This window comes from Rhizobium gallicum bv. gallicum R602sp (assembly GCF_000816845.1).
Classification (GTDB): domain Bacteria; phylum Pseudomonadota; class Alphaproteobacteria; order Rhizobiales; family Rhizobiaceae; genus Rhizobium; species Rhizobium gallicum.
In genome coordinates this window covers 860,748-976,090 of sequence record NZ_CP006880.1, presented here as the reverse complement: position 1 = coordinate 976,090, position 115,343 = coordinate 860,748, and the positions used below count along the sequence as shown (strand labels likewise).

Annotated in this window: 99 protein-coding genes and 3 pseudogenes (2 of these 102 cut by a window edge); 59 read left to right on the top strand and 43 right to left on the bottom strand. The window is 59.4% G+C overall.

The features are described 5' to 3' along the window. Together RGR602_RS27780 and treZ are read right to left on the bottom strand one after the other, a co-directional pair. Positions 1–872, bottom strand: partial view of a phospholipase D-like domain-containing protein gene (locus tag RGR602_RS27780; protein WP_040116528.1) — the 5' portion only. 592 nt of this gene lie to the left of the window's left edge; 872 of the gene's 1,464 nt are visible here — the first part of the coding sequence; it begins with the start codon at positions 870–872; its stop codon lies off the left edge, out of view. 76 nt (positions 873–948) lie between these two features. Beyond that, positions 949–2,775 (bottom strand): malto-oligosyltrehalose trehalohydrolase, encoded by a 1,827-nt coding sequence (treZ, locus tag RGR602_RS27775; protein ID WP_040115251.1) that lies wholly within the window; start codon positions 2,773–2,775, stop codon positions 949–951. A gap of 128 nt (positions 2,776–2,903) precedes the next feature. On the opposite strand from treZ, the gene RGR602_RS27770 reads away from it, so the two are divergent. From RGR602_RS27770 to fdhA, 9 genes are all read left to right on the top strand, one after another. Further along, positions 2,904–3,545, top strand: coding sequence for a UdgX family uracil-DNA binding protein (locus RGR602_RS27770; protein ID WP_040115249.1), 642 nt, complete (start codon positions 2,904–2,906; stop codon positions 3,543–3,545). Positions 3,546–3,677: 132 nt separating this feature from the next. Beyond that, positions 3,678–3,932, top strand: coding sequence for a DUF2934 domain-containing protein (locus RGR602_RS27765; RefSeq protein ID WP_040115247.1), 255 nt, complete (start codon positions 3,678–3,680; stop codon positions 3,930–3,932). 328 nt (positions 3,933–4,260) lie between these two features. After that, entirely contained in the window at positions 4,261–4,431 is a 171-nt protein-coding gene (locus RGR602_RS37720) for a hypothetical protein (RefSeq protein ID WP_166677361.1), read from the top strand. Positions 4,432–4,593: 162 nt separating this feature from the next. Further along, complete coding sequence (locus tag RGR602_RS27760) at positions 4,594–7,317, top strand: hybrid sensor histidine kinase/response regulator (protein WP_040115246.1); 2,724 nt, start codon at positions 4,594–4,596, stop codon at positions 7,315–7,317. 102 nt (positions 7,318–7,419) lie between these two features. Next, positions 7,420–7,734: a hypothetical protein gene (locus tag RGR602_RS27755; RefSeq protein WP_040115245.1), complete on the top strand. Its 315-nt coding sequence runs from the start codon at positions 7,420–7,422 to the stop codon at positions 7,732–7,734. Between the two features lie 51 nt (positions 7,735–7,785). Next, entirely contained in the window at positions 7,786–8,076 is a 291-nt protein-coding gene (locus tag RGR602_RS27750; RefSeq protein WP_040115244.1) for a DUF3175 domain-containing protein, read from the top strand. A gap of 8 nt (positions 8,077–8,084) precedes the next feature. Then, positions 8,085–8,816: a glutathione S-transferase gene (locus RGR602_RS27745; protein ID WP_040115242.1), complete on the top strand. Its 732-nt coding sequence runs from the start codon at positions 8,085–8,087 to the stop codon at positions 8,814–8,816. Between the two features lie 10 nt (positions 8,817–8,826). Then, entirely contained in the window at positions 8,827–9,642 is an 816-nt protein-coding gene (gene ku / locus RGR602_RS27740; protein WP_040115240.1) for a non-homologous end joining protein Ku, read from the top strand. Between the two features lie 136 nt (positions 9,643–9,778). Continuing rightward, positions 9,779–10,969 (top strand): formaldehyde dehydrogenase, glutathione-independent, encoded by a 1,191-nt coding sequence (gene fdhA, locus RGR602_RS27735; protein WP_022716611.1) that lies wholly within the window; start codon positions 9,779–9,781, stop codon positions 10,967–10,969. Positions 10,970–11,027: 58 nt separating this feature from the next. Here fdhA and ligD read toward each other — a convergent pair. From ligD to RGR602_RS27715, 4 genes and pseudogenes are all read right to left on the bottom strand, one after another. Beyond that, a pseudogene (gene ligD / locus RGR602_RS27730) lies at positions 11,028–12,034 on the bottom strand (non-homologous end-joining DNA ligase); the annotation flags it as partial. Between the two features lie 136 nt (positions 12,035–12,170). Then, on the bottom strand, positions 12,171–13,016 hold the full coding sequence (gene ku / locus RGR602_RS27725; RefSeq protein WP_040115238.1) for a non-homologous end joining protein Ku: 846 nt from the start codon (positions 13,014–13,016) through the stop codon (positions 12,171–12,173). 20 nt (positions 13,017–13,036) lie between these two features. Beyond that, positions 13,037–13,267: a DUF2188 domain-containing protein gene (locus RGR602_RS27720; protein WP_040115236.1), complete on the bottom strand. Its 231-nt coding sequence runs from the start codon at positions 13,265–13,267 to the stop codon at positions 13,037–13,039. A gap of 15 nt (positions 13,268–13,282) precedes the next feature. After that, positions 13,283–13,549, bottom strand: a complete 267-nt coding sequence (locus RGR602_RS27715; protein ID WP_040115234.1) for a hypothetical protein — start codon at positions 13,547–13,549, stop codon at positions 13,283–13,285. Between the two features lie 608 nt (positions 13,550–14,157). Here RGR602_RS27715 and RGR602_RS27705 point away from each other — a divergent pair. The 9 genes and pseudogenes from RGR602_RS27705 to RGR602_RS27665 all read left to right on the top strand — a co-directional run bounded on the left by RGR602_RS27705 (position 14,158) and on the right by RGR602_RS27665 (position 25,282). Further along, on the top strand, positions 14,158–15,513 hold the full coding sequence (locus RGR602_RS27705; RefSeq protein ID WP_040115231.1) for a DUF882 domain-containing protein: 1,356 nt from the start codon (positions 14,158–14,160) through the stop codon (positions 15,511–15,513). Positions 15,514–15,840: 327 nt separating this feature from the next. Further along, positions 15,841–16,773 (top strand): annotated as a pseudogene (locus RGR602_RS36520) (hypothetical protein); the annotation flags it as partial. A 288-nt stretch (positions 16,774–17,061) separates the two neighbouring features. Further along, positions 17,062–17,493 carry a ParB N-terminal domain-containing protein gene (locus RGR602_RS27695; protein ID WP_040116527.1) on the top strand — a complete coding sequence of 144 codons (432 nt, stop codon included), beginning with the start codon at positions 17,062–17,064 and terminating at the stop codon, positions 17,491–17,493. Further along, positions 17,490–18,863, top strand: a complete 1,374-nt coding sequence (locus RGR602_RS27690; RefSeq protein ID WP_040116526.1) for a Y4yA family PLP-dependent enzyme — start codon at positions 17,490–17,492, stop codon at positions 18,861–18,863. Before RGR602_RS27695 ends, RGR602_RS27690 begins: the two co-directional genes overlap by 4 nt. Next, entirely contained in the window at positions 18,864–19,874 is a 1,011-nt protein-coding gene (locus RGR602_RS27685; RefSeq protein ID WP_040115230.1) for a cysteine synthase family protein, read from the top strand. It abuts the gene before it with no gap. Continuing rightward, positions 19,871–21,010 (top strand): NAD/NADP octopine/nopaline dehydrogenase family protein, encoded by a 1,140-nt coding sequence (locus RGR602_RS27680; protein WP_040115228.1) that lies wholly within the window; start codon positions 19,871–19,873, stop codon positions 21,008–21,010. Before RGR602_RS27685 ends, RGR602_RS27680 begins: the two co-directional genes overlap by 4 nt. Beyond that, complete coding sequence (locus RGR602_RS27675; protein WP_040115227.1) at positions 21,010–22,896, top strand: IucA/IucC family protein; 1,887 nt, start codon at positions 21,010–21,012, stop codon at positions 22,894–22,896. The genes RGR602_RS27680 and RGR602_RS27675 overlap by 1 nt, the downstream gene beginning before the upstream one ends. After that, positions 22,893–24,122, top strand: a complete 1,230-nt coding sequence (locus RGR602_RS27670; RefSeq protein ID WP_040115226.1) for an MFS transporter — start codon at positions 22,893–22,895, stop codon at positions 24,120–24,122. The genes RGR602_RS27675 and RGR602_RS27670 overlap by 4 nt, the downstream gene beginning before the upstream one ends. Further along, complete coding sequence (locus tag RGR602_RS27665; RefSeq protein WP_040115225.1) at positions 24,119–25,282, top strand: ABC transporter substrate-binding protein; 1,164 nt, start codon at positions 24,119–24,121, stop codon at positions 25,280–25,282. Before RGR602_RS27670 ends, RGR602_RS27665 begins: the two co-directional genes overlap by 4 nt. A 263-nt stretch (positions 25,283–25,545) precedes the next feature. Here RGR602_RS27665 and RGR602_RS27660 read toward each other — a convergent pair whose 3' ends face one another. From RGR602_RS27660 to RGR602_RS27650, 3 genes are all read right to left on the bottom strand, one after another. Next, positions 25,546–27,687 carry a TonB-dependent receptor gene (locus tag RGR602_RS27660; RefSeq protein ID WP_040115224.1) on the bottom strand — a complete coding sequence of 714 codons (2,142 nt, stop codon included), beginning with the start codon at positions 27,685–27,687 and terminating at the stop codon, positions 25,546–25,548. A 666-nt stretch (positions 27,688–28,353) separates the two neighbouring features. Beyond that, positions 28,354–29,313 carry a S1C family serine protease gene (locus tag RGR602_RS27655; RefSeq protein ID WP_040115223.1) on the bottom strand — a complete coding sequence of 320 codons (960 nt, stop codon included), beginning with the start codon at positions 29,311–29,313 and terminating at the stop codon, positions 28,354–28,356. Positions 29,314–29,504: 191 nt separating this feature from the next. Next, positions 29,505–29,996, bottom strand: a complete 492-nt coding sequence (locus RGR602_RS27650; RefSeq protein WP_040115222.1) for a cupin — start codon at positions 29,994–29,996, stop codon at positions 29,505–29,507. A gap of 134 nt (positions 29,997–30,130) precedes the next feature. Between RGR602_RS27650 and RGR602_RS27645 the strand changes: the two genes are divergently transcribed. After that, the gene (locus tag RGR602_RS27645) at positions 30,131–30,691 is read left to right on the top strand and encodes a DJ-1/PfpI/YhbO family deglycase/protease (protein WP_040115220.1); all 561 of its coding nucleotides are present in this window, start codon (positions 30,131–30,133) and stop codon (positions 30,689–30,691) included. A gap of 48 nt (positions 30,692–30,739) precedes the next feature. Here the strand turns inward: RGR602_RS27645 and RGR602_RS27640 are convergent, their stop codons facing one another. The 6 genes from RGR602_RS27640 to RGR602_RS27615 all read right to left on the bottom strand — a co-directional run bounded on the left by RGR602_RS27640 (position 30,740) and on the right by RGR602_RS27615 (position 37,565). Next, a complete protein-coding gene (locus tag RGR602_RS27640) occupies positions 30,740–31,783 on the bottom strand; it encodes a DNA topoisomerase IB (RefSeq protein WP_040115218.1) in 1,044 nt (347 codons plus the stop codon). Between the two features lie 15 nt (positions 31,784–31,798). Further along, positions 31,799–33,952, bottom strand: a complete 2,154-nt coding sequence (gene glgX / locus RGR602_RS27635) for a glycogen debranching protein GlgX (RefSeq protein ID WP_040115217.1) — start codon at positions 33,950–33,952, stop codon at positions 31,799–31,801. Positions 33,953–34,029: 77 nt separating this feature from the next. Continuing rightward, positions 34,030–34,824: an SDR family NAD(P)-dependent oxidoreductase gene (locus tag RGR602_RS27630; RefSeq protein WP_040115216.1), complete on the bottom strand. Its 795-nt coding sequence runs from the start codon at positions 34,822–34,824 to the stop codon at positions 34,030–34,032. 116 nt (positions 34,825–34,940) lie between these two features. Next, on the bottom strand, positions 34,941–36,146 hold the full coding sequence (pcaF, locus tag RGR602_RS27625) for a 3-oxoadipyl-CoA thiolase (protein WP_040115215.1): 1,206 nt from the start codon (positions 36,144–36,146) through the stop codon (positions 34,941–34,943). A gap of 10 nt (positions 36,147–36,156) precedes the next feature. Beyond that, positions 36,157–36,861 carry a 3-oxoacid CoA-transferase subunit B gene (locus RGR602_RS27620; protein ID WP_040115214.1) on the bottom strand — a complete coding sequence of 235 codons (705 nt, stop codon included), beginning with the start codon at positions 36,859–36,861 and terminating at the stop codon, positions 36,157–36,159. Beyond that, a complete protein-coding gene (locus RGR602_RS27615) occupies positions 36,858–37,565 on the bottom strand; it encodes a 3-oxoacid CoA-transferase subunit A (RefSeq protein WP_040115213.1) in 708 nt (235 codons plus the stop codon). Before RGR602_RS27615 ends, RGR602_RS27620 begins: the two co-directional genes overlap by 4 nt. Before the next feature lie 157 nt (positions 37,566–37,722). On the opposite strand from RGR602_RS27615, the gene RGR602_RS27610 reads away from it, so the two are divergent. Beyond that, entirely contained in the window at positions 37,723–38,478 is a 756-nt protein-coding gene (locus RGR602_RS27610; RefSeq protein WP_040115212.1) for an IclR family transcriptional regulator, read from the top strand. A 36-nt stretch (positions 38,479–38,514) separates the two neighbouring features. Here the strand turns inward: RGR602_RS27610 and RGR602_RS27605 are convergent, their stop codons facing one another. Beyond that, complete coding sequence (locus RGR602_RS27605) at positions 38,515–39,396, bottom strand: helix-turn-helix domain-containing protein (RefSeq protein WP_040116525.1); 882 nt, start codon at positions 39,394–39,396, stop codon at positions 38,515–38,517. Between the two features lie 111 nt (positions 39,397–39,507). Here RGR602_RS27605 and pobA point away from each other — a divergent pair, with 111 nt between their 5' ends. Beyond that, a complete protein-coding gene (pobA, locus tag RGR602_RS27600) occupies positions 39,508–40,680 on the top strand; it encodes a 4-hydroxybenzoate 3-monooxygenase (protein ID WP_040115211.1) in 1,173 nt (390 codons plus the stop codon). A 793-nt stretch (positions 40,681–41,473) separates the two neighbouring features. Here pobA and RGR602_RS27595 read toward each other — a convergent pair. Next, positions 41,474–42,550 carry a class I SAM-dependent methyltransferase gene (locus RGR602_RS27595; protein ID WP_040115210.1) on the bottom strand — a complete coding sequence of 359 codons (1,077 nt, stop codon included), beginning with the start codon at positions 42,548–42,550 and terminating at the stop codon, positions 41,474–41,476. Positions 42,551–42,730: 180 nt separating this feature from the next. Between RGR602_RS27595 and RGR602_RS27590 the strand changes: the two genes are divergently transcribed. Further along, a complete protein-coding gene (locus tag RGR602_RS27590; protein ID WP_040115209.1) occupies positions 42,731–43,789 on the top strand; it encodes a GlxA family transcriptional regulator in 1,059 nt (352 codons plus the stop codon). A gap of 328 nt (positions 43,790–44,117) precedes the next feature. Here RGR602_RS27590 and RGR602_RS27585 read toward each other — a convergent pair whose 3' ends face one another. Both RGR602_RS27585 and RGR602_RS27580 read right to left on the bottom strand, forming a co-directional pair. Then, on the bottom strand, positions 44,118–44,372 hold the full coding sequence (locus RGR602_RS27585) for a YMGG-like glycine zipper-containing protein (protein WP_040115207.1): 255 nt from the start codon (positions 44,370–44,372) through the stop codon (positions 44,118–44,120). A 17-nt stretch (positions 44,373–44,389) separates the two neighbouring features. Next, the gene (locus tag RGR602_RS27580; protein ID WP_040116524.1) at positions 44,390–44,707 is read right to left on the bottom strand and encodes a hypothetical protein; all 318 of its coding nucleotides are present in this window, start codon (positions 44,705–44,707) and stop codon (positions 44,390–44,392) included. 235 nt (positions 44,708–44,942) lie between these two features. Between RGR602_RS27580 and RGR602_RS37710 the strand changes: the two genes are divergently transcribed. Continuing rightward, a complete protein-coding gene (locus RGR602_RS37710; RefSeq protein ID WP_170251073.1) occupies positions 44,943–45,113 on the top strand; it encodes a hypothetical protein in 171 nt (56 codons plus the stop codon). Positions 45,114–45,420: 307 nt separating this feature from the next. On the opposite strand, the gene RGR602_RS39935 is transcribed toward RGR602_RS37710, so the two are convergent. The 7 genes from RGR602_RS39935 to RGR602_RS27540 all read right to left on the bottom strand — a co-directional run bounded on the left by RGR602_RS39935 (position 45,421) and on the right by RGR602_RS27540 (position 53,411). Next, positions 45,421–45,672, bottom strand: coding sequence for a DUF2380 domain-containing protein (locus RGR602_RS39935; RefSeq protein WP_219738460.1), 252 nt, complete (start codon positions 45,670–45,672; stop codon positions 45,421–45,423). A gap of 900 nt (positions 45,673–46,572) precedes the next feature. Then, on the bottom strand, positions 46,573–47,622 hold the full coding sequence (locus tag RGR602_RS27565) for an ABC transporter ATP-binding protein (RefSeq protein ID WP_040115202.1): 1,050 nt from the start codon (positions 47,620–47,622) through the stop codon (positions 46,573–46,575). Positions 47,623–47,641: 19 nt separating this feature from the next. Continuing rightward, on the bottom strand, positions 47,642–48,484 hold the full coding sequence (locus tag RGR602_RS27560) for a carbohydrate ABC transporter permease (protein ID WP_040115200.1): 843 nt from the start codon (positions 48,482–48,484) through the stop codon (positions 47,642–47,644). Next, positions 48,474–49,406, bottom strand: a complete 933-nt coding sequence (locus tag RGR602_RS27555; RefSeq protein WP_040115199.1) for a carbohydrate ABC transporter permease — start codon at positions 49,404–49,406, stop codon at positions 48,474–48,476. Before RGR602_RS27555 ends, RGR602_RS27560 begins: the two co-directional genes overlap by 11 nt. Positions 49,407–49,417: 11 nt before the next feature. Beyond that, positions 49,418–50,701, bottom strand: coding sequence for an ABC transporter substrate-binding protein (locus RGR602_RS27550; RefSeq protein WP_040115197.1), 1,284 nt, complete (start codon positions 50,699–50,701; stop codon positions 49,418–49,420). A gap of 33 nt (positions 50,702–50,734) precedes the next feature. Continuing rightward, the gene (locus RGR602_RS27545) at positions 50,735–52,336 is read right to left on the bottom strand and encodes an FAD-dependent oxidoreductase (RefSeq protein WP_040116523.1); all 1,602 of its coding nucleotides are present in this window, start codon (positions 52,334–52,336) and stop codon (positions 50,735–50,737) included. A 28-nt stretch (positions 52,337–52,364) separates the two neighbouring features. Beyond that, positions 52,365–53,411 (bottom strand): LacI family DNA-binding transcriptional regulator, encoded by a 1,047-nt coding sequence (locus RGR602_RS27540; RefSeq protein ID WP_040115196.1) that lies wholly within the window; start codon positions 53,409–53,411, stop codon positions 52,365–52,367. A gap of 106 nt (positions 53,412–53,517) precedes the next feature. Here RGR602_RS27540 and RGR602_RS27535 point away from each other — a divergent pair, with 106 nt between their 5' ends. Continuing rightward, the gene (locus RGR602_RS27535) at positions 53,518–54,111 is read left to right on the top strand and encodes an SGNH/GDSL hydrolase family protein (protein ID WP_082046704.1); all 594 of its coding nucleotides are present in this window, start codon (positions 53,518–53,520) and stop codon (positions 54,109–54,111) included. Positions 54,112–54,377: 266 nt separating this feature from the next. Here RGR602_RS27535 and pcaQ read toward each other — a convergent pair whose 3' ends face one another. Then, entirely contained in the window at positions 54,378–55,301 is a 924-nt protein-coding gene (gene pcaQ, locus RGR602_RS27530) for a pca operon transcription factor PcaQ (protein ID WP_040115194.1), read from the bottom strand. Between the two features lie 92 nt (positions 55,302–55,393). Here pcaQ and pcaD point away from each other — a divergent pair, with 92 nt between their 5' ends. The 11 genes from pcaD to RGR602_RS27475 all read left to right on the top strand — a co-directional run bounded on the left by pcaD (position 55,394) and on the right by RGR602_RS27475 (position 65,374). Beyond that, positions 55,394–56,203: a 3-oxoadipate enol-lactonase gene (gene pcaD / locus RGR602_RS27525; protein WP_040115193.1), complete on the top strand. Its 810-nt coding sequence runs from the start codon at positions 55,394–55,396 to the stop codon at positions 56,201–56,203. Next, positions 56,200–56,604: a 4-carboxymuconolactone decarboxylase gene (gene pcaC, locus RGR602_RS27520; protein WP_040115191.1), complete on the top strand. Its 405-nt coding sequence runs from the start codon at positions 56,200–56,202 to the stop codon at positions 56,602–56,604. Before pcaD ends, pcaC begins: the two co-directional genes overlap by 4 nt. Positions 56,605–56,613: 9 nt before the next feature. Further along, positions 56,614–57,363: a protocatechuate 3,4-dioxygenase subunit beta gene (pcaH, locus tag RGR602_RS27515; protein ID WP_040115190.1), complete on the top strand. Its 750-nt coding sequence runs from the start codon at positions 56,614–56,616 to the stop codon at positions 57,361–57,363. Positions 57,364–57,365: 2 nt separating this feature from the next. After that, positions 57,366–57,977: a protocatechuate 3,4-dioxygenase subunit alpha gene (pcaG, locus tag RGR602_RS27510; RefSeq protein WP_040115186.1), complete on the top strand. Its 612-nt coding sequence runs from the start codon at positions 57,366–57,368 to the stop codon at positions 57,975–57,977. A gap of 183 nt (positions 57,978–58,160) precedes the next feature. Next, complete coding sequence (locus RGR602_RS27505; RefSeq protein WP_040116522.1) at positions 58,161–59,330, top strand: acyltransferase family protein; 1,170 nt, start codon at positions 58,161–58,163, stop codon at positions 59,328–59,330. 110 nt (positions 59,331–59,440) lie between these two features. Continuing rightward, a complete protein-coding gene (locus tag RGR602_RS27500) occupies positions 59,441–60,487 on the top strand; it encodes a 3-carboxy-cis,cis-muconate cycloisomerase (RefSeq protein ID WP_040116521.1) in 1,047 nt (348 codons plus the stop codon). Between the two features lie 179 nt (positions 60,488–60,666). Next, the gene (locus tag RGR602_RS27495; RefSeq protein WP_040115185.1) at positions 60,667–61,839 is read left to right on the top strand and encodes an ABC transporter substrate-binding protein; all 1,173 of its coding nucleotides are present in this window, start codon (positions 60,667–60,669) and stop codon (positions 61,837–61,839) included. 201 nt (positions 61,840–62,040) lie between these two features. Then, positions 62,041–62,904, top strand: coding sequence for a branched-chain amino acid ABC transporter permease (locus RGR602_RS27490; RefSeq protein WP_040115184.1), 864 nt, complete (start codon positions 62,041–62,043; stop codon positions 62,902–62,904). Position 62,905: 1 nt separating this feature from the next. Then, positions 62,906–63,916: a branched-chain amino acid ABC transporter permease gene (locus tag RGR602_RS27485; protein WP_040115183.1), complete on the top strand. Its 1,011-nt coding sequence runs from the start codon at positions 62,906–62,908 to the stop codon at positions 63,914–63,916. After that, complete coding sequence (locus RGR602_RS27480) at positions 63,913–64,677, top strand: ABC transporter ATP-binding protein (RefSeq protein WP_040115181.1); 765 nt, start codon at positions 63,913–63,915, stop codon at positions 64,675–64,677. The genes RGR602_RS27485 and RGR602_RS27480 overlap by 4 nt, the downstream gene beginning before the upstream one ends. Continuing rightward, positions 64,658–65,374, top strand: a complete 717-nt coding sequence (locus RGR602_RS27475; protein ID WP_040115179.1) for an ABC transporter ATP-binding protein — start codon at positions 64,658–64,660, stop codon at positions 65,372–65,374. The genes RGR602_RS27480 and RGR602_RS27475 overlap by 20 nt, the downstream gene beginning before the upstream one ends. Here RGR602_RS27475 and RGR602_RS27470 read toward each other — a convergent pair. Beyond that, positions 65,371–65,895: a GNAT family N-acetyltransferase gene (locus tag RGR602_RS27470; RefSeq protein ID WP_040116520.1), complete on the bottom strand. Its 525-nt coding sequence runs from the start codon at positions 65,893–65,895 to the stop codon at positions 65,371–65,373. The genes RGR602_RS27475 and RGR602_RS27470 overlap by 4 nt on opposite strands. A gap of 119 nt (positions 65,896–66,014) precedes the next feature. Between RGR602_RS27470 and RGR602_RS27465 the strand changes: the two genes are divergently transcribed. Together RGR602_RS27465 and RGR602_RS27460 are read left to right on the top strand one after the other, a co-directional pair. Beyond that, positions 66,015–66,782, top strand: a complete 768-nt coding sequence (locus tag RGR602_RS27465) for an SDR family oxidoreductase (RefSeq protein WP_040115177.1) — start codon at positions 66,015–66,017, stop codon at positions 66,780–66,782. A gap of 388 nt (positions 66,783–67,170) precedes the next feature. Continuing rightward, positions 67,171–68,001: an MBL fold metallo-hydrolase gene (locus RGR602_RS27460; protein ID WP_040115174.1), complete on the top strand. Its 831-nt coding sequence runs from the start codon at positions 67,171–67,173 to the stop codon at positions 67,999–68,001. Here the strand turns inward: RGR602_RS27460 and RGR602_RS27455 are convergent. Both RGR602_RS27455 and RGR602_RS27450 read right to left on the bottom strand, forming a co-directional pair. Beyond that, positions 67,983–68,762, bottom strand: a complete 780-nt coding sequence (locus RGR602_RS27455) for a polysaccharide deacetylase family protein (protein ID WP_040115172.1) — start codon at positions 68,760–68,762, stop codon at positions 67,983–67,985. The two genes, RGR602_RS27460 and RGR602_RS27455, sit on opposite strands and share 19 nt — an antisense overlap. Then, complete coding sequence (locus RGR602_RS27450; protein ID WP_040115171.1) at positions 68,759–69,847, bottom strand: glycosyltransferase family 4 protein; 1,089 nt, start codon at positions 69,845–69,847, stop codon at positions 68,759–68,761. Before RGR602_RS27450 ends, RGR602_RS27455 begins: the two co-directional genes overlap by 4 nt. 300 nt (positions 69,848–70,147) lie before the next feature. Here RGR602_RS27450 and RGR602_RS27445 point away from each other — a divergent pair, with 300 nt between their 5' ends. Continuing rightward, positions 70,148–71,866, top strand: a complete 1,719-nt coding sequence (locus RGR602_RS27445; protein ID WP_040115169.1) for an adenylate/guanylate cyclase domain-containing protein — start codon at positions 70,148–70,150, stop codon at positions 71,864–71,866. Continuing rightward, positions 71,866–72,744, top strand: a complete 879-nt coding sequence (locus RGR602_RS27440) for an FkbM family methyltransferase (RefSeq protein WP_040115167.1) — start codon at positions 71,866–71,868, stop codon at positions 72,742–72,744. The genes RGR602_RS27445 and RGR602_RS27440 overlap by 1 nt, the downstream gene beginning before the upstream one ends. 264 nt (positions 72,745–73,008) lie before the next feature. Here RGR602_RS27440 and RGR602_RS27435 read toward each other — a convergent pair whose 3' ends face one another. Continuing rightward, a complete protein-coding gene (locus RGR602_RS27435; RefSeq protein WP_040115166.1) occupies positions 73,009–73,488 on the bottom strand; it encodes a class I SAM-dependent methyltransferase in 480 nt (159 codons plus the stop codon). Between the two features lie 123 nt (positions 73,489–73,611). On the opposite strand from RGR602_RS27435, the gene RGR602_RS27430 reads away from it, so the two are divergent. Then, a complete protein-coding gene (locus tag RGR602_RS27430; protein WP_040115164.1) occupies positions 73,612–74,787 on the top strand; it encodes a DUF3095 domain-containing protein in 1,176 nt (391 codons plus the stop codon). Here the strand turns inward: RGR602_RS27430 and RGR602_RS27425 are convergent. Continuing rightward, entirely contained in the window at positions 74,777–76,117 is a 1,341-nt protein-coding gene (locus RGR602_RS27425) for a nucleotide sugar dehydrogenase (RefSeq protein WP_040115162.1), read from the bottom strand. The two genes, RGR602_RS27430 and RGR602_RS27425, sit on opposite strands and share 11 nt — an antisense overlap. A 447-nt stretch (positions 76,118–76,564) precedes the next feature. On the opposite strand from RGR602_RS27425, the gene RGR602_RS27420 reads away from it, so the two are divergent. From RGR602_RS27420 to RGR602_RS27375, 10 genes are all read left to right on the top strand, one after another. Next, positions 76,565–77,908 carry an adenylate/guanylate cyclase domain-containing protein gene (locus RGR602_RS27420; RefSeq protein WP_040115161.1) on the top strand — a complete coding sequence of 448 codons (1,344 nt, stop codon included), beginning with the start codon at positions 76,565–76,567 and terminating at the stop codon, positions 77,906–77,908. 144 nt (positions 77,909–78,052) lie between these two features. Then, on the top strand, positions 78,053–79,948 hold the full coding sequence (locus RGR602_RS27415; RefSeq protein ID WP_040115160.1) for an ABC transporter ATP-binding protein: 1,896 nt from the start codon (positions 78,053–78,055) through the stop codon (positions 79,946–79,948). Continuing rightward, positions 79,942–81,852 carry an ABC transporter substrate-binding protein gene (locus RGR602_RS27410; RefSeq protein WP_040115159.1) on the top strand — a complete coding sequence of 637 codons (1,911 nt, stop codon included), beginning with the start codon at positions 79,942–79,944 and terminating at the stop codon, positions 81,850–81,852. Before RGR602_RS27415 ends, RGR602_RS27410 begins: the two co-directional genes overlap by 7 nt. 1 nt (position 81,853) lies before the next feature. After that, positions 81,854–82,852 (top strand): ABC transporter permease, encoded by a 999-nt coding sequence (locus RGR602_RS27405; RefSeq protein WP_040115158.1) that lies wholly within the window; start codon positions 81,854–81,856, stop codon positions 82,850–82,852. After that, positions 82,852–84,024 (top strand): ABC transporter permease, encoded by a 1,173-nt coding sequence (locus RGR602_RS27400; protein ID WP_040115157.1) that lies wholly within the window; start codon positions 82,852–82,854, stop codon positions 84,022–84,024. The genes RGR602_RS27405 and RGR602_RS27400 overlap by 1 nt, the downstream gene beginning before the upstream one ends. A 92-nt stretch (positions 84,025–84,116) precedes the next feature. Continuing rightward, on the top strand, positions 84,117–85,325 hold the full coding sequence (locus RGR602_RS27395) for a glycosyltransferase family protein (RefSeq protein WP_040115156.1): 1,209 nt from the start codon (positions 84,117–84,119) through the stop codon (positions 85,323–85,325). Positions 85,326–85,336: 11 nt separating this feature from the next. Further along, the gene (locus RGR602_RS27390; protein ID WP_040115155.1) at positions 85,337–86,584 is read left to right on the top strand and encodes a glycosyltransferase; all 1,248 of its coding nucleotides are present in this window, start codon (positions 85,337–85,339) and stop codon (positions 86,582–86,584) included. Next, complete coding sequence (locus tag RGR602_RS27385; protein ID WP_040115154.1) at positions 86,581–87,714, top strand: glycosyltransferase family protein; 1,134 nt, start codon at positions 86,581–86,583, stop codon at positions 87,712–87,714. The genes RGR602_RS27390 and RGR602_RS27385 overlap by 4 nt, the downstream gene beginning before the upstream one ends. 193 nt (positions 87,715–87,907) lie before the next feature. Continuing rightward, entirely contained in the window at positions 87,908–90,622 is a 2,715-nt protein-coding gene (locus tag RGR602_RS27380) for an ABC transporter ATP-binding protein (protein ID WP_040115153.1), read from the top strand. Between the two features lie 107 nt (positions 90,623–90,729). Continuing rightward, positions 90,730–91,200, top strand: coding sequence for a cyclic nucleotide-binding domain-containing protein (locus RGR602_RS27375; protein WP_040115152.1), 471 nt, complete (start codon positions 90,730–90,732; stop codon positions 91,198–91,200). A gap of 95 nt (positions 91,201–91,295) precedes the next feature. On the opposite strand, the gene RGR602_RS27370 is transcribed toward RGR602_RS27375, so the two are convergent. Then, positions 91,296–92,630 (bottom strand): MFS transporter, encoded by a 1,335-nt coding sequence (locus RGR602_RS27370; protein WP_040115151.1) that lies wholly within the window; start codon positions 92,628–92,630, stop codon positions 91,296–91,298. A gap of 363 nt (positions 92,631–92,993) precedes the next feature. Between RGR602_RS27370 and cyoA the strand changes: the two genes are divergently transcribed. The 5 genes from cyoA to RGR602_RS36515 are packed head-to-tail and all read left to right on the top strand — an operon-like array spanning position 92,994 to position 98,064. Further along, positions 92,994–94,181: a ubiquinol oxidase subunit II gene (gene cyoA, locus RGR602_RS27365; RefSeq protein WP_040116519.1), complete on the top strand. Its 1,188-nt coding sequence runs from the start codon at positions 92,994–92,996 to the stop codon at positions 94,179–94,181. 46 nt (positions 94,182–94,227) lie between these two features. Next, positions 94,228–96,231: a cytochrome o ubiquinol oxidase subunit I gene (cyoB, locus tag RGR602_RS27360; RefSeq protein ID WP_040115150.1), complete on the top strand. Its 2,004-nt coding sequence runs from the start codon at positions 94,228–94,230 to the stop codon at positions 96,229–96,231. 5 nt (positions 96,232–96,236) lie between these two features. Next, the gene (gene cyoC, locus RGR602_RS27355; RefSeq protein ID WP_040116518.1) at positions 96,237–96,857 is read left to right on the top strand and encodes a cytochrome o ubiquinol oxidase subunit III; all 621 of its coding nucleotides are present in this window, start codon (positions 96,237–96,239) and stop codon (positions 96,855–96,857) included. Further along, positions 96,854–97,255 carry a cytochrome o ubiquinol oxidase subunit IV gene (gene cyoD, locus RGR602_RS27350; RefSeq protein WP_022716674.1) on the top strand — a complete coding sequence of 134 codons (402 nt, stop codon included), beginning with the start codon at positions 96,854–96,856 and terminating at the stop codon, positions 97,253–97,255. The genes cyoC and cyoD overlap by 4 nt, the downstream gene beginning before the upstream one ends. A 47-nt stretch (positions 97,256–97,302) precedes the next feature. Next, positions 97,303–98,064 (top strand): SURF1 family protein, encoded by a 762-nt coding sequence (locus tag RGR602_RS36515; protein ID WP_082046702.1) that lies wholly within the window; start codon positions 97,303–97,305, stop codon positions 98,062–98,064. On the opposite strand, the pseudogene RGR602_RS27345 reads toward RGR602_RS36515, so the two are convergent. The 3 genes and pseudogenes from RGR602_RS27345 to RGR602_RS27335 form a co-directional block, all read right to left on the bottom strand. Next, positions 97,967–99,553 (bottom strand): annotated as a pseudogene (locus tag RGR602_RS27345) (ATP-binding protein); the annotation flags it as partial. The gene RGR602_RS36515 and the pseudogene RGR602_RS27345 sit on opposite strands and share 98 nt — an antisense overlap. 114 nt (positions 99,554–99,667) lie before the next feature. Then, positions 99,668–101,074: an FAD/NAD(P)-binding protein gene (locus RGR602_RS27340; RefSeq protein ID WP_040115149.1), complete on the bottom strand. Its 1,407-nt coding sequence runs from the start codon at positions 101,072–101,074 to the stop codon at positions 99,668–99,670. A gap of 320 nt (positions 101,075–101,394) precedes the next feature. Next, positions 101,395–102,324 carry an alpha/beta hydrolase gene (locus tag RGR602_RS27335; protein ID WP_166677357.1) on the bottom strand — a complete coding sequence of 310 codons (930 nt, stop codon included), beginning with the start codon at positions 102,322–102,324 and terminating at the stop codon, positions 101,395–101,397. Positions 102,325–102,386: 62 nt separating this feature from the next. On the opposite strand from RGR602_RS27335, the gene RGR602_RS27330 reads away from it, so the two are divergent. The 3 genes from RGR602_RS27330 (at position 102,387) to RGR602_RS27320 (ending at position 107,527) form a co-directional block, all read left to right on the top strand. After that, the gene (locus tag RGR602_RS27330; RefSeq protein ID WP_082046700.1) at positions 102,387–103,583 is read left to right on the top strand and encodes an acyltransferase family protein; all 1,197 of its coding nucleotides are present in this window, start codon (positions 102,387–102,389) and stop codon (positions 103,581–103,583) included. Positions 103,584–103,751: 168 nt separating this feature from the next. Then, positions 103,752–105,605 (top strand): ABC transporter ATP-binding protein, encoded by a 1,854-nt coding sequence (locus tag RGR602_RS27325; RefSeq protein WP_052451926.1) that lies wholly within the window; start codon positions 103,752–103,754, stop codon positions 105,603–105,605. A 23-nt stretch (positions 105,606–105,628) separates the two neighbouring features. Next, a complete protein-coding gene (locus tag RGR602_RS27320) occupies positions 105,629–107,527 on the top strand; it encodes an ABC transporter ATP-binding protein (protein ID WP_040115146.1) in 1,899 nt (632 codons plus the stop codon). Between the two features lie 10 nt (positions 107,528–107,537). Here the strand turns inward: RGR602_RS27320 and RGR602_RS27315 are convergent, their stop codons facing one another. The 7 genes from RGR602_RS27315 to RGR602_RS27285 form a co-directional block, all read right to left on the bottom strand. After that, the gene (locus RGR602_RS27315; protein ID WP_082046699.1) at positions 107,538–108,632 is read right to left on the bottom strand and encodes a Gfo/Idh/MocA family protein; all 1,095 of its coding nucleotides are present in this window, start codon (positions 108,630–108,632) and stop codon (positions 107,538–107,540) included. A 143-nt stretch (positions 108,633–108,775) separates the two neighbouring features. Beyond that, positions 108,776–109,891 (bottom strand): Gfo/Idh/MocA family protein, encoded by a 1,116-nt coding sequence (locus tag RGR602_RS27310; protein ID WP_052451774.1) that lies wholly within the window; start codon positions 109,889–109,891, stop codon positions 108,776–108,778. A 10-nt stretch (positions 109,892–109,901) separates the two neighbouring features. Further along, positions 109,902–110,687: a ThuA domain-containing protein gene (locus RGR602_RS27305; RefSeq protein WP_040115145.1), complete on the bottom strand. Its 786-nt coding sequence runs from the start codon at positions 110,685–110,687 to the stop codon at positions 109,902–109,904. A gap of 65 nt (positions 110,688–110,752) precedes the next feature. Further along, positions 110,753–111,778, bottom strand: a complete 1,026-nt coding sequence (locus tag RGR602_RS27300; RefSeq protein ID WP_040115144.1) for an ABC transporter ATP-binding protein — start codon at positions 111,776–111,778, stop codon at positions 110,753–110,755. 12 nt (positions 111,779–111,790) lie between these two features. Then, positions 111,791–112,621, bottom strand: a complete 831-nt coding sequence (locus RGR602_RS27295; protein ID WP_040115143.1) for a carbohydrate ABC transporter permease — start codon at positions 112,619–112,621, stop codon at positions 111,791–111,793. Beyond that, entirely contained in the window at positions 112,621–113,607 is a 987-nt protein-coding gene (locus tag RGR602_RS27290) for a carbohydrate ABC transporter permease (protein ID WP_040116513.1), read from the bottom strand. Before RGR602_RS27290 ends, RGR602_RS27295 begins: the two co-directional genes overlap by 1 nt. A 68-nt stretch (positions 113,608–113,675) precedes the next feature. Then, positions 113,676–114,926, bottom strand: coding sequence for an ABC transporter substrate-binding protein (locus RGR602_RS27285; RefSeq protein ID WP_407692071.1), 1,251 nt, complete (start codon positions 114,924–114,926; stop codon positions 113,676–113,678). 318 nt (positions 114,927–115,244) lie between these two features. Between RGR602_RS27285 and RGR602_RS27280 the strand changes: the two genes are divergently transcribed. Beyond that, positions 115,245–115,343, top strand: partial view of a substrate-binding domain-containing protein gene (locus RGR602_RS27280; protein WP_040115141.1) — the 5' portion only. The gene runs 915 nt beyond the window's last position; the window shows 99 of its 1,014 coding nt (coding positions 1–99); the start codon lies at positions 115,245–115,247; the stop codon falls past the right edge of the window.

Sequence of the window (115,343 nt, the reverse complement as noted above, 5' to 3'; positions counted from 1 at the left end):
GCGTTCAGAACCTCGCCTGTCGTGAAGCGCCAGTCCTCGGCTGCGACATCAAAGAGATCGGCAACGACCGAACCCGTTACCGAGAAATGGGTATCGCGCGCAAAATCATCCCCCGTCATCGCCTGGCTGAAACCCTGGCGTATATTCATGCCGCCCGTCAGTGCCATACGCCCGTCGACGATGATGATTTTGCGGTGCGTGCGGAGATTTGCATAAGGTAACCGCAGGCCCATGATGACATTGCCGTTGAAGACTGAAACCGTCACCCCACCGTCGGCGAGATATCCAAGGATACTGGGCACCGAGTATCGAGCCCCGACGGCATCGATCAGCACGCGCACCTCGACGCCGCGTTTTGCCGCCGCAATCAGCGCATCGGCGATGCGCAGGCCGATCTCGTCGCGATCGAAAATATAAGTCTCAAGCAGAACGCTCTGCTCAGCCCCGTCGATCGCGGCCTTCATGGCTGCGTAGGCATCATCACCCGTTTCCAGCATGTCGATCGAATTGCCGGTCGTCAGCGGATAGCGGGCGACGCGATCGCCGAGCGTTTGCAAAGCTGCAAAGCGCCGCCCATAATTGCTGATGATCGCCTCCGGCTCCGCATCGAAACTTTCAAGCTCATCAAGGTCGGCCGCCGGCAGCAAGGCATCGCGGCGCAGGCTCAGGGATTTGCGGCGAATGCGGTTGATCCCGGCGATCGCGTAAAGTACTGCGCCGATAATCGGAGACAGGATGATAACGCCGACCCAGCCAATTGCGGCGCGTACCTCTTCCTTCGTCATGGCCGCATGGATTGCCGCGGCGGTCCCCATGCCAAGGGATATGACGAAAAGGATATGCGGCCAATAGGTCGATATGAGATAAAACATTGGAGGAAGATATAGCTGGAAAGCGGCGGCGTTCAATTCGCCACCGCTCCCTCAAAACGCGAAAATCTCCGCGCTGCTATTTTACCAGCCGAGGATCGATCGCAAACACCACAGAACCGGATGCAAGCTTGCCATCTCCCGGCTGATCAACGTTGCGGCCGAGGCGATTAAAGATTGCCGCACCGTCGAAAGCCGGCACGGCGAGCGGAGTATCGGCCAGGTTGGCACGAAGCTCCAGCTTGCTGGTGCCAAAGGTCCAGTCGATTGCCAGCGCCCCATCGACGCTTTCCAACGCCGTGCTTGCGACGCGTCCCGGCTTCTTCAACAACGGCACGACATAGCTGTGCCGCAGGCCGATGAGCTCGCGTACATAAGTCTTCCAGCGTATGCCTTCGTCACTGTCGAGCCGCTGCCATTGAAGCTTTGAATGCGCAAAGGTCGAGACTGCGTTCGGATCCGGCAAATCGTCCGGTGTCTTGCCTTCCTTCAGACCACCGAAACCTACCGCTTCCGCCGCCCGCCCTTTGCGGACAATCTCGCCAAGTTCGCCGTCGTAGTCGCTGAAGAAGTGAAACGGCTGCGTCTCGCCGTACTCCTCCCCCATGAAGAGGAAGGGGACCTGGGGCGAGAGAATCAAGATCGCGGCCATCATCTCGACGATGTCGGGACGTGCAAGGCTGACCAAGCGCTCGCCGAAGGCACGGTTGCCAACTTGGTCGTGGTTCTGGAGAAAGTTGATGAAGGCCTGCGGCGGGAGATAGACCCGCTCACCCTTCGGCACTTCAGGCGGATTGCCACGGTCTGGAAACACAAAGCCGTGCTGCATCGCGAGTCTCGTCTTTTCCCAAAGATCGGATGCAAAGGGCCGATAGTGGCCGTCGGTTTCGCCGGTCGCGATGATGTGAGTGACGTGATGGAAGTCATCGTTCCATTCCGCTGTAAAGGTCTTGACCCTTCCGCCGCCGTCCCGCTCGAGCAAGCTCACGAGATTGCGCTGATCCTCGACGACGAGATGGACCGCTCGATCGGCAAAGGCGTTGCCGACTTCCGCCGACAGCTGCTTGAGGATATGCTGCTTCGACGTATCGTAAATCTGCTCCACCGCATCGAGCCGCAGGCCATCGAGCCGGAATTCGCCGATCCAATAGAGTGCATTATCGACGAAGTAACGGCGCACCGGCTCCTGTCCGAAATCGATCGCCGCACCCCACGGCGTATCGCGATCGAAGCGGAAGAACTCGGGCGCATACCCGTGCAAGTAGTTTCCATCCGGGCCGAAATGGTTATAGACAACGTCGAGCAGCACCATGAGGCCGTGGCCATGTGCTGCGTCGATGAATGCCTTGAAGTCGGCCGGCGTTCCGTAAGCTGAATGCGGGCCATAGTGCAGGACGCCGTCATAGCCCCATCCGCGCGTTCCTGAAAATTGCGCGACGGGCATGACTTCGATTGCCGTACAGCCCATCTCGGCGAGATGGCCGAGTTTTTCAGCGGCCGCCTTGAAGGTGCCCTCCCCTGTGAAGGCGCCGACATGGATTTCGCTGATCACCGCCTCTTCCCAGGGCCTTCCCTTCCAGGCGTCATTCACCCACTGATAGGAAGGCTCCACGATCAGCGACGGACCGTGCACATCACCGGCCTGCGCCCGAGAAGCAGGGTCGGGCACGGCGCTGCCATCTCCAAGAACGAAGGCATATGCGTCGCCCACCTTTGCCTCTGCAACCGTCAGTTCAAACCAGCCGTCGGCGGACCGGTTCATAAGCCTGTCTTTCCCGCACGAACGGAGTGTCATGTTCTTTTGCCCCGGCGCCCAGATGCGAAAATCGACGCCGTTCGCCCCGATCTTAGGACCCCAGCTTTTTTGGCCTTGCGCCGCAGAGCCTGCTTTCGAAACCTGATGCATAAATTGCCCCTGACCGACATGAGTGCTTAAAACTCCTCTTCAAAGGCATGAAGGGCGCTACTTGTTCCCAGGCTGGAACAAACACCGCGTGGATCGGTTGCAGATGAAGGCGAAAGAAGGAAGTCTCCATGACCATCGTGCCCAAATTCGGTCCGGCCTTCACACTTGAGAATGCAGAGGCAAAAGGCCTCGATCAATTGAAGCGGCAGGCCGAACACTGCACGCGTTGTGACCTTTACAAGAACGCCACTCAGCTCGTCTTCGGCGAAGGCCCGCCCACGGCCGAGATCGTGCTGGTTGGCGAGCAGCCCGGAGACAGGGAAGACCTGGCGGGCAAGCCCTTTGTCGGCCCGGCTGGACGCCTGCTCGATCAGTGTCTGAAAGAGGCGGGCCTCGACCGCTCCCGCTGCTACGTCACCAATGCCGTCAAGCACTTCAAATTCGAGCTGCGCGGCAAGCGCCGAATGCATTCCAAGCCAAATGCCGGAGAGATCCAGCGCTGCGCGTGGTGGCTTGGTGCCGAGCTCGATATTCTGCAGCCGAAACTCGTCGTTGCGCTGGGTGCCACAGCACTTTATTCGCTGCTCGGCGCTAAAGTGAAGGTCACCGCCGAGCGGGGCCATGTTCTTCAGCCGGCCAACCATCCTCCGGTTCTGGTGACCATTCATCCTTCTTACCTTCTGCGCATTCGTGACGAGGAAGATGCCCGCGCAAACCGCGAGCATTTCGTGCAGGATCTGGCCAAGGCCGTAGCATTTCAGGTCGGTTGACCGGCATTTTATGCTGCATTGCAGAATTTATTTTGCATCGTGTCAAAATTCTTCTTGAATATCCCCGCTTCCTCTGGAACCATCGGCCCAGTCTAGCGTTTGACTGCGGGATGATGTGACTGGAGATCAGCGATGACAGAAACTCGGGAAGAGTGGATTAAAAAACGTGCATACGCCCTCTGGGAAGAAGAGGGACATCCTACCGGACGAGATTCCATACATTGGGAGCAGGCAAAGAAAGAGCGTGAAAAGCTCGAAGGCTCTGCTGCGTCGAAGGACGGCAAGGAAGTCAAGACCAGGGGCAAACGCACCGCACCCCCCGGGACGAAAAGCAACGGCGCTGCAAAGCCGGCTCCGAAGCGTGCCGTCAGCCGCAAGTCTGCCTGACCGCATTCGATATTTGAGTTTCAAGATGCGGACGCTGCGCCAGCTGCGCCCGCAGCTGTTGTCATATGACTGAATTAATTGCGCTTTAGGGTGTCTGTAAAGCGTGGAACGTTCTGACGTGAGGGACAGATCGGCCGAAGACCCTAAAAGCGGTGTCCGCTTCAAAAAAGGCTGCAAAACGGCCAGCAATGGCGGAACCAATTTTCTCGTCGGCTGTTAATGGCGAAAATGGGAGGCCTGCCATGAATAGGGGTTACTTCGACACTATTCTCGTTTCGCTTATCGTGGCGGGTTGCTACATTTTGATCGCGCCGTTGTGAGGGCGGAGATGCTGATTTTATCACTCGCCGCGTTTCTCTACCTCGTCCTTGCGCTCGGTCTCGTCGTCGCAATCGACAACATGGTTGGCCTTGTCTTCCGCGAAACCCGCTCGCAGTCCTTCCGCCTGTTTAATTTCGGCAAGGCATTGTCCGGTTTCCAACGGCTTTCTCGCAAATAGCACAGCCGAAAGTCCAGATCGGTAGCCTTGCTTCTTCAACGTTAAGGTTATTTCGAAAATCCTCTTTCCGAACGCCCAAAGGCCTCTATTTTGCCTTTGGCAGATGGCCTGAATTCCCGAGCGAATTCGCCTCGTTGCGGCCCGATTATGAAGGCGGTTTGAATGACCCGACGCGAAGACGGCGTTTGGCCGAAGGGTGGCGGAAATATCGGCGAAATACTACGCAATGCCGACTTCAGCGTTTCAGGCCTTGGGCCTGTGAAGGGCTGGCCTGTTTGTCTCAGGTATATTGTCGAAGTTGTATTGAATTCGCGCCAGCCGAAATTCGTCGCCTGGGGGCCCGACCTTGCCTTCATCTACAACGACGCCTACGTGCCCATATTCCCGGATCGTCATCCAGGCGCGCTGGGCAAACCCTTCACTGAAGTCTGGAGCGATATCTGGCCGCAATTCGAACCGATCGTCCATGCCACGCTCCAAGGCGAATCTCATACTTTCGAGGAATTACTCATTCCGATGCGGCGGGACGGACGCACGGAGGACACCTGGTTCACCTTTTCCTACACGCCGCTTCGCGACGAAAAAGGCGCAATTGGCGGTCTGCTTTGTGCGACCATGGAAGTTTCGGCGCAAGTCATCGCCAAGCGGCGCGAGCGTCACGCGCTTGAAGAGCTGCGGTCGAAGTCCGACGCACTTTCGATCGTCAATGCAGCCGGTGCTGCAATCACGGCCGAACTCAATATCGATCGTCTGACACAGATTGCCGTTGATGCCGGCGTGGCATTGACGGGAGCGGAATTTGGCGCCTTCTTTTATAACGTCGATGACGGAGAAGGCGGAAGCTACATGCTCTACGCGCTTTCGGGCGTCGAGCGGAAGAACTTCGAAAAATTTCCGATGCCGCGCAATACGAAGGTCTTCGCGCCGACCTTCACCGGCGAAGGTGTCGTGCGTTCCGACGATATCCTACTTGACCCCCGTTACGGGCAGAACGCTCCTTATGCCGGCATGCCAAACGGCCACCTGCCGGTACGAAGTTATCTCGCAGTGCCGGTAAAATCCCGCAGCGGGGCAGTCATCGGCGGCCTCTTTTTCGGCCACGCGCAGCCCGGCCGCTTCACCGGTGCGGCGGAGGCGAGCCTTGTCAGCCTTGCCGGTCAGGCGGCCGTCGCAATCGACAATGCCCGGCTGCTGCACGCTGCCGACGTGGAGATCGCCCGGCGCAGCAGCATTGAAAGCCAACTGCGTAGACTCAACGAAACGCTGGAACTGCGCGTTGCCAATGAGATCGCCGAGCGCCAACAGGCCGAGGCTGCCCTGCAGCAATCACAGAAAATGGAGTCGATTGGCAAGCTCACGGGCGGTGTCGCCCATGATTTCAACAATCTGCTGCAGGTCATCTCCGGCAATCTCCAACTCCTGGGAAAGGACGTCCCGAACGATGGTCGCGCCAAGGAGCGGATTTCAAACGCACTTGCCGCCGTAGAGCGCGGCTCACGGCTGGCAAACCATTTGCTCGCCTTCGGCCGTCGTCAGGCGCTGGAGCCGAAGGTCATCAATATGGGTCGTCTCGTGACCGGCATGGATGATATGCTTCGCCGCGCGCTGGGCGAGGAGGTCGAAATCGAAACCATGGTTTCCGGGGGCCTCTGGAACACCTTTGCCGATCCGGTCCAGATTGAGAATGCGGTTCTTAACCTCACCATCAATTCGCGCGACGCGATGGAAGGATCCGGTAAGCTGACAATCGAGGTGGGTAATGCATTTCTCGACGATTCCTATTGCCGGATCCATCCGGAAGTGACTGCTGGTCAGTATGTCGTGCTCGCCGTTACCGATAGCGGGTGCGGGATGCCGCCGGAGGTCATGGTGCAGGCCTTCGAGCCCTTCTTCACCACCAAACCCGAAGGCAGGGGCACTGGCCTCGGGCTTTCGATGGTCTACGGCTTCGTCAAGCAATCCGGCGGACATGTGAAGATCTACAGCGAGGTTGGAGAAGGAACGACGATCAAGCTCTATCTGCCTCGTTCGTTCCAGACCGAGGACCGCGTGGCCAGCAACGAGGCACCACCATCGGTCGGCGGCACGGAAACCATCCTCGTCGCGGAGGACGACGACGGCGTGCGGGCCACCGTCGTCGAGATGCTGACCGATCTCGGCTATTACGTCTTGAAGGCCCGCGATGCGCAGAGCGCACTCACCGTTATCGAAAGCGGTGCGCATATCGATGTGCTCTTTACGGACGTCGTCATGCCCGGTGCGTTGAAGAGCCCCGAGCTCGCGCGCATGGCGCGCCAACGCCTGCCGAACATCGCAGTTCTCTATACCTCCGGCTACACGGAAAACTCGATCGTCCATGGCGGCCGCCTCGACCCCGGCCTTGAACTTCTCTCCAAGCCCTATACGCGGGAGGCGCTTGCGCGAAAGATCCGCCTGGTGCTTGCTCACAATGCCCACCGCCTCCATGCTACGGCCGGACCGGCCGACATCCCAGGTACCACACCCCCGGAGATCACGCATGCCAAACTCAAGCTGTTGCTGGTGGAGGACGATGCATTCATCCGCATGGACACGGCAGAAATACTTCACGACCTGGGTTATGAGGTGATCGATGTCGAAAGCGGGGAACAGGGTGTCGAGATCCTGGTGCATACAAAGATCGATATCATCGTCGCCGATGTCGGCTTGCCGGGCATGTCAGGACCCGCCTTCGCTGCCAAGGCAAGAGAAGTACTGCCATCCGTTGGGTTGGTATTTGCCACAGGAAACAGCGAGCTTCCGGACGCCAGCCGTTTCTCCGGCTCGGTCCTGCTGTCGAAACCCTTCAGCAGCAGAGCCCTCGACCTGGCTGTGAAGACCGCGACCCAGCAAAGGCCAATCGCTTAGCTGCACCAAGCATGCTCCTCCTGCGTCTAAATCCAGGCATGACTCCGGAACTTTTTGCAGGGCCTCGCGGTTCAATCTCTTTCCAAACAAGAGGAGGCAAATATGCCAAGAGGTGACAAGTCCACGTATACGGACAAGCAGAAACGCAAGGCAGAGCACATCGAGGAAGGATACGAGGGACGTGGCGTTTCCGAGAAAGAGGCGGAACGCCGGGCCTGGGCTACCGTCAACAAGGAAAGCGGCGGCGGCAACAAGTCCGGTTCGGGTCGCGGAAAGAAAGACACGCACGCAGCCTCTGAAAAAGGCGGTCGCAAAGGCGGCGCGGCATCGGCATCCCGCTCCGCAACCGAGCGTTCGGCATCCGCCAAGAAGGCAGCCGCGACGCGCAAGCGCCACGAAAATCAAGCCCATCACTGATATTGGAATGGCGCGCCTCCAAAGTGCGCCGTTCTGATCGAGCAGGTTCCGATGACCAAGGCGAAAAGGAGATGGTCGCAAGCGGTGAGCGAGCACAGCGACGCCATGGACCTCAAGGAAGGCGTTTTCAAATCCGACGATCCTAGGAAGATCGCCGCTTCGATCAAACACTCCACGGAGGCGAGCCGCCGCCGAAAATCTGGCCCCTTTCGCTCGGCCATGTCGATGCTGAGCTTCTATATCTACCGCGCCGGCGACCAGTTGACGAAGAAGAAAAAGAACACACTTGAACAGGCAAAGGAAGAACTGCGGAACGATTTCGGCCGCGAAACCAAGCGCTGAGGGAATGGATGGCATACGAGCTATATTACTGGGACGGCATCCAGGGACGGGGGGAATTCGTCCGCCTGTCGCTGGAGGAGGCGCGCACCGAGTATGTGGACGTCGCACGCGCATCCGGCAGCAGCCGGGGAACCAGCGCAATGATGAGCATCATGCGGAGCGGCTCAGAACCGCATATCCCGTTTGCGCCTCCCTTTTTGAAAGATGGCGACCTCATCATCCCGCACGTTGCCAATATCCTGCTTTATCTCGGGCCGAAGCTTGGTCTGGCGCCTAAGGAGGACGGCTTGCGCTACGTGTTGAACGGCTTGCAACTGACGATTACCGATTTCGTCGCCGAGGTGCATGACACGCACCATCCGATCGCCACCTCGCTCTACTATGAAGATCAGAAGGACGAGGCAAAGGCGCGCTCGGCCGAATTTATCAAGGAGCGCATCCCGAAATTCCTCGGTTATTTCGAACGGGTGCTGCAGCAGAACCCTCAAGGCCCGCAACATATCCTCGGCGATGCGCTGACCTATGTCGACCTCTCGCTCTTTCAGATCATTGAGGGCCTGAACTATGCCTTCCCCAAGGGCATGGCAGGTCATCAGACGAAATACCCGGCGCTATCGGCCCTTCATGATGCAGTGGCCAGGCGCCCGAACATCGCCGCCTACCTGAAATCGAAGCGGCGCATCGCTTTCAACGAGGATGGCATTTTCCGGCACTATCCGGAACTCGACAAGGCGGCTTAAGGAGACGGCCATGGCGCGGCAGACTTTCTGGAAAGGTTATCTCAAGCTGTCGCTCGTCACGGCGTCAGTCTCGCTGACGCCGGCCACGACCGAGAGCAATAAGGTCCGCTTCCATGTTCTCAATCGCAAGACCAGCAACCGGGTCGAAAGCCGCTATGTCGACAGCGTCACCCATAAGGCCGTGTCCGGAAAGGAACAGGTCAAGGGTTATCCGAAGGGCGAGGACGATTACGTCATTCTCGAAGACGACGAGATCGAGGAGGTCGGGCTCGAAAGCACCCGTACCATCGACGTCGATACTTTCGTGCCGCGCGGGTCGATCGATTGGATCTGGTACGACAAGCCGCATTTTCTGGCGCCGGAGGACAAGGTCGGTACAGAGGCCTTCTGCGTCATTCGCGAAGCAATGAGGGCAAACAACGTGGTTGGCATCGCAAGGCTGGTGCTCTATCGCCGTGAAAGGGCGGTGCTTCTCGAGCCTCAAGGCAAGGGCATCATTCTTTGGACGTTGCATTACGGCAACGAGGTCCGAGAGCCGGTCGCGCACCTCGATTTCGATACCAAAGTCGACAATCAGGTGCTCACCATGATGAAGCGCCTTATCAAGGAAGAGACGAAAGAGTGGAATGTCTCTATGGTGCAGGATCCGATTCAGAAGCGGCTGAAGACAATGATCCGCAACAAGACGAAGAGCCTCAAGCAGGCTGCGCCCGCAAAGAAACGGCCCGCTGTCAAATCGACCGGCAATGTCATCAATATCATGGACGCCCTGAAGAAGAGCTTGGCCGCCGAAGGCGAAAAACCGAGATCGCCGAGATCTCACTGAGGGCAGCGGCCATTTCCGGCCCCAAATCGTCGTAAACGGAACGGCGCGCCCGCCATTCTTCACTAATCTGTTCGAAGCAGCCGGCATGGAGAGGAGCCATGTTCGGTTGGTCACATTTTCAACGGAGGAGATGAAAATGAGCAAGAACCGAGGCGTCGTCTATTTGCGGCCCGGCAAGGTCGAGGTCCGCGACATCGACGATCCGAAACTGGAAGCGCCCGATGGCCGCCGCATCGAACACGGCGTCATCCTGAAGGTAATCTCCACCAATATCTGCGGCTCCGACCAGCATATGGTCCGCGGCCGCACCACAGCCATGCCCGGTCTCGTTCTCGGCCACGAAATTACCGGTGAGATCATCGAAAAGGGCGTCGATGTCGAAATGCTAAGCGTCGGCGATATCGTTTCCGTGCCCTTCAACGTTGCCTGCGGCCGCTGCCGCTGCTGCAAAGCCCAGGACACCGGCGTCTGCCTGACGGTCAACCCTTCGCGCGCTGGCGGGGCTTATGGCTATGTCGACATGGGCGGGTGGATTGGCGGCCAAGCCCGCTACGTCATGATCCCCTACGCCGATTTCAATCTGCTGAAACTTCCCGATCGCGACAAGGCAATGGCGAAGATCCGCGATCTCACCATGCTTTCCGATATCCTTCCGACGGGCTTCCATGGCGCAGTGCGCGCCGGCGTCGGCGTCGGGTCGACGGTCTATGTCGCAGGCGCGGGTCCCGTCGGCATGGCCGCTGCCGCTTCTGCCCGCATCCTTGGCGCGGCCGTTGTCATGATCGGCGATTTCAACAAGGATCGGTTGGCCCACGCCGCCAAGGTTGGCTTTGAACCGATCGACCTTTCCAAGAGCGACCGCCTCGGCGACATGATCGCTCAGGTCGTCGGCACCAATGAGGTGGACAGCGCCATCGACGCCGTCGGCTTCGAAGCCCGCGGTCATTCGGGCGGCGAGCAGCCGGCAATCGTGCTCAACCAGATGATGGAGATTACCCGTGCGGCCGGTTCGATCGGCATTCCGGGCCTCTACGTCACCGAAGATCCAGGCGCCGTCGACAATGCCGCAAAGCACGGCAACCTCTCGCTCCGTTTCGGCCTCGGCTGGGCAAAGGCCCAATCCTTCCACACCGGCCAGACGCCTGTCCTAAAATACAACCGCCAGCTGATGCAGGCGATCCTCCACGACCGCCTTCCGATTGCCGACATCGTCAATGCCAAGGTGATCTCACTGGAAGATGCTGCGCAAGGCTATGAGAGCTTCGACCAGGGAGCCGCCACCAAGTTCGTTCTCGACCCGCACGGTGAGGTTGCGAAGGCAGCCTAGTTGATGGAACCAACGCGTTGTCAGTCTCTCCTCAACAGGAGAGGCTGACGGCCAGGCGCTAACGCTTCATCTTTTTCTCAAGCGGCTTTGCTGCCGCAAAGAACCCGCCCCATGGGTCGTTCGGCAGCGCGTCGAGCCGCGGCGGCGTGTTGTCGATGGTGAAATGGGCCGGGCCGATGTCGGCGGTGAGTTCGGTCCATTCCAGCGGCATCGACACGGCCGCTCCCGGCCGAGCACGCGTCGAATAGGCGGCGACTGCGGTATTGCCGCGGCCATTGCGCAGGTAGTCGATGAAGATCTTGCCGGTGCGTTCGGCTTTCGTCGCCTTTGCGATGTAGCGGTCCGGGCTTTCTGCGGCCATGGAGTCCGCCAGCCGTTTCGCAAAGGCCTTCACCTCCGCCCAACCTGCTTTTGGCTTCAGTGGCGTGACCACATGCAGACCCTTGCCGCCGGAGGTCTTGACGAAGCCGGCAAGTCCTTCGTCCTCCAGGCGCTCTTTGATCTCGCGGGCAGCAGCGATGACATTATCCCACGCAACCTCGCCGCCCGGATCGAGGTCCATGGTTATCATGTCCGGTTTCTCCCAACTGTCCGTCGTCGCGCCCCAGGGATGAATTTCGAGCACAGCCGATTGAACGAGGGCCACCAAACCATCGAAATCGGCAATGCGCAGCAACTTTTCTCCGCCCCTGTCCTTCGGATCCGTGATCTGTTCGATATTCTCGTTCATGCCCTTCCAGGCGTGTTTCTGAAAGAAACGCTGATGTCCTTCAATGCCGTCTGGCAGACGCAGCAGAGCCAAAGGACGATTGACCACGTACGGCTCCATGAAGCGCCAGACCTGCGCGTAATAATTGGCAAGTCCTTCCTTGGTAACGCCTTCGTCCGGCCAGTAAACGCGATCCGGATGGGTCAGCGTCACTTGCGATTTCGGCAGGCTTTTTGCGGTCGTCTTTTCCATCTCGCGCACCACGTCCTTCGCCAGTTCCTCGCGCAACCGCGGAAAGCGGCGCGCGGCAGGTTACCATCGGCAGACCACGCGCGAAACTCCACCTCCGCGCCAAGCGCCAGTCATAATGCGGCCGCGTGGCATCGTGCTTTTGAATGACGAAACTGTTTCTCCGACTGCGGCCTTTGGCGCCGCGCGGTTCAGGGGTGATCCTGAAGTTGCGTTTTGCCTGACAGGTCTCGTGCGCCATGGTCAGCCAGCTTTCTTGCCGCGGCTATCGGAGGCAGGGCGCTGCGCCGTGCCTTTCGCAGGCGCTTTCTTTTCACTCAACTTGGCACTCTGGCGCAGCGCCTCCATCAGATCGACAACCTTGCCCTCCGGCTTCGGCTTCCTCTTCGGCAGTGCCCTTCCCTCGACCTTGGCCTTCACCAATTCCGTCAGCGCCGCCTCGTAGCGATCCTCGTATTCGCTCGGCTCGAACACGCCCTTCTTCGTAGCGATGATATGACCGGCAAGCTCAAGCATCTCCTTGTCGAATTTGATGTCCGGAATGTCCTTGAAGATCGGATCGGCAGAACGAACCTCGTAGTCGAAGTTCAACATCGTCGCGATGACGAAATCCTCACGCGGGCGGATCAGCAGGGTCCGGTTGCGCCGGAAGAGTACGGCCTCGGCAAGCGCTGCCACCTTGTTTTCACGCATGCTCCTCGCAATCAGGCGCAGCGCCTCTTCGTCATTCTCATCGACAGGTGCAAGATAGTAAGGACGGTCGAAATAGAGCTTGTCGATTTCATCGAGAGAAATGAAGCTCTGGACGTCCATGACCTTGTCGCTCTCGGGCATGACATTGGCAATCTCGTCGCCTTCGATGACAATGTATTCGCCATTGTCCATCCGGTAACCCTTGACCTGATCCTCGCGCTCCACAGGCCTGCCGGTCTCGCTGTCCACGAACTGACGCTCGACGCGATGGCCGGTCTTCCGGTTGATGATATTGAAGGAGAGCCGGTCCGATGCGGAAATTGCCGTATAAAGCCCGACGGCGCAGACAAGGTCGCTGATCTTCAGATGACCTTTCCAGCTTGCCCGCGCTGCCATCCCCGTCTCCTGCGTATCGATCAGAGCCTGCTTCCGCTCTTGTCCGTTTCAAGCGGCACGAATCGCCAGCCGCCGCCCGGAGCCGGAAAAGCCAGCGTAGCGTCGCCGTCGCCGATCTTCTGGCGGGACGCTGCGCGTTTGGCGTGATTGATCGCTTCTTCGACGGTCGCATAGGTTTCGGAAAGCGTGCCACCGAGCTTGTATGCCCAGCCTTCGTCATGCGGCACAATCTGATAGGTAATGTCGACCATGATCCTGTCCTCTCTTCAGTCGTCATCGCGTGGCGCTGCTTTGCGGCGCTCATCCAAGGCGATAATTTTTTCGACGGATGCGATATCGTCGCTGGTAACGGGCCGCACGGGGTCCGCGGCGATCGCTTCGAGCACTTCGTCTGAAAGCGCGCCGTTGCGAATTGCCCATTCCAATGTTTCCCGCGTTTCCCGCTCTGCCCTCAGCTGAGCATAGAGTGCCACGATCAGCCGGTCGCGGGGATCGAACTCGCTCTTCGGCGCCATGTTCCGGATGTTCGGCATGCAGGTGGCCCTTCAAGATTTCTCCTGATCAAAGCTTTTCAACTGATTACAGCCCGAAAAGTTCCGATATTTCAGCACCAAAGCGCGACTGGGCGATGCTTGGCTACGAATGACCTGTCCTTGGAGGGGCAGGTGCCCTGAACAAAGTCCATGATGGAATCGAGTTTTCCGGCAAAAAGTCACAAGATGCAGCATGCTCGGAAACGAATGGAGGCGGGATGCGGTCTGGCTCGCCTTCAGATCCGAGTCCCTGCCATCCTTCGGCGCCTGCCGACACGCAACCGCTTCCTGAGCGGCACTGAAGCCGAGGCGCCGCAGTCCAGGATCTCGAAGTCGTGAGGCGCTCGTGGCAACAGTCGACGTTCTTCGTGAACACAGCCCCCCAATGAGTTCAATTCGAGGGGCTGCACGATCTGGCAAGCCCAAGCCAGAAAATGGAGCCGTTATTCGCGTTGGAAAAACTGGCCGTCCTCGGATGGCCCCGCAGCTCCGGTTCAACGAGCCTAAGCATCCGTCTGTTAGGAATTTGTTGACCATAAAGTGGTTCTACTGAGCGCGACGGATGCGGACCTTCCGCACGTCGACGAGTGTTTTTGTGTGAGACGGGATTGTTCGTGTCGAAATATCCAGTGAAAGGGCTCTGGGGTGGAGCATCGGACGGCGCGGTCGCCGCACTCCTTTCGCGTGCAGGACGGCTCGTCACGCATGCCATCCTGCGAGCTCTGCTCGCGCTCTCCGCGCTTATCGGTTCTGCATCTTTTGCCACCGCGGAAGATCGTACGCTGAAGCTGTTCTTTACTCATACGGGCGAGAGGGCGACGATTACCTACAAGCGCGACGGAAGGTTCGATCCAAAGGGCCTGTCCCAGATAAACCGGTTTCTGCGCGACTGGCGAAGGAACGAGCCGACCCGGATGGATCCCCGGCTCCTTGACCTGGTCTGGGAAGTGTACAAGCGCAGCGGCGCGAAGGACTACATCCACATCGTCTCCGCCTACCGTTCTCCGGCCACCAATAACATGCTCCGCAACCGTTCGCGCAGTACGGGCGTCGCCAAGAAGAGCCAGCACATGCTTGGCAAGGCGATGGACTTCTACGTTCCAGGTGTGAAGCTCTCGACGCTGCGTGCACTTGCAATGCAGATGCAGGCCGGTGGTGTCGGATATTATCCGACATCGGGATCGCCGTTCGTGCATCTCGACGTCGGCAACGTCCGGGCTTGGCCCCGCATGTCTCGGCAAGAACTTGCTCGAATATTTCCGAACGGGCAGACGATGCATCTGCCAGCCGATGGCCGGCCGCTGCCGGGATATATCCAGGCGGTTGCGAACTATAGGAAGCGCGCCGGCGCCGCCTCGGCCCAGATCGCCAGCACCCCTGGAGAAGACGATGACGCAGGAACCTCGGGCCGCGATACGATAGACAATAGCCTCGTGACGGCGCTCCTGCCCACGCCGCGAAGCCGCGCATTGAATGCGCTGGCCTTGCAGACCGACGCGGTCGATCGTGACGACGAACGGTCCTCCCTGGATCTTTCATCGTTCCCGATCCCGATACCGGCAGTGCGGCCAGCCGACTTGGGGGCCGACGCCAAGCGGGAGATTGCTTCGATTGGCCCAATCGGCGTGCTTCCGGATAAACGGACACCTGCATTGCCGACCTATAGCGGCTTCAAACCGTTCGCCGCCGCTCATCGCGCCTCACAAGAGGACGCGAACATGATCGCCTCCCTGCCATTGACCGCCTCCTGGGAGGAGGCAGATCTATTCGGATCGATTTCAGACGCGGCGCTGATGAATTGGGCGTTGCATCCCCCGGGCGCGGTGATTGGAATGAGAGCGCCTCGCGTTTCCCGCCGCACGGTTCATCATGATCCGGATGCCGCATCCGGTACGAACATCATTCCGGTCGCCGCCACCGGCCGGTTCGACGCCGACCGGTTTGCCTCACCCCCCGAGGGCTAAGCCCATTCGTCATCGCGGCGGCTTTGATCCTCCGAAGGTCTTCCCCGTCGGCCCCTTGCTTCGGAGATCGGCCCGCCCTCTGAAACTGCAGGAAGGCCGATATCCATATCCTTCTTCCACCTTCCCCGTCGAATTCCGGAAAAGACTGGGATAAGAAGTGACTGCCGCTGTCTCTGACTTCCCGGCAAAGAGCCACCTCGATGCACCGCGCGATGCCGCCCCGGAAGACAAGACATGTATGATACCAAACCTGTCCCAGTCCTCTTGACCGCCTGCCACGCCTGCGAGGCGTCGTGCTGGCTGCCGTGATGATCCTGATCGCGATCGATCAGCGGCTGCGTGCAGACGGCGCTGGACGATCTCGGCGACGCTGCTCCTCGGATCTCGACCAAGACAATGGCGGAGATGCGCAAGAAGAAAATGTCGCCTCAAAGCCCGGTGCTCGTTCGGACCTTCAAGGAGGAGAGCGAGCTCGAGGTGTGGAAGCAGGACGCCACGGGGCGTTATCGCCTGCTGAATCCTTCCCATATGTCGGTGGTCGGGCAAGCTCGGACCGAAGAAGACCGACGGCGACCGCCAAGCTCCCGAAGGCTTCTATTCGGTCAGCAAGAGCATGCTGAACCCTAGGTTACAGTACTACCTTTCCTTCAACCTGGGCTATCCCAACAGGCTCGAATCCGCCCTTGGATATGGCGGCACGGCGCTCATGGTACATGGTGCGTGCTCCTCCCCCGGCTGCTATGCGATGACTGACCAGGGCGTCGGCGAGATCTATGCCATCGTCAGTGCCTCGCTGGGCGGCGGCCAAACGTCAGTCCAGGTTCAGGCGCTCCCCTTCCGTATGACCGCGAAAAACATGGCCGAACACAGGAGCGACCCCAATTTCGCATTCTGGAAGACATTGAAGTCGGGATATGACGCCTTCGAGGCGACGAGGACAGAACCCAGGATTTCCGCATGTGGGGAAAATACGTCGCTAACGCCGAGTTTCAGGGAGGCGATCCAGACGATCCGCTGGCCGCGTGCCCTGCGCGCATCGACACCCCCGATCCTGCAGTCGCCGCCAGGATAAAGACGGAAGATGCCAAGCTTGCCGCGCTGCTAGAAAAGGACGGCCCTTCTCATTTGACAGCCTATGTCGACGGCGGCATGCACCCAAGCTTTCGAGCGCTTCTCAAGCAGAGCGGCCCTAAAAAGCTGGCAGAGAAGATCTCCAACATCGACTATCCCGTAAGCCGGCCGGATGCAGCACTGGCTGACCTTACGAAAAGGACTGATTTCAGCCGTAGTCTCGCTTGTCATACCCCCGAAAGTATTGCGCAACGGCGAACGGCCTATTTCGTCGCCACCTCCGAGGCTCGTCTCGTTTTGGACGAGATGGGTCCGCGGCCTTTAGGAAAGCGGTAACGCTAGCAGGCATTCTCTAACTCTTGTGGCAATCGGTCATTGAAGGCGCTGTTGACGCCGCAATCACGGCTGGTTATAGCGGCCATAATCTTGAGTCACAGACTCAAGATATAAATGCGATGAAGCATGAGGCCGGACCGCATGGAATATTGCCTTCTCTCCCCAGCACGATTGATCCCGACCGAAGAGGTGAATTTCGACAGAGTCGATGCATTACAAGCCCAAATCCTGAAAGTAGGTGCATGGACCGCACCAATAACGGCAGAAAAAGATGCCCTGTTCGTCATGGACGGCCATCACCGACTGACGGTTGCACATCGCCTCCAGCTCGCCAAGATACCGGTGGTCCTTCTCGACTACAATTCAGTGCGGTTGGAGAGTTGGCGCCCGGGTGAGGAGATCACCCCTGCGGAAATCTTCGAAATGGCGCGCAGCGGCCGCAAGTTTCCCTACAAAACAACACGGCACATCTTTGCCAAGAGCGTTCCGACATGTGATGTCCCCCTTGAGCTTTTGTGCAAGCCCGCTTCGTCAGAAATGGCGCCTCGATGCGCTTCCAGGGCGCTGTCATGAGCTTGCATTGCCACAAGGTCGGCTCTGACCTGCCGCCGATTTTACGATCGGCGACTGCGGACCTTCTCACCCGGCACGATCCACTTCTTCTGGACTGGGTTGCCCGTTTCGGCTCACCGCTCAATTTGGTCTGGCCGGACGCGTTACAGGACAACATGGCGGCGTTAAAAACCGCGCTGACGGAGGGCGGCGTCGAGCATGCGATCTATTATGGAGTGAAAGTCAACAAGTCGCCCGGCCTCATGCAGGCGGCGCTCAGCTCAGGCGCTGGGCTCGACGTCTCCAGTCTTTATGAACTTCGCGACGCAAGGCGTCTTGGGGCCAATGGTGCCAGGCTCGTGGCGACCGGGCCGGCGAAGACGGGCGCATTCCATCAAGAGCTCATTGATTGCAATGCGCTGATATCGGTGGACTCGCCCGAGGAGCTGGAAGAACTCGTCGTTCGCTTGCCGGCACATGCCAGTCCGCACCCGGTTCTCCTGCGGCTTCGGCCGCGGGATCAGAGCAAGAGCCGTTTCGGCATGCCGGCGGAGACCATCATTCCTTGCCTTGCCCGTATTGCACGGGAAAGCAGATTGCGCTTCGACGGGCTGCATTTCCATCTCAGCGGATATGGCTGGGAGACCCGCTTGGCAGCCCTGAACGAGGCCGCTGAACTCATTGCCGAAGCCCGAGCCATGAGACTTTCTCCGCGCATGATCGACATCGGTGGGGGTTTGCCGGTTCAATACGTCGATCAGTTGAAATATCAGGCGCATATCGCAGCTCAGACGCCGGAGGATTATCGTACCGGAAAAATACCGGGCTCGTTCTATCCCTACGGCAGCGCGCTCGCAGCGCCGGACTGGCTGCGCCGCCTCTTGCAGGCTGAGATGGGCGAAGGCCGCAGCGTCGCGACCTATTTTAGGCAGGAGCAGCTCGCTCTGGCAATGGAGCCGGGCCGCGCCTTGGCGGACCAGGCGGCCATTACGGTCGTTCGGGTAACCCGCGTGAAGTCCCTCGATGCGGGAACGTATGTCATCTTCGTTGAAGGCAGCAGCTTCAGCGCCTGCGAAACCTGGTTTGCCTCCGAGTTTCTGCTCGATCCGATTCTCGTGCCAGCCGCCAGACCGCTCTCCGTGTCTTCCCCAATCCGGGCCTATCTTGCCGGACATAGTTGTCTCGACGAGGACGTTCTCAGCAACAGGTGGCTGACCTTCCCCGTCACCCCGCAAGCCGGAGACCTCTTGGTCTTCGCCAATACTGGCGCTTACCAGATGGATCTTCTCGAAAACGAATTCCACCGCCACCCGATGCCCGTCCGCCTATGCGTCGTCGGGGACGCTAAAGGGCATCCCATCCTCATTCCCGACGCAATCGAAGAGGTTTAAATGCTGCACACGACCGTAACGCAATTGATCGGCCAGACTCCGGTAATGTCGATTGACGTGCCGAACCGCGAAGCCATCTTGGTACTGAAGATAGAGAAGAACAATCCCGGCGGCTCGATGAAGGACCGCATGGCACGCAGCATGGTTGTCGCCGCTCTCGACGATGGGCGCCTCGCGCCGGGAGGCACCATCGTCGAATCATCCTCCGGCAATACTGGCACCGGCCTTGCGCTCGCTGCACTGGAGTTCGGGCTGCGCTTTATCGCAGTGGTGGACCATCATGCGGCACCCGACAAGGTCCGCATGATGCGGGCGCTCGGCGCCGAGATCCGCTGCGTCGAAGGCGATTTTCGCGAGGACGAAGTCGCCGTCGTCGAGCGACAAAGGCTGGCCGCACAGCTAGGAGCCCAGCTTCCAGGCGCGTTGTTCATGAACCAATCCGACAATCCGGCAAATCCGGAAGGCTATGCCGGTCTCGTCGACGAGTTGCTGACCCAACTTCCGGACGGCATTGATGCCTTTGTCGGTTGCGTCGGGACAGGCGGCTCTATGACTGGGATCTCCCAGCGCCTCAAGCGCCACAACCCGGCCGTGCGCACGATCGCGGTCGAGCCGGCCGGATCGATTGTCTTCGGCAAGCCTGGGCATCCCTACTATCAATCCGGAACGGGAACGCCGGCAGGTGACGAGGTCGGTAAGGTGCTGGACTATGGCTGCATTGACGAGGGCGTCCAGGTCACAGACACCCAAGCCTTCGAGACTGCGCGCTACATCGCACGCAGCAAAGGACTGCTGGTGGGCGGTTCAACGGGCGGCGCCATCTACAAGGCGCTGGAGCTGATCGCCGCCGGCCAGCTGACAGGCACGGTCGTGACGACGGTGGCGGATGGCGGAGAGAAATATCTGGGTTCGATTTTCGACGACGAATGGATGGCGAAGCGCCGCCTTCTCGACCCGGCAATCGCCATCCAGCTGGATGGCTGGCTCTCCGGACGGGCGCGCGCAGCATGAAGGTGACCATTTGTGGCGCTGGCCGTACGGGCCACTTGAATGCGGTTCTGTTCAAGCAGGTTCCAGGCATTGAGGTTTCTGTCCTGACCACCTCCAGCACGGTCGCCGGGCGATGGGCAAGTGGCGACGATATCTGGCAAGCACAGACCCGGGACGATCGCATCGTGAGGGCCAGACCCGACCATGTCGGAACCGACCCTGCCAAGACGCTTGAGAATGCCGATATGGTCGTCATAACGCAGCCAGCCCAGGCGAGACCGGCACTCTTGCACCGAATCGCGCCGCATTTGCCTCGGGAAAAGAGCGTCTATGTCGGAGCAATTCCCGGCTTCTGTGGTTTCGATTGGCTCGCGGCAAAAGCGTTTTCAGAATGCGAGAATGTAGTGATCTGGGGCATGAAGGACGTGCCCCACATCGCCTTCGACCTGGTCGCGGGGCAGAAGGTGCGAATGGGTGGGGCCAAAGCAGAACTCTTTGTCGCTCTTCATCGTCGCGAAAGCGCTGCCAGCGGCTCAAGACTCACGGCAATGTTGAATCGCCTCTACGAAGCGCCCGTCACCCTCTTGCAAGACTACCTTGAGATCACTTTGACGCCAGGCAACGCATTGATGCATCCCGCAATCCTTTACACCCTCATCGGCCCTGGTGCACCCTTCGAGAACAGGCCATTCAACGAACCCCTGTGCTGGTGGAGCGATTGCCCCCAAGCAGGCGCCGAGCTCCTGGAAGCTTGCGACGCGGAGAATCAGGCGATCCGGCGGGCGAGTGAGGCGCGTCTCGGCATTGATTTGAGTTCCGTAAAGCCGCTTCAGCAGGAACTCTTGGAGGCCTATGGGAACCAGATCGCGGACGATCGGACTCTCTACACGCTTCTGCGCACAAATCGCGCCTACGCGGGCATCCGTGCTCCCCTCGTTGCCAACCCATATGGTCCGGGACTGATCGTCGATCGCGAAAGCCGCGCCTTCCATGAGGATATCGCATTCGGACAGGCCTTGCTCGTCACAATGGCGGAACGGCTCAATGTGGCGGTTCCCGCCATTGCCAAAACCTATCAATGGGCGCGCGAATACCATGGTGGATTGGCCGACGGAGCGCTCGACTATGTACCATCCGACTGGCCGGAGGCAGCTTAATGGACGAGAACATTTCTTCCGCAACAGATCAAATTGCGACAGGTGAGACAGAGCTTCTGGAGAAGGCGGCGTGCAATGCGATCAGCCGCCTGGTCCGCTGCCTGTTTGCGGAACGTCTGTTGGATCCGAATGCATTGTTGTGGGCTCATGACGGCAGGCAGGCTTGGTTTCCCCTTTGGGTTTCGCGGCGTGTGCTGCACTTTACCGACCTGTACCTTGCACCGGCCGGAACATTGCAAAATCGCGGGCAAGTCGAAGTACTGGACGGAACAGGCATCCGATACAGGATCGATGGTCCCGCCGCCCTGATGAGGGAGGTTGCGCCGTCTCTCGCCCTTACTCCTGCGCCCGACGGACTAGAGCACCTGCTCCGCGATGTGGACGATAGCATGCGCAACGACGTTCTCGCACGGCGCCATCGGGAACGCTGGAGCGCCGAGCTGCGCCAGAAAATCGCTAAGGCCGGAGCATCAGGTTTCCTTGCCTATCTCGAAGGAAACATGCCGCCGCACTTGGCGGCCATGACCCTCGACCAATGGGGTGCGCTTGAGGGCCACCCCTTCTATCCGACCTGGAAGGCAAAGCCCGGCCTGCCGCCCGAAGAGGTTATTGCATTATCACCGGAGTTCGGCGCCCGTGTGCGGCTTCGCATCGCTGCGTTGCGCACCGACTGGACCTATGTGGAGAAGATGCCGCATGTGGAAAGCTATTCGGGATGGTTTTCGAAGAACTTTCCCGACCTCTGGCAAGACTGGACCGACGGCCTGAGAGAACGCGGGAAACTACCCGAAGACTGGATTCCTTTCCCTGTCCACGCATGGCACCTGAAGAATTTTGTTGATCGCGAGTTCGCGCCCGAGATCGCGGCGGGTGTTTTCGACCCGCAAGGCCCGGAGATCGTCACGCTGCCATCCATGTCGTTTCGCACGATGCTGCCGGAGACAGAGGCGCCGAGACCTTTCATCAAGCTGCCGGTAGCCATCTGGATGACGAGCGAGCAGCGCACGCTGCAGGCCAAATCCATCCATATGGGCCCCCGCCTCAGCGCGCTGATTTCCGACATTCTCGCGAAGGAGGATGATCTCAAAAATGAGCTGGAGATTTTCACCGAAGAGCTGGGCGCCATTCTGCATCATCCGGACACGGGCGACGAGCATCCTGGCCGTTTCCTCTCGGTGGTGTATCGCCACACCGGTGCCCTGGCCCGCGGCGACGGCATGCTGCCCGTAACCGTCGCGGCGCTGCTAACGGCAAGCCCGCTGGACGGCCACCCTCTCATCTGCGAGCTCATCGCCAGAAATGGCAGCGAGAGCGAGGCGGCGGTTGCCGCATTCTTCCGCTGCTATGCGCGCACCGTCGTCCGCCCGGCGCTCGCCATGTATCTTCTCTACGGAATTGCTTTCGAGGCGCATCAGCAAAACAGCACGATTCTCTTCGACGATCACGGCCAGCCGCGGAAACTGCTGATCCGCGACTTCGGCGACGGGCGCAGTTTCGCGCCGCTCTTCAAGGAGCGCGGTTACGCGCTGAAGCCGTTCAGCCGCAAGGGGATTCTGCCGACGACATTTGACGACGACATCAGTCCCGTCCGCTCCTTCGTCCTCGATGCCTGCTTTGTCTGCCACCTTCATGAGATCGCCCTTTGCCTTACCGAGCACTACAAGCTTTCCGGCGACCTTCTATGGCGCATCCTGCGGGAGGAGACAGAAGAGGCGTTTCAGACGCTGCGGCCCCGGATGCTGTCTGATGCGTTCTGGCTCGCGGAGCGCGACGCTTTTCTTGAACAGTCTTGGCCGACCCGTTCGGTCCTGCGGATGCATCTGGAACGCTATCGCGATTATCGGCTCGAACACCAATTGCCCAACCCGCTGGCGGGGGCGCGATGACCAGTGCAGTCGCCGTCCTGCGCGGCTTCGGACCTGTCTTCGCGCTGCTGTTCGGCCTGCAATTCATTTCCATGGGCGCCATGGAAATGAGCGGCCCCTTCTGGCCGATCCAGATCAAGGCATTGAGCACTTCCGGAAGCATCTTCAGTCTCGCCGGAATCGGCGTCTATGTATGTCCGATGCTCGGCGTATCGCTGACGAGCGCCTTTTGGGGGCGCATGGGCGACCGCTACGGCAATCGGCTGATGATGGTCCGCGCCTTGGCGGGCCTGGCGGTCACGCAACTACTTGTCGCCTTCGCGAACGATGTGTGGACCATTCTGGCTCTGCGCTTCCTGCAGGGGGCGTGCGCCGGCTATATCGCCCCGGCCCAGGCCTATAGCGTGCAGATCACAGGCGGGCGCGATCGCGCGCGTCTCTTTGCCTGGCTCCAGGTGGCAACCAATGTCGGCTCTCTTGGTGGCGCCTTCCTGGGTGGCCTTATCCTTGATGCCTTGCCGTTCGCAGCCGTCAATCTCACCGCGGGCGTGATCTGTGCGCTCTGCGCCATTGTTGCCTGGGGTAGCTTGCCGGTACCGCCAGGAGGGGCGGGCTTCAAGGGCCCGGCAAAGCGGAGCACGGCGGGTCTTGCGCCATCGGCCGGCTTATCCGTGCCCGGACTCCTGGCACTGATGGGGATACTGCTGACAAGCAGGATGGTCCTGCAGGTGCCGTTTTCGCTCTTCATGTCGGAGGTCTACAGCGCTCATCATTGGGTCACCGGCTTAAGCTACGGGCTCATGGCGCTCGGTTTCGTGGTCACCGCGCCCTTGTGGGCACGGCTCTTCGAGGATCGCCCGCCGTCCTTTGTACTCGGATGGAGCGTGTTGATCACAGCCGGCTGCCTCGCGGTCACCAGTCTTGCCGGCTCGACCCGTGCCATCGGCCTATTCGCTACGCTCTATTTCGCTTGGGGCGCGCTGCTTGGAGGAACGACGCCGGTGCTGCTGTCCCTCGTTTCGGCAGCCACGCAAAGCGACCGGCAGGGATCGGTCCTGGGGCTCGCACAGAGCTGCCAGCAGATTGCTTCGGTCGTCGGGATCGTCGCCGGCGTTGTTGCCACGCAACGATACGGTCTCGAAATCGCATTCCCGCTCGTTGCGAGCCTTTATGGCCTATCTTTTTTAGTGGCGCTCTGCCTATGGCTCAAATCGCGCCCGCCATTCGACAAAGGAGAATTATCGTGAGGAAAGATCGTTCGCCCTTGCGTGCCGTGATCGCGGCTTTTGTGTTGATTGCACTAAGCCCGGCGATCATATTCGCCGGCGAACAGGCAACGCAAGCCCCGATCACTGTCACCGACATCGCCGGCCGTGAGGTGACAGTGAACGCGCCGGTCAAGCGGATTCTCCTTGGAGAGGGGCGGCAGCTTTATCTCATCGCCTCGCTCGACAAGGAAGACCCGTTGGCCCGCGTCGTCGGATGGCGCAATGATCTGGTCGAGGCCGATCCCGCCACCTACGCCCAGTATCTCGACGCCTTTCCCCAACTGGCGAAGCTTCCGGCCTTCGCAGGAAAGGAGAATGGGCTGATCGACATCGAATCGACGATCGTCCAGAAGCCCGATGTGGTGCTGCTTAATCTCGAAGCGATGAGGGCCAATCAGGACGTCAACTATATCGAGAGGCTGGCGGAGCTGAAGATTCCCGTCCTCTATATCGACTTCCGTCACGCCCCGCTGAAGAACACCGAACCGACCATTCGCCTCCTTGGCAAGATCATGGCGCGCGATACGCGCGCGGAAGAGATTATCGCTTTCCGGCATCAGGCCATGTCCCGCGTGAGCGATGTGCTCGCCCGTGCAAAGCCGCAACGCCCGAGCGTGTTCGTCGAACGGATCGGCGGGTATGCCGATGATTGCTGCCTGTCATTTGGGGCGGAAAACTTCGGCAAATATGTCGAGCTTGCTGGCGGCCACAATATCGGCAGCGACTTGCTTCCCTCCACCTTCGGGCAGCTCAACCCCGAGCAGGTAATCGCCGCCGATCCTGAGCAGGTGGTGGTTACCAGCGCCGACTGGGAAGCCTATGTCCCAGGTGGCAAGTGGATCCCGCTCGGCCCGGGCGCCGATCCCGAGGTGACCCGCAAGAAGCTCGAATGGTTCACCACCCGTAGCGCCTATACCGGCATCACCGCGCAGAAAACGCAAAATTTCCACGGTATCTGGCACCAGTTCTACAACAGCCCCTATGAGTTCTTTGCGGTCCAGCAACTGGCGAAATGGTTCCATCCGGACCTGTTCGCCGATCTTGACCCGGACGTGACATTTGCGGAATACCACCGCCGCTTCCTGCCTATCCCCTATCGGCCGGGCTATGCCGTCAGCCTTTCTGACAGGGCGAATTAGACAGGAACCAGCCGCGCAAACGGCTTTCCGCGGGCGAGGCTCTTGATATTAGGAGAGCCTCTCCTTGTCTCTTCATTGTCCACAACGCAAGCTGAAGCGAAGATTGCTTCCCCATAGCCGCAAGTGGCTGATCGGCAATAAGCTCTTACGTGTTTGGGTCCGGTCAGTCGAGCTCCAAACGGCCGAAGCGCCGGCATTTGGCCAGCGCTTCGGTGCGTATCACTAAGATGGTTCGTCCGTCGGCGGCGGCACTCACCGCGCCGTTAAAAATCCGTCGTCATCGAAACCTTCACCGTCAGCGGTGCTCCCTGCGAGATCGTGCCGAAGCTCGCAACGCCGGACCAATAATCGAGGTCGAAGACATTCTCGACTTCGGCGCGGAAGGTAACAGGCTTTTCGTTGATTTCGGTGTGATATCTGGCGCCGAGGTCAAGGCGCGTCCATGAGGGGATCGTCTGTGTATTCGCCGCGTTGACGAACTGCTCGTCCGTGTGGATGACATTGCCGGCAAGCGTCAGGCCGGGCATGAAGGGCGTATCCCATTCCGCTCCCACATTGACCTGCACCGACGGCACGCCAATAGGGGTATTGCCTTGGGTTGTTGCGCTGTTCGTTTTCGTCAACTCGCCATGAATGAAGGTCACACCGCCAAGCACCCGGACCTCAGGCGTTACTTCGCCGAAGATGCTGAGCTCCACGCCGCGGTTGCGCTGCTCGCCGCCTTCGATGAAGACGAGGTCACCGCCGCGCGTCTCAAGCTGACCGAAGGGCTTTTCGATCTGGAACGCGCTGACGGTTACCGCCACCCGTCCGAGGTCGACTTTCGTGCCGATTTCGTATTGTTTGGACCGATAGGGAGCGAGCGTCTCGCCGGCGTTGATGGCTGTCGTGGGAGCGGTGTCGCCGACGCTCAGGCCTTCGACATAGTTGGCGTAGAGGGCGACGTTCTCCCACGGCTTGACGACAATACCAGCAAGTGGGGTCACTGCGGCCTCATCGGAAGAGCTGGTGACGTCGCCTGTCACCGGACTAAAGTTTTCGGTATCGACATTTTGCCAGCGCCCACCCAGCGTCAACTGCACACGCTCGTCCAGCATTGACATCGTGTCGGAGAGAGCAAAACCGTAGAACGTGTTCTCGGACACTTTCGGCACGTGGCTCGGTTGCGGCACCTCCTGTTCGGGGCGGGGAAGCGGATCAAAGAGGTTGGTGAGTTGCGCGGTTCCCGAGTTCGAGCCCCGGTTGAGCGTCTGCTGGAGACCGCTGACCTGGAACGTGACGGCATGTTGCACGGCCTCCGTCTCGAACGCAGCCCTTATGCCTGTCTCGGCCGTGAGCCGGTCGACATCGAAAATGAAATTCTGCGGCGTAATGCTGACGTCGCCGGCGGAGTTCAGAATGGTTGGCGTGCCGAAAAGACGCTCGACGCGCGAATTGCCGCCGCCAACGGCACCGAACACTGTCACGGTGTCACTGAGATCATATTCGATGCGCCCCAGCCAGGACAGGTCCTTGCTCTTCGACCACTCCCAAGGTTCCTGAACATTTGACCGGCCATCTGGCGCGTCTGGAATTTCTATGCCGGCCATCGGAAAGAACGGGCGCAGCGGAGCGTCGAAGTCTTCGCGCTGGCCAATGAAGTCGAGCGTCGCCCTTAGATCTTCGCCCTCGTAGTCGAGAGCGAGAGCGCCCACCGCAATGTCGCGCGACTGATTGTCGATCGGCGTATCGCCACCATGAAAACTGCCGTTGAAGCGCGCACCAAACTGGCGTTCCTCGCCGAAACGGCGGCTCAGGTCCAGATGGCTGCCGCCGTAAAGATCCGAAGCATAATCGGTCGTCACCCGCGTCAAGTCGACGTCTGAAGCGCGCTTCGGCACAATGTTGATGGTGCCGCCGACACTGCTGTTCGGCGATATGCCGTAAAGAAGCGCCGTCGGCCCCTTAAGAACCTCCACGCGCTCTGCATAGTCCGTGAACAGGCGGTAGGTCGGAGCGACACCGAATACGCCGTCGAAGGCGACTTCGCCGAAGTTCCCCTCGTTGAGCGGGAATCCCCTGACATAGAAGGAATCGAGCATACCGCCGGACGCATGGGTGCTTCTCACCGATGGATCATTGGCCACGACATCGGCTACCGTCTGAGCGCCCTGATTTTCGATCGTCTGCGCTGTGTAGCTGGTAATGTTGAACGGCGTATCGATGAAGTCTCGGTTGCCGACCAATCCAATGCGACCGCCGCGCGCCACCTGTCCGCCCGGATATCCGTCCGGAGCGGTGCCCATCGTCGATGTCGAAGACCCCGCCTTGATCTCGATGCGCTCCAGCGCCGTGGCATCTTGCGCCAGTGCGGCGCGACTTACCGTCGCCAGCAAAACAGTCAGCAGTCCTACACGCAGTTCCATACACAGCCCCTCTCATGCGCGGACCAATCAAACACTCCGCCTGCCTCGACAGGTGCAAGATGCCGTTGGTTTGAGGGGTGTTAGATAACATGACTATGATTGTCAACATATTCGAAGGATCAGGCAATTTCGCTCCAAAGATTGGCGCGGCACAAGCGCTTTTCACTGCCGCTGGTCTTTGACTTCGGTCCGCGTCAGACCTTCACGATCTACCGAGTCTTTCACCTCGCGACCTTTTGGCGCCACCATGATCCGGCAAAGAGCCTCGTTCTGATGGCCGTTGCGGTAACATGCTTGACTATCTCGCCGTCTGGAAGCAGGTGCGGATCGAGGCAAACCGCCAGTTTGTGACGACCCTTGCGGTGCTTCCCGCTCATCTTTATCCCGCGCGTTCGATTGACGGTAATGGAGGAGCCGCTCGGTTACGCTGACTGCTGCTTATGCCTTCCCTCTAGTGTACTGCGTCGTGCCGGAACTAGGGCTCCCTTGGCAGCGCTACCCCTTCCGTCCCTTCATTGCTGGCTATTCGGGCGGCATTATCGTCGAGAATTGATACCAGTGACAGGCTGGCGCCGCTTCACCGCCGGCTTTCCCCAACTGCAATAGGGCGTGAGCCGGAACTGATGTCCGGGCTGTCTCAATGACATGACTCACGGCTTTGTGGCGCTATGAATGCCTGCGATGCGGCCTGACCGTACGATTTTCTATCCGGCCTGCCACCGAGAAGATCAGGAAATCGCTGTCCGTGTCGATCCTTTCTCCGTCCATCAATCTCACGACGTCGTCGACGCCCGAAACCGGATGGCGGTCGATTGACAGGAGATAATCGCCCTCCTGCAGCCCCGCCTTCTCGGCTGGGCCGCCCGGCTCGACGCGGCGAAGTCGGACGGCCGTCTTTTGCACGATGCCCGCTTCCAAAGCTATCCTTCGATGGAGCTCGACGGTGTCCGCAGCAATGCCGACATAGGCTCTGCGAACATGACCGAAGCGTAGAAGCTCGGAGACCACATGCTTTGCCGTATTGGACGCGACCGCGAACGCGATGCTTTGCGCGCCTTGGATGATCGCGGTGTTAACGCCGATCACCTCACCCGCAGACGACACCAGTGGACCGCCGGAATTGCCTGGGTTGAGTGCGGCATCGGTCTGGATGATGTCCTCCATCAAACGACCACTGGCCGCCCGCATCGACCGACCCAATGCGGATACTATTCCTGCCGTGACCGTCCATTCAAAGCCCAGAGGATTACCGATTGCTATGGCGATATGGCCGCGCTTAAGGCTTTTTGAGTCCCCCAGTTTCGCCCAAGCACCCGTCCAGTCGTTCGCGCGGATCAAAGCGAGGTCGGTATCAGCATCGCGTCCTAGCACCCTGCCCTCGACGACCGCTCCTTCCGGCGTGGTGATCCGGATATTCTTGGCGTCATCCACGACATGATTGTTGGTGACGACAAGGCCATCCGGCGAGATTGCAAAGCCCGATCCATGAGCGGCACGCCCACCGGCTCTTTCGATCCGACCGACCGCAGGGCCGACACGATCGACCGACGAAGACACTGCTAAAGAATAGGCATCCAGCAATCCGGTGTCCGAAGACGGCTGGATGTCGCGATCAATGATGCCCATTGAGAAACTCCTCGGACGCAGGATGCGTCACGTTGATGACCGGCAGCGTCTACAAAAGAGCAAGAAGCTGTCAGCTATAGGTTAATCGCAATCAAATGATGCTCGCGGCCATGTTAATCAAGCCACTGCCCAGCCCCACACATTCCGCCCTTCCGCCTCCAATTCAATCCCGGCGAGCGGCCACCGGCATTTCAGCGCCACAGCGCAATAAGCCCGCCGCTTCCGCCGGTAACGGGATCGGTGATTGGCGCGGCGAGGTTTTGAATCCGTTTCATTTGTTCCGGCGTTGGCTCGTCACGGCAGAGGTCATAATCGGCTCCAGCCGGATAGGCACCGACCACCAGGAAATCACTGCTTGCCGAAATCCGGCAATGGCCGGTTCCAGCAGGCAATACCGCCGCATCGCCGGCATGGACCTCGACCTTGAGGCCCGTCGGCCCCCCGAGCATCAACGTCGCCGAACCGATTGCAAAGCCCAGCGCCTCATGGGTTTTCGAATGATAATGATGGAACGGATAGACGCCATTTCGCCACATATTGCCCCAGCCGTTTCGTCCAAACAACGCTTCAAAGCCGGCTGCCCGGTCGTCACCATTCAGCACGCCGCGATAAAGCAGCAAGGGAAATGCCGGATTGTTCGGAATGACATTGCCGGGTTCAAGCCGGATTGCTTCGGGTTTCATATGTGCGCCTCCTCGTCCACTGAACGATAGTCGCCATTGCCGCCAGGGGTCCCGAAAATCTGGGGAACCAACCGCGCTTCGGGTAGTTGTGCATATGCATCTCGAATTCAACAGAAGCAGGAAAGGACACGTCCATGCCTTCCATCAGTTCTGCAAAAATTCTTGTTCTTGCAACTGACGGTTACGAGCGCTCCGAATTACGGGTACCGCAGGAGGAGCTGAAAAGGCGTGGCGCAACTGTCAAGATTGCCTCTATCAGGGAGGGCAGCATCAAAAGCTGGAGCAAAGGCGACTGGGGCGATAGCATCAGTGTCGACCTTCTGGCAAAGGAGGTAAAGGTTGCCGATTTCGATGCCCTCGTCCTGCCAGGAGGCCAGATTAACCCCGACAAGCTGCGCGCCGACGAGAATGCAATGCGCGTCGTCCGCGAATTCGTAAAATCCGGTAAGGTCGTCGCCGCCATATGCCATCCACCGTGGCTGCTTATCGAAGCCGATGCGTTGCGAGGCCGGCAGGCAACCTCCTACTGGTCGATCAAGACCGACGTGAAGAACGCCGGCGCCACCTGGAAAGATGAAAAGGTCGTGACCGACCAAGGCATCATCACCTCCCGTTCACCGGACGATCTGGACGCATTCGTAGCAAAGATCGTCGAAGAGATCGAGGAAGGCCGCCACGAGAAGCGAGCCGCTTGATAGGACCTCCTGTTCGCTGAGCCCGCGCACCCCTGCGCGGGCTCTTTTTTATGAGGCTTTGCGAACAGGCGTCTCCGCCGACTGCCGATCGCGAGACAGGAAATCGAGCAGTCGGTTCTCCGCCGCCCGTAGCCCCCACAATGGCTTAGCGGAACGCTGAATCCCCTCGCCTCCGGAATAGTCCTTGTCGGCGAGCGCGATGATGGAAGGGTGAATGTAACTTGAGCGCGAGATGGCCGCCGTGTTGTGCAAGACGGCGGCTGAAGCCTCCGCCATGTCCTTCACCGTCGGCCGCTTGCCCCTTTCGAGCGCATTGCGCGCAACGGCGAAGGCGGCGAGCGAGCCTGCCCACGTCCGAAAGGTCTTGGCGGTGATCGCAATACCTGAAATTTCTGCCAGGTAGCTATTCAGACGCCCGGAGTCGATCGGTTTCAACGTACCCGTCTCGTCCTTCCAAATAAAAAGCTGGCGACCGGGGAGGTCGGCGATTTCTTCCAGCATCCTTTGCAATCTGGGATGCCTGAGACTGCGCCGGACACGCTTTCCGCCCTTGGAACGAAATTTCAGTTCGATTCGGCCCTCCGTCAGCGTGATGTGCCGCTTCAACAGCGTCGTTGCACCATAAGTGCCGTTTTCCTTAAGATAGGCTTGGCTGCCGACGCGAAGATGTGCCTCATCGAGCAATGTCGTCAACGCCGCGAGGACACCGCGGACATTGTCCGCACCAACCTCAAGATCGCGCTGCACCTGCCGCCGTATCCTAGGCAAGGCGTGGCCAAAAGCGATCAGCTGATCGAATTTTGCGGTGCTGCGGAAGGACTGCCAATCCTTGTGATAGCGATATTGCTTTCGGCCCCGTGCATCAAATCCGGTCGCCTGCAAATGGCCGTTTTCCTTCAGACATATCCAGACGTTTTCGTATGCGGGAGGCAGCCCGAGTGCGGCGATACGGTGCTTCTGCTGCGGCTCGCAAACCAGCGAGCCGTCCGGTAGCCGATAACAGAAGCCTCGGCCCTTTCTCTGCCTGCTAATACCGGGTTCGGTGTCGCTCACATAAACCAGGCCAATGTCACTTAGGGCTTCAGCACTCATCGCTTTGTTCGATTGCTAACTGTTCCGCCGACCGAAGTGAAACCAACGCTGACGCTCAGTCTTTGTGGCATTCTTCGGCGGCACCGAGGCACCCTTCGGCGCAAAGACGGCAATGCTTTCACGGTAGACCATCACCGGGCTTTCCGGATCGAATACCGTGAAGGGATCGTCGGCACCAGTGTCGACCACCCGCTCCCACGTCTTGATGCCGTTCACTCCCGGAAGCGTGACTTCGCAATCACCGCCAGCATTGAACACCATGAAAAGACCATCCATCTTTTCCGCATCCGATGCGAGGACACTGCGTGACACGTAAACGCTCAGGACCCGCAAGTCGTTGTCGTTCCAGGCACCATCGTCCATGAAGTCGCCATCCGGTTTGTACCAGGCGATTTCGATCCGTCCGTCCTCTGCGGTTTCACCCGTCAGGAAGCGCTCCTGCCGAAGCTCCGGCTGCGCCTTACGGAAAGCAATCATCTTCTGACAGAAGGTCAGAAATGGATCGTCAAGCCCGCTCCAGTCGATCCAACCGATTTCGTTGTCCTGGCAATAGGCATTGTTGTTACCGCCCTGGCTGTTGCCGACCTCATCACCTGCAAGGATCATCGGCACGCCCTGGCTGAGCAGCAGCGTTGCCATCATGTTGCGCCGCCGCCTGCGGCGCGCGTTAGAGATATCGGCGTCGTCGGTCGCGCCCTCCACACCCATATTGTCCGAATGATTGTCGGAATGGCCGTCGCGGTTGTCCTCGCCGTTGGCCTCATTATGCTTGCCGTTGAAGGAGACCGTATCCATCAGAGTGAAGCCGTCATGAGCCGAAAGCAGATTGATGGACGATGTCGAGCCACGGTCCGAATGATTGAACTGCAACGCCGAGCCGGTAACGCGCTCTGCCATCTCCGACACCTGGCCACCGTCGCCTTTCCAGAAACGTCGAACGTCATCGCGGAATTTGTCGTTCCATTCGCGAAAGGGGTGGGGAAATCCGCCGACCTGATAGCCGCCTTCGCCGACATCCCAAGGCTCGGCGATCAGCTTCACGCCGGCAAGCATCGGATCTTGCCGAATCGCGCTGAAAAAGATGCCCTGCCGGTCGAATTCCATATCCTGCCGGCCGAGAGTGCTCGCCAGATCGAAGCGGAAACCGTCGATGTGCATGGCGCCAACCCAATAGCGCAAGCTGTCGAGCACCATGCGCATCACCATGGGATTGGCAACGTTCAGCGTGTTGCCGGTACCTGTCGTATCGAAGGTGTGGCGGGGATCGTCAGGCGAGAGAATATAGTAGCTTGCATTGTCGAGGCCGCGAAAGGAAAGCGTCGGACCTTTCTCGCTGCCTTCGGCCGTGTGGTTATAGACCACGTCCATGATCACTTCGATGCCGGAGGCATGGAACTTTCTCACCATCGTCTTGAACTCGGTGATCTTGTCGCTCGACATGTAGCGCGACTGCGGCGCGAAGAAGCCGAGCGTCTGGTAGCCCCAGTAATTGGTGAGATGCTTCTCTTCCAGATAGCGGTCGTTCGGAAAAAACTGGATCGGCAGCAATTCGACGGCCGAGACACCGAGTTTCGTCAGATGATCGATGATCGGGTCGCTGCACATGCCAAGAAAGGTACCGCGCAATCTGTCCGGTACCTTCGGATGCGTCATCGTCATACCGCGCACATGCGTTTCATAGATGACCGTTTCCGTCCACGGGCGCCGGATTGCCTCATCACCGTCCCAGTCGAAATCGGGATCCTGCACCACGCCCTTCACCATGAAGGGCGCGCTGTCGCGCTCGTCGAAGGAGAGATCGTCCTTTCCGATCGTATAACCGTAGAGCGCATCGTTCCATTTGAGATCGCCAATCACCTGCTTGGCGTAGGGATCAAGCAGAAGCTTGTTGGGATTGAAACGGTGGCCGTTTTCTGGATCATAGGGTCCGCTTACGCGATAGCCATAAACGGTGCCCGGCTTCACACCGGCGATATAGCCCGACCAGATATCGCCCTCGCGCTTGGGCAACGGCATGCGTGCCGTTTCCTTTTTGCCGTCGTCGGAAAAGAGACAAAGATCGATCTGCTCGGCGTGAGCGGAATAGACAGCAAAATGAGTCCCGGTCCCGGTATATTCGGCGCCCAGTTCCGGCTTCATGAAGTCGAGTTCGGAAAAAGAAAAACTCATAATCACTCCGCTCGGTGGATCGCCAAGCGGGAAACGTTACCGCAGTGCGAAAGTTCCCTGCGTCGGCGCCAAGGGCGCTACGGCATGAGCTGGCCGCCATTCACCTCGATGATCTGGCCGGTGATGTAGCCTGAGAGCGTCGGCGACGCGAGGAACAGATAAGCACCGACGCAGTCTTCCGATGTACCGACAAAGCCCATCGGAATGGTTTTGCGCTGCATCTCCATCTGTTCGTCGTTGGTATAGCGCTCGTGGAACGGCGTTGCGATGACGCCCGGTGCGACGGCGTTGACGCGGATGCGGTCGCCGACGAACTCCTTGGCATGCCCCCGCGTGATCGTCGAGACGAAGCCTTTGGAGGCCGCATAAAGAATCGCACCGTTGCCGCCGCCATTTCGTGCAGCGATCGAGGTGGTATTGATGATGAAGCCGCCCTGCTTCTTAAGCCAGGGATGCGCGGCGCGCGTTGCGGCAAGAACAGAACGGGCATTCAGATCCATTACCTTGGCATAATGCTCGTCGGTATATTCCGCAGTCGGCTTACGGCCAAGCATGCCGCCAGCATTGTTGATGAGGCCATCGAGATGTCCGAAGGTCTTAGCGGTCTCCCCTACAACGCGTTCGGTCTCGCCTTCCTTTGAAACGTCGCCCTGCACCAGATGCACAACGGTACCAGTCGCTCTGATCTCCTCGGCAAGCTTTTCGGCCGGCTCGCGGCTTGCATTGTAGTGGATGCCAACCTTCATGCCCTGCGCCGCGAACGCCCGGGCAAGAGCCGCACCGATACCGGTCGATGCACCGGTGATCAGCACCGCTTTGCCGTTCAGGTCAGGTATTTTTATGGACGCGAGTGATTGAGCAAGATTAGCCATGGCAGCAGAAGCCTCCCGAAAAGACATGAAATAGATAGTGAAATGGATTTGACGAGCGTCTTAGCAGGCGAAATTGCGGATGGACAACGCACGAAAGCGAGAACCGCTGTGCGCCGTCAAACTCTTTCGAGAGCTATCGCAATCCCTTGGCCGACGCCGATGCACATCGTCGAGAGCGAATAGCGCCCGCCCGATTCGACAAGCTCCAGCGCAGCCGTTCCGGCAATGCGCGCCCCCGACATGCCAAGCGGATGGCCGAGCGCGATGGCGCCCCCATTGCGGTTGACGCGGGGATCGTCATCGACAATCCCAAGTTCGCGCAGCACGGCCAGCCCCTGCGAAGCAAAGGCTTCGTTCAGCTCGATGACATCGAACTGATCCTCCGTCATGCCGAGTCGCGCCATCAGCTTGCGCGATGCCGGAACCGGTCCGATCCCCATGACCCGCGGCGGCACGGCGGCGGCAGCACCGCCCAGGATACGCGCGATCGGCCTCAGGCCATGCTTCCGCGCCGCTGCTTCGGAGGCCAAGACCAATGCCGCGGCGCCGTCGTTGACGCCAGATGCATTGCCCGCCGTGACTGTGCCGCCTTCCTTCTTGAATGGCGTGCCAAGCTTTCTTAGGGCCTCCATCGTCGTTGCGCGCGGATGTTCATCCTTCTCGATGACCATGGGGGCGCCCTTGCGCTGTGGGATCACGACTGTCGTGATCTCCTTCGCCAGCCGGCCGTTTGCCTGAGCGGCGGCGGCCTTAGCCTGCGAACGCAGTGCGAAGGTATCCTGATCCTCGCGGCTGACATTGTAATCCTCGGCGACGTTCTCGCCCGTTTCCGGCATGGAATCGACGCCATACTGATTCTTCATTAGCGGGTTGATAAAGCGCCAGCCGATCGTCGTGTCGTAGATTTCGGCATTGCGTGAAAAGGCCGTGTCCGCCTTCGGCATCACGAATGGTGCGCGCGACATGCTCTCCACGCCGCCTGCAATCATCAGTTCCGCCTCGCCGGCGCGAATGGCGCGCGCCGCGGCGATGACGGCATCCATGCCCGAGCCGCAGAGCCGGTTGATCGTCGTCCCCGGGACTGCAATCGGAAGGCCCGCAAGTAGCAGCGACATCCGCGCCACGTTACGATTGTCCTCGCCGGCCTGGTTCGCGCAGCCGAAAATGACGTCGTCGGCGGCCTCCCAGTCGATCGATGGGTTACGCTGCATTAGTGCTTTGAGAGGCACAGCCCCGAGATCGTCCGCGCGCACTGATGACAGAGAGCCGCCGAAACGGCCGATCGGCGTGCGGATATAGTCGCAGATATAGGCGTCGCTCATGGTCTCTTCCTCAAAGTTCCGGCACGACAAGGTCGGCAATTGGCCCCTCGACGTGGAGCGGCGCGCCGGTCATGGCCTGCAGTTCCTCGATCGAGATCGCCGCCAGCTTCTCACGCAGCACGAAATGTCCCTTCACAATGTCGACGATGGCGTGGCTCGTATAAACGCGCGTGATGCAGCCGACGCCGGTCAGCGGGAAAGTGCATCTTTCGACGAGCTTCGGCTCGCCGTTCTTGGTGACGTGTTCTGTAATCACGAAGACCTGTCTCGCCCCATGGACGAGATCCATTGCGCCGCCGACGGCCGGCACGCCCTTGCTGCCGACGCGCCAGTTGGCCAGATCGCCGTTCTGGGCAACCTGATAGGCACCGAGGATGGCGACGTCGAGATGGCCGCCGCGCACCATGGCAAAACTGTCGGCGTGGTGGAAGAAGGACGCACCAAGCTTCAGCGTCACCGGCCTCTTGCCGGCATTGATCAGATCCCAGTCTTCTTCGCCGACAGGTGGCGCTTCACCGAAGTTCAAGATACCGTTCTCGGTATGGAAGATCGCCTGCCGACCGGGCGGCTGGTAGCGGGCCACCATTTCGGGAAAGCCGATGCCGAGGTTCACATAGGCCCCGTCGGCAATATCCTGAGCGGCACGCCAGGCGATCTGAGCATTGGAAAGCTTGATGTCTTCGCGAGTCGTCGCGGGTCGGGTATCGCCGGTCATAGGTAAGCCACTCCGGCTCGAACGAGCTCTTCTTCCTGCTGCGGATTGGATATCTCGACGAGACGGTCGACGAAGATGCCGGGTGTGACGACATGTTCGGGATCGATCCCGCCCGCAGGCACGATCTTCGAGACCTGTGCGATCGTCTTTGCAGCCGCCATGCACATCAGCGGGTTAAAGTTCCGGCCGGCTTTGTTGTAGGTGAGATTGCCGTGCAAGTCGCCGATATGCGCCTTCACGATCGCAAAATCGGCCTTCAACCAGCGCTCCTGGACATAGTGCCTGCCATCGAATTCGGCGACTATCTTGCCTTCGGAAAGCTCGGTGCCGTAGGCCGTCGGCGTGTAGAAAGCCGGGATGCCGGCACCGGCCGCACGGATGCGTTCGGCAAGCGTCCCCTGCGGCACAAGTTCCAGCTCGATCTCCCCGGCGAGGTATCTTTGCGTGAAGGCACGCGGATCCGAGGAACGCGGGAAGGAGCAGATCATTTTCCGCACCATGCCGGCGTCGATCATCGCGGCGATGCCGATGCGGCCGTTGCCGGCATTGTTGTTGATGACGCTCAGGTTCTTCGGCCCCTTGTCGATGAGCGCGTGGATAAGCTCGATCGGCGCCCCTGAGCCGCCAAAACCACCGATCATGATGCTGGCGCCATCACTGATTTCGCAGACGGCTTCCGCCGCGCTCCTGATTGTCTTGTCCATACGGGATCTCTCCTTGCCGAATAGGCGGGGACACGCTCCTCCCATGCCCGTGATAACGAATAAGCCGAGACGAAATCGGCGGCAAGACAATTTGTGCGCTATTTGACTTTTGTTCATATATCGCACAGACTTAAAATTCTGATCGGAGGGCAGCAAAATGCGGGAAACGGATTTCGTCAGCGGCTTTGCCCGCGGCTTGAAAGTCATCGAAGCCTTCGGTGAGACGCACCAGCGTCTGTCGATCACAGAAGCTTCCAAGCTCGCCGGCCTTGACCGTGCCACCGTCCGCCGCTCGCTTCTGACACTCGCAGAGCTCGGTTATGCGGATTACGACGGAAAGTTCTTCACATTGACGCCGAAGATCCTGCGCCTCGGCCATGCCTATCTCTCGGCAACGCCCTTGCCCCTGCAGATCCAACCGCATCTCGACCAATTGTCCGAAAAGGCTGGACAGAGCGCCTCGGCCTCGGTTCTCGATGGCAGCGAGATCGTCTATATCGCCCGCGCCTCGCAACGCCGCGTCATGTCGATCAATCTGACGCCTGGCAGCCGCCTGCCTGCCTATTGCGCCTCGATGGGCCGCGTGCTGCTCGCAGCACTGCCGGAAAGCGAAGCGCGTGCTATTCTTGGCCGGACGGAATTGAAGCAGAACACGCCGAACACCAAGACAGACCCGGAAGACCTGATTGCCGAATTCCGCCGCATCCGCTCAAAAGGCTATGCCATCATCGATCAAGAGCTTGAAATCGGCCTTTGCTCCATCGCCGTTCCGGTCGAAAACGATCGAGGTCAGACGGTTGCGGCAATCAACATCGGAGCGCCGGCAGCCCACGCCCCTGCATCGGAAATGGCCGAGCGCTATCTGCCTCTTTTGCACGAGACGCAAAAGGCCTTGCGGCTGGTTTTGAAATAGCGGTGCAAAAGCCCTCCCCCGCAAGCCGAAGCGAAGTCATACTCCGAGCTTCGTCCGCTCGGCCATACGCCACATGCGCGGCGTCTCGCCCGTCCGTTTCAGAAAGAAGCGCGAGAAGTAGGCCGGATCGGCAAAGCCCAACCGGTAGCCGATCTCCTGGACGCTGCCGAAGGTGAAGACCAGTTCGCGTTTTGCCTCGTCCGTCAGCTTGCGGGCGATGAGTTCGTGCATGCTATGTCCCATTGAAGCCTTGACAATGCGGTTCAGATGCGTTGGCGAGATGCCGAGCGCGCGAGCGTAGAAGACGGCCGGCTTATGTCCTCTTAGATGCTGCTGCATCAGGCCGCTTAGAACCTCCATGCGTCGGCTATTCTCATCGGCCATCTCACTTTCGGCACCTTCGCAAATCCGCGCCGTCAGTTGCAGTGCGGAAGTCAGATAGGCATCCAGCAGATCATTCCGGCCGCTCCGTCGCCCCGAAAATTCTTCTCCCAACCGCGTGAGCGTCCGCGCCACGTAAGCTGCATCCTCGTTTTGCATATCGAGCTCCGTCAGGTGCGGTTTCGCCAGCCACTCCCCGAACCAGCTGCGATCGCCAGGTATGGCCTTCAGATGCGAGGCGAGCACCGTGATAACAAAGCCATCGATATCTTTCGAAAAGCGGAAGCCGTGCCTCAGGCCGGGCGGTACGGTGATCACCGAGCGCGGACGGATTGTATACCGCTCCTGGCCGAAGATCGCATCGCCCGACCCGGCATCGATGTACAATATCTGAAGGAAGTTTTCATGCCGATGCAGCCGGATTTCCCAGTGATGAAGGCTGCTGCGCGATGGAATAGTCTCGCAATGCACCCAGAAATCCGGCTTCTTACCGGCACTCTCGCCATAGAGCTCATAGGTCGGAACGAATTTCGTCATCGCACGCACATTCTTGATGTTCGATTTGTGCAATTTCTCGGATGAAAAGTCCATTGCCGGGACTGTTGCCTGAGAGGAGAATTTGACGAAAGACAAGCGCGGGGAGGAAGCATGCGCACACAGGTTGCGATTATCGGCTCCGGGCCATCCGGACTTCTGCTCGGCCAGCTTTTGACGGAGGCGGGTATTGAAAACGTCATTCTGGACCGGGTCGGCAAGGACTACATTCTCGGACGCGTTCGTGCCGGGGTCTTGGAGGAAGGCACAGTTAACCTTATGGATCAGGCAAAGGCCGGCGTCCGCATGCATGCCGAAGGCCTGCCGCATGACGGCTTCTCGCTTGCCTTCGACGGTCGCGATCACCGCATCGATCTCTTTGGGCTTACCGGAGGCAAGCGCGTCATGGTCTATGGCCAGACGGAACTCACACGCGACCTGATGGACCATCGCGAAAAGACTGGCGCTTTGACGATCTACGACGCGGCTGACGTCCAGCCGCATGATTTCAATGGCCGGCACCCCTGCCTCACCTATAACAAGGACGGCACCACGCATCGTATCAATTGCGATTTCATCGCCGGCTGTGACGGCTTTCATGGTGCAAGCCGCAAAGCCGTGCCGGAAAGTTCGCTCCGCGTCTTCGAGAAGGTCTACCCCTTCGGCTGGCTCGGCATCTTGGCTGACGTGCCGCCAGTCAGCCACGAGTTGATCTATGCCAACCATCCCCGCGGCTTCGCCCTCTGTTCGATGCGCTCGCAGACCCGCAGCCGCTATTACATCCAGTGCCCGCTCGATGAAAAAATCGATAACTGGGGCGACGACCGTTTCTGGGCGGAACTCCGCCGCCGCCTTCCAACTCATCACGCAGACGCAGTGATCACCGCACCGTCGTTCGAAAAGTCGATCGCACCTCTGCGATCCTTCGTCTCCGAGCCGATGCGTTTCGGCCGGCTGTTCTTAGTCGGGGATGCCGCCCATATCGTGCCGCCAACGGGCGCCAAGGGCCTCAACCTCGCCGCCAGCGACGTGCACTACCTTTTCAACGGCCTTATCGAACACTACCAGGATCGCTCGAATGCCGGTATCGATGCCTATTCCGAACGCGCGCTCTCCCGCGTCTGGAAAGCCGTCCGCTTCTCCTGGTCAATGACGAGGATGATGCACCGGTTCCCCGATGCGAGCGACTTCGACCAGAAGATCCAGGAAGCCGAACTCGACTATTTGACGCATTCCCAGGCAGCCGCAACAGCGCTTGCGGAAAACTATGTTGGACTTCCCTACTAGCCGAAGCGTTTCGCTTTCCGCGATGAGTTTGTCAGATCCGTCGAACGTCAAGAAGACTTGACACTTTTGGTTCCATCGGACTGTGTTCGAGGATCGGGCGACATCTGGCCGATATGGTCAATCTGTTCGATCCGGAGATCATCGTCGTGGACAATGGAGGAATTCGCGTTCTTCACCAACCGAAACCCGTCGCCGATTGGGTTCCGAGTTCATGGGCAAGGGGCGCTGCCGCACTCGCGGCGCAGAATTCTTTCGACTTCGAAGGCTCGCCGAGAGGTTGGTGAGTTGAGAAGTCCCGGGATTTGGCGGGATCGCTCGTTGAGCAGGGTCGCTGCGCAGCCGACGCTCCCCGAGCAACCGTCTAGCAGCATTAAGCGCCAGGAGTGCCTGTCTTCATGCTAGATGCCAAACAACAACGATCCGCGGGTGCCAGGTGGCCAAAATCGATTTCCAAGCGGCTAACTCCTATGTCTTTCATCAGGTGATCATTTAGAGCCGAAAGCGCACAACTGGTGGCTGGCGGTTCCTCATTGCCGCCAAAAGTTCCAGTGACGGCCCGCAAGATTTTGAGCAGCATCCGCTCCACCGTTCGGAGCGGCCGTTTCGTGGCTGATGTCATTTGCAATGCTCTCCAATCTGGCGGCTGCAACTTGCGAAATCTGCAGAGGTGGACGGCGTGAGGCTACGCAGTCACCGGTCCTTTGGGCCGGCAAGTGGTCTCCGCCGGATGTTTTCACGGAAGAGGCACTGCGTCCCAATGCAGACCACTCCTGCTGAGTGTACGATCGCCAGATTAGAGCCGTGCTTCGAGGATCAGGTTGAACGGCGTTTCCATAGCGCGGCGGAAACGGGTGAAGCCCGCTTTGCGGAAGACTCCAGCCAGGCGGGCTTCGCCAGCCTGCGCACCAAGTACCATACGGCCGCCATCTGCAATTGCGTGGGCGCAGCAGATCGTCGTAGAAGCCGCATAATACATTCTAGCAACCGGCGAGATATTGTCTTCCACCCGATCGTTGGCGAAGGGTTCCACGAGCACGACCGTACCATCTGGTGCAATTGCCTTAGCGGCATGTGCGGCCGCGGCAACGGGATCTCCCATATCGTGCAGGCAATCGAAGAAGCAGATCAGGTCGTAGCCGCTTCCTGGATAGTTGTCGGCCGGAGCTGCCGCGAAGGTTGCCTGCTCCGAAATGCCTGTCATTGTGGCAACCTTGCGGGCTTCGATCAGGGAGCCCTGATGAGTGTCGAAGCCACAAAATCTCGAAGCCGGAAATGCCTTGGCCATGAGGGCGGTGGAATGTCCATGTCCACAGCCGACATCGGCCACAAATGCCCCGGTCTTCAGTTTTTCGACGACTCCATCGAGAGCCGGCAGCCATTCGGCGACCAGGCTTGCCTTGTACGCATTGCGGTAGAAGGCTGCAACTCCGCAATAGAGACGTCCGTCATGGTCGCCCCACGGTACGCCGTTGCCAGTGCGGAAGGCCTCCACCGCCTTGTCCTCGTCCGCCCACATTGAAGCAGGGACTGCCCAGGCGTTAGGAATGAAGACAGGGCTATCCTCGTCGGCAAGGACAAGCGCTTGCTCCGGCGTGAGCTCATACGTACCGCTGATCGCGTGGTAAGCGACATAGCCGCCAGCGACCTGCGAATTGAGCCATTCGCGAACGTAGCGTTCGGCGCATCCGGCGCGGCGGGCAAGCTCGTGCGATGTAAGCGGGCCTGCTTCGGCCATTGTCTTATAAAGGCCGAGCCGGTTTCCAAGACTCACCATCACGCCGCCATAGCCGGCCGAAAGATCTCCGACCACGCGCGAAAGAAGCGTATCTAGCTTTGCAGAATCGATCGTGCTGATTTGGACATGTCCCATTTCAATTCCCCTGTTCAAGAGCCTTCGGAAGCGGAGGGCGGGAGAGAGCATCGCAGTTTTAGGGAGTGCCCGGCAGAGCGGAACTGTCCAGAAACGGGTCGATCGTGCCACACCACCGGTACGTGGCGCGGTTGCTCCATCCGCGTTATCGTGTCGTCCTTGCGTCAAAGGAAATCTAACATGCTGCGAAACGCCGAGCAGACGGTGCAGACGGGTCCAGAGCCGCTTCATGTCAGCCTCATCGCCATTCCCGAGGCCGTGGTGTCGACGCTGAGTGGCATCTTCGACGTGATGAACGCCTTTGTTATTATGCCTCCGCTAGGCGACGCACAGCGCCGCGCACCACCGTTCCAGGTCGAGATTGTTGGGCTCGAATCCGGGTCGCTGTCGCTTGCCAGTCGCATCCCCGTCATGGTCCAACGCAGCATTACCGCGCTTGATACAACCGACATCATTATCGTCCCTTCCATCCTGCTTGGCCCTGAGGGCTGGCGAAAAGGTCGACACCCGGAGCTCGTAGAATGGCTTCGAGCCATGCACCGGCGCGGTGCGCTTCTATGCTCGGCTTGCTCCGGTGTCTTCCTGCTCGCCGAAACAGGGCTCTTCGATGGCGCAGAGGCGACGGTACATTTCGGTTACGCCAACGCATTCGCGGCAGGTTTTCCGCAGGTCCACATCCACCCTGAGCGGGTTCTGGTCGTCTCGGGCGAGCGCGAAGAACTTGTAAGTTCCGGAGCCTCCATGACCTGGCATGATTTAGTCCTCTACCTGATTGCTAGACATGCGGGTGCAACCGCCGCACAGGAAGTTGCGCGCTGCTTTGCCCTCCAATGGCATCAGGACGGACTTACGCCCTACATGGTATTCGAGGGCCGTAATGATCATGGAGACGTCGCTGTCCAGGCGGCTCAGGAATGGGTGGCAACGCATTTCCCCGTGGCGAGCCCGCTTGAGGAAATGATCCGCCGCTCCGGACTTGCCGAGCGCACCTTCAAACGCCGTTTCACAGCCGCGACCGGATTGAGCCCGATCGCCTACGTGCAGCGCCTAAGGATCGAGGATGCGAAACGCCGGTTGGAGCGGACGGAGTCATCGGTCGACGAGATAGGCTGGCAGGTCGGTTACGAGGAACCGGCTTTCTTCCGCCGTCTCTTCAAGCGAGTCACCGGCTTGACGCCAGGGGGCTATCGACGGCGTTTCAAAATCCCTGAGTATGCACAGACCCGTGTAAGGGATTAAGCCACTCGACTAGGCCGTGCAGCCGTTACACTTGTTTCCGCCAAAATTCTTCGCTCAGCGCTCAGGCTGTCGGAACTCCCAGCCTGACTATCGGTAACACGTTTCGATCTTCGCGGCAGGTGTCGATGCCGTTGTGCCGGTAGCTCTAAGCGCACCGGCCGATCACTGCTTGTATCTCCCTGGTGCGCCACTGGCATCGCGGGACCAGGGTTGGGCGGGCGCGGCACTTTACCCCGCGCCGTTCCTGGGTAAAAGGCCACAACCCAATAAATGAGCCGCACGCCTGCCAAGGAGCCAACTCCATTCTCTATGCGATTCCGCCGTCTTACTAGCAGCGCGCCTCGTAGGTCCGTCCATAGCGGTCTCGATACACGCAGTAGCCCCGACGTTCGGTCGAGCGGCCAATCAGGGCGCCAGCGACACCGCCAGCAACGGCTCCGACCGCAGCACCCTCCCAGCTATTGCTTACGGCCCCGCCGATAACTGCTCCGGTGCCGGCCCCAATGGCCGTTCCCTTCTCCGTTGCTGTGCAAGATGCCAGGGCGCCAACGAAGGCACTGGCAAGGACAATTTTTCTCATCATTTTGAACGCCTCCTTATTTACTGCTGCGCGGGAGAGGTCGGCGGGGTCGCCGGTGCCGGCGTCGCGCTGCTGTTATCAGCTGGCGCCATCGGCTTTGCCGGACCAGGGGTCGGCTCAGAATTCGTCGTGGATGCCGTGGGCTGCGGATCGGTATCCGGAGCACCGCTCCACAGGGTGTAGGCAACCGCGATCACGGCGATCGCTGCAATGGCGGCGGCCCAGCCCACCCATGCGCTGGATCGGGTGTGCTCCACCGGTGTCGTGCGGAGGTCTAGATCGGGCTTCGGGGTCGTTGTGCGATTAGGATCGTTCGGATTGCTAGGGTCGTACGTCATCTTCATGCTCCGCTTTTTGATGAATGAGGAAGCACTGGATGGCTTGTTTGTTCCGCTAGCGATCCGGCCCGATCTCCTGTGTCGGACTTCGGTCCCAGATCGATCGGACTTTGGCCTCATGAAAAACCAAGTCGAAAGTCCTCCTGTACTTCAGACCGTGGTCCCGGATCGGGAACGTCATTGACTGCCAGGCATTGGGGTGGCGTGACGGAAGAGCGGTCAAAGGAGGTTTGCAATGAAGGACGATGGATCCACCCGTGGCAAAAGTGGCTGGAGCGTGGCGGCCGTCGTCATTGTCATCGTCCTTGCCGGCTTGCTCCACGTCTATGGTCAACTCCTGTCGGGCGACAGCGAGCAATTGACGAGGAGTCTTCGCGAAACAGCGGCCACCGCCGATGGAGGCTAACGGGATCGAGAAGCACACGAGTTGACCCGAACGGGCTGTTCAATCTCATCCATCTCCGGTCTCTTCGATTGTTTGGCGACGAAGCGCGATAACTCGTTTTCGTCGCTGCAGCCCAAGACGGATGTTGCTATGAAGGATCTCGCGTTCATTCAAGCATAGTTCGGGACCAATGTCTGAGGCCGTCGGCATGAAGAGGCCGCACGCGCTGAGAGGACCGAGACGCAGGTGGTGATCGAGGCACAGTGAAGCCTAGTCTCCGGCACCTCAGATCCTAACGACGGTCCGATCCGTAGTCGCAATAACTGCCTCACGGAATGCAATTCTTTTCAATGTCATTTGCCACAAATCTCGCAGCACGGTCCCAGGCTTCGCCTGTATCGCCTCGATACGTTATAAACCGGTCGCAGGTGGGTTTGTTGGTGCGGATGTCCAACAGGACATACTTCGCCCAGCCCACCAAGGTGCTCATCTTGTGAATCTCGCCTATGAGCAAGTAATTCGCGCCAGCAGTTTTCGCCTCTCTCGAAAGCTCCGCGATCCCGGTTCGCGCGCCGTGCACCGCCCATTCTGGCAAGCCAACGAAGTGATGATGATCTTGCTACGTTTCGAGAGACTGTCGCGTAGGGTTGAGGCAAACGCCGTCAACCGAGCATCGTGGTCACCGAGCTGGTGACCCGCTTCGCCGGACGTGTCCTTAAAGTCAAAATTGGCAACGGCTACCGTAATCGGTTCAATCGTGTCGGCAACGGCGACTGATGCAAGGGCGCTGGCACACGCCAACGCTGTGACGACCCACCAACCTGGGATGCACGATCTCCTTGCAACGTTAAAGCTCGCTTCTACCTCGTCCTCCTCCCAACTTAAAATTGACGCCAAGCCGGGCAGCGTCCTATGTTGCCTCACGCGAGATGAACGCCGCTGCTATGCCAACGCGTTCATTAACCAGACGTCTGGTGCAAAGATCGATAGCCGCCCGTGACCAGCGCCACCCTCCTCGAAATAGCCCTTGCGCTCACGGCGCGCCGAAGGTTCATTAGCCCGGCATTTGGCGAAATCGATTTGGCCCGGCTCACATCATTTTGCGCCGATGACAGTCCACAGAAGGCTGCCGCTCTCCAAGCGGCTGAAGACGTTCTAAGACAAGACCACGAAGCAGAACCGGCGGATGCCATGCTTGACAATGCTGCTATGAAGGACCTTTTGGGAAAGATTGTATGGTCCGTATAAGTCCGGCACAACCGCACTTCACTGCATTGACGCGAGATCTTCGTTTAGGGTCTTCTCATCGCTCATATTGGTGTCGGTCTGCCTTTCGACGCAGCGTTGAACAAAACTCAATGTGTCTCATCAGCCTTGATCTCATCCAGCGGTGGTCACCGCCTGGCCGCTAGCGAGACGGTGTTATCTGGGACTGCGTCACTCCTACGACGGCGTCGGGTAAGTCGGCATGAACAAAACCTCAGTTCAGTCGCTGGCCGCCACTTGCGAAGAGGTGGATATTGGCGAGTTCCGGCCGGACGCGGATCGTTGCGCAGGTTGAGAGCGATATGCGCTCGCGAAAGACGCCTTTAACCTGCGTTTCGCCGAGCTTCATCGTTACCTGTGTCTCCGAACCCATCGGCTCGACGAGCGCGATCTCCGCCGGCACGCCGTTATCGTCGAGAACAAAATGCTCGGGCCGGATGCCGTAAACCGCCTTGCGGTCACTGAACTCGTGGGCGGCTTGCGGAAGCGGCAGCAGTATGCCGGGTGCGGCGAAACCCGTCGAGGTGATCGTGCCGGATAGAAAATTCATGGCCGGCGAGCCGATGAAACCTGCCACGAACTGGTTGGCGGGCCGGTCGTAAAGTTCGAGCGGGGCTCCGATCTGCTCCACCCGCCCGCCATTCAGCAAGACGATCTTGTCGGCCATGGTCATGGCCTCCACCTGGTCATGGGTGACATAAATGGTCGTGGTCTTGAGCTTCTGGTGCAGGCTCTTGATCTCGCCGCGCATGACGACCCGGAGCTTCGCATCAAGGTTCGACAGCGGTTCGTCGAACAAGAAGACCTGGGGGTTTCGGACAATCGCCCGGCCCATGGCGACGCGCTGGCGCTGGCCGCCGGAAAGCTGGCGCGGATAGCGATCGAGCAGATGCGACAGGCCGAGAATGTCCGCCGCCCACTTCACCCGCTCCGCGATCTCGGCCTTGCCTGTGCCGCGATGTTCCAGCGAAAAGCCCATATTGGTTGCGACGGTCATATGCGGATAAAGCGCATAGTTCTGGAAGACCATGGCGATGTCGCGATCCTTCGGGTCGAGGTCGTTGACCACACGCCCGCCGATTTTGATATCTCCGCCGGTGATCGCTTCCAGTCCGGCGATCATGCGCAGAAGCGTGGATTTGCCGCAGCCGGACGGACCGACCAGCACGACGAATTCGCCATCGCTGATGCCGAGATCGACACCGTGGATGATGTCGACGGCGCCATAACTCTTGCGGACACGGGAAAGGGTAACTTCAGCCATCAATCAGGTTTCCGGTTCTTCAGCCCTTGAGGCCGGTATGCGCGAGCCCTTCGACGAATTGCTTCTGCGCGATGATGAAGACGATGAGAACGGGGAGCGCGGTGAGCGTGGCGGCGGCGAGCTGGATGTTCCACATCGGTCCGCCATAGGCGTCGGTATATTGGGTCAGCGCCTGCGGCAGGGTGAATTTGTCCGCGCTCGACAGGAACACGATCGGTTCGAGGAACAGGTTCCACGAATGGAGGAAAGTGAAGATCGCCACTGACGCGAGCGCCGGTTTCGCCAGCGGCAGGGCGATTTTCCGAAAGATCTTGAAGCGCCCGAGGCCGTCGACGCGTGCCGCCTCTTCCAGCTCAGCCGGCAGCGTCACGAAGAACTGCCGCATTACGAACGTGGCAAAGACGCTCGGCGCCCCGAAGATCGGCACAAGGACCAGCGGCCAGTGGGTATTCACCATGCCGGCTTTCAGGAACATCTGGAAAAGCGGCACGATCGTCACCTCAGACGGGATAAGCAACCCGAGCAGCACGATCATGAAGATCGTGTTAGCGAAAGGAAATTTAATGCGCGCAAAGGCGTAGCCAGCCATGGAGGAGACGATCATCGTGCCGACCGTCACCACAGCGGCAATATAGGCCGAGTTCCAGTATTGCTGCACGAAAGGCTGCAGCTCGAAAACCTTTCGGTAGGTCGTCCAGTCATAGCTTGCCGGAACGAGTTGCGGCGGAAAGGCAAAGATGTCGCTGATCGGTTTCACCGAAGACGTCACCATCCACCAGGTCGGAAAGACAAAGGGGATGAGCAGCACGCACATCAACCCGTAGAGAAAAACCTTCATGCGCGGAGACAACTCAGCTTTCATAGAAGACGATCCTCTTGCGCATCTGCCACTGGGCAAAGGTCAGCACGGCGACGATCGCGAAGAGCAGGATCGAGAGCGTCGAGCCATAGCCGAAGAAATGGAACTGGAAGGCCTGCTGGTAGAGGTAATAGACGAGCACCGTCGTCGAAAGCCCTGGGCCGCCTTGGGTCAGCACCGCGATCTGCGCGAAAACCTGCAGCGATCCGACGATGGTGATGATCGAGGTCAAGAGCATGGTCGGGCTGATCAGCGGCAGGGTGATGCGGCGGAACTGCTTGAAGCGCGGCGCGCCGTCGATCCGCGCAGCCTCGTAGAGCTCGTTCGGCACGCCCTGCAGCGCCGCCAGGAACAGGATCATGTTGAGGCCGACATTCTTGAAAACCTGCACGACGATGACGGAGATCATCGCGGTCGTTTCCTCGCGAAGCCAGTTCGGTCCTTCGATACCGAAGACCTGCAGTATGCCGTTGATTCCGCCATTCTTCTGAAGCAGGAACCCCCAGACAATTGTCCAGGCGACCAACGAGACGACGACCGGCGAAAAGAACAGCGTGCGGAAGATGGCGATGCCTGCGAGCTTCTGGTTGAGGAGAACCGCAAGCAGGAGCGCCAGGGAGAGATTGAAAACGACGAGCCCGGCGGAAAAGATCGCGGTCGCTCCCAGGACTTCGAAGAGGTTCGTATCCTCGATCAGCATCCAGTAGTTCTGTGCGCCCGTATAGGTGAAGGTATTGGCAAGCACGTTCCACTCGTGCAGCGAATACCAGAAGACGAGTCCAAGCGGGATCAGCACGAAGACGACGATGCCGATCAGCTGCGGTGCGATGAAGAGGAAACCGGCGAGACTGTCGCGCCGCGCAACCGTCCAGAACGGCGATGAGGAGCGGCCTTCCGCAATTGCGCGATCTTGCGCGACAGCCATTTTACGCTCCCTTAGCGCTTCAAGAGTGGGCCGATCTGGCCGCAGATCTTCTGGAGCGTGCCGGGGATATCCGCATCCGGACGCCAGACGGCATCGAGGCCGGAACGAACGGCCTGCTGGATCTGCGCAAAGCCGGTGTGTCCGGGGATGACCTTGCCCGTTACAATCCCGGAGATGACGACCTTGTCGATCTGCTCCTGGCTCAGAAGCGGATTGGTCGTCTTCAGCACTTCAGCATTGAGCAGCGACTTGCGGGCCGACGGGAAGAACTGGCTGAGCTTGGCCGAGTTTTCCGGGCTCGTCATGTAAGCGACGAATTCGGCGGCCGTCTTGGCGTTTTTCCCGGTCTGCATGACGCCGATACCGGCCTGGCCGATCAGCGCATAGTCACCGGCAGGTCCCTTCGGCAATGGCACCAGATCCCAGGAAAAGGGCTTGTCCTTCGGCAGCAGCGAGGCGCGGCTGATCTGCGTGATCGTCATCGCCGCATTGCCGGCGAAGAAATCGACGTTTTCGCCGGGACCTGGGATCGCCTTCTTCTTGAAGATCGCCTCGTGGATGAAGGTCAGCGCGTCGACCATCGGCTTTTCCGTCATCGTGCAGGTCTTACCGTCGTCGCTCCAGGGGGAAGCGCCCCAGCCGTTCCAGATGGAGGCGAGATTCTGCCAGATCTGGTAGTTGAAGTCTCGGACGATCAGGCCGCCCTTGCCATTCTGGCCCACCGCTGAAGCTGTCGCGATCGCGTTGTCCCAGGTCCATTGGCCAGCGACGATGAGCTCGGCAGGCGTCTTTGCGCCGGCAGCCTTGATGACGTCGTTGTTGACGAACATCGCGAACGGCGAGGTGGAGAAGGGATAGGCGTAGAACTTGCCGTCCTTCGTCCAGCGTTCGGTCGCAGTGGCGCTCACTTCGTCGAGATTGTAGCCCTGCGTCGCCTTGAGTGTATCGGTGAGCGGATAGAGCGCGCCCGAATTGACGAAGTCGTAAGCCGAAGTCTCGAAGATCCAGGCCATGTCCGGCGCATTGCCGCCGGCGATCTGGGTGGTCAGCGCCGTGGTGTAGGTGTCGAACGGCAGCGACTCAAAGGTCACCGTGACGTTCGGATGGTCCTTCTTAAACCCTGCAGCGATCTCGTTGAAGAGTTTGAGATGCGCCTCGTTGGCGCTCCAGATGGTCATTCGCAGGTTGACCGCATCCTGTGCATTGGCGATGCCGCCCCAAGGGAGCACAATGGCGAGCGGCACGGCAACGGCAAGCGCCACCACCGCCGATTTCAGTGTCCTGTGATAATTCATTCCCGTTCCTCCTCCTAAGATCGGTTTGCTTGGTCAATAGGCCGCGATGTCCGGCCAGCGGATTTCAATGCCCTCACGGGTGAGCTCTCGCTGGAAGTCGCGGAGATGCTCGTCGTTTTCCTGGATCTGGTGAGGTTTCAGTCCTTTCTCCAGGCAATAGGCCGCGAGCATGCCGGCCACTTCGCCGATATTCCATTCGACTGGATGAAGGCGGTAGCAGCCGTTGGTGATGTGGGTGGTGCCGATGTTCTTGCCGGCCGGAATGAGGTTCTTCATCCGCTCGGGCAGGAGCGCGCCGAGCGGGATCTCGAACGGACAGGACGCCACATCGATATAGTTGTCGCCGCCGGTCGATGGATGAAGGTCGATGCGATACATGCCGATGCCGACGCTGTCGCGATAGTTCACGGCACCTTTTCCTCCGCGTACAGCATAAGAAAGATCCTGTTCGACGACGCGCGTTACCGGTTTGATGCGGCGGCTTTCGCGGACATAAGGCGCCATGGCGAGGCCATGTTCGGTGCCCGTGATGTCGCCGCGGAGCCGTAGGCCGCGATAGCCCTGCCCGCCGTCGATGCGCGGCGCTTGCGTCTGCAGCCAGTAGAAGACCGCGTAAGAAAGATCGGCGGCCGACTTCAGGTGCTTCGCCTTCTCCTCCTCGGAAACGTCGATGATCGTGCCGTCCATGTAGTCGATCATCGGCCAGTTCACGAAGCAGATGTCGGATTCGTAGAAGCCGGGCACGAAATTGCGGCGTGCCGCGATGCGGCGGAAAAGCCAAAGGTTTTCGTCGCCACCGCCCTTGCGCTGGTCGGCATCGACCAGCAGCGGATCGTCGTCAACATTCGGCGTGAACGAGCGGGTCGTGAATTCCAGCGTGCGCGGATGCGGCGCAGTGAAGCCAAGCAGCGGGCCGCCCCAGAAATGCGGCTGATACGTGGACCAGTAGTCATAGTGCTCCGGCTTGTCGATCGTCTGGTCGCCATCCACGCAATCGACGGCGAAGCAGACCGACACCGCCTGAACGTTGTCCGGCTGGGCTTTGGGCGGTGCATTAGGCTCGCCCGTATCGGACTGGGCCTCGAAACCCTTCACATACTCGGTGCCGGTCATCGGCAGCAGATCGCCAAGTTCGGTCGCATCGAGGATGTAATTGGCAGCGATGACGATCTCCCTGCCCGTATCGCGATGGCGGACGGTGATGGAGCGAACCCTATCGCCATCGACATCAGCCGTGACCGGTCTATAGGGCTGCAGCACCTTGAGACGACCAGCGCCACGATAGGGCATCAGCATCGCTTCCATCACCGCGAGGCTGACCCGCGGCTCGGCGCAGATGCGACTCACCCAGCCGCCGCCGGGATTGAGATCGCTCCAGCCCCGAGCCGCTTCGGTCAGCGGGTAGTTGTCGCGGTAATACTGGCGAATGCCATTGCGCAGCTTTCGATAGGAGCGCGTGATGCCGAACTGCTCGACCCACGTATGTTCGTCGGAGGGCACGGCCTGGCTGGTCGACTGACCGCCGATCCAGTCGAATTCCTCGCTCATAACGACGCTCTTGCCCGCCCGGCATGCACCAAGTGCCGCCGCAACACCACCGAGGCCGCCGCCCACCACCAGAATATCCGCTCGCATCTCTTTCGCAGGCATGTATGTCACGTTCTCACGTCCGTTTCTTTGCAGAGCCGAAAGGGGCGGGACCAAGGGTCTCGCCTTCGACCGGTTCACAGGTCAGAAGAATTTGTTCGATCGGGGCCGCACCCTCGATTCGACGCACCAGCATGGCGGTCGCCTGCCGCCCCATTTCTTCGCGAGGAATGTCGAAGGCGGTGAACTGCACATGGCTGCGCTCGGCGCGCACATGGCTGCCGAGTACGATCGCCGAGAAATCTTCGGGCACGGAAAGGCCGCGCTTTCGAGCCGCCGCCTCGACGCGCACCGCATCCGCCAGTTCGATGAAGAAGACGGCAGTCGCGCCGCTCGCGACGATGACATCGAGGGTCTCGCCGGCCGGCCGGCCGACCTCGTCGACATGCAAAACCAGCTCGGCGCCTGCGGTGGTCGCGTCTGCAAAGCCGCGCCAGCGGTCCGCGACGGATTCGGCCGATCCGCTGGGGCCGACGTAAGCCAGCTTCTCGTGTCCCAACGCCCTCGCCTTCTCGACCAGTGTCCGCGTGCCGTTCGTGTAATCGCCGCCGACGTAAGGAACGGGTCCGCCAGCGTCCTCACGTCGGCCGATCGCCACGAAGGGATAATCGCCAGAAACCAGCCGCTTGAGTTCGGCGCGATCGAATTCGCGGCCGAGCACAAGGCAGCCGTCGGCGATCCTGAGCCGGTTGCCGTCGGCAAAGATCTTCCGTTCCCGGCCGACACCGGCACCGGTTAAAAGCAGGAGATCGTATTTCTGCGCCTGCGCCTCTTCCTCGATGCCGAGCAGAAAGGGTGTGAAGAAGTCCGCCTGCTCACTCGGGAAGGCCGGTTCGTAGGTGAAGACGCCGAGAATGCGATTGAGGCCCTTGGCCATGCGCCGGGCGATCGGGTCGGCTACGTAGCCCGTCGTGCGAATGACATGCTGCACACGTTCGCGGGTTTCGGGCGGGATGCGCGCCAAAGCTGCGGAAGCGCCATTCAGCACAAGTGAGACGGTCGCCTGGCTGACGCCGGCCAGTTTCGCAATATCGTGCTGAGTCAAGCGCTTACTGCCTGTCACGCCAATTCCTCCCGACTCCTATTAGCTGCTAATGCGTATTAGCAGCTAATACGTATAAACAAGATTGGATGACCCACTGTCAAGCGGGAAAAACGAGGGAGCGTCGATGCAATTCGGGGACCACTTGAAATCGCTGGGAATTTCCAACATCCGCATGTTGGGCGACAGCATCACCGCTGGCTTGAAGGCCAGCCAGCCGCATCTGGCCTGGCCTCCTCTGTTCGCAGCCGAGGTCGACGGCTTGCCGATCCAGAACCACGCTGTTCCAGGTACCGTGTTGCAGGGCTCACGCCTAGCGGATGGCAAGCCGCGGCCGGACAATGGGCTCGGCCGCTTCAAACGGGCTCTTCTGAATGAGCCGCATCGCGATGCGATCCTGATCCTCTACGGCTACAACGACGCCCGCTATACGGCGGCTCCGGAGACCATGAATGTGCGGAATTTCACGCGCGACTATGGCCGGATGCTGGAAAGGCTGATCGAAGCCGGCCACGGCGAGCGGCTCGCAATCGGCAGCCCGCCCTACATCCCCGATGCCGGGTTTTTTGGTCGGCAGCGCCGGCTTCACCGGCCAGACGCGAACGGGTTTCGAAGGTTATGTCGAGATCGTAGGCATGCTGGCGCGACGCTTCTCACTCTTCTATGCACCTGTTTACAAGAGCATGAAAGCTCATGGCGACGGCGTCTTGGCCTCAGCTGATCAAATCCATCCGAGCGATGCCGGACATCGCGCGATCTCTGGTGCGTTCATAAATGCACATCAGTGAAAGGGCTTCAAGCAGAGGTAGCCCCACCGTCGGCCTCTCCGTCTCCGGCGTGTCGAGCAGATTGCTTAGCGCGTCGACGGCAACATAGCCCCTGGTCGCCACAAGAAGAGCCGAGGGCTCGATTGAAGGACACGCTCGCGGCTAACCAGTCCGTGTATGGGCGGCGGCCCGATCAGTGTCGGCCGACGTCCTCGGCACTTCATCTTGCGGAAGTCTCGCGCGCGGCCTCCCGGATCGTCTGCATCAAAATAGATAGCGGCAATGAGGGGATGGCATCCGTGCGCATCGTCAGGCCCACAGGCCCTTTCGTTTCGCTCGTATCGATCGGCAGTACCGCCAGCACGCCGTCCTCGATGTCGGCTGCCACAACGCCAGTCGAGATGATCCAGATTGCGTCGCTTGAGCGCAGGAAGGCGCGGCCGAAAGAATCGGAAACCGTCTCGATCTGGTTTGGCAGATTCGGTACGCCATTGGCGATTAGAAAACTTTCGACGAAAGGACGGATGATCGAGGCCCGCGTCGGCATCAGCACCGTGTAATCCGCGAGTGCGGCAAAGGGCGACTGTTTGGTTTTCAGCAGCGGGTGGCCAGCCCGGACGGCAAACACCACCTGCTCGGAATAGAGATGCTCAAAGGAAAAGCCTGCCATCTTTTCCGCTCCGGCAAGGCGTCCGACGACAAGATCGAGGTCGCCGACTCGAAGCTGCTCCAAAAGCACCGCATTTTCCCCAGTCACGATCTTGATGCGGCTCCAAGTATTTTCTTTGAGGAATAGCGCCATCGCCTGCGGCATGACGCGCGTCGAAACCGTCGGAAGCGCGCCGATGCGGATCGGCGGAGCATCGCCCACCCGCTCCTGGGTGACGGAATCGAGCCCGTGGCGGAGCGCCGTCAGCGCCGCGCCCGCATGCTTCAGGAACACCTCACCGTACCGTGTGATCTTGATGCCGCGCCCGTCGCGCTCGAAAACCGCAACGCCAAGCACCTCTTCCAGTTCGCGGATCGTCTTCGTCACCGCAGGCTGGCTGACACGCAGGAGTTCAGCCGCCTTCATGACGCTTTTCTGCCGCGCAACCTCGACAAAGGTCTGTAGATGGCGAAACTTGATACGGCTGTCGATCATTGGTCACATAACCCACAAGTTATCGGAAAGCCACGAAATATCATTTTACCTAACCGAATTAAACATTCAATTTCGTGTCAGGAGGAAGTTCCGTGCAATTTGCCCGCGTCAACGATGTCACGATTCACTATCAAATCATTGGTGGCCCTGCCGACAAGCCGGTCATTGTCTTTGCCAATTCGCTCGGCACGGATTTCAGGATCTGGCGCGATGTGATCGTGCGGCTGGCAGGCGATTTTGCAATCGTGCTTTACGACAAGCGCGGGCATGGTCTTTCGGATGTCGGCCAGTTGCCGTATTCAATCGACGATCATGCCTCAGACCTGATCGGCCTCCTGGAGACGCTTGAAGTCGAGCAGGCCTTCATCTGCGGCCTTTCGGTCGGAGGGCTCATCGCGCAGTCGCTTTACCAGCAGCGCCCGGATATCGTTCGCGGCCTGATCCTTTGCGATACGGCACACAAGATCGGCACCGCCGAAACATGGAACGCCCGCATCGAGGCGGTCGAAAATAACGGGATCGGCAGCATCGTCGATGCGGTGATGGAGCGTTGGTTCACGCCGGCCTTCCGCCGCCCGGAAAATCCAGCCTATGCAGGCTACTGCAACATGCTTGCCCGCCAGAACGTCGAAGGCTATGCGGCAACCTGCGGCGCCATCCGCGATGCCGATTTCACAAACGCCGCAGGCAAGATTGCAGTTCCTACCATCTGCATTGTCGGCGATCAGGACGCTTCGACGCCACCCGACCTGGTGAGGTCCACCGCGCAGTTGATCCCGAACGCCCGGTTTGAAACGATCCGCGATGCCGGCCACATCCCCTGCGTTGAGCAACCGGAGGCGCTTACCGCCGTCATCCGCGCCTTCATCGATTTCGCCTTGCATGGAGAACTAAGCCCATGAATGAAGCCTCCACCCCGTCCGAACGCTACCGGCAGGGCATGGCGACCCGCCGCGCGATCCTCGGCCACGACCACGTCGATCGCGCCGAAGCAGGCTCGACGGCTTTCGACAAGCCGTTTCAGGACCTGATTACGGAGGCTGCCTGGGGGCATGTCTGGTCGCGTCCAACCTTCACGAAACGCGAGCGCTCGATCGTAACGATCGCGCTTCTGGCAGCCCTGGGCCAGGATGACGAGACTGCGATGCATGTTCGCGCTACGGCCAATACGGGTGCCAGCCGCCAGGATGTTTGCGAAGCGCTGCTGCACGTGGCGATCTATGCGGGTGTTCCGGCTGCCAATCACGCGATCAAAATCGCCAAACAGGTTTTCGAGCAGATGGACGCCGAAAAGACAGCCTGAGAGGAAGAGATGTCCGATATTTCGAACCGCAAGCCGGAAACCGGTGCCTTCTTCGCCCGCGACCGCGCCTGGCATCCACCAGCCTATGCGCCAGGCTACAAGACCTCGGTGCTGCGTTCCCCACAACGCGCGTTACTGTCGCTCGACAGCACGATTTCAGAGATTACCGGGCCGGTCTTTGGCCATTCGATGATCGGTGAACTCGACAATGACCTGATCCACAACTTCGCCCGCCCCGGCGAGAGCGCCATCGGCGAGCGCATTATCGTTCACGGCCGGGTGCTCGACGAGCGTGGCCGGCCAGTCTCGGGCGCGCTGGTCGAATTCTGGCAGGCCAACGCCGGCGGGCGTTATCGCCACAAGAAAGAAACCTATCTCGCGGCCATCGATCCCAATTTCGGCGGCTGCGGGCGCTGCATCACCGACGAATATGGGCAATACTCCTTCCGCACCATTCGCCCCGGCGCCTATCCGTGGCCGAATGGCGTCAACGACTGGCGCCCGGCGCACATCCACTTCTCGATCTTCGGCCACGGCTTTGCTCAGCGGCTGATCACGCAGATGTATTTCGACGGCGACCCGATGATCTGGAAATGTCCGATCGTCGGCACGATCCCGGACAAGGCCGCAATCGAGCAGCTCATTGCACCGCTCGACTGGGGCAACACCATCCCCATGGACGCGCGCGCCTACAAGTTCGATATCGTTCTGCGCGGCCGCCGCTCGATCCTGTTCGAGAACCGGCTGGAGGGCAACTGATCATGCAGGAACTCGGCTATCTCAAGGAAACCCCGTCGCAAACGGCAGGTCCCTATGTCCATATTGGCCTGACGCCGGATTTCTGTGATATCGGTGGGGTTTACGCACAAGACCTCGGTAGCGCGATGGTCAACGAAAAGACCCTTGGCGAGCGCATCACCGTGACCGGCCACATCTATGATGGAACAGGCGCGCCCGTGCGTGACGCGGTCGTCGAAATCTGGCAGGCCGACAGCGCCGGACTTTACAACAGCCCATCGGAAATGCGTGGCGCGGCCGACCCGAATTTTGCCGGTTGGGGTCGCTGCCCGACCAGCGCCGAAGACGGCGTCTATCGATTCGAAACCGTCAAGCCTGGCTGCGTGCCCTTCAAGGACGGCCGCACGATGGCACCGCACATCTCTTTCTGGATTGTTGCGCGCGGCATCAATATTGGGCTCCACACCCGCATGTACTTTCCGGAAGAGGCAGACGCCAACAACGCCGATCCGCTGCTTGCCCGTATCGAACACGGCGAGCGCATTGCAACAATGATCGCGACCCGCGACGGCGCAACCTATACGTTTGAAATCCGCCTTCAGGGGGAGAAGGAAACGGTTTTTCTCGACATTTGATGAGCAGGTGAGATAAGGCGCTTTTCCATTTAATGCAGGCGCTTCCTGCTGGAAGCCGATGCCGCCTGCACCCCGTTTACAATCACAGCGAGCAGCGCGCGTGTCGAAACGACGATAGGCGGGTTGTTAAAAATGCTGCACCGCAGTAAGACTTTTGACGGGCTGAACCTTGATGGTGGAAACATGCAGAAAACATTCGGGCACGTCCTGACGGCACACAAGGGCCTTGGTCCAGGTTTTGACTTCCTCAGAATTGCCCTGGCTTTTTCAATAGTATTGGCACATTCATTTTTGCTGACTGGAAATGACGCTTTTTTCCGTTCGAGCCCGTTGTGGTTTGCCGAATACGCACTGGTTCCGATGTTCTTCGCTCTCAGCGGGTTTCTGATCGCCGGCAGCGCTCAGCGCCTCAGCCTGAAGAACTTTCTCTTGAACCGCGGACTGCGCATCGTTCCTGCTCTTGCGGTCGATATCGTCGTCTGCGCGCTCATCATCGGCCCGCTGGTGACGACCGTCGCTGTGCGTGACTATTTTCTCGGCGCCGACTTCTACAGGTATTTTCTCAACATCATCGGCTGGATTCATTACAGCCTGCCGGGTGTATTTGAGCAAAACCCGACGCATCGGGTGAACGGAGCTCTGTGGACCGTGCCATGGGAAATCTTCTGCTACATCATCATGTCTGCGCTCATGATCACCTCGATCATCAAGTCATGGCAGAAGCTGGCACTTTTGACTGGTGGCTTTATCCTGAGCGGGCTTCTCGTCCAGTCCTTCGGACATCTGCTGCCCTATCGCGTAAACCTGGTCTTGAGCACGCTGTTCGTCAGCCGCGGCGCACAGCTGGTATTTGCGTTTCTGCTCGGCATCTTAGCCTATCAATTGCGGGAGTTCATTCCGCATAAAAAATCACTGTTCTTGGCCTGCATGGCAGTTTGCGTGCTGGCGATGCTTATCTTGAGCAGCCCTTCCATCGAGAGCGTGCCAAACAGATTGCTCGTAGTCCCCGCGCTCGTCTATATCACGGTATTTGTCGGTCTGACGCCGGTGCCCCTGCCCTCCGTCTTTCACAAGGGCGACTATTCTTATGGCGTCTATCTTTATCACGATCCCTTTCTTCAGATTTTAATCAGTCTGGCGCCGGGCCTGTTCCTGATCCCGAAAACCGGTGCGCTCGCGCTCTATGCTATCGGCATGTGCGCCGCGATGGGCATTGCTGTCTTTTCCTGGCATATGATCGAGAAGCCGATCTTGGGCATGCGAAAGAAATTCTCGTTCGTTGCAAAGGCGCGAGGCGTCGACGAGAATGCGGACATAACGATTCTGCCCGTCGAGAAACCGGCAAAGGCATAGATGGAAAAGGGACGGACATCCCGTGCCATCTCTGCCGGCATCCTTACAGCCGGTGCGGTTTTCCAACGGCAAGCTGGCGGCAGGAACAGGCAAAATCAATGAGAGGTCACGTGACCGCATCCGCCTTCGACCATCCATTCCTCAGCGGCCTTTTTGGAGACGATGAGATTTCGGCCTATCTTTCGGCGGATGCCGACATCCGCGCGATGCTCTCCTTCGAGGCTGCGCTTGCCAAGGCCGAAGGCGCCCATGGCCTGATCCCACAAAGGGCAGCAAGCCGCATTGCCGAAGCCTGTCGAGGCTTCACTGCCGACATCGCGGGCCTCAAGGTTGCGACCGCCGCAGACGGCGTCGTCGTTCCTGATCTCGTCACGCAACTGCGCAGGTCAGTGGGCGGCGAGGCGGCCCAGTATGTCCATTTCGGGGCGACTAGCCAGGACGCCATCGATACCAGCCTGATGATCAGGCTAAAGGCGATCGTCTTTCTTTTTTCCGGCCGGCTCGATGCCATTGTTCGCGCTCTCGAAGCGCTCGATCGCCAGTTCGGCCAGAACAGTCTGATGGGCCATACCCGCATGCAGGCGGCAATCCCGATTGCCGTTTCGGATCGTCTGTGGTCATGGCGAGCCCCGCTTGAAGGTTATCACGGCCGGCTAGGGGTACAGACGTTTCCCATCCAGTTCGGTGGCGCGGCCGGGACGCTGGACAGGCTGGGCGGCAAGGCTGCCGACATCCGCGCGTCGCTCGCCCAGGAACTTGGACTGACTGACGAGCCTCAATGGCAAAACCAGCGCGCACCAATCGCCGACCTTGCCAACCTCTTTTCGCTGATCACCGGCAGTCTGGGGAAGATGGGCCAGGACATCGCCCTTCTGGCGCAGGCGGGTGGAGAGATCGAACTTGCTGGCGGCGGAAGATCGTCAGCCATGGTGCACAAGCAGAACCCGGTCGGCGCCGAAACGCTTGTCGCTTTTTCCCGCTTCAACGCCGCCCAACTTTCGGCCATCCACCAAGCGCTTGTTCACGAACAGGAACGTTCGGGTGCCGCCTGGACACTTGAATGGCTCGTGCTGCCGCAGATGGTCATGGCGACCGCGGGCGCCCTGCGGCTTGCGCGCGAGCTGACCGGTAATATCCTCCGCCTCGGGGGCTCGTAGGCAAGCTTCCTTCCTCACCCTTTTTGTCAGCCTCAGGCAGATGCTTAACATAATGCACCAGTTATGAATTACCGTATTTATTTCATTTTACATTACCGTTTCGCATGACACACTAACGTGAAATTTAGCTGCGCGCTAACCTGGCGGTGGAGTCCGCAGGGTATAAAGGGAGAGGAAAGATGAGACAGCTGGTTCTGGCCGCTGCGGCGGCAATCATCATGGGCACCGCCGCCTGTGCCGACACGATCAAGGTCGGGGTCGTTGGGCCGTTTTCGGGTCCGTTCGCGCTGCAAGGCAAGAACTTCAAGGCCGGGATCGACGCCTATATGGCAACGAATGGCGCCACGATCGGCGACAATACCGTCGAAATCATCTATCGCGACTTGCCGGCCGCCGATCCGGCCAAGTCCAAGGCGCTTGCCCAGGAACTCGTCGTCAAGGAGAAAGTCCAGTATCTGGCCGGGTTCTATTTCACGCCTGACGCAATGGCCGTCACGCCCATCCTGAAACAGGCCAATACGCCGCTCGTGATCATGAACGCCGCAACCTCTGCGATCGTCACCAAAAGCCCTCTGGTCGTTCGTACATCCTTCACCCTTTGGCAAACTGCCATGCCAATGGCCAAGGTCGCGTTCGACAAAGGCATTAAGAAGGTCATCTCGGTTGTCAGCGACTACGGTCCGGGGGTCGATGCTGAAAACGCCTTCAAGGCAGGCTTCGAAAAGCAAGGCGGGGAAATCGTCGAAGCGATCCGTATGCCACTCGCCACCAACGATTTCAGCCCAATCATGCAGCGCATCAAGGATTCGGGTGCTGAGGGCGTCTTTGCATTCCTGCCGTCTGGTCCGCCGACGCTTGGCTTCGTGAAGTCCTATAGCGAGAATGGCCTGAAAGCCGCCGGCATACAACTCTTTGCGACCGGCGACCTGACGCAGGAATCCGACCTTCCGGCGCTCGGCGAGGCCGCTCTCGGCATATTGACGACATACCACTACGCGGTTTCGCATGACTCGCCCGAAAACAAGGCCTTCGTTGCAGCCGCCGGCAAGGCACTCGGCAATCCGGCCGAACTTACTTTCCCAGCCGTCGGGGCCTATGACGGCATGCACGTCATTTACAAGATGATCGAGGCAACTGGCGGCAAGCAGGATGCTGAAAAAGCTGTCGAAGCGGTAAAGGGCCTTTCCTGGATGAGCCCGCGCGGCCCCGTTTCCATCGATCCCGAAAGCCGCCACATCACAGAAAACATCTATCTGCGCGAAGTCGCCAAGGATGCGGACGGCAAATACATCAACAAGGAAATCCAGACATTTGAAAAGCAGGGGGATCCAGGTCTGGCGGCGACAAAGTAAGGAGTAAGGCTTGCTTAAAAGGCGATCGCTCGGACCACCCATCAGCCCATCCCCGTTGTCGGCGAAAGGGCATATGGCGCAAACCGCAAGTCTTCTCTCCCGGCAAGGGAGAAGGTTCCGGCAGGTGATGGGGCGGGACGTCGCCCTCAACGACGCAGAGCGGGCTCCAGCACCTGCTGAGATAAGGAACACACGAGCCTCATGCAGACTGTCTTCAGCATTGCCGTCGACGCGCTTGCCTATGGCATGGTGCTGTTCGTGATCTCGATCGGCCTTTCGGTCACCATGGGCCTGATGCGGGTCGTCAACCTTGCCCACGGTGCCTTCGCCATGATCGGCGGGTACATTGCCTCCTATGCAGCGCGCGATCTTGGCCTTGGCTACGGCGTCGCAGTTCTTGTCGCCGTCACTGGAACCATCGTCATCGCCATTCCGGTCGAACGTTTCCTCTACCGGCGCATCTACGGCGCGCCGGAACTGACCCAGGTTCTGATGACGATCGGCATCACCTTCTGCATCATCGGCATAGCCAACTACGTCATGGGGCCGACGCTGAAAACCATCCCATTGCCAGACGGCCTGCGGGGCTCCGCCGATCTAGGCTTCCGCACCATTCCGGTGCATCGGCTTTTTGCCATCTTCTGCGGCTTCGCGGTCGCCGGCGCCCTTTGGTACACGATCGAAAAGACCAGTTTCGGCGTAAAACTGCGCGCATCCGTCGATAATGCCGCCATGGCCGCCGCCCTTGGGGTGCGCACGGAGATCATTTATGCACTGAGCTTCGCAGGCGCCGTCGGCCTGGCCGCCTTTGGCGGCGTGGTCGGCGCGGAGCTCTTGCCGGTCGAGCCCTATTATGCGCTGCGCTACATGGTGACTTTCCTCGTCGTTGTCTCGGTCGGCGGCGCAGGCTCGATTCCCGGCGCACTGATCGCCTGCCTGGTTCTTGGCGGCATCGACACCACGGGCCGCTATCTGATGCCGGAATACGGGGAATTCTTCTTCTATCTCGCCGTCATTGCAATCATCTGCGTTTTTCCGCGCGGCTTTGCCGGAAGGGTGAAGTAGGATGACGCTCGCCATGAACACGCAAACTACGACAGCAGTATCCATTCGGCGCAATCGCTTTTTCGTGCGCGATACAGCCGGCATTGCCGCAATCGTCGCGCTCGCCAGCATCGGCTATTTACTCTTTCCGGATAACCTTGCGCTGCTGACGCGCGTCATCGCAATCGCATTGCTCGTTCTCTCGCTTGATCTCGTCACCGGATATTGCGGCGTGGCGACGCTCGGCCATGCAGCACTCTTCGGCTCCGGCGCCTATGCAGCGGGCATCGTCTCGGCCCATTACGGCATCACCGATCCTCTTTTGATGACGCTTGCCGGTATCACCGGTGGCGCTGCGGCTGGCCTCGTCTGCGGCATCGTCATCCTGCGTGCCCACGGACTGCCGCAGCTTGTCCTTTCGATCGCGCTCATCAACCTCTTCCACGAATTCGCCAACAAGGCATCATCCTGGACCGGCGGCAGCGATGGCTTGTCCGGCATCTCGGCCGATCCAATCTTCGGCACCTTCGAGTTCGACCTTTACGGCCATACCGCCTATGTTTTCGGGGTGATCCTGCTGCTTGTCGTCTTCATTCTTCTGCGCCTTGTCGTGCGTTCGCCCTTTGGCATGCTCTGCCGCGGGATCAAGGAAGATGCCTTGCGCATCCGAGCCATGGGCGCCTCGCCGAAAGCGGCGCTGATGAAGATGTATGTGATTTCAGGCGCCGTCGCCGGTGTCGGTGGAGCCCTCAATGCCATCTCCACACAGGTGGTCGGCCTCGACAGCCTCTCCTTCACGCTTTCGGCCGAAAGCCTCGTGATGCTCGTTCTCGGCGGCACCGGCTCGCTTTTCGGTGCGCTCTCCGGCACCGTCATCTTCATGCTCTTCGAAGATTATGTTTCGGCTGCAAACCCGTTCCACTGGCTGACGATGGTCGGCGCGTTACTGGTCGCTGTCGTCCTCCTCGCCCCGAAGGGCCTTTATGGGACCGCAACTTCCTTTTTCGTGCGTCGGAAGGAGACTGCGCAATGAGCCCCGTCTTCGAAGTCATCAATCTCAGGAAATGCTTCGGTGGCCTCGTGGTAACCAACGATGTATCGATCTCGCTGGCAGCAGGTGACCGCGTCGCGCTCATTGGCCCGAACGGCGCTGGAAAGACCACTTTCGTCAATCTCGTCACTGGCAACCTTTCGCCGGACGCCGGCGATGTCCGCCTCGGTGGCGAGACCGTGACGAGAATTGGTGCGGCGGGCCGCGTCAGGCGCGGCCTCGTCCGTTCCTTCCAGGTCACACGGCTCTTCCAGGATATGACGCCGGCCGAACACGTCGCGCTTGCGATCCTGCAGCGTGACGGACTGACTGGCCGGATGTTCGGCAACTTTCTCGCGATGCCGGACCTCATGACAGAAGTCACCTATCTGCTCGGCGCACTCGGCCTTGGCGATCTCATGTGCCGCAGGGTCGGTGAAATTGCTTATGGACAGCAGCGTCTCCTCGAGATTGCCGTCGCCACGGCACTGAAACCGAAGGTGCTGTTGCTTGATGAACCTGCTGCCGGCGTGCCGCAAAGCGATACCGCCCGGATCGAGCAGGCGCTCGCCGATCTGCCGGCCGATCTCGCGGTGTTGATGATCGAGCACGATATGGACCTCGTGTTCCGCTTCGCCAGGCGTGTCATCGTGCTTGCAGCGGGAACCATCATCTTCGACGGCTCGCCGGTCGAGGTCACCAAGGATGCGCGCGTGCGCGAGGCTTATCTCGGGAGCTATGCCAATGCCAGCCACGCCGCTTGAGGTCGACAATCTCTCCGCTGGCTATGGGCCGACGCGCGTTCTCGAAAACGTTTCGTTTGCCGTGCCCGCAGGCGCCCGCCTTGCCATCCTTGGCCGCAACGGAATGGGCAAGACAACCTTGCTTGCGACGCTTGCCGGACAGACCAGGCGTTATGACGGCCGCATCCGCCTCGGCTCCGCAGACCTCACCGCCATGGCCAGCTCCGCTCGCGCCCGTCAAGGGCTCGGTTATGTGCCGCAGGCGCGCTGCATCTTCCCGACGCTGACGGTTGAGGAAAACCTCTTCGTCGGCCTCAAAGGCCGGCCGAAGGCGTCGCTCGAAGAGGCGTACGCGATGTTTCCACGTCTGAAGGAGCGCCGCCGCAATCTCGGCGGCCAACTCTCCGGCGGCGAGCAGCAGATGTTGTCGACTGCCCGCACGATTCTCGGCCGCCCCTCCGTTCTGCTGCTTGACGAACCTCTGGAAGGTCTCGCACCCATCATTTGCGAAGAGTTGATGGCCGCGTTTTCCGAACTCACCAAGACCGGCGACATGACGATCCTGCTTGTCGAACAACGCATCCAGAGCGCGCTCGACTTCGCCGATCAGGTCATCATCCTAGAACGGGGACGCCTTGCGTGGACCGGCACGCCCGAAGCGCTGTCGATGGATCACGCCGCCGTGGAACGTCTGCTCGGGGTTGGCGGGCTGCACTAGGTCACGTGGCGTGGCGCCTCGTCAGTCGTTATGTCGAAAGCTGCGTCATACGTGACCATGCCGGACGGCATTTCACCGCTGAAGCACAATGCCTGAAAATATTCGGCCGGAACACCTGCAAGCCTGAGGCGAGCATCCGCCTTGAAGCCGAACCGGCCGTAATACTTGGGATCGCCAAGCAGGACGCATCCCTGGGCGCCGAGTTTGCGGATGGCTGCAAGTCCGACCTTCACCAGGCCAGTACCGATTCCCTCGCCCTGCCTTTCGGGTGTTACCGCGATTGGTCCGAGGCCGTACCAGCCCAAATCCCTGCCGTTGATCATCACCGGTGAGAACGCGACATGGCCGACGATACGGCCTCCATCTTCGGCAACGAGCGTGGCGGAAAGCGCTCTGTTCCCGCGCAAGGCATCGACGATTGCCGCTTCGGTCCGGCTGCTGTAGGCCTTGCCGGCAAACGCCGTGCTGACCAGCTCGCGGATCGCCGGAATATCGGCTTTTGTCTCATTGCGGATGCGCATGATGAACTCCATTGCAGTGCCGCACATAACAGACCGGAGCGCCTTGCGTCAAAACGATGCTTGCATCGAACCAAGGACTCCTCTTCAATCAGGCACCGCAATGAAGGAGCGCGCCCCGCTTGTCTTTCCCCTTATTCGACCTCACCGGCCGCCGAGCGCTTGTTACCGGCTCCAGCCAGGGCATCGGTTATGGGCTGGCCCTCGGCCTTGCAGAACACGGCGCTTGCCTGGTCATCAATGGCCGCAATGCCGAGAAGGCGGCAGCTGCAGCAGAGACGATCAGGGCGAGAGGACTGCATGCGCTAAGTGTCGCCTTCGACGTGACCGATGCTGCCGCCGCGCGCGAAGGCGTCGCCTATATCGAAAGCGAGATCGGCCCGGTCGACATCCTCGTCAACAATGCCGGAATGCAGTTTAGAACGCCGTTGGAATCTTTCCCGATCGAAAAGTGGGATGAACTGCTTAAGACCAATGTCTCAAGCATTTTCTATGTCAGCCAGCCCGTGGCGCAGGCGATGATCGGGCGCGGCAGGGGCAAGATCATCAACATCGCCTCTGTCCAGGCTGAACTCGCCCGGCCGGGCATTGCTCCTTATACGGCGACCAAGGGTGCAGTCAGAAATCTCACCCGCGGCATGGCGACCGACTGGGCAAAGTACGGCCTGCAGGTGAATGCGATCGCCCCCGGCTATTTCAAAACGCCGCTCAACCAGGCGCTGGTGGACGATCCGAAATTCTCCGCCTGGCTGGAGACGCGCACACCTGCAGGCCGATGGGGCAATGTCGAGGAACTGGTCGGCGCGGCGGTCTTTCTCGCTTCGGACGCTTCCTCTTTCGTCAACGGCCATATGCTGATGGTCGATGGCGGCATCGCCGCCAGCCTCTAGTATTGCCGGCTGCGCGAACGCAACCGGCAAGATTCCGTGGATCTGCCAATAGGACGGCCTTGCAATCGTTTGACCTCAATCTTGTGACATTCAATCCGGCGAAGATGGATTAGAAAGTGGAGAATTGTATTTTCGCCCCGGAAGAGCCACCTAATAGAACAGGAGATGTCCGCCGGCTTTCAGACTCGGGCATTTCCGTTTACGCAAAGCAAACCATATCCGGCTGCTTTCGGACCAACTCCTGCTGCCTTAGGAAAATCTACTCCTTCTGCTGCTAGCGATTGGGAGAATAGGCAAGATAGAGGCACCCCCGCGGAATTCCGCACTTCGCATCAGGGTTAAACTATGATTACGATAGCGCTGTGCGGGAGCCCGATTTTGAAGAACCATGAGTAACGATCAGTTTCAGGTAAAATTTTGGGGCGTTCGCGGCAGCATCCCGGTATCGGGCCCCGAATTCGATCACTACGGCGGCAACACCACCTGCATCGAACTGCGCTGCGGCGGCCACCGGTTGATCTTCGACGCAGGCTCCGGGCTGCGCGAGGCCGGGCTTGCGATGCTCAACGAAGGCGTCAAGCAGGTCGATCTGTTCTTCAGCCACTGTCACTACGACCACATCATTGGATTGCCCTTCTTCAAGGCGATTTACTATCCCTCGATCAGTCTCAACATCTGGTCCGGCCATCTCGACGGCAAGATGAGCACCAAGGATATGGTCGATCAGTTCATCAGCCCGCCCTGGTTTCCGGTAAAGACCGATATCTGCCAGGCAACGATGAACTTCCGCGATTTCCATGCCGGCGACATGCTTTCTCCGCGCGAAGGTGTGCGCATTAAGACCTACAAGCTGAACCATCCAGGCGGGGCGATCGGCTATCGCATAGAGTGGGGCGGCCGGATCGTCGCGCTTGTATTCGACGTCGAGCATATCCCCGGCACTTATGACCCGGTGTCTCTGGAATTGATGAAGGATGCGGATCTGGCGATCTACGACTGCACCTACAACGAAGACGAGATGCAGCGTTTCAAGGGCTTTGGCCACTCGACCTGGCAGCACGGCATCGAATTGGCCAAAAAGGCAGGAACGAAACGCTTCGCGCTCTTCCATCACGCGCCTTCGCGCACGGACGAGCAGCTTGGCCAGATGGAAAAGAATGCCCAGGCAGCATTCCCCGGCGCCTTCGCCGCGCGTGACAATCAGGTCGTCGACATCTGATCTTTCAGCAGCTCAGCTGCCGGTTTCCATAAAATCGCCTGATGACTGTTGGCCTCCGAGAGAAATGCTTCGGTAAATTTCCACGCCGTCTCGTCATGCGCGAGGTGATGGGTCAGCAAACCGACCGGCTCGTTTCGGCCTTCGAAGCGGTCCTGCAGTTCTCCCACAAGTTCGCTTACAATTTCGTCATGCGGCCGGCCGACGCGCGGCCCCTTTCCGTCCGCTCGCCGTCCCATGATATCGATATGGGTGTTGAGGAGCGGGATCGCCGCCTCCGCGGTCGCCCGACCGAACGTCGACAGGCATTCGAAACCAAGTGCCGGGAGCTTGGCAACAAGGCTGCCGTCGATGCGGTTCCATGGCGGCACCAGCATGGGAATGAACCTGGCCGGATGCAGCCGGTTCAGCGTCAGGAAGCCATCATAAAGTTCGCCAAGCACGGCCTCGGCCAGCCGGTGTCGGCCAAGTTCCTGCTTTTTTTCTTTCGGCGGCGCATAATTCTCGTGCGACCAGCCGTGCACGGCAACACTGACCCCGCTCGCACCCGAAAGCCGTTGAGAAAGTGCTGGACCGGTCTTTGCCGGGATGACGGCAACGGTCACCGGGATCTCATGCGCGCTGGAGAGGCCGAGCAATCTGTCGAGCGCCGCCGTCGGCTCGATCGCATCGTCATCGCGCCACCAGAAGCGGGCCACTCTTCCAGCCTCCCGCCAGCGCGCGAGTTCCTCACGAAGGGGTTTCCAGGTCGAACTGCCGCTCAAGGTTCAACTCCTGCGTATCGTTTCAGTATTCTGTCGAGGTCCAGGGCGGCGAACTCCAGCGATCGCTCCTCCAGCACGAAGTGCCGCGCCGCCGCACCCATTTCCTGGCGTCGCACCGGATCGTCCAGCAGGCGGCCGGTGGCGGCGGCAAAGGCGCTGACATCGCCATCTGCCGTCAATATGCCTGTCACCCCGTCTTCAACGACCGCCGGCACGCCCGCTGTTCGCTGCGCCACCACAGGCAGGCCGGCCGCCTGCCCCTCGAGATAGGCAAGGCCATAGGCTTCACCGCAACCGGGCCAGACATAGATTCCCGATCGAGCGAGCAGACTTGCGACGTCTGACGCACTGCGTTCGCCCAGCCAATCGATGCGGGCGGGCGCGAAATCCGAAAACAGCGCCTCGACTTGCGCCCGCATCGGGCCATCGCCGATGATGCCGAGCGTCCAGGCCTTGTCTTCGATCACGCGCAGTGCCGCAGCCAGCACCTTATAGCTCGCCATCTTGTCGCCGGCGCGCATCATGGCGACCGTCACGAGCCGTTTCGAATCCGGCCGCAGATCGATGTTTTTGATCGATGCGGTGTCGATGAACGGCTTGATTGAAGCAAGACGGGCCTCGGGAACAGCCTGCCTGATCCCTGCCCCGTCGCGTTCAGTGAGCACGATGTTGACCGCCGCCTGCCGGATTGCCGCCGCAACCGTCGCCTGCGCCGATGCCCAGCCGGTGGCATCGCGTTTGCGGGAATAGGACGCCTCGGCAGTGACGTAGGGAATACCGAATTCGGCCGCAAGCACCGGTCCGAAAGGATCCGGCGATTTGTAGTACGGGTGATAGCAGAACCACAGATGCGGTTTTGGTCCACGGCGCCACGTGCTTTTTAGCCGGAAAAGCTCCGCCTGCCTTTCGCCTTCAAGCATCGTTGCTGCCTCGGGAGTTGGCGCAAAATTGCGGAACTCGGAGGCGATCTCGACCGAATGACCGGAACGACGCAGCGCCTCGACAAGCAGCCGTGCCATCAGGCGATCGCCGGATGGTGTCGGATGGTTTGGGGATTTCAGCGGCGCGTAAAATGCAATCCGCATCAGGACGCTCCGTTGAACAAGCGCTTTCTTGCGCCGCCCGTCCAGCCTATCGCAAAAATGACCGCTATTGTCCGTTTCCTTAAAAGTTACTGATCAACATATGGAATGTGATCGTGGCTGGAGAAGAGGGCATTTCGCTTTCACCTCAACATCTCTAGAGCATGATCCTCGAAGCTGTGAAACGGTTTTCCGCAGATCACGCTCCAGTCTCGAACTGGTGGCGGATTCAGATTTAGGCAAAGACGATCTAAAGTTAACCGACTTCCGGCATATGCAGGCGAACGTCAAGAACGGAAATGAATGGCAACCATCGCGGATTCAGGCATTTTTTCGGGGCGCAACATCCGGCGCGCCCGGCTCGGCTCAGGCCTTGTCATGTTCACTTTCGTGGTCCTCCACCTGTCGAACCATGCACTCGGCCTGATTTCCGTCGCTGCTGCCGATGACGGCCGACGGCTGTTTGTCGCCCTCTGGCGAAATCCGTTCGGCACGCTGATCTTCTACAGCGCGATCTTCATTCACATCGCGCTGGTGCTTCGCTCGCTATACATGCGTCGCAGCCTGGTCATGCCAAACGGTGAAATGGCCCAGATCGTGCTCGGCCTCGCCATCCCGCTGCTCTTGATCGATCATGTGATCGGAACCCGTATCGTCCATGAACTTTACAGGTATGCCGACAACTACGAAACGGTCGTTCGCCAGCTGTGGATCCTCTCCTTCGGCAACGGCATCCGGCAGGCAGTCGCGCTGATCGTCGTCTGGACCCACGGCTGCATCGGCCTGCATTTCTGGCTGCGCTACCGGCCTTGGTACGACGGTCTCGCACCGCTGCTTCTGGCCCTTGCCATCCTGCTGCCCGTGCTTTCGCTGCTCGGCTTTATCGAGATGGGCCGCACGATTGCCGAGCCGGACTATGAGGGTCTTGTCGATACCGGGCGCTATCAGGAAAACCTGAATACCCGCTATTATTCCGACCCTCACGCCCAGCGGCAAATCGTGATGATACGCGCCGGGCTCTATGGCAGCTTCTCGCTGGCGCTTCTGTCCGTCGTCGCCGCGCGCACCCGCCGCAAGTGGAAGGAGCGCACTGACCAGATTGTCGTGCACTATCCGGGGGGTGAGACGATCAAGGTGCCACGCGGTTTTACGGTGCTGGAGGCGAGCCGTCTCGGCGGGCTGCCCCACTACTCGGTCTGCGGCGGCAAGGGACAGTGCTCCACCTGCCGGGTTCAGATCCTCGGCGATTACCAACGCCTGCCGCAACCTGATCAACTGGAGCAGAAGACACTCGAGCGCATCAATGCGGCGCCGGACGTGCGTCTCGCCTGTCAGCTGCGCCCGGACCATGACATCACCGTCGCGCCACTTCTGATCCCTGCGACCGAAACGGCCCTTCCTGCCAACACGCAGGAAACAAGTCCTGGCCGGGAGCGTGAAATTGCCGTGCTTTTCTGTGACATTCGCAATTTCACGAGTCTGACGGAAACGCGACTGCCTTTCGACATCGTTTTCCTGCTCAACCGCTACTTCGCCCTCGTCGGCAAGGCAGTGGAACAAGCCGGCGGACGGATAGACAAGTTTATCGGCGACGGCGCCATGGCCCTTTTTGGCATCGGCGCTTCGCCCGGCGAGGCCTGCCGCCAGGCGCTGAAAGCGGCCGAAACGATCACGTCGGAAATTGAAAAACTCGGCGCCGAACTCGCCGATGAACTGACGATACCGCTTCAGATCGCGATCGGCATTCATTTTGGACCGGCCGTCGTCGGGACGATGGGGTACGGCAGGGTGCGAAATCTCACCGCCGTCGGCGACACGGTAAACGTTGCCAGCCGCCTTGAAAACGCCGCCAAGGAGTTCGGTGCAGCGCTCGTCATTTCCGAGCCTGTGGCCGATCTGTCGGGCGCCGATATGCGCGGCATCGAAAGCCGCGACATCAGCGTGCGCGGCCGGGCGCTGCCTTTGAAAGTCTATGTGATCCACAAGGAACGGGCGGGTTGGCCGCTCAATGGGAAAGCCTGATGGCCGTTGACGCGCTGGGATCAAAAAAATACTGGCGAAAGCGCCTGCGCAGAGCGCGGAACGCCGTGGCAAGCCGCTTCTTCGACACGCGCTTCGGCCGGCGGCTGCTTATCGAGAACATCGGCCCGCGGGTCGTTTCCATGACCGTTGATGCCGGCGATCATCTGATGACCTTTTCGCCATCCGACTATATCGGCCGCAAAGTCTTCCGGAAGGGGCATTTCGAGCGCGGGAACGTCGACCGGCTCCTGGCGGTGCTGCGCGAGCGCGGCCTTTTGCGAAAGGACGGCGTGCTGCTCGAGCTTGGCGGCAATATCGGCACGCAGACGGTCTATTTCGCGCTGAGCAACGCTTGTTCGCGCATCGTCAGCGTCGAACCTGATCCTCGCAATTTCAAGCTGCTGCAAACCAACATTGGCCAGAACCGGCTGGAGGAGACGGTCACGCTCGTCAACTGCGCCGCAGGCGAGACTGCAGGCGAGATCGACTTCTTTCTCAACGCCACGAACCATGGAAAGAGCAGCGCCATTCGACAGAGTTCATCGGATATGAAGGTGAGCGTCCCGGTAAAGCCGGTGAGCGACATCCTCCGCGAGGCAGGTCTCAATCCGAACGACGTCAGCCTCGTGTGGATGGACATCGAAGGCTACGAACCTGTCGCCTGCCGCTCCATGGCTCCGCTGATGTCGCGGCGCGTGCCGCTCTACATGGAATTCACACCCATTTTCTACGGCCCCGAACAGACCCGCGATTTCGTAACGATGCTTGCCGGCTGCTATGAGGATTGCGTCGTCTTCTTCGAGGAGGGCGAGCAGGAAATGAAGGTCGGCGACCTGCCAGGCGGCGTTGATCAGTACGACGTCCTCTTGCTGCCTTGATCCCTCGCTTGCGGCCCCCCGGCGTGCATGCATGGCAAGGGATTGATGGCCGTTGAGGCCAGCAAGGACGACCGAAGCCGACGCAAGCGTGGGTTATGCGTCCCGCTTGCCGCATTGCTGGCGACATGACGTCTTTGACCGTCGTCTCCTGCTTGTCATCGGTGCGGACGACCGGACCGAAGGCGCCTCATCGAATGCACAACCGAGCTGCGCAGGAAGTGGGCTTTTGGCCACGGCGCGGGAAACCTGCGCACCTAAGCAGGCTTATTTCCTCCGGTAGAGAAAATACCGTCCTTCCTTGATGCCGTCAGGCAGCGGCAGCGGCTCAAGCTCCGGCCAATCGAGCGGTAGACCGCTGACGGCGACGCCGCCCCTTGTAAGAACGCCGGCCACCAGCTGCGGCAGCCAGGTCAGCGTTATTGCGTCAATCTCGTCATGGCCCGTCCCGATATCGGCATGGGCAAGTGCTGCACCGATACCGATGAAGGCCTGGCCGCTTTCGCGGATATCGCCCGTCACCATGTCGTCGGCAGGCGGGGTCGAGGCCGAATAGGAATGCACCTCGCGATCGAATGCGATTATGCGGCGGGTCGGGAAGTGCTCGCGCAAATGATCGTAGGTCCGGCCGTTCCCAAGGCCGAACTCCAAGACCGGTCCTTCTGTCTCCTTCACCAGATCACAGATGGAATTGAGGATGTCGCGCTGAGCCGTCAAACGGCGGATGAAGCTGTCGAGTCGGCTCATCTATGTCCTTGTCCGTCATTCACTTTTGCAATCCGGTGCTATCACATGAAACTGCGCAAAGTCGACCACCGTAAATCAAAATGCGGTTGCCGCGGCGACACGCGTCTGTGATAAGGTCGGATCATGAATGCCGTTCCGGATCAACAATTCTTCGCGACAGTGCCGGTCTTCACCGATTTCGAGGACGTGACCGATGCTGGAAACTACCGGCCACTGCCGGACGGCTGGATTTTGGCGCTTGCTGATATCGTCGGGTCGACGCAGGCGATCGAGGCCGGACGCTACAAGGACGTCAACATGGCGGGCGCCTCTGTTATCTCCGCCGTCTTGAATGCCGTCAGCAAGGGCGATTATCCCTTCGTCTTCGGTGGCGACGGGGCACTCATCGCTCTGCCGGGATCACTCGAAATGATTGCGCGCGATGCTCTCGCAGCCGTACAGATCTGGGCCGAAGAAGAGCTCGGCTTCATCTTGCGCGCCGCCGTCGTGCCGCTCGCCGATATCCGCCGCGAAGGTCTCGATGTCATGATCGCACGTTATTCCGCCAGCCCCTACGTCAGCTACGCGATGTTTTCAGGAGGCGGCAACAGCTGGGCCGAACGGCAGATGAAAGACGGCAACTACGCCGTTGCGCGCGCAGCACCAGGCACCCGGCCGGACCTCGCCGGCCTCTCCTGCCGCTGGAACCCGATTGAATCGCGACATGGAGAAATCGTCTCCATCATTGCCGTTGCCGGCGCAATGGGCGCAGGCGCGGAGTTTCAGCAACTGGTCACGGCAATCGTCGCGATTGCCGCCGAGCAGGGCCGAGGCGGCCATCCGATACCGCCGGAAGGTCCCAGGCTTTCCTTTTCGATGAAAGGCATCGATCGCGAAGTAAAGGTGACTGCACCGAAGGGAAAGCGCTTCCTGACAAAGCTCTTCATCGTACTGCAGCTCGCCCTCCTTTCCGCGCTCTATAAAATCGGGATGCCGCTCGGCAAATTCGACGCCCAGCGCTACAAGGAGGACGTTGCCGGAAACTCCGATTTCCGCAAATTCGACGACGGGCTGAAGATGACGATCGATGTAGATGCCGCACGTTTGAAGCGGATCGAAAAGCTGCTCGATCAAGCGCAAGCCGGCGGCATTGCCCGCTATGGCCTGCATCGGCAGAAATCAGCGCTAATGACGTGTTTCGTGCCGACGCCGCTCTCACGCGACCACATGCATTTCATAGATGGCGCAAACGGCGGCTATGCCGTTGCCGCCGCCAAGATCACCCGCAAGGCTGTTTCGGCGGCAGGCGTCACGCCTTGATGACGTGACCTGCCGAAAGGCCGAGACGCTTGAAGACGTTTCGCGTGTCGACAATCAGCGGCGTGTTTTTGACAAGCGTGGCGTAATCGACCTGGTCGTGATCGGTTGCGACCAGCACAGCGTCGTAATCTGACAAGATCTCCGGCGCCAGCGCCACGGATTTGCGTCCCTTCAAGGCCTGATGTTCGCGGGTCGGCGGAATTTCGGCCACAAACGGATCGTGATAATCCGCCTTGCCGCCGCGCTCCTCAATGATCTCGATCAAGCGTAGCGACGGGCTCTCGCGGATATCTGCGACATTCTTCTTGTAGGCAAGACCGAGGACCAGAACCTTGCTGCGGCTCAGTGCCTTCCCGCAACGGATATCCAGTGCTTCTGCAAGCTTGCCGACGACATAGCGCGGCATCGCCGAATTAATCTCCCCTGCAAGTTCGATGAAGCGGGTCGGCAGTTCGTATTCGCGGGATTTCCATGTCAGATAGAACGGATCGATCGGAATGCAGTGGCCGCCGAGTCCGGGGCCAGGATAGAACGGCATATAGCCGAACGGCTTGGTCTTGGCCGCGTCGATCACCTCCCAGACATCGATGCCCATCGCCGCATAAACGGTCTTCAACTCATTGACGAGTGCAATATTGACCGAGCGAAAGATGTTCTCCGTAAGCTTCACCGCTTCGGCCGTCGCATTGGTAGAAACCGGAACCACGGTTTTCACCGCCGCGCCATAAAAGGCTTTCATCAGGCCCAGGGCTTCCGCGCCGTCGCCAGCGACCACCTTCGGAATGGTCGCGGTGTGATAGTGCTGGTTGCCGGGATCCTCGCGCTCTGGAGAAAAGCCGACAAAAAAATCCACGCCCGATTTCAGGCCCGTCTTTTCCAGGATGACCTTCACGACGTCGTCCGTGGTGCCGGGATAGGTCGTCGATTCCAGAACGACGAGCTGACCGGCACGAAGATGCGCTGCGATAGAGCATGACGTCGCTTCGACATAAGAAAGATCCGGATCGCGATGCTTCGTAAGAGGCGTCGGCACGCAGATGACGATGACGTCGCAGGCTGCAAGGCCAGCAAAGTCCGTCGTCGCGGAGAAGCGGCCCGCCTCCCTCTCGGCGGTCAATGCCGCGTCTGCCACCGCGTCGATATAGGATTTGCATGCATCGAGCGCTACGATCTTCTTCGGATCAATGTCGAAGCCGGTCACTTCAAAACCGCTTCGCGCAACTGCAATCGCCAGCGGCAGGCCGACATAGCCGAGCCCGATTATGCCCGCACGGGCCGAGCGATCTTTGATCTTTGCGGAGAGGTCGGCGAAGGAGGATGGGCTGGCCAAGACAGGTCTCTTCAATAAGAGGAAGTTAGGCGGTCAGATAATGCAAGATCGCCGAGATTGAAACCCGCCGTCTTCCAACGGTGATGTGAAGCCGGCGTGATCGCCTTGCCCGCATTTGCCGGATCTGCCAAAGCAGGTCTTTGCGGTGTGACCGAAAAGACTCGCAAGCTGCTCGAGATGATTGTCCAAGCGGAGAAAAATGCGTCGATGCCATTGTTTCGCATTCCCGGCGCGCCTATTTAAATCGAATAAGTGATTACGGAAAGGGCTGCCCGTCCTCCCGGTTTTTGTGGGTTTGACAGGTACGTCTGCCGGTTCCTCGGCAGATCGTTGACACGATAATACCGCTCGTCCATCTTGAATTTCCGCCCTGCGCACGACAGTGCCGCGGGCCGGTTTTTCTATCGTTTTCAGGAACGGACGTGCTTTATGAGGATAATACCAAGAATGAGCACGATCGAATCCAGCGTGTCCTCCATCCTTCTGGACCGCGTCGCCGAATGGCTGACAAATTCCTCGCTTGCCGGTGATGATCTCGAAAACATCGTTCGCGGGTTCTGCGAGCGGATTGCCGCCGCCGGTCTCCCGATCGCGCGCGTGCACCTGACCTTTTCGATGCTCCATCCGCTCTATGACGCTTTGGGCTTCACCTGGCGGCGTGCGAGCGGCGTCACGATCGAAGGCTACCGCCATTCGGTGGGCGCAAAGCCCGACCGCTTTCTCCAAAGCCCGTATTACTATCTTCTCGACAACAATCTGCAGCATATCCGCCGCCGCATCTCGCTTGATGGCGCTGCGGAATTCCCGATTTTCGAGGACCTGCGCGCCGAGAAGATCACCGACTATCTCGCCTTCGTGCAGCCCTTCGGCGACGGTTCCGTCCAGGGCATGATGGGCTCGTGGTCGACGGACAATCATTTTGGTTTTTCCGACGACATGATCGATGCGCTGCTGCGTATGCAGAACCACCTGGCCGTCGCCGCCAAGATGGCCGTGCTTGGCAAGCTCGCTAACAACATGTTGACGACCTATCTCGGCGGCGACGCGGGCAAGCGCGTGCTGAACGGCCAGATCCGCCGCGGCGACGGCGAAACGATTCGGGCCGCCCTTGTCATGGGCGACATGCGCCAGTCGACGATGTATGCCGAAAAGGAAGGCCGTCAGGCCTACATCGACACGCTGAACGAGTTCTTCGACGCGATTGCAGCACCTTTCAACCGCAACGGCGGCGAAATCTTAAGTTTCCTCGGTGACGGCTTTCTCGCCGTCTACCCCTGCGGCCGTCATAAGGATCCGTCGAAGATCGCCTCGCAGGCGGCCCTTTCTGCCGTCCATCAGGCGCAGGCCCGCGTTGCCGAGCTCAACACCGAACGCGCCGAAAAAGGTCTTGGCGCGATCAATTACGGCATCGGACTGCATATCGGCAATGTGATGCTCGGTAATGTCGGCCTCAAGGACCGCCTGACGTTTTCGGCCTTCGGTTCGGCCGTCAACGAAGTCCAGCGTCTTCAGGCGCTGACGAAGAAGTACAATCGCGAGGTCGTCGCCAGCCAGGCGTTTGCCGGTTACTGCGGCGGTGAATGGACGACGCTTGGTGAAGAGAAGCTGCGCGGCATCCGCCAAAAGGTGACGATCCTTCAGCCGCGCGCGCCCGCACCGGCGCGCGCCATCGACGGGGATTTCCGCGAAGTCGCGCCGAATGGCCTTTCCGAAGCCGAACAGGTCATCCTCCTCCACCGGGATGCCAAGAAGCAGGCCAAGCGGGCGACGGCTGAGGGTTTCGTTCAGTAAGCTGCGGCTGAAATGCTTGTTTTGCTTTTGTAATCAGGCGAAATGTGTCGGCTCCCCCATGCCCCGTCATCAACTGGACACCCCGATTGCGGTACGGTAGTGTGCCTTAACGGGAACACAAAAGAGACTGGGAATATCGTTGGTATGGCGTCCGCGTCCGACTTATTGCGCATCGAGAATCTCGACGTCTCATTCTCAGTGTTCGGAGACAAGCTGCGCGTTGTAAAGAATGCTGAACTGCGCATTCTTCCGGGCAAGGTGACCGCACTTGTCGGTGAATCCGGCTCCGGCAAATCGGTCATCAGCCAGTCGATCATGGGCATCCTGCCGAACGCCGCAAAGGCCACCGGCGGCATTCTCTTCACCGATCCGCTTAATGGCGAGACCACCGATATCCTGCAGTTCGGCCGCGACAGCGAGGAAATGCGGGATTTGCGCGGCAAGCGCATGGCGACGATCTTCCAGGAGCCGATGACGTCGCTCTCGCCGCTCCACACCATCGGCAACCAGATCAGCGAGGCGCTGCTGATCCACACCGATGCCGACAAGATCGAGGCACGCCAAAGAACCGAGGAGATGCTCGGGCTGGTCGGATTTGCCAATCCGCAGCGCACCTACGACATGTATCCGTTCGAGCTTTCAGGCGGCATGCGCCAGCGCGCGATGATCGCAATGGCGCTGATCTGCAAGCCTGCTCTGCTGATCGCCGACGAACCGACCACGGCGCTCGACGTGACGATCCAGGCGCAAATTCTCGAGCTGCTGCGCGACCTCCAGCATAAGCTCGGCATGGCGATGCTGCTTATAACTCACGATCTCGGCGTCGTCGCCAATATGGCAGACGAGGTCGTCGTGATCTATCACGGCGAAATCCTGGAAGCTGGACCCGTCAATGCAATATTTCGTGATCCGCAGCATCCATATCTCAAAGGTCTGATGGCTGCCGTGCCGCATTTTGACATGAAGCCAGGCGAGCGGCTAAAGGCGCTGCGCGATGTTCCAGTCAATCTGGAATCGTTCCTCGGCAAAAAGCAAATGGTGGGTGCGGACGGGCCGAAGCTTTTGCTTTCGGTCAACAATCTCTCGAAGACGTTTGCGACGCGCAAGCGCGGTCTTTTCGGTAGAGGTGAAGCGGCAGTCGTGCGGGCGGTCGACGACGTCAGTTTCGATATCCGGCGCGGCGAATGTCTGGGGCTCGTGGGCGAGTCGGGCTGCGGCAAGACCACCGTCAGCAAGATCCTGATGCGCGCAATCACGCCCGATGGCGGCTCGGTGATCTTCAATGACGGCAAGGACGTGATCGACGTGCTTTCCGTCAAGGGCGACGATTTGCAGGCACTACGCACCAAGATCCAGATGGTGTTTCAGGATCCGGTCTCGTCGCTGTCGCCGCGCATGACTGTGCGCAACATCCTGAGCGAGCCGCTGGAAATCCACGATCGCGGGGACAGCGCCGAACGCAAGCAGAAGGTCGAAGCGCTGATGGGCGCCATCGGCCTCGACCGGCGTTACCTGAGCCGCTATCCGCACAGCTTCTCGGGCGGGCAGCGCCAGCGCATCGGCATTGCTCGAGCCCTAGCTCTTGGTCCCAAACTCATCATCCTGGACGAGCCGGTCTCCGCCCTCGACGTTTCCGTGCAGGCGCAAATTCTCAATCTACTCAAGGATCTGCAAAAAGAGCTCGGCCTGACCTACCTCTTCATTTCGCACAATCTCGCCGTCGTCGACTACATGGCCGATCGCATCGCCGTGATGTGCAAGGGCCGCATCGTTGAAATCGCCCCTCGCGAGATCATCTTGCGGGATCCGGTGCATCCCTACACGAAATCACTGCTTGCCGCCGTCCCCTTCCCCGATCTCGACCGGCCACTCGATTTCGAAGCGTTGCGCAAAAATGGCGCCGCCGACAAACAAAACTGGGGCATCACCTTTACCGCCGAACATGACGATGCGTCCGAACTTGCCTATGCCGATCTCGGCAATGGTCATCTAGTGCGCGCCCGCAAGGGTGCAGATGCAAAGGAACTGCGTGCATGGTAACCCGCCGAACCTTTCTCGGCGGCCTGCTTGGCGCAGCCGTCGGACCGGCTGCTGCACGTGATATGGGCGACCGCGATATCGAGCCGGAATTCCTGCGCGACCTTTTGACAGCAGATCGCATTCCGCCAATGCCCGAGCGATTGCCGAAGCATCCGCGCATCATCAACATGAAAGAGGCCGGTCTGACCCCAGGCGTCTACGGCGGTTCTGTACGCACCATCATCGGCGCGGCGCGCGACATCCGCTACATGACCGTTTACGGCTATTCGCGCCTTGTCGGGTATGACAAGCACCTGCGCTTCCAGGCCGACATTCTCGGCGGCTATACATCGGAAAACGATAGCATCTTCACCTTCCACCTGCGCCAGGGCCACAAGTGGTCAGATGGGCATGCCTTCACGGCCGACGATTTCCGTTACTGGTGGGAAGACGTCATTTCCAACAAATCACTGACACCCGGGGGCGGTGCGCTGGAGCTGCGCCCGCACGGCGTGCTTCCGCAGTTCGAGGTGCTCGACGAATTCACCGTCCGCTACAGTTGGGACAAGCCCAACCCGAATTTCCTGCCGGCGCTCGCCGGCCCGTTACCGCTCGTCATCTTCGGTCCCGCCCATTATCTCAAGCAGTTCCACAAAAAATACCAGGATGACTTCCGGCTTTCCGCACTCATGCGGGAAAACCGGGTGAAGAAGTGGGTTGATCTGCACATCAAGATGTCGCGCGCCTCGCGTCCGGAAAATCCGGAGCTGCCGACACTCGATCCGTGGCGCAACACGACAGCACCGCCAGCCGACCAATTCGTTTTCGTGCGCAATCCGTTCTTCCATCGCGTCGATGAAAACGGCATGCAATTGCCCTATATCGACCGCTTCATCCTGAACGTCAGCTCGTCGTCGATCATCGCGGCCAAGGCGGGTGCGGGGGAATCCGACCTGCAGGCGACCGGCATCGACTTCAACGACTATACCTTCCTCAAAGAGGCCGAGAAGCGCTTCCCGGTCAAGGTCAATCTCTGGAAACAGGCGCGTGGATCGCGGATCGCGCTGCTCCCGAACCTCAATTGCGCCGACGAAACCTGGCGCAAGCTCTTCCGCGACGTTCGCTTCCGCCGGGCGCTGTCACTTTCGATCGACCGGCATGAAATCAACATGGTCGCCTTTTACGGGCTCGGCAAGCCGAGCGCCGACACCGTTCTGCAGGACAGCCCGCTTTATAAGCAAGAATACGCCGACGCCTTCATTCAATTCGATCCGGATGAAGCCAACCGCCTGCTTGACGAACTGGGTCTGAAAGCGCGTGACGGCGAAGGTTTCCGTCTGTTGCCGGACGGACGGCGAGCGGAGATCACCGTCGAAACTGCCGGAGAAAGCACACTCGATACCGACGTGCTCGAACTCGTCCACGATCATTGGAAGAATATCGGGCTTGCGCTCTACACGCGAACGTCGCAGCGTGACGTCTTCCAGAGCCGCGCCATGAGCGGCACGATCATGATGTCGACATGGTTCGGCATTGAAAACGGCGTTCCGACCGCCGACATGGCGCCAAGCCAGCTGGCGCCGACCGTCGACGATCAGCTGCAATGGCCGATCTGGGGCATGTACTATCTGTCCGCCGGCCAGGAAGGCAGCGCCCCCGACCTGCCTGAAGCGGTCGAGCTCGTCGACCTCCTGAAACAGTGGGGTGCCACTGCCGATTTCCGCAAGCGCGAAGCGATCTGGCACAAGATGCTGTCGATCTATACGCAGCAGGTGTTTTCGATCGGGCTCATCAACGGCGCGCTGCAGCCGATCCTGCGTTCTGCCAAGATGCAGAACGTGCCGGAGCGGGCGCTCTACGGCTTCGATCCAACGTCTTATCTCGGCATTTACATGCCGGATGCTTTCTGGCTGAAGGAGGCGTGACGTGCTGAGATATATTCTCTGGCGGATTGCCGCCATGGTCCCGACGCTGCTCGTGATTTCGGCGCTCGTCTTTACAATCATCGAGTTGCCGCCGGGCGATTTCTTCGAAAGCCAGATCGCCGAGCTGCGCGCGCAGGGCGAGAGCGCGAACCTGCAGGAAATCGAAGAGCTGCGGCAGCAATACGGTTTCGACAAACCGGCGATCATCCGCTACTTCTATTGGGTCGGCGGCATGCTGCACGGCGACTTCGGCTATTCGTTCGAATACCAACTGCCGGTCTCCGCAGTGGTCGGCGACCGCCTGTGGCTGACGATCCTCGTTTCCTTCACGACCATCCTGGTGACGTGGCTGATTGCTTTTCCGATCGGCATCTATTCCGCTACCCATCAATATAGCTGGAGCGACTACGGGCTGACGTTTCTCGGGCTGCTCGGCATTGCCATTCCGAACTTCATGCTGGCACTCATCCTGATGTATTTCGCCAATATCTGGTTCGGCATCTCGATCGGTCATCTGATGGACCAGAAATATCTCTCCGAGCCTATGAGCTGGGAGAAGGCGCGCTCGATCCTGTCCCACCTCTGGATCCCTGTCATCATCGTCGGCACGGCGGGTACGGCCGGCATGATCCGCCGCCTTCGTGCCAATCTGCTGGATGAGATGCAGAAGCAGTATGTGACGACTGCGCGCGCCAAAGGTCTTCATCCGACCCGTGCGCTCATCAAATATCCGCTGCGCATGGCGCTCAACTTCTTTGTCGCCGACATCGGTTCGATCCTGCCGTCGATCATCTCCGGCGCCGAGATCGTTGCCATCGTGCTGTCGCTCGAAACGACCGGCCCAATGCTGATCAAGGCACTGCAGAGCCAGGACATGTATCTTGCCGGTTCCTTCCTGATGTTCCTTGCCTTCCTGAACGTCATCGGCGTGTTGATTTCCGACATCGCCCTCGGCTTCCTCGATCCGCGCATCCGTCTGCAAGGCAGGAGCACCAAATAATGTCGCCCTTGCCACCGCCCGGCGCTCCCCTGCAGCACTATGTCTCGACCGCACCCTTCGATCCTGTCGCCACGGAAACGATGGCGGCTGCCAGTTCGCGTATTCACCTTGCTTCCCAAAAGCAGCTGATGTGGTGGAAGTTCAAGCAGCACCGTCTGGCGCTTGCTTCCGGCATCTTTTTGCTTGTCGTCTATCTGATGATACTGGTCGTTGAGTTTCTGGCGCCTTACGGCCTGCACACGCGCAATGTCGACTACATCCATTCCCCGCCCCAGCGCGTCCACCTCTTCGACAAGGGAGAATTGGTCGGTCCCTTCGTCTACGGCCGCAAGATGCAACTTGACCTTGACACGCTGCGCCGGATCTACACCGACGATCCTAACGACGTTCAGCCGATCCGCTTCTTCTGCCGTGGCGATTCCTATAAGTTTTGGGGCCTCGTTCAGTCCGATCTGCATCTTGTCTGCCCGGCACAAGGCGGCCAAATGTACCTGCTCGGCACCGATCGCCTCGGCCGCGACGTGCTCTCCCGTATCCTCTATGGCGCCCGGATTTCGTTGACGATCGGCCTGATCGGCATCGCGATCAGCTTCGTGCTCGGCATCGTCATCGGCGGCCTTGCCGGCTATTGGGGCGGCGTCTTCGACCTGATCGTCCAGCGGGTGATCGAGGTGCTGCAGTCGCTGCCGAGCCTGCCGCTATGGATGGCTCTTGCAGCCATCATGCCGGTGACGTGGAGCCCGATCGTCATCTATTTCGGTATTACCGTAATCCTCGGCATCATCGATTGGACCGGGCTTGCGCGTGCTGTGCGTTCCAAGCTTCTGGCGCTGCGCGAAGAGGATTACGTGCAGGCTGCCCAACTGATGGGGGCAAGCACGCCCCGCATCATCGCGCGGCATCTGGTTCCCGGCTTCATGTCGCATCTGATTGCCTCGGCGACGATCTCGATCCCGGGCATGATCCTCGGCGAAACGGCGCTTTCTTTTCTAGGGCTCGGCCTTCGGCCGCCGATCACCAGCTGGGGTATCTTGCTCACCGAGGCCAAGAGCGTCAGCGTCATTGCCTTTTATCCGTGGCTGCTTTTCCCGATTATTCCAGTGGTTCTTGTCATTTTGGCCTTCAACTTTCTGGGAGATGGGTTGCGCGATGCAGCAGATCCCTACAAATAGCAGCAGGCTTGGTGGAGATTTGCCGCTCTGCCGTGTCTCGCCCTCCGGAAGACTGGGGGCCTAATATGTCGTTCGCCCCGAAGGAAATACCCATGGCCAGACGCGTGGAAGATGCTCGCATTCTGATGTACAGCCACGATACGTTCGGCCTCGGCCACCTGCGCCGCTGTCGGACAATTGCACATGCGCTAGTCGAGGATTATCGTGGTCTCAATGTCCTGATCATTTCCGGCGCAACGATTGCCGGCGCGTTCGACTACCGGGCGCGCGTCGACTTCGTGAAGATCCCCAGCGTGATCAAGCTCCACAACGGCGAATATACGTCGATGGCGAGCCATATCGACCTTCACGAAACGCTGAAGATGCGCGAATCGAGCATCCGCCATACGGCAGAGACCTTTCAGCCGGACGTCTTCATCGTCGACAAGGAGCCGATGGGCCTCAAAGGGGAAATCGAGGACACGCTTGCTTATCTGAAGGCACGGGGCACGACATTGGTGCTCGGACTGCGCGAGATCATGGATGCGCCGCATCTGCTCGATGCCGAGTGGAAGAGGAACGGTATCATGCAGAAGATCGACCAGTATTACGACAGCGTGTGGGTCTACGGGCCGCCTGATTTTTACGATCCGCTGATCGGCCTCGATGTTCCCCACAGCGTTCGCCGGAAGATGGACTTCGTCGGCTTCCTGCAACGCAGCGTTTCGCTCGGCAAGACATCGGTCAACGCGCGCAAGGACGATTACATCCTCGTCACCACCGGCGGCGGCGGAGATGGTTCCGACCTCGTACATGACGTGATGAACGCCTATGAGCATGATGCGACGCTTGAGCAGAAAGCGCTGGTCGTGCTCGGACCCTACATGCCGGCAATCGAGCGCGCGAAACTCGTTAGGAAAGGGGAAAACATCCCCTATATCGAAGTGATCGAATTCGACAACCACATGGAAGAACTCATGGTCGGTGCCACGGGCGTCGTTGCCATGGGCGGCTACAACACCTATTGCGAGATTCTGTCCTTCGACAAGCCGGCGCTCGTCGTGCCGCGGGTCAGGCCGCGGGAAGAGCAGTTGCTGCGCGCCCAACGCGCCAGCGAACTCGGACTGGTGGACATGCTTCTGCCTGATCAGTCGGCTGATCCGGCCATCATGGCAGAGGCATTGAAACGGCTGCCGCAACGCCTGCCACCATCAAAGAGCGGACGCGACATGCAGCTTCAAGGGCTCGACCATATTTCGCAGACCGTCGGCCACTGGCTCGACAATCGCGGCAGCCATCTTGCCGTCGTCGGCGCAGAATAAAGATCAAAGCATTGCCGGAGCGCCGCAAGATTCTTGTCGTGCTGAAAGGCTATCCGCGCCTTTCCGAAACCTTCATTGCCCAAGAGCTGCTCGGGCTGGAAAAAGCGGGCTTCCATCTGACGCTGATTTCGATGAGGCGGCCGACCGACACGAAACGCCACCCGGTACATGACGAGATCAAGGCGCGCGTCGTCTACCTGCCGGAATACCTGCACGAGGAGCCGCTGCGCGTCCTGAAGGGGCTTTTTGCCGGCTTTGGAAAGCCGGGTTTCAGGGCCTTGATGAAACGCTTTCTGGCCGATCTGCCACGCGATATGTCACGCAACCGCTTCCGCCGCCTCGGCCAGGCGCTGGTGCTCGCCCGCGAGTGGCCCGATAACGGTCAATGGCTGCACGCACACTTCATCCATACACCTGCTTCTGTCACCGATTATGCAAGCATCCTGACAGGCGTGCCCTGGACTGTCTCGGCCCATGCGAAAGACATCTGGACGTCACCCGACTGGGAGCTGAACACCAAGCTTGGCACCGCCCGCTGGGCGGTAACGTGCACGAGGAGCGGTTGGGAGCATATGCGAAGCCTGACCGGGCGGCCGGATGCGGTCCACCTCAGCTATCACGGCCTCGATCTGGCCCGCTTCGGCCGTTTCGAAGGCCAGCACTCCAACCGGGATGGCACCGATCCTTCCGACCCGGTTCTTCTATTGAGCGTCGGCCGGGCGGTCGAAAAGAAGGGGTACGACGTGCTGCTGCGCGCCCTTGCCCTGCTTCCAAAAAGCCTCAACTGGCGTTTCGAACACATCGGGGGCGGTGACGAACTGGCCAGATTGAAGGCGCTCGCCGCAGAGCTCGGACTTGCCGGCAACATTGCCTGGAAAGGCGCAATGGCGCAGAAGGAGGTGCTCGCTCATTACCGCAGCGCCGACCTGTTTGCGCTTGCCTGCCGCATTGCAGCCAACGGCGACAGGGATGGATTGCCAAATGTGCTGGTCGAGGCGTCGAGCCAGCGGCTGATGTGCCTTTCGACCGATGTTTCAGGCGTGCCGGAACTGCTGACAAACGGCGAGAACGGTCTCGTCGTTCGACCGGAAGATCCGATGGCGCTCGCTGGCGCGCTTGAGGCGGCGATACGCGATCCGGCGCTGCGAAGACAGCTGGGAGATGCGGCGGAAAAACGCGTGCGTGAGCATTTCGACTATCATTCCAGCATAAAGCAGCTGATACGCCTCTTCGAAGAGGAATGGCAACAACCCTCATGAGCACAAAACGCATCCTCTTTTACGTCCAGCACCTGCTCGGCATCGGCCACATCGCGCGCGCAAGCCGCATTGCCGACGCATTGGTCAAGGACGGTTTTGACGTGACGGTCGCAACAGGCGGCTTGCCAGTCCCAGGCTTTCCCGGCGCAGGCATAAAGACCATAGCCTTGCCGCCGGTCGTTGCCAGCAATGCCGGCTTTTCGGGTCTGGCGGACGCCCACGGCAATGTCGCCGGCGACGCCTTTCTGTCAAGACGGCGCGACCTGCTGCTTGCCGCATTTCAGGAGGTGCGGCCGCATGCCGTCATCACCGAGGCCTTCCCCTTCGGCAGGCGTCAGATGCGCTTCGAACTGCTGCCGCTGCTCGATATGATCGGCAGGACGGATCCAAAGCCAAAACTCTTCAGTTCGGTGCGCGACATCCTTCAAGAAAACCGCAAGCCCGGCCGAGACGAGGAAACCGTCGACCTGGTGAAACGTCACTTCGACGCCGTGCTCGTTCACGGTGATGCGGATTTTGTGCGACTTGAAGATACCTTTCCGCTGACGGCCGAAATCGCAGACAAGGTACGATATACCGGGCTCGTTGCACCCAAGCCGGCCGCCGCTCCGACCGACGTCTTCGACATCATTGCCTCCGCTGGCGGCGGGGCCGTCGGCCTGAAGCTCATCCGCGCGGCGCGCGATGCGGCAGCCATGCTGCCCGAAAGTCATCGCTGGCTGCTCCTCACCGGTCCCAATCTGCCGGAGACGGACTTTATCGGGCTGAGCCGGGCCGCACCTGCCAACATCACGCTTGCGCGCTTCCGCAAGGACTTCCCCTCGCTGCTGGGCGGCGCGAAAGTCTCGATCTCGCAGGCAGGCTACAATACGGTCGGAGACCTGCTGCGAACAAATTGCCGTTCGATCCTTGTCCCCTTTGTCGCCGGCGGCGAAACGGAGCAGACGGTGCGGGCCGAGCGTTTGCAGGCACTGGGTCTCGCCGCAGTTCTTCCAGAGCAAGGACTGACCGCAGAGCATGTGGCGGCGGCGGTCGAAAGAGTGCTTGCAGCACCCGCCGGAAAGGACGTCACCCTCGATCTGACCGGAGCCGAGACAACTGCTTCGATCATCCGTTCGATGCTTGGTTGAATCGCTCGCCTATTATGAAAATCCTGTGATATAACTGAAGCCCCGGCGAGAATCGGCATTCGACAGCAATCCGCTTCGCCTTGATTTCCTTACAATACCCGGCGGTCCGGTTGCATGAATCTGTCTTCGGCATCTCCCCTTACGAATGGCCCCCTATCCCGGCCCGCCCTTTCCAATCAGGCTGACGGTTAGCATGGAAAAAAGCCTCGCCCGCTATATCTGGTCGAACACGCGGCGACAGCAGCTTTGGATTTTGGCTGTCGTTGCCGTCTCGATGGTCCCTTATTTCTTGTCCTTCGATTTGCCGAAACAGATCGTCAACGGCCCGATTCAAGGTGATGGCTTCGAGAATGCGAATGCGACCCAGACCTTCATGCATCTTGCCTATGACATCCCGCTGATCGGGCATGTCGAATTCTTCGAGGGATTCCAGCTCAACCGCCTTCAGATGCTGATGGCGCTGAGCCTCGTCTTCCTGGCGCTCGTCGTACTGAACGGCCTCTTCAAATTCTACATCAATACCTACAAAGGCCGCCTCGGCGAGCGCATGTTAAGGCGTATTCGGTTCCAACTCATCGACCGGGTGCTGCGTTTCCCGCCCGTCCATTTCAAGCGGGTGAAATCGGCTGAAATTGCCACGATGATCAAGGACGAGGTGGAGCCAATGGGCGGCTTTACCGGTGATGCCTTCGTCTCGCCTGCCCTTCTCGGCGGCCAGGCGCTGACGGCGCTTGCCTTCATCATTGTCCAGAACTTCTGGCTCGGTATGATTGCGGCCGCAATCGTCGGCGTGCAGGCGGTCGTCATTCCGCGCATGAGAAAGCGGCTGCTCGAGCTGGGCCGCCAGCGGCAGCTGACAGCCCGCGAGCTTTCCGGCCGCGTTGGCGAGATTGTCGAGGGTATCGGCACGATCCATGGCAATGACACCTCGAACCTGGAACGCGCCGACATTGCCACGCGTCTCGGCCTCATCTTCTCGATCCGCTACGACCTTTACCAGTGGAAGTTCCTGGTGAAGTTCCTGAACAACTTCCTGGCGCAGGTGACGCCTTTCCTATTCTACGCGATCGGCGGCTACCTCGCATTGCAGGGGCGCCTTGATATCGGCCAGCTCGTTGCGGTCATCAGCGCCTACAAGGATCTTCCGGGGCCATTGAAAGAGCTGATCGACTGGGATCAGATGCGCCAGGACGTTCAGGTCAAGTATCAGCAGGTCTATGAACAGTTCAATGTCGAGCCGCTTATTGACAGCCGCATCCAGGAAATCCCGGCAGAAGCAGTCGGCCCGCTGACGGCAGCCCTCGTCGTTAGCAACCTCACCCTCAGCGACGATAGCGGCGCGCGCCTGGTCGACCACGTCTCGGTCGAGATCAGGCCGAACGAGACAGTGGCGGTTGTCGGGCCGAACGGCAGTGGTGCGGAGGCTTTCGCCGAAGCGCTCGGCCGCATCGTCTGGCCGGACTCAGGCCGTATCAGTATCGACGGCCGCGACCTTCTGGAACTGCCGGAATCGATTACCGGCCGTCGCATTTCCTACGCTTCCTCCGATAGCTATTTTTTTCACGGCACGCTGCGCGACAACCTGCTTTACGGTCTCAAGCATGCACCGCTGACCGATCCCAACTACGAGGACGAGGCAGCACAAGAGTTCAAATGGCATGCCGCCGAGGCGCTGAAGGCCGGCAACCCGACGCTTGATCTCAACAGCGACTGGGTCGATTACAACGCCGCCGGGGCAACCGGACCGGACGATCTGCTGACGGCGATCCGACCGGTGCTCGATGCCGTGTTGATTTCGCAGGACATCCTCGACCTTGCCCTCCGCTCGACGGTTGATACAACAGTGCATGTGGCGCTTGCGGGACGCATCGTGGATCTGCGTCAGTCGCTGCGAGAGCGTATGAAGGACGAGAGCCTCGATGCCATCGTCGTGCCTTTTGATTTTGATAATTACAATTCCCAGGCAACGGTCGGCGAAAACCTGCTCTTCGGCACGATGAAGCGACCGATGATGAACAACCGCAAGCTTGCGGCTCACCCCTATTTCCAGCAGCTTTTCCGCGATACCGGCCTCAGCAACGACCTCTATGCGATGGGCCTGGAAATCGCCGAAAACGCCGTCGAACTCTTCCACGATCTGCCGCCCGACCACCCTTTTTTCCAGCAGCTGACCTTCATGACGGCGGATGATATTCCGACCTATCAGGCCTTGCTGCAGAAATTGCAGAGCCGCCGGTTCGAGGATGCGAGCATCGATGAGCGCTCGATGATCATCCGGCTGAGCTTTGCCTATATCGAGCCGCGCCATCGCTTCGGCTTGCTGAGCGATGAACTGATGGCCAAGATCGTGAGCGCCCGCAAGCAGTTTCACGAGCATATACCGGATGATCTTGCCGTTCTCATCGAGCGGTACGATCCCGAGCGCTTCACCTCCTCCGCAACGCTGATGGACAACGTGCTGTTCGGCCGTATCGCCTATCAGCAGGCGGACGCTTCCGATCGTATTCGCACCATCATGAGCGAACTCTTCGATGCTCTTGATCTTTACGACGACGTGTTGTCGATCGGCCTTGAATTTGACGTCGGTTCCGGCGGCAAGCGATTGACGATGGTTCAGCGCCAGAAACTCAACCTCGCCCGCGCGCTTTTGAAGCGTTCGGATTATTTCATCTTCAACCGGCCGCTTCCCGCGCTCGATCAGCGTGTGCAGGATCAGATCATCCGCAACGTCGTCCAAGACCTGCACGAGGAGGGTAAACGCCCAGCGATCATCTGGGTGCTTTCAAACGCAAAACTTGCAGAAATCTTCGACAGGATTCTACTTTTTAATCGCGGAGATTTAGTTGAAGCGGGGAACTATCCCGAACTTTCCGAGAAAAACGGGATGTTCAAGGAACTGTTATCGTAATATTCTATTGCGGCGGCTGAGACGGCATTCTTGCGAGGGAATGCCAGTAGAGTTTTTTAAAGCGCGTTCTCCTTCGGCGAGGAGAAGCGGCAGGGGGTGAGACGCTCATGCTGTTGAGAGATGAAGTCGAAATGCTGCGGCGGGTGCCGATCTTCGCAAGGATCGCCCCGGCGAAACTCAAGCTTTTGGCCTTCACCTCCGATCGGATGAGCTACAAGGCCGGTCAGGATCTCTTCCACCAGGGCGATCCGGGCGACGCGGCCTATGTGGTGCTTTCCGGCACAGCCGATATTCTCGTGAATTCGCCTGCAGGCGACATAAAAGTCGCCGACGTCGAGGTTAATTCCATCGTCGGCGAAATTGCCATCCTCTGTGACGTGTCGCGCACCGCGACTGTCCGTGCTACCTCTCCACTGGAAGTGCTGCGCATCAGCAAAGAGCATTTCCTGAAGCTTCTCAGCGATTTTCCCGAAATTGCCGTCGAGATCATGCGCGTCCTTGCCGACCGCCTGAACCATACGACGGCGGAATTGACGGCCGCACGCGCTGCAAAGCAGCCGCAGGCGGCGCTTCAGTAATCTTCGGCAAGTTCCGGACATGAAAACCCCCCGCAGGCTGTTGTCCAACGGGGGTCAGTTCACCGCGGTCGGCAGGCTTCATGCTTCAGTGGTCGCTACTCGCGCTGCTCCAGCGCCTTGCTGAAAGCAAGTGCGGCAAGCGTGCAGATGGCGCCCGAAAGCAGGTAATAGCCGACAAAAGGCAGGCCAAAGCGGCTGGACAGACCAAGTGCAACGAGCGGCGCAAAACCCGCACCCACCAACCAGGCGAGATCCGACGTGAAGGCTGCGCCCGTATAGCGATAGCCGCGGCCGAACCGCGAAGAGATCGAACCGGTAGCCTGACCGAACGAAAGGCCAAGCACGCCGAAGCCGATGATGACGAAAGCGTCCTGGCCGGTGTCACCGGCGGCAATGAGCATCGGGCCGATAAAGGAGAAGATCGCGATCAGCACGGCACAGACGGCAAGCTGACCTCGGCGGCCGATGCGATCGGCGATCAGGCCAGAGGCGATGATGGCGACGATGCCGACCGCGGCGCCGATGATCTGCACAACCATGAAAGTGCCGAGCGGTTGGCTGCCGTAAAGGCTCATCCAACCAAGCGGAAAAATGGTGACGAGATGGAACATTGCAAAGCTTGCGAGAGGGACGAAGGCGCCGATCAGGATATCGCGACCGTGGATGCGAAGGACATCGACAATTGGCGCCGCTTCCAGTTCATGCTGCTCCAGAAGCGTGCCGAATTCTTTCGTCATGACGAGACGCAGGCGAGCAAAGAGGGCCACGACGTTAATGGCGAACGCGACGAAGAACGGGTAGCGCCAGCCCCAGGAGAGGAAATCATCGTTTGAAAGATTGGCGATGAAGAAGCCGAACAGAGTGCTCGCCAACGCAAAACCGATCGGCGCACCAAGCTGCGGGATCATCGCATACCAGCCGCGGTGCCGCTCCGGCGCATTCAGCGCCAGCAACGAAGCAAGCCCGTCCCATGCGCCTCCGAGGGCAAAGCCTTGTCCAAGGCGGAAAAGCGCAAGCAAGGCGATCGACCAGTAGCCGATGACGTTGTAGCCGGGCAGGAAGGCAATCGAGGCCGTCGAGCCACCGAGCAGGAAGAGGGCAATCGTCAGCTTTGTGCCGCGGCCGTAGAGCCGGTCGATGGTCATGAACACAACGGAGCCGACAGGGCGGGCAAGGAACGCCAGCGAAAAGATCGCGAAAGAATAAAGCGTCGCCGTCAGCCGGTCCGGCGCGAAGGGAAAGACAAGCTGCGGAAAGACGAGAACCGAGGCCAGGCCGTAAACGAAGAAATCGAAAAATTCCGACATGCGTCCGATGACGACACCGATCGCGATGCTGCCCGGCGAGACCGGCTTGTCATCGTGAATTCTACGTGCGTCGTGTTCCAGCGTGCGCGATGACGGTCCGTAGTGTACCTGTGTTTCAGCCATTTAACGCCTCCCTCGTTGAGGTGCTTTTACGAAGCGCCTCAAGACGATCTTGATCAAACCCGCCGGGTTATCAAGTCCGGACGGCGCAAATAGTTCATCATCCATTCTCAAAATGACATGTACATCGCAAAAAGCGGACGGGACGGCTCGCGAAACTGGCCAACTGCGCATTTGCGGATATATAGGCCGGAAAAACATTTGATGCCGGCACAATCCTTCTTGACTTTCAGGATTTTTCAGAAGGCCGTGAAGACATTCTGCGGCATTGCGGCATATTTGCTGCACTGCGACCAAACACCTCATGTCACCATGCCGTTTCGTGCTTTAGTCGCGGTTCGGACGAAACAACAAGAGCTTAGAGACGTGCAAAAACTGATGAAGTTTTCCCGCCTTCTATCCATGTTGCCGCTATTCATGCTGGCAGGGTGCAATCTGGTGGTGATGTCGCCGTCGGGCGATATCGCCAATCAACAGGCAGACCTAATTCTGGTCTCGACCTTCTTGATGCTTTTGATCATCGTGCCGGTCTTGTTCCTCACGCTGTTCTTCGCCTGGCGATACAGGCGCTCGAACACAGCGGCGACCTATGATCCGGAATGGCATCACTCCACCCGTCTTGAAGTCGTGATCTGGTCAGCGCCGCTTGCCATCATCATTGCGCTCGGCGCCATCACTTGGATCAGCACACACAAGCTCGACCCCTACCGCGCGCTTGACCGGCTGGATGCAGAACGCGCGATTCCTGCTGGTGCGAAGCCGCTCAACGTCGAAGTCGTGGCGCTCGATTGGAAATGGCTGTTCTTTTATCCTGACCTCGGCATTGCGACCGTCAACGAACTGGCAGCCCCGGTCGACGTTCCGATCAATTTCAAGATCACCGCGTCTTCGGTGATGAACTCCTTTTACATTCCGGCGCTCGCCGGCCAGATCTACGCCATGCCCGGCATGCAGACGAAGTTGCACGCCGTCATCAACAAGCAAGGCGAGTACGAAGGCTTTTCTGCCAATTACAGCGGCGACGGCTTCTCGCACATGCGCTTCAAGTTTCACGGTCTAAACCAGCAGGGCTTCGACGATTGGATCGCCCGTGTCAAAGCGCAAGGTACGGCGCTTAACCGCGATGCCTACCTGAAACTCGAAAGGCCGAGCGAACGAGAGCCCGTGCGCTACTACGCCAGCGCCGAGGCCGGCCTCTTCGAGGCCATCCTCAACATGTGCGCGACACCCGGTAAGATGTGCATGAACGAGATGATGCACATCGACATGATGGGCGGCGCAGGCAAGGAGAGCGCCGAAAACCGGGAGCGGCTTGAATATGACAACCGCCATGCCGAACAGGGCGAGCGCACCAATGCCCCGACCTTCCCTGCAACCGGCACGCCGGCACGCAGCGGGCAAGAGCCCGAGGGCACCGACAGCAACACCCGGCAGCCTGACGCCCAGCCGCAGCAGGGCGGGCAGACCATGCCCGGGATGCCGCATGACGGTCATTCCATGCCCGGCATGGATCACGGCAGCGGCAGTCCGGCTCAACCGGGCAGCAACCATTAAAACCTGGCGCTTTGCGTCGCTAAGACACCAATGAACGGGTTAATCCATGTTTTCCAATCCTGACCTCCTGAAGTTCATCTTCGGCCGGTTGACCCTTGAGGCGATCCCCTACCACGAGCCGATCCTCGTCGCGACCTTCATAGGCGTGGTCATCGGCGGTCTCGCCGTGGTCGGCCTCATTACCTATTATAGATTTTGGGGCCCGTTGTGGCGCGACTGGATCACCAGCGTCGATCACAAGAAAATCGGGATCATGTACGTGATCCTCGCCGTCATCATGCTGCTGCGCGGCTTCTCGGACGCGATCATGATGCGGATCCAGCAAGCGATCGCCTTCAACGGATCGGAAGGCTATCTGCCGCCGCACCACTACGACCAGGTCTTTACCGCCCACGGCGTTATCATGATCTTCTTTGTGGCCATGCCCTTCGTCACGGGCCTCATGAACTTCGTGGTACCGATGCAGATCGGTGCTCGTGACGTCTCCTTTCCCTTTCTCAACAACTTCTCCTTCTGGATGACGACGGCCGGCGCCATCATCATCATGCTGTCGCTCTTCATCGGCGAGTTCGCGCGCACCGGCTGGCTTGCCTATCCACCGCTTTCCGGCGCCGACTACAGTCCGGGGGTCGGCGTCGACTACTACATCTGGGGCCTGCAGGTTGCAGGTGTTGGGACGACACTGTCGGGCATCAACCTGATCGCCACCATCGTCAAGATGCGCGCGCCTGGCATGACCATGATGAAGCTGCCCGTCTTCACCTGGACCTCGCTTTGCACCAACGTCTTGATCGTCGCCACCTTTCCGATCCTGACGGCGACGCTTGCGCTGCTGTCGCTCGACCGCTACGCCGGCATGAACTTCTTCACCAACGACCTCGGCGGCAATCCGATGATGTATGTCAACCTCATCTGGATCTGGGGCCATCCGGAGGTCTATATCCTCGTTCTGCCGGCCTTCGGCATCTTCTCGGAAGTGGTCGCGACCTTCTGCGGCAAGCGCCTGTTCGGCTACGCCTCGATGGTCTATGCGACAGTGGTCATCACCATTCTTTCCTACATCGTCTGGCTCCATCACTTCTTCACCATGGGTTCCGGCGCCAGCGTCAACTCCTTCTTCGGAATCACGACCATGATCATCTCGATCCCCACGGGAGCGAAGATGTTCAACTGGCTCTTCACCATGTATCGCGGCCGCATCCGTTATGAAGTGCCGATGCTTTGGACCGTCGGCTTCATGGTGACCTTCGTCATCGGCGGAATGACCGGGGTGCTGCTTGCCGTTCCGCCTGCAGACTTCGTGCTGCACAACTCGCTGTTTTTGATCGCCCATTTCCACAATGTAATCATCGGTGGCGTGCTGTTCGGCCTGCTTGCAGGCGTCAACTACTGGTTCCCGAAGGCCTTCGGCTTCAAGCTCGATCCTTTCTGGGGAAAGATGAGCTTCTGGTTCTGGCTGACCGGCTTCTATTTCGCCTTCATGCCGCTCTACGTGCTCGGCCTGATGGGCGTCACCCGCCGCGTGTCGCAGTTCGAGGACCCGTCGCTGCAGATCTGGTTCATCATCGCAGCCTTCGGTGCTTTCCTGATCGCGCTCGGCATATTGTCGTTCCTCGTCCAGCTTGTCGTCAGTTTCATGAGACGCGAGGAACTTGCCGACCATACAGGCGATCCATGGGATGCCCGCACGCTTGAGTGGTCGACGTCGTCGCCGCCGCCCGACTACAACTTCGCCTTCACCCCTGTGGTGCACGACCATGACAGTTGGTACGACATGAAGAACCGCGGTTACGAACGCCCCCTCGAAGGCTTCAAGCCGATCCACATGCCGAAGAACACCGGCACCGGGGCAATCCTTTCCGCCATCAGCGTGGCACTTGCCTTCGGACTGATCTGGTACATGTGGTGGCTCGTCGTGGCCTCCGCCGCGGCGCTGCTCGTCGTCACCATCGTCCATACCTTCAACTATAGGCGCGACTTCTATATCCCGGCCGAAGAAGTCAGCAAAACGGAAGGCAAGAGGACCGAATTGCTTGCGACACAGGTGTAATGACCATGAGCAACCATACTATCGACACGGCCGAAAAGCCTGAGTTCTATCTGACCGAAGAACATCATCCCGAAGGCAGCACGAATCTCGGCTTCTGGCTCTACCTCATGAGCGACTGCCTGATCTTTGCGGTGCTGTTTGCGACCTATGGCGTTGTTGGCCGCAATTATGCGGCAGGGCCTTCGCCGAAGGACCTGTTCGATCTGCCGCTCGTGGCAGTCAACACGTCGATGCTGCTCTTTTCTTCCATCACCTACGGCTTCGCCATGCTCCAGATGGAAAAGAATAGCAAATCGGGCACGCTGATGTGGCTGGGGGTGACCGGCCTGTTCGGCGCGGCGTTCATCGGGCTTGAACTTTATGAGTTCATTCATTTGATCCACGAGGGTGCAGGTCCATCGCGCAGCGCTTTCCTTTCGGCCTTCTTTACGCTGGTTGGAACCCATGGGCTGCACGTCACGTCCGGCATCATCTGGATGGCAACGCTGATGGTGCAGGTTTCGATGTATGGCCTGATGGAGGCCAACCGGCGCCGCCTCATGTGCCTCTCGATGTTCTGGCACTTCCTCGACGTCGTCTGGATCGGCGTCTTTTCCTTCGTCTACCTGATGGGAGTTCTCGGATGAGTTCGCAAGCACCCGCACATGAGGACGCACACGAAGCCCATCATGGCCATAGCCACGGACACGGGGCAGGCCACGGCTCGATGAAGAGCTATACGATCGGTTTCGTCCTCTCGGTCATCTTGACCGCTATTCCCTTCTGGCTTGTCATGGCCGGTGTCTTCGAGAGCCCGGGAGTGACTGCTTTTCTTGTGATGGCGCTCGGCGCTATCCAGATCGTCGTTCACATGATCTGCTTCCTGCATATGAACACCCGCTCGGAAGGCGGCTGGACGATGATGGCGCTGATCTTCACGATCGTGATCGTGGCGATCGCGCTTTCCGGCTCGCTTTGGGTCATGCATCATCTGAATACCAATATGATGCCGATGAGCCCTGAAATGATGAAGAACATGCCCTAGGGGTGTCGAGCGCGCGACGGCAAGGCCGCCCGTGCAGGTTTTCCGCCATGCCAGACAGCTTTCCCTTGCCGAAAGAACGCCGCCGACCATCAATCCGGCTGGCAATGCTGTGCAGCTTGATGCTTCTTTCGATGGCAGGTTTCGTGGCTCTCGGCCTCTGGCAGGTGGAGCGGCTGTCCTGGAAACGTGACCTCATTGCTCGGATCGATCAACGGGTCCACGCCGAGCCGGCCCCGGCCCCGACAGGAAGGGCAGTCCATGCTGCAGACGACGAATACCGCCGTGTGACGGCCACCGGCACATTGCAGAACAGCAAGGAGACGCTGGTCTATGCCTCAACCGAGCTGGGTCCAGGCTTTTGGGTGATGACACCGCTATCGCTTCGTGAGGGCCAGACGGTCTTGATCAACCGCGGCTTCGTGCCGACCGACAGGCGCGATCCGCAAACCCGGCCGTCCGGCCAACTCTCCGGTCAGGTCACGATCACAGGGCTGATGCGGATCACGGAACCGAAGGGTTCGTTGCTACAATCGAACGACCCGGCCTCGGGCCGCTGGTACTCCCGCGATGTAGCTGCAATCGCGGCGGAAAAGCACGTGGCCGACGCTGCCGAGTATTTCATCGATGCCGACAACACTCCCAATCCCGGTGGTCTGCCGATCGGCGGACTGACGCGCATCGTCTTTGCGAACAACCACCTCGTCTATGCGATCACATGGTTTGGCTTGGCGCTGATGGTGGCGGGCCTGCTGGGATTCGTGATCCGAAGCGAGGTTCGGACGCACTGGCCGTGGCAATCGTCCGGCTGATTGCCTCGGCAAGCTGTACCTGCGAGAAGGGCTTTCCGAGACGCGGCAGGTCGATGAGGCCGCCGCCGGGCGGAATGTCGGCATAGCCCGTGGCAAGGATGATCGGCATGTGCGGCCGATCACGGCGGATCACCTCCGCAAGCTCTGCACCCGTCATCCGCGGCATGGCATGGTCGGAGATGACAAGGTCGACCTGTTCGCTGGAAAGGATGGCCAGCGCATCGGCGGCCGATGCCGCCTCGATGACGTCGTAGCCGAGGTCCTCAAGCATCAAAACCGTGTTCATGAGCACGAGACTGTCGTCGTCGACGGCCAGGATGCGCAGCGAGCGCAAAAGGCCGGGATGATCGGCCGCTGTTTCCGGGAGCTCTACCGGTGCGTCATCCTGCGCCTGGACCGCAGGGAACCAAAGCTCGGCGACCGTGCCTTCACCGAGGCGGCTCTTCAAGACGAGCCGGCCGCCTGACTGCGCAGCGAGCCCTTGAACCATCGGCAATCCGAGACCGGTGCCTTTCCCGACACCCTTCGTCGTGAAGAAGGGTGTCGTCGCCTGTTCAAGTGTCTCTTCGTCCATGCCCTCTCCGCCGTCGATGACCGAAAGACATAGATACGCACCGGGCGGAAGGATCCCGTCCCTTTGGCCTACCGTCCGTTCCTGCGCTCTCACTGTGATTTTCCCTCCGCGCGGCATGGCATCACGCGCGTTCACAATCAGATTGAGGATTGCTGTTTCGAGCTGGTTGGGATCGGTGGCAATTGTTGGAGCGCCCGGCAGCACATCGATTTCAAGCATGGTCAGCGGCCCGAGCGAACGCTGCAGCATATCGGCCATTCCGTCCATGAGCGCTGCAATCTCAATCGTCTTGACTGCCAGTTCCTGGCGCCGGGAAAAGGCGAGCATGCGCTGCGTCAGGGCAGCGCCGCGCTGCGCACCCTGGATGGCATTTTCGACGAGGGGCATCAGCTCCGGCTGTTCAGGTATCCGCTTCTTCAAAATCTCCAGGCTGCCGAGAACGGCCATCAGAAGATTGTTGAAGTCGTGGGCAATGCCGCCGGTGAGCTGGCCGATCGCCTCCATCTTCTGCGCCTGGAAGAGCTCTTCGCGTGCCTGGTCGAGCGCACGCTGGATTTCGCGCTTCTCGGTCATGTCGCGGGTGATCTTCGCAAAACCAATTACTTCGCCGCAATCGTCCGTGATAGCGTCAAGGACCACGTTCGCCCAAAAGCGGCTGCCGTCCTTGCGCACGCGCCAGGCCTCCTTTTCGAAGCGGCCGTCGCAGCGGGCAATTTCAAGCGCACGTTCCGGCTCACCGGCAGCACGGTCCTCCTCGGTGTAGAAATTCGAGAAGTGCCTGCCCATGATCTCTTCCTGTGAATATCCTTTGAGGCGCTGAGCACCGACGTTCCACGTGGCGACGTGACCCTGCGGACTCAGCATATAGATTGCGTAGTCGGTGATGGCATCGACAAGTAACCGCAAGCGGCCCTCGCCAGTGAGAGACGCACCAAATCGATCCATCACTTCCATAAGCCCCCCGTTGGAAACACTAGTTTCCTAAACCGAAGGAGCCGCGAAATGGTTCCCACAAATGTCCGAATAATTTCAAACAGCTCTGCTTCGAGGATAGAACTGCTCTGCGACCTTCTGCGCAGCCGCGTAGGCCTGGGTAACGATTTCAGGGACCAGATCGATATCCGGCAGACTGCCAAGACCGAGCGGACCGACGGCGAAGAGGCCATCCACCGTCGATCCGTCCTCCAGGCAGAGGTCGCCGCGCTGATCGACGGCAAGCCCCAGCGAAAGCTCATCGGGCACGGCAAGGCCGGAGCCGATCAGGCTCTGCATCAAAGGCATCGCCAGATCAGGTGCCTTGCAGCGGCAGTCGAAAACACGCTCCGCATAGATGACTTCCTCGATATTTGATCCGGCCGGCGTGAAGAAGATGCCGCTGAGCCCCCGGCGGCCGGCCGTGCCTCGACGAAGGATAGTATTGCCTTCGGCAAGCTCGCGTTTCAGGCGCAGATGCATCGCTTCCGGCAGGCGGTTGCGGTGGCTGTCGTAGATGGCGCGCAGATGCCGGTTGAACTGGCGTTTCTGATCGGCCGGCAGCGAACGCCAGAGAGAGCGGGCATGTCTGCGCAGACCGTTCATCACCGATTGCCAGCTACGGCCCTCTTCTTCTGCCTCACGGCAGGCAGTGCGGATGAAGCGGACGATCTCGGGCAGCTTTTGCGGCAACGCCTCGGCCGGGAAAAGTGGATCGGCGGAATTCGGTGTATGGCTCTGCGGCAGGAAACCATGCTTCGAGACAATCGTGATCTGGCCAGGGTAACCGCTATCGCGCAGTTGCAGCAACTGGTCGACCACGCGGATGCCGCTTCCAAGGAGAACAGCATGCGGCCGGGCGACGAGACGCTGGGCCCGCACCGGCGACCGATCCTCCGCCTCCGGCTCGGGATCGGAAAGCCCGTAGCCAGTGGCCAGGACGACGGTTTCGAAGAGCGGATTGGCTGGATGGGCGCTTTCGAGCAGAAAGCGGTTTGCATGGCTTCTGCGGATTGCGACGACCGGCTCGTGACAGACCTGTACGGTGATATCCTTGCGGGCTGCGAGCGCTTCTGAAAAGCGCTGATAGACGTAGTCGCTGAAAAGAGCCTTTGGAACGAAAATCTGGCGGAAACCCGGGATCGCGGCACGCACGGCAGCCCGGAATTCCGCGTTGCTACAGAGCCAGTCGTTGAAATCGTCGGCATCGCCGAGCGAGACCGAAAGGTCGCGAACGCGGGTATTGAGGATCGTCGAAGCGCGCACCGACGACAGCGCCTGGCCCCCGCTGACCGAGGAATTTGGATCGAAAAGCTGAAGATGGAACGGCGTCCGCACCGTTTTCATCAAGGCGATTGCGCTCATCATGCCTGAAAAACCCCGGCCGACGATTGCGATACGGGGGACAGCCGAAACCCGTGCCGTCGTCTTGGACTTCGAAGCAAAAAGGCCCTGAACCGTCATCTCAACTCCCTTGCGGGATCAGCCCGCATCGTGTCTCGATCAAGGTTTTCAACGCGGGACTACACGCGCCCGCGTTGGTAAGGTTCATGCGGCCGTCTGGAACGCTTGCCGCTCATCGAAGCGTTGCGCTTCGCCGGAAACGAGGGAACATTGCCGCGTCATAGTCTATCAAACTAGTCGTGTATGAAAGCCCTAAAATGGGAAAGTGGCAAGCGTTTTGTTCGGCATGACTGTCGACAAGGCAGCCACAGCGCTGAAACAAAAGGGAGATTTGTCCTTCCCACCGCGCCTTATGCAAGATACCTGTTCGCGCCACGCGGCTATTTCACAACGCGGTCGATCAGGAAATTGAAGAAATCGCTGTAGCGCGCCGGAATACGCTCTGCCCCCTCGAGAAAGGTCACGGCATGGCCGTTCCTTTCGGCGGTCTTTTGAAATTCTGCGCCAAACTTTGGGCTGTGGACGAGCGCCATGTGATCGCTCGACTGATCCTGCAGCCCCCCCGAATAGAGAAGCACGATCGGCGGCGAGTTTGCGCGAACCAGATAGGAGGGGGACAGCGTCGAGATGTAATTCAGGAATTTATCCCTTTGCGCCAGAAAGGATTGGAAATCCGCTTCGGGAAGGCCAAAGGCATGGCCTCCGTAATTGATGGATGGACCGACCCAATCGCGCATCTCAAAGGGATCGATCGTGGTTTGCGCATCGATGCCGCCAACCGCCTTGATCGCCTGCAGCGAACCGTCCTCATTGATCGACAATGCCAGCCAGAGCGCATTGAAGCCGCCTGCCGAAGCGCCGTAAATGGCAAGCCGTGTATTATCAATGCCAAGGCTCCCGCCATTCTTCAGCAGATATCCGTAGGCCGATTTGGTATCCTCAAGCGCGGCAAGCACGGGCGGGAATATCCGGTCGCGTTTTGCCTCGACCAGATTGCGATAGTTGATTGCAACGACCGCAACGCCCTTCGACAGCATATAGTCCCTGGCATTGGCCGCGAGATACTGCTTGTCACCATTCCACCATCCGCCGCCATGGACATAGATGATCGCCGGAAACGGACCGGCACCGGGCGGTTTATAGATGTCCATCCTGTTGCGGGCGTCGCTTCCGTAGGCGATGTCCTTGAAGGCAGGACCGTCCCTATCGGTTGAGGCCAGAAGCTCGCAAGTTCCGGCCGCAAGTAAGAAAAACGCGAGTCCGGCTATAGCCAGCATCGCCGTGATACGCCTCGATAATCCGTAACCCATGCTGCAACCTCTCGCCATCCGCCACGTGTTCCAAGATAAAAAGTTTACAATCCACGCGCAATATGGGTGGACAACGGAATTATATTAATAGTAATACGCTACAGAAACAAATACTAGAAACTTATCCGGGACATATACTCCTTTTGGATGAGATTATGCCTGAACAAAAACCTGCAACACATTATTACGTGGTAGATATAGTCAGAATTTATGCTGCTGCATTGGTTCTGCTGTTCCACTTTTCAAGCTTCCAGCTTCCGCAAACGAGCGGGCCGGTGTTCGCCTTCCTTTGGCCATTCGATGGGGTTGGCAGCATTGGCGTCGAGATTTTTTTCGTGATTTCCGGCCTCGTGATCTCCATGAGCGCAGAAGGCGCCAGCGGCATGCACGGCGCTCTCCGTTTCATTCACCTGCGCGCTCTTCGAATCCTGCCGGCTTTGTGGATCTCCAGCGTGATCGGCTTTGCGGCCTTGTCGCTGGCGGGCCAGGACATTACGTCTCTCATCCCTCCCCTCATCCGTTCCTCGGTCCTTTCGCCGGTCGGGCCTTATATCGATGGCGTCGTATGGTCGCTGGTGGTCGAGGCTGCGTTCTACCTGACAGTCGGGATCACGATCGTCTTTGCGCCGCGTCTTTCATTGGAAAACCTGGCGAAGATCATCTGCGCCGTAAGCTCGGTCTATCTCGTGGTATGGTCTGCGGCCTTTCTATTCGACAAGGAGCTGTTTGCGACGCTTTCGCGTTTCCCTTCGAAGGTCTTTCTCATGCGCTACGGGGTTTTCTTCGCGCTGGGCATGTTGCTGTGGGCTCACCTGCGCGGCCATCGCTCCAAAATCGCGATCGGCGCCCTGCTGCCAGCAGGTTTGATGTGCATTGTCGAGATATTCGTCGGCAGGGATCTCTTATGGGGCATCGGCACCGGGGCCTGTTTGGTCTGGCTGACGGCCACAGCCTTTATGGTTTTTTGCATCATCCATGCCGACGCATTCGAAACCGGGTTCACCCATCGGCAGCGGACAACATTCCGATATCTCGGCAGCCTGAGCTACGCACTCTACCTTAATCATTACACGTTCGGCGGTTTGATCGTCCAATCGCTGGCGACAGTGCTGCCGCCAGTCTCGCGGGTGTCTGTCGGTTTGCTGTTTTGCGCTTCGGTTTGCGCCGTTGTTTTGATGTCCTGTTTCGTCACGTCCGCAGAAAGGATCGTGCAGAAACCTCTAAGGCTGCAGCGTTCACCGCAATTGGGACCGAGCTGAGGGAGCGGTTGTGGTCGTCTCACTCACGAGAAAATAACCAACTGGTGAATTCTTTACTTGAACGCTCAGGTAGAATCGGCAAAACTAAGCGCGCTAATCAATCCCTCCATGGAATTGCCGTCTTTTCGGGCCAGCGTCCGAACCATACATCTATTTGGAATCAATACCGTGAGCAGCGATGCGTCGATACGCGCGACGAAGCCCTCAGCTTCGCTTGCGCTTGTGAATGCGGCAGGCTGGGGCAAGGGCCTCTATACGCTGGTCCGCATCACCGTCATGGCTTTTCGTCACCCTTGGCAAGCGGGTTTCGCCATCGGCGCAACCCTCATAGCATCCGCGTTCCAGCTTCTGATTCCGCGCCTGCTCGGCCAAGCGGTCGACCATACGCAGGTTGCATTGACCGGCGGAGCGGCCGGTCAACTGGCGCAGGAGGCGCTGCTGACGACGGCGCTGCTTTTACTCGGTGCCAGCGTGCTGCGCGGCGTCTCCACAATGGTTCAGAACTATTTCAGCGAAAGCGTCGGCCACCACATGGGCTACGAGCTGCGGCTTGCCTGTTACGAGAAGATCCAGCGGCTCTCCTTCAGCTTTCACGACACGGTTCATTCGGGCGATCTGATCACTATCGGACTGCTCGATCTCGAAGGCGTGCGAATGTATTTTTCGACAGCGCTTGTGCGTGTCTTCCTGCTTTCTACGCTGATCGGGATCGGCGCGTACATGCTGATTTCGACCGATGTGGTTCTTGGCCTCCTGGCGCTGAGTTTCGTGCCGTTCGTCGGCTGGCGTTCCTCAGTGACGCAGCTGCGGCTGCGTGCCACTTGGCTCGACCTGCAGGAGCGGCTTTCGGTGCTGACCCGTATCATGGAGGAGAATCTCGGCGGCATCCGCGTCGTCCGTGCCTTCGCTGCGCAAGACCATGAGCTTTCCAAATTCGAAAAGGCATCGAAGAATGCGCTGACGCTTGCGCACCAGCGTGTCGGTATCCGTGTTGCAAATACCAGCGCCATGACCTTTTCCTTCTTCGCTGCGATGGGCCTCGTGCTCTGGGTCGGCGGAGAAAAGGTAATGGCAGGCGACATCACCGTCGGCACGCTCGCCTCGTTCTTGACGTTCATGACCATCTTGCAAATGCCGGTGCGTCAACTCGGCCTGATGGTCAACGCCTTTGCCCGGGCATCGACATGCGGCACGCGCCTCTTCAATCTGCTCGACATGGAGATCGCCATACGCAATATCCCGGATGCAAAGGAATTGAAGGTGTCAGAAGGCACGCTTCGTTTCGAGAATGTCGCCTTCGCTTATCCAAGCTCGGACCTGCAGCAGGTGCTTCACGGCGTTTCGTTCGAAGCGCGGCGCGGTGAAACGGTTGGCATCGTCGGCCCGCCGGGCAGCGGCAAATCGACGATCGCCCATTTGATCCCGCGTTTTTATGACGTGACGAAGGGAAGGATCACGATCGACGGGCAGGATATCCGCAAGGTGACACTGCAATCGCTCCGCCGCGCAGTCGCCGTCGTGCAGCAGGATTCCTTCCTGTTCACGACAACCATCGAAAACAATATCGCCTATGGCGACCCGTGGGCCAAGGAGCCGCGGATCGAGCGCGCGAGCGAAAGCGCGCAGCTGCACAACTATGTCCTCGGCCTGCCGACAGGCTACGGCACGGTGGTCGGCGAACGCGGCGTTTCGCTGTCCGGCGGCCAGCGCCAGCGTCTTTCGATCGCGCGCGCGCTGATGCTGAGGCCGGCGGTGATGGTATTCGACGACTCGACGGCGGCGATCGACGCTGTCACCGAACAGCGCATCCGCGCCGCCATGCGCAAATACGCCGCCGAACGCGTGACGATCATCGTCGCCCACCGGCTGAGTTCGCTGATGCATGCCGACCAGATCCTCTTCATCGAGGACGGCCGCATCGTCGAGCGCGGCACGCATGAGGAGTTGCTGGCCGCCGGCGGCCGGTACAAGGCACTTTACGACTTGCAGGTACGGCCGGGCGACGACGCCTTGAGCGCGTAAGAAACCGGCGCAGGGAGGACTTCATGGCCGAGGAACTGGAAACCGAACGTTCCGACGTTCGCGAGGACGGACGCCGTCCGCCGCGGGCGGTGGTCGGCTCGCACCGCGTCGAAGAAGAAATGTTCGGAAAGGCCTTCGACGGCAACATCGTCAAGCGCATCTGGGCTTTTGTCGAGCCATACCGCACGCAAGTCATGTGGTCGGTCGTAGCCGTGCTCACCTTCACGGCGATGCAGCTGTTGATTCCCCTGATCATCCGCTACGCGATCGACCACGGCATGCAGCCGGGCGGGGATCGCTCCGCCCTCCTCTATTCGATCATCGCATTTCTAATTGCGATCCTGATCAATTATGGGGCAAGCTACGCCCAGGAGACGCTGGTTGGCAACGTCGCCGAGGAGGTGCTCTTCGACATCCGCAAGGCAATGTTCTCCCATCTCCAGCGGGTCTCGCTTTCCTTCATGGACAAGACGGAGGTCGGACGGCTGATGTCGCGTCTTCAAGGCGATGTCAACTCCATGCAGGAGTTTCTCGAGACGTCAGTGCTTTCCGTCGGTGATATCACCCTGCTCTTCGGCATCGTTTTCGTGATGCTCTATCTCGACTTCAAGCTCGGGCTGCTGACACTCTCTGCCTTGCCTATCCTGTTCCTCGTCCGTCTCTTCTGGCTGCCGCTGGCGCGCAGATCCTTCATGGCGGCGCACGAGACGAACTCGATTGCGGCCGGTGCGCTTGCCGAGGCAATCCATGGCGTCCGCGCCGTGCAAAGCATGGATCGCCAGGGCGTCAATTTCACGCTCTATGACGACAAGGCGCACGCGAACCTCAAGACGCATCTGACGGCAGCCCGCTATGCACAGGTGATGGTACCGATCGTTGATTCCTTGACCGGCGTGGCAATGGCGCTCGTTATCGTCGTCGGCGGGGCGCGCGTCCTGAACCAGGCTCTCGATGTGGGGGTGCTCGTTGCCTTCCTCTTCTACATCCAGCGTTTCTTCGATCCGATCCGCTCGCTGACGCTGCAATATTCCGTCATGCAGCGCGCCATGGCTTCGGGCCAGAGATTGACGGAGGTTCTCGATGTCCCGGTGGAGATCAAGGATGCGCTAAACGCCGTGGCGCTTTCGAAAGACATGGACGGTTCAGTCGAGTTCCGCGACGTCGTCTTCGGCTACAATCCGAAGCACCCGGTGCTGAAGCAGGTGAGTTTCAAGGTGAACCCCGGCGAAACAGTCGCCCTCGTCGGCCCGACCGGCTCCGGCAAATCGAGCTGTATGTCGCTGATCCACCGGTTTTACGATGTGCAGCAGGGCCAGGTTTTGGTCGCAGGGCATGATGTACGCCAGCTGACGCAGGACTCACTCGGCGATCAGATCGCCATGGTATTGCAGGAACCTTTCCTTTTCACCGGTACCGTCTTCGAAAACATTCGCTATCACAAGACAGAGGCGACGCGCGAACAGGTGATCGAAGCGGCCAAGGCCGTGGGTGCCCACGACTTCATCATGCGCCTGCCCGAAGGTTACGACAGCGTGCTCGGCGAGCGCGGCGGCAATCTGTCGCTCGGCCAGCGGCAGCTGCTCAGTTTCGCTCGCGCGCTCGTTGCCGATGCAAAGATCCTGGTGCTCGATGAAGCGACGGCGAATATCGACAGCTACACGGAGATGCTGATCCAGAAGGCGCTGGTCAAGCTTCTCGAAAACCGCACCGGCCTCGTCATCGCCCACCGGCTGGCGACGATCCGGGAGGCCGACCGTATCATCGTCCTGCAAAATGGAGAGATCATCGAAAGCGGCAATCACCGGCAGCTGATGACGAACGGCAAACTCTATTCGCGGCTCTACAATCTGAACTATGCCTCCTTCGACGATATTCCGGAGGAGGTTTTGGAAGAGACGGCCCTCAGCAGTCCGACGACGTGACCGCAACTGTCTAACGACGACGCTCCTCGGCAGCTCCCGTGTCATATGGTCCGCTTTGAGCGGCGATGATCAGGGTGGGCAGGCTGGCGGCCGAGTTGCGTGCGTGGTCGATGACCTCTTGCAGATTGGCGGCATGCCGGAAGGATGGCTCCTGTCCGACGCCAGTCCTCACGGCCTCGGCGAAGCGCTCGAAGTTCGTTGCAACGGGTTCAACCTGCACGCGCCGCCAGATCGCCTCGTCGGCATCCGCGCCGGCGCAGATTCTAAGCGTCGCGCCGTTCGGCGTGTCAGTGACTTCGATTGCCCCCCTGTCGCCGTGGACCCGCAGCCGCAGTTCGTTCAGGTGTCCGGTCGCCCAGCGGCTGGCATGGATGACGCCCAGAGCGCCATTTTTCAGCTCGGCCATCATCACAAAGCTGTCGTTGGCGTCGAGTTCATATTCGCCAATCCTGTTACCCGGGGCCTTTTCGAAGGTCTTCAGTTGCGCAGCCGCGGTCTTGATATCGCTTCCGGCCCCGTAGACCACGAAATCGAGGATATGAATGCCAATGTCACCGAGAACGCCGTTCGACCCATGCTTGCTCGACAGGCGCCAGAGCCATTGGGGCTGCGTCGTCCAGTCGCCCCAGGCCTTCGACACGAGCCAGCTCTGAAGGTAGGAAGCCTCGAAGTGCCGGATTTGACCGATATCGCCGTTCAGCACCATTTGCCGAGCCTTCTGCAGCGGAGCAACATTGCGATAGGTGAGGTTCACCATCGTCATCTGCTTCGACCTCTCGGCGGCGTCGGCCATTTCTGCAGCCTGGGCGAAATTCTCAGCCAGCGGCTTTTCGCAGAAGACGTGTTTGCCGGCTGCAAGCAGGGCCAAGGTCGTGGCATAGTGCACGCGGTCCGGCGTGACATTGGTCGCTGCGTCGAATTCGCCCCAGGAAAGTGCATCCTCCAGTGAATTGAAGGTGAGCGGAATATTGTGCCGGGCGGCAAAGGCGCGCAGGCGCACATCATCACTATCGACCGCCGCGACGATCTCCACGCCGGCGATCTCCGAGAAACTCGTGGCATGGGTGTTCGCCCACCAGCCAGTGCCAAGTATGATCAGCTTCATTATGCCTCCTTATGCTTGGACCCGACCAGACGCGCACGTTGGCATTTGCGCCCGGCCCTCAGTCATGCTTCATCAAGGCGGGACTTCAACATCCAGCCATACGGCCTTTGGACAGGCCGCATGGGGCTTCGTGCGGCAAGCGCCTATACCGCGATCGGCAGCACCTCCACGTTGCCGGCGCCTTCCGGTCCGGGCGTCATGCCGACCTCCTCCGACAGCAGATTGAGCTCACGGCGCTCCTTTTCCGAGACGATCGCGAGATCGATGACCTTCTGCAGGTTAGCGGCATGACGGAAGTTCGGATCAAGCTGCTTGCCGGTCGCGACCGCTTCGACGAAACGCTGATAGTTGGTCGGCACCGGCGCAACATCGATATCGGCCCAGGTCGCCGTCTCGATGTTCTCATCAAAGCAGCCGCGCAGCTGCGAGCCGTTCGGCCGGTGAATGATCTCGAGGCTGCCCCGTTCACCGTAGATGCGAAGCTTCAGCTCATTGAGATGACCCGTGGCCCAGCGGGTCGCGTGAATGACGCCGAGCGCACCATTGGCGAAGTCGACAGACATCGTGAAACTGTCGTTGGCATCGAGCAGATACTCGCCGATCTGGCCACCTGGCGCCTTGTTGAAGGTCTTGAGCCGCGCAAAGACGTGGTCGATATCGGTTGCCGCGCCATAGGCGGCGAAGTCGAGGATATGGATGCCGACATCGCCAAGCACACCGTTCGAGCCGTGACCGGTCGAAAGCCGCCAGAGCCAGCGCGATTCCGTGCGCCAATCCCCCCAGGCCCGCGACACCAGCCAGCTCTGCAGATAGGATGCTTCAACATGCTTGATCGTACCGAGCTCACCGGCGAGCACCATCTCGCGAGCCCTCTGCAGCGGCGCGACGTTGCGATAGGTGAGGTTGACCATATTGATCACTCCGGCGGTTTCCGCCGCAGTCGTCATCTCCAGAGCGTCAGCGTAGTTTTCGGCCAGCGGCTTTTCGCAGAAGACGTGCTTGCCGGCGGCAATCAGCGCCATAGTCGTCGGATGATGGATTCGGTCTGGGGTTACATTGGTTGCGGCATCGAAATCTCCCCAGGCAATTGCTTCCTCAATCGCGAGGAAACGTTTCTCAATGCCGAAATGATCGGAAAATTCGGCAAGGCGTGACGGATCAGTGTCGACAGCGCCGACGACCTCGACGCCTTCGATCAATTTGAAATGACTGACCTGGCTCTTCGCCATCGAGCCTGTACCAAGAACAAGAAGTCTCATCCTTGCCCCCTCAGCGGTAACCGGCTTCGCCGGCCTGGTGCAATTTCGGGCCGCGCTCCACGATCGGTTCGTGCGCCTTCTCCACCGGAACGTTCGGGGCATCGGTGATGGTCTTGAGGTCGCCTTGAGGGTTATGAGCCCATTTGACAGCGTTGATCAGCACCTTGCGGATATTGGGGTCGTGATAGGTCGGATAGGTCTCGTGACCGGGGCGGAAATAGAAGATGTTGCCCGCCCCACGCCGCCAGGTCATCCCGGACCGGAACACCTCACCGCCCTGGAACCAGGAGATGAACACTGTTTCCAGCGGCTCGGGAACCGAAAACTGTTCGCCATACATCTCCTCGTTTTCAAGGACGAAGTTCTCCTCAAGGCCGGCAGCGATCGGATGACGCGGATTGATGGTCCACAACCGCTCGCGTTCGCCTGCCTCGCGCCATTTCAGCGCGCAGGGTGTTCCCATCAGCCGCTTGAAGATCTTCGAAAAATGGCCGGAATGAAGCACCAGCAGGCCCATGCCTTCCCAGACCCGCTTGGCGACGCGTTCGACCACTTCGTCGGAGACTGCGCCATGATCCTTGTGGCCCCACCAGGTGAGGACGTCGGTTTCGGCAAGCCGCCCTTGCGACAGGCCATGCTCCGGCTCCTGCAGCGTCGCGGTCGTCGCCCTGATTGCCGGGTCGCTGTTCAGCGCAGCGGCAATCGTGGTGTGCATGCCTTCGGGATAAATTTCCCTGACGACGGCATTGGTGTTCTCATGGATGTTTTCACCCCAGACAATGGTGCGAATAGGCACGATCGTTACTCCTTGCGATGTGAAGAGGACCGAGCCTGGGAGGTGGATCGATCCTTGGTGGATAGTCAGGCAGCGCGCATGGATGCTTTTGCAAGCGCGCGGCCAGATTGGTCAAAACTGTGTATGTGGCCGGCAACTGGCGCAACGCCGAGCTTCTGGCCCGGCTCATGGCCGGAAACGCCGGTCTCACGCACGATCAGCGGCTCATCTGCACCGATGTCCAGATAGACAAAGCTGTCGGAGCCGAGGATCTCCGAATGAATGACGGTTCCGTTCCAGACTGCCGCTTGCGACGTGATCCGGATATGCTCTGCACGCACGCCGATCGTATGGGTATTATAGGGCTGCGCCAGTCCGCCTGACAGGAAATTCATCTTCGGCGAGCCAATGAAGCCGGCAACGAAGATTGAATTCGGGCTCTCGTAAAGCTCAAGCGGCGTGCCGATCTGCTCGACAACGCCGTCCCTCAGGACGCAGATACGGTCGGCAAGCGTCATGGCCTCAACCTGATCGTGCGTCACATAGATCATCGTCGTATTGTGCATGCTGCGGTGCAGCTTGGCGATCTCCAGCCTTGTCGCCACGCGCAATGCCGCATCGAGGTTCGACAGCGGCTCATCGAAGAGGAAGACCTTGGGATCGCGAACGATCGCCCGGCCGATCGCGACGCGCTGACGCTGCCCGCCCGATAGCTGACGCGGCAGACGTTCGAGATAGGGCGATAGCTGCAGCATGCCGGCGGCTTGCTCGACCCTATGCCGGCATTCATCCTTCGTCCGTCCCGCAAGCTTCATGCCGAAGGCCATATTGTCGAAAACCGTCATATGGGGATAGAGCGCATAGGATTGGAACACCATGGCGATCCCTCGCTTTGAGGGCGCACGCTGGTTTACCACCTCGTCATCGAAAGAGAGCGTGCCGGACGTAATGTCTTCAAGGCCCGAGATGAGGCGCAGCAGCGTTGACTTGCCACATCCGGAGGGACCGACGAAGACCATGAATTCGCCTCGGCGGATGTCCATCGTAACACCCTTGATGACCTCGAAGGCGCCGAAGCTCTTGCGGATATTGTCTAGGCGTATCTGTGCCAATGGCCTACTCCCTCAACCCTTAACGCCGCCGGCGGTCAATCCCGAGATGATCCGGCGCTGGAATATCAAAACGAGAACAACAACCGGCACGGTGACGATGACCGACGCCGCCATGATGTTGCCCCAAGGTATTTCAAATTGGCTGCCGCCCGAAAGCAGGGCAATGGCAACCGGCACGGTCCGCTGCGCATTCGATGATGTGAACGTTAGCGCGAAGAGGAATTCATTCCAAGCTGTGATGAAGGCAAGCAGGCCGGTTGTCACAAGCGCCGGCCACATGAGCGGCATGAAGACCTGGGTGATGATGACCCATGGCGAAGCACCGTCGACGATCGCAGCCTCCTCGATCTCGATCGGCAAGTCGCGCATGAAGGTCGTCAGCACCCACACGGTGAACGGCAGTGTGAAGATCATGTACGAAAAAATCAGCGCGAAAGGCGTGTTGAAGATGCCGATCCATCGAATGAGCTCGAAAAGGCCTGCAAGTACGGCGATCTGCGGGAACATCGACACTGAAAGGATCGTCAGCATCAGCAGCGCCCGGCCGCGGAAATTCACTCGCGCCAAGGCGAAAGATGCGGTGATCGAAAGCAGCAGCGACGCGGCAACCACGACCAAGGCGACCATTATCGAATTTCCAAGGCTTCGGACAAAGCCGCCCTGGTTCATCACCGATGTATAATTTCCGAATGAAATCGAACTCGGCCAGTAATTGACTTCGAAAAGCGCCGTGCCGGTTTTGAGACTCGTGAGGATCGCGTAGTAGAACGGAAAAACCGCAAGAAGGACGATCACCGCGACGAGCAGGTAGAAGAGCGCATTCTTCGTGATCTTCAAGAGCATCAACGGTCCTCCCCACCGAGTTTGACGCGTCCGAACCAGATGTAGAGTACGGTGACGGACGCGATGATGAGGAAGAGAACTGTCGAAGCGGTAGCACCATAGGCGAACTTGTCAAAGTCGAACAGGTTCTCACGGGCCATGACCGACATGGTCTTGGTCTGGACATTGTTGGGCGTCAGCACATAAATCAGATCAAAGATGCGCATCGCATCCAGAATCCGGAAGATCACGGCGACCATAATGGCGGGCCGGATCAGCGGTAGCGTCAGCCGCCAGAAGACCTTGACGGGATTGACCCCGTCGATCCTGGCAGCCTCGTAGATATCCGCCGGTACCATCTGCAGTCCGGCAAGGATCAGAAGCGCCATGAAGGGCGTCGTCTTCCAGACGTCGACTATCAGAACCGCAATCATTGCCGTTTCCGGATTGGCAGTCCAGGCGATCTTTTCGCTGATGAGGCCGACACCAAGGAGCATATCGTTCAAAATGCCGAACTGGTCGTTGAGCATCCAGGCCCACATTTTTGCCGAAACGATCGTCGGGATTGCCCAGGGAATAAGAATTGCAGCGCGCACAATGCCGCGCCCGGCAAACTGTGCGTTCAGGACCAGCGCAACGATCAGGCCGAGCGTCGTCTCGGTCATGACCGAGACCACCGTAAATTTGGCGGTGTTCCAGACGGCGCTCCACCAGACGGGATCGGCAAGCAGCCCACGATAGACGGTTCGCCCGCTCTTCAGCGTGACCCAGGACAGATAATTGCCGAAACCGATGAACTGTGCATTGCCAAGATCGGTCAGGGAGGCATTCGTGAAGCTGAAATAAATCGTTCTAAACAGCGGCCACCCGGCCACCACAGCCAATATAAAGAGCGTCGGCGCCAGAAACAGCCAGGCCGATCTGACACGCTCGGAGCGCAATTCGCTCGCCGACCTCAAAGCGGAGGCTGGCGGTTTGAGCGCCTGTGAAACTGCGATTTCGCTCATGGAAACGCTATCCGTGCTTGAGACATCTGAAGCGGGACCGGCGGCCTGCCGGCCGCCGGTCCCGTTCATCACCAGCTATCGCCCTTAAGGATCGTCAGGTCGGCCTCGAGAAGCTCAAGGTTCTCAGCCGCGGTCCCGTTGCCGGACAGCGTGTTGTGTACTGCCGTCCAAAACTTCGATGATACTTCGTTGTACTTCACCTTGGCTGTCGCCGAAGGACGCGGTACGGCATCCTGGAAGATCGGCTTCCACTCCGGCATGAAAGGCTGCGCGGCAGCGACATCCTGGTCGTCGTAGAGCGCCACCAGGGTTGGCAGATTGGAAAGTTCGATGGCCCGTGCCTTTTGAACGTCTTTCGACGCCAGGAACTTGACGAGCTCAATGGCCGCCTGCTGGTCGTCAGAATATTTCGAAACTGCGAGATTCCAGCCGCCGAGCGCTGAAGACGGCCTGTCGCCGAGCGCGGCGACAGGCAGCGTCGTTACGTCGAACTCGCCCTTCACTGCGCTATCGGCGCCGTTGCCGAGCGAGTAGGCATAGGGCCAGTTACGCATGAAGACGGCATTTCCGGTCTGCCAGACGCCGCGCGACTCCTCTTCTTGATAAGCGAGCACGCCAGGCGGGGAGATCGTGCCGACCCAGCCCTTCGCACGGTCGATCGCGGCTGCTGCCTTTTCATTGTTGATCGAGATCGTGCCGTCCGGCTCCACGATCTGCCCGCCGCCGGAGGATTTCACCCACTCCAGCGCATTGCAGGTGAGGCCCTCATAGGAATTCCCCTGGAAGACGAATCCCCACATGTCCTTTTGACCGGCCGTGCGTTCCTTTTCCTGGATTTCCCTGGCGGTCTCGGCAAGCTCGTCCCAGGTCTTCGGCGGCTGCTTACCGTATTTCTCAAGCAGGTCCTTGCGATAATAAAGCGCCGGGGCATCGGTATACATCGGCAACGCCACGAGACGGTCGTTGACCGTCTGCGATGCGATGATCGAAGGAAAGAACTGCTCGACGACGTCCTTGGCAGCCTCTTTCAGGTCCACGAACTGATCGGCAAGCTGCGGTGCCCAGATGACGTCGGTCTGATAGACATCGACGTCCTTGTTGCCGGCGGCAAGCCACAGACGGTACTGCGAGAACTGTTCAGAACTCGACGACGGCATGCTCACGATGTTGACCTTGTGGCCCGTCTTCTCTTCGAAGATGACAAACTGCTTGCGGAAGAACTCGAGGTTATTGCCCGTCGAACTAGCCGCGAAGGAAAGCTCGGCTGCAGCCGCAAGATTCAAGGTACAGATCATGCTTGCCGCCGAAACGGCGGCCATCAAACGATATTTCATGTCATCCTCCCGTTGCCAGACGAAAAATTGAAATCGATTTGGCTAAACGAACATTACAAAAGTTTTTTCAACCGTCAAGAGCGCCACCTCAGACATCCACAATATCGCGAGAGATATACTTTTATATGTTATATCAAATGCTTATGCGCTTACATTAAATAACCACAGCAATTAACGGTTTCTCATTCTCGCGCCTAAAGGATTGAAACCGATTTCAATTACTGAGCCGTTGGTGATAGACGAGATTGCCGAGCGCTCAACAATCCGTCATTGATCCGCGCGAATCCAACCTGTCGTGGTCGAATGAAGCTCAAGGAATTCGCAAAACAAGTCGGCCTGTCGCCGACAACGGTAAGCCGAGCGCTGAGCGGCTATCCGGAGGTAAGCGAGACAACCCGCGCA

What these genes read in the sequence shown, in the direction of transcription:
- RGR602_RS27410 (WP_040115159.1), top strand. Translation starts at nt 79,942, where the DNA reads ATGGTAACCCGCCGAACCTTTCTCGGCGGCCTGCTTGGCGCAGCCGTC.
- RGR602_RS27590 (WP_040115209.1), top strand. Translation starts at nt 42,731, where the DNA reads ATGCTGCGAAACGCCGAGCAGACGGTGCAGACGGGTCCAGAGCCGCTT.
- RGR602_RS27295 (WP_040115143.1), bottom strand. Translation starts at nt 112,621, where the DNA reads ATGCTCTTGAAGATCACGAAGAATGCGCTCTTCTACCTGCTCGTCGCG.
- RGR602_RS27565 (WP_040115202.1), bottom strand. Translation starts at nt 47,622, where the DNA reads ATGGCTGAAGTTACCCTTTCCCGTGTCCGCAAGAGTTATGGCGCCGTC.
- RGR602_RS27670 (WP_040115226.1), top strand. Translation starts at nt 22,893, where the DNA reads ATGACCAGTGCAGTCGCCGTCCTGCGCGGCTTCGGACCTGTCTTCGCG.
- RGR602_RS27400 (WP_040115157.1), top strand. Translation starts at nt 82,852, where the DNA reads ATGTCGCCCTTGCCACCGCCCGGCGCTCCCCTGCAGCACTATGTCTCG.
- ku (WP_040115238.1), bottom strand. Translation starts at nt 13,016, where the DNA reads ATGGCAGCGCGGGCAAGCTGGAAAGGTCATCTGAAGATCAGCGACCTT.
- RGR602_RS27480 (WP_040115181.1), top strand. Translation starts at nt 63,913, where the DNA reads ATGAGCCCCGTCTTCGAAGTCATCAATCTCAGGAAATGCTTCGGTGGC.
- RGR602_RS27440 (WP_040115167.1), top strand. Translation starts at nt 71,866, where the DNA reads ATGGCCGTTGACGCGCTGGGATCAAAAAAATACTGGCGAAAGCGCCTG.
- RGR602_RS27435 (WP_040115166.1), bottom strand. Translation starts at nt 73,488, where the DNA reads ATGAGCCGACTCGACAGCTTCATCCGCCGTTTGACGGCTCAGCGCGAC.
- cyoC (WP_040116518.1), top strand. Translation starts at nt 96,237, where the DNA reads ATGAGCAACCATACTATCGACACGGCCGAAAAGCCTGAGTTCTATCTG.
- RGR602_RS27560 (WP_040115200.1), bottom strand. Translation starts at nt 48,484, where the DNA reads ATGAAAGCTGAGTTGTCTCCGCGCATGAAGGTTTTTCTCTACGGGTTG.
- RGR602_RS27550 (WP_040115197.1), bottom strand. Translation starts at nt 50,701, where the DNA reads ATGAATTATCACAGGACACTGAAATCGGCGGTGGTGGCGCTTGCCGTT.
- RGR602_RS27430 (WP_040115164.1), top strand. Translation starts at nt 73,612, where the DNA reads ATGAATGCCGTTCCGGATCAACAATTCTTCGCGACAGTGCCGGTCTTC.
- cyoD (WP_022716674.1), top strand. Translation starts at nt 96,854, where the DNA reads ATGAGTTCGCAAGCACCCGCACATGAGGACGCACACGAAGCCCATCAT.
- glgX (WP_040115217.1), bottom strand. Translation starts at nt 33,952, where the DNA reads ATGAGTTTTTCTTTTTCCGAACTCGACTTCATGAAGCCGGAACTGGGC.
- RGR602_RS27610 (WP_040115212.1), top strand. Translation starts at nt 37,723, where the DNA reads ATGCGGGAAACGGATTTCGTCAGCGGCTTTGCCCGCGGCTTGAAAGTC.
- pcaG (WP_040115186.1), top strand. Translation starts at nt 57,366, where the DNA reads ATGCAGGAACTCGGCTATCTCAAGGAAACCCCGTCGCAAACGGCAGGT.
- cyoB (WP_040115150.1), top strand. Translation starts at nt 94,228, where the DNA reads ATGTTTTCCAATCCTGACCTCCTGAAGTTCATCTTCGGCCGGTTGACC.
- RGR602_RS27375 (WP_040115152.1), top strand. Translation starts at nt 90,730, where the DNA reads ATGCTGTTGAGAGATGAAGTCGAAATGCTGCGGCGGGTGCCGATCTTC.
- RGR602_RS27285 (WP_407692071.1), bottom strand. Translation starts at nt 114,926, where the DNA reads ATGGCCGCCGTTTCGGCGGCAAGCATGATCTGTACCTTGAATCTTGCG.
- RGR602_RS27650 (WP_040115222.1), bottom strand. Translation starts at nt 29,996, where the DNA reads ATGAAACCCGAAGCAATCCGGCTTGAACCCGGCAATGTCATTCCGAAC.
- RGR602_RS27335 (WP_166677357.1), bottom strand. Translation starts at nt 102,324, where the DNA reads ATGGGTTACGGATTATCGAGGCGTATCACGGCGATGCTGGCTATAGCC.
- RGR602_RS27420 (WP_040115161.1), top strand. Translation starts at nt 76,565, where the DNA reads ATGAGCACGATCGAATCCAGCGTGTCCTCCATCCTTCTGGACCGCGTC.
- RGR602_RS27535 (WP_082046704.1), top strand. Translation starts at nt 53,518, where the DNA reads ATGCAATTCGGGGACCACTTGAAATCGCTGGGAATTTCCAACATCCGC.
- RGR602_RS27675 (WP_040115227.1), top strand. Translation starts at nt 21,010, where the DNA reads ATGGACGAGAACATTTCTTCCGCAACAGATCAAATTGCGACAGGTGAG.
- RGR602_RS27380 (WP_040115153.1), top strand. Translation starts at nt 87,908, where the DNA reads ATGGAAAAAAGCCTCGCCCGCTATATCTGGTCGAACACGCGGCGACAG.
- pcaH (WP_040115190.1), top strand. Translation starts at nt 56,614, where the DNA reads ATGTCCGATATTTCGAACCGCAAGCCGGAAACCGGTGCCTTCTTCGCC.
- ku (WP_040115240.1), top strand. Translation starts at nt 8,827, where the DNA reads ATGGCGCGGCAGACTTTCTGGAAAGGTTATCTCAAGCTGTCGCTCGTC.
- pcaC (WP_040115191.1), top strand. Translation starts at nt 56,200, where the DNA reads ATGAATGAAGCCTCCACCCCGTCCGAACGCTACCGGCAGGGCATGGCG.
- RGR602_RS27310 (WP_052451774.1), bottom strand. Translation starts at nt 109,891, where the DNA reads ATGAGACTTCTTGTTCTTGGTACAGGCTCGATGGCGAAGAGCCAGGTC.
- RGR602_RS27765 (WP_040115247.1), top strand. Translation starts at nt 3,678, where the DNA reads ATGACAGAAACTCGGGAAGAGTGGATTAAAAAACGTGCATACGCCCTC.
- RGR602_RS27395 (WP_040115156.1), top strand. Translation starts at nt 84,117, where the DNA reads ATGGCCAGACGCGTGGAAGATGCTCGCATTCTGATGTACAGCCACGAT.
- RGR602_RS27555 (WP_040115199.1), bottom strand. Translation starts at nt 49,406, where the DNA reads ATGGCTGTCGCGCAAGATCGCGCAATTGCGGAAGGCCGCTCCTCATCG.
- RGR602_RS27460 (WP_040115174.1), top strand. Translation starts at nt 67,171, where the DNA reads ATGAGTAACGATCAGTTTCAGGTAAAATTTTGGGGCGTTCGCGGCAGC.
- RGR602_RS27620 (WP_040115214.1), bottom strand. Translation starts at nt 36,861, where the DNA reads ATGACCGGCGATACCCGACCCGCGACGACTCGCGAAGACATCAAGCTT.
- RGR602_RS27330 (WP_082046700.1), top strand. Translation starts at nt 102,387, where the DNA reads ATGGGTGGACAACGGAATTATATTAATAGTAATACGCTACAGAAACAA.
- RGR602_RS27495 (WP_040115185.1), top strand. Translation starts at nt 60,667, where the DNA reads ATGAGACAGCTGGTTCTGGCCGCTGCGGCGGCAATCATCATGGGCACC.
- pcaF (WP_040115215.1), bottom strand. Translation starts at nt 36,146, where the DNA reads ATGAGCGACGCCTATATCTGCGACTATATCCGCACGCCGATCGGCCGT.
- RGR602_RS27545 (WP_040116523.1), bottom strand. Translation starts at nt 52,336, where the DNA reads ATGCGAGCGGATATTCTGGTGGTGGGCGGCGGCCTCGGTGGTGTTGCG.
- RGR602_RS27660 (WP_040115224.1), bottom strand. Translation starts at nt 27,687, where the DNA reads ATGGAACTGCGTGTAGGACTGCTGACTGTTTTGCTGGCGACGGTAAGT.
- RGR602_RS36515 (WP_082046702.1), top strand. Translation starts at nt 97,303, where the DNA reads ATGCCAGACAGCTTTCCCTTGCCGAAAGAACGCCGCCGACCATCAATC.
- pobA (WP_040115211.1), top strand. Translation starts at nt 39,508, where the DNA reads ATGCGCACACAGGTTGCGATTATCGGCTCCGGGCCATCCGGACTTCTG.
- RGR602_RS27290 (WP_040116513.1), bottom strand. Translation starts at nt 113,607, where the DNA reads ATGAGCGAAATCGCAGTTTCACAGGCGCTCAAACCGCCAGCCTCCGCT.
- RGR602_RS27750 (WP_040115244.1), top strand. Translation starts at nt 7,786, where the DNA reads ATGACCAAGGCGAAAAGGAGATGGTCGCAAGCGGTGAGCGAGCACAGC.
- RGR602_RS27585 (WP_040115207.1), bottom strand. Translation starts at nt 44,372, where the DNA reads ATGATGAGAAAAATTGTCCTTGCCAGTGCCTTCGTTGGCGCCCTGGCA.
- RGR602_RS27760 (WP_040115246.1), top strand. Translation starts at nt 4,594, where the DNA reads ATGACCCGACGCGAAGACGGCGTTTGGCCGAAGGGTGGCGGAAATATC.
- RGR602_RS27485 (WP_040115183.1), top strand. Translation starts at nt 62,906, where the DNA reads ATGACGCTCGCCATGAACACGCAAACTACGACAGCAGTATCCATTCGG.
- RGR602_RS27595 (WP_040115210.1), bottom strand. Translation starts at nt 42,550, where the DNA reads ATGGGACATGTCCAAATCAGCACGATCGATTCTGCAAAGCTAGATACG.
- RGR602_RS27320 (WP_040115146.1), top strand. Translation starts at nt 105,629, where the DNA reads ATGGCCGAGGAACTGGAAACCGAACGTTCCGACGTTCGCGAGGACGGA.
- RGR602_RS27770 (WP_040115249.1), top strand. Translation starts at nt 2,904, where the DNA reads ATGACCATCGTGCCCAAATTCGGTCCGGCCTTCACACTTGAGAATGCA.
- RGR602_RS27745 (WP_040115242.1), top strand. Translation starts at nt 8,085, where the DNA reads ATGGCATACGAGCTATATTACTGGGACGGCATCCAGGGACGGGGGGAA.
- RGR602_RS27450 (WP_040115171.1), bottom strand. Translation starts at nt 69,847, where the DNA reads ATGCGGATTGCATTTTACGCGCCGCTGAAATCCCCAAACCATCCGACA.
- treZ (WP_040115251.1), bottom strand. Translation starts at nt 2,775, where the DNA reads ATGCATCAGGTTTCGAAAGCAGGCTCTGCGGCGCAAGGCCAAAAAAGC.
- RGR602_RS27370 (WP_040115151.1), bottom strand. Translation starts at nt 92,630, where the DNA reads ATGGCTGAAACACAGGTACACTACGGACCGTCATCGCGCACGCTGGAA.
- RGR602_RS27715 (WP_040115234.1), bottom strand. Translation starts at nt 13,549, where the DNA reads ATGCCGAACATCCGGAACATGGCGCCGAAGAGCGAGTTCGATCCCCGC.
- RGR602_RS27690 (WP_040116526.1), top strand. Translation starts at nt 17,490, where the DNA reads ATGAGCTTGCATTGCCACAAGGTCGGCTCTGACCTGCCGCCGATTTTA.
- RGR602_RS27755 (WP_040115245.1), top strand. Translation starts at nt 7,420, where the DNA reads ATGCCAAGAGGTGACAAGTCCACGTATACGGACAAGCAGAAACGCAAG.
- RGR602_RS27720 (WP_040115236.1), bottom strand. Translation starts at nt 13,267, where the DNA reads ATGGTCGACATTACCTATCAGATTGTGCCGCATGACGAAGGCTGGGCA.
- pcaQ (WP_040115194.1), bottom strand. Translation starts at nt 55,301, where the DNA reads ATGATCGACAGCCGTATCAAGTTTCGCCATCTACAGACCTTTGTCGAG.
- RGR602_RS27580 (WP_040116524.1), bottom strand. Translation starts at nt 44,707, where the DNA reads ATGACGTACGACCCTAGCAATCCGAACGATCCTAATCGCACAACGACC.
- RGR602_RS27340 (WP_040115149.1), bottom strand. Translation starts at nt 101,074, where the DNA reads ATGACGGTTCAGGGCCTTTTTGCTTCGAAGTCCAAGACGACGGCACGG.
- RGR602_RS27315 (WP_082046699.1), bottom strand. Translation starts at nt 108,632, where the DNA reads ATGAAGCTGATCATACTTGGCACTGGCTGGTGGGCGAACACCCATGCC.
- RGR602_RS27640 (WP_040115218.1), bottom strand. Translation starts at nt 31,783, where the DNA reads ATGAGTGCTGAAGCCCTAAGTGACATTGGCCTGGTTTATGTGAGCGAC.
- RGR602_RS27445 (WP_040115169.1), top strand. Translation starts at nt 70,148, where the DNA reads ATGGCAACCATCGCGGATTCAGGCATTTTTTCGGGGCGCAACATCCGG.
- RGR602_RS37720 (WP_166677361.1), top strand. Translation starts at nt 4,261, where the DNA reads ATGCTGATTTTATCACTCGCCGCGTTTCTCTACCTCGTCCTTGCGCTC.
- RGR602_RS27490 (WP_040115184.1), top strand. Translation starts at nt 62,041, where the DNA reads ATGCAGACTGTCTTCAGCATTGCCGTCGACGCGCTTGCCTATGGCATG.
- RGR602_RS27505 (WP_040116522.1), top strand. Translation starts at nt 58,161, where the DNA reads ATGCAGAAAACATTCGGGCACGTCCTGACGGCACACAAGGGCCTTGGT.
- RGR602_RS27695 (WP_040116527.1), top strand. Translation starts at nt 17,062, where the DNA reads ATGGAATATTGCCTTCTCTCCCCAGCACGATTGATCCCGACCGAAGAG.
- RGR602_RS27655 (WP_040115223.1), bottom strand. Translation starts at nt 29,313, where the DNA reads ATGGGCATCATTGATCGCGACATCCAGCCGTCTTCGGACACCGGATTG.
- RGR602_RS27645 (WP_040115220.1), top strand. Translation starts at nt 30,131, where the DNA reads ATGCCTTCCATCAGTTCTGCAAAAATTCTTGTTCTTGCAACTGACGGT.
- RGR602_RS27470 (WP_040116520.1), bottom strand. Translation starts at nt 65,895, where the DNA reads ATGCGCATCCGCAATGAGACAAAAGCCGATATTCCGGCGATCCGCGAG.
- RGR602_RS27605 (WP_040116525.1), bottom strand. Translation starts at nt 39,396, where the DNA reads ATGACGAAATTCGTTCCGACCTATGAGCTCTATGGCGAGAGTGCCGGT.
- RGR602_RS37710 (WP_170251073.1), top strand. Translation starts at nt 44,943, where the DNA reads ATGAAGGACGATGGATCCACCCGTGGCAAAAGTGGCTGGAGCGTGGCG.
- RGR602_RS27685 (WP_040115230.1), top strand. Translation starts at nt 18,864, where the DNA reads ATGCTGCACACGACCGTAACGCAATTGATCGGCCAGACTCCGGTAATG.
- RGR602_RS27615 (WP_040115213.1), bottom strand. Translation starts at nt 37,565, where the DNA reads ATGGACAAGACAATCAGGAGCGCGGCGGAAGCCGTCTGCGAAATCAGT.
- RGR602_RS27680 (WP_040115228.1), top strand. Translation starts at nt 19,871, where the DNA reads ATGAAGGTGACCATTTGTGGCGCTGGCCGTACGGGCCACTTGAATGCG.
- RGR602_RS27385 (WP_040115154.1), top strand. Translation starts at nt 86,581, where the DNA reads ATGAGCACAAAACGCATCCTCTTTTACGTCCAGCACCTGCTCGGCATC.
- fdhA (WP_022716611.1), top strand. Translation starts at nt 9,779, where the DNA reads ATGAGCAAGAACCGAGGCGTCGTCTATTTGCGGCCCGGCAAGGTCGAG.
- RGR602_RS27415 (WP_040115160.1), top strand. Translation starts at nt 78,053, where the DNA reads ATGGCGTCCGCGTCCGACTTATTGCGCATCGAGAATCTCGACGTCTCA.
- RGR602_RS27475 (WP_040115179.1), top strand. Translation starts at nt 64,658, where the DNA reads ATGCCAGCCACGCCGCTTGAGGTCGACAATCTCTCCGCTGGCTATGGG.
- RGR602_RS27630 (WP_040115216.1), bottom strand. Translation starts at nt 34,824, where the DNA reads ATGGCTAATCTTGCTCAATCACTCGCGTCCATAAAAATACCTGACCTG.